This is a genomic window from Streptomyces sp. NEAU-sy36 (assembly GCF_013423905.1).
GTDB lineage: Bacteria > Actinomycetota > Actinomycetes > Streptomycetales > Streptomycetaceae > Streptomyces > Streptomyces misionensis.
Window position 1 is genome coordinate 5,420,517 of record NZ_CP058977.1, and the last position, 113,485, is coordinate 5,534,001.

Genomic DNA, 113,485 nt, shown 5'->3' on the forward strand with positions numbered 1-113,485 from the left:
GAGGTACCCCGCGCGGTCGCGCCAGCGGCGGGCCCGGCGGACGTCCCGCCAGGCGGCCGCGTACTCGTGGAAGGCCACCCGCAGCGGGTTGTGGGTGGCGATGTTCTTCGTCAGGCCGTACACCACGCGCACGCCCTCCGGTTCGAAGGTGCCGAGGAGCCGGTCCCAGACGATGAGGATGCCGCCGTAATTGCGGTCCAGGTACACGTCGTTGGAGCCGTGGTGGACCCGGTGATGGGACGGCGTGTTGAAGAACCACTCCACCGGCCGCCACAGCCTGTCCACCCGCTCGGTGTGCAGGAAGAACTGGTAGACGAGGCTGACGGCCTGCTCGATCAGGATCATCCAGGGCGGTACGCCGAGCAGCGCCAGCGGCAGCCAGAACGGCAGGCCGGTCATCGGAGTCCAGGTCTGGCGCAGGGCGGTGGAGAGGTTGAAGCGGAGACTGGAGTGGTGCACCACATGGCTCGCCCACAGCACCCGCACCCGGTGATGGGCCCGGTGGTAGGCGTAGTAGGCCAGGTCGTCGCCGAAGAACAGCAGCAGCCACGTCCAGCCGGAGGCGGGCGAGAGGTGCCAGGGGGCCACGGTGTAAGCGGCGGCGTACACCACGATCGTCGCCACCTTCCACGGCACCGCGATGACCTGGCTGCCGGCGCCCATCGACATGCTGGTGACGGTGTCGCGCAACTCGTAGCCGCGCTCGTCGTCGTCCGGCAGGAAGCGGTAGGACAGCGCCTCGACGGCGACCAGCAGCACGAACGCCGGAATCGCGTAGACCACGGCGGGGATCATCGACGTGCCCCCTCGCACCCGCGCGGCGCGCTGGGCACGCTGCGGGTCAGCAGCTCGCGCGCCAGTTCCTCGGCCGCCGGGGCCTCGCGGGCCGCGATGTGCGCGGCCAGCCGCCGGTGTGCCTCGACGTCGAGGATCTCCGCGGCCCCGAGGTCGGCGGGCACGTCCGCGACCGGGATCATGCCGTCCACCAGGCTGTTGAAGGCCAGCAGATAGGCGATGTTGCCGGAGCCCTCGATGATCAGCCGCCACCAGGCGACATAGGTGTCGTCCAGCTCGGTCAGATCGGGGCCGGTGCGCGCGTGCCGCTCGGCGGCCGCGGTGATCTGCGCGGCGGTGTCCGCGGAGCAGCGCAGGGCGCACAGCCGGGCCGCGTCGGCGCCGATGCAGGCCCGCATCTCCAGGGCGTCGCGGGCGATGTCCTGCACGGTGGGCCCGGTGTCGGCCGCGGCGATGCCCACGGCGAGGTCGAGCCCGGCGGTGCGGCGCCAGTCCAGCACCTGGGTGCGGCCGCCGTGGCTGACCTCGACCAGCCGTGCCTGCTGGAGGCGTTTGACGGCCTCCCGTACGGCGTGCCGGTTCACCCCGAAACCGGCCGCCAGTTCCCGCTCGGGGGTGAGCGCGGCGCCGGCCGGCAGCTCGCCCCCGAGAATCCTGTCCCGCAGCAGGGCGAAGAGCTGGTCGGAGACCGCCGCACGCCGTATGTGTCCCTCAGCCATGGCGATCAGGGTGGACGCAGGTCGTGCAGTGGTCAACTGGTTGGACCAGTATTTCCGCGCCGGGCCGGTTGGATGTCTGCGTTCGTCCGGTTCCGCCAACCCGCGCGCGGCGGAAGGACGTTGGGCCCGCCTCCGGGCGCCGCCGCCCACGTGCCCGTGCGAGCCCCCCGGTCTCCCCCCATGCTGGACGTAAGACCCGGTGCCCCGGTTCGCCGGGACGGGACGGCGGAGGAGGAAGTGGTGACGATGCGGACCGTTGTCGACCTCACGCGCTGCCAGGGCTACGCACAGTGCGTGTTCCTCGCCCCGGACGTGTTCCGGCTGCACGGCGAGGAGGGCCTGCTGTACGCCCCGGCCGTCCCCGACGACCAGGTCGAACGGGTGCGCCAGGCCGCCGCGGCCTGCCCGGTGCAGGCCATCCTCCTCGGCGAGGAGGTGAGCGGCGGTGCACGGTGAGTTCACGGACGGCCGCATCGTGATCGTGGGCGCCTCGCTGGCCGGGCTGCGGGCCGCGGAGGCGCTGCGCGCGAACGGCTTCACCGGCTCGCTGACGGTGGTCGGCGACGAGCCCCACCCGCCCTACGACCGGCCGCCGCTGTCCAAGCAGGTGCTGCTGGGCATCGCCCCGGCCGACTCCACGGGCCTGCCGACGCGCCAGGACCCGAAGGCCGAGTGGCTGCTCGGGGTCCGGGCCACGGGTCTGGATCCGCTGGCCCGGCGGGTGCTGCTCGACGGCGGGGAGTCACTGCCGTACGACCGGGTGCTGATCGCCACCGGGACCCGCGCCCGGCCCTGGCCGAACCCGGCGGAGGCCGCGTTGGACGGGGTGTTCACCCTGCGCACCCGCGAGGACGCCGCAGGGCTCGCGGAGCGCCTCGACGCGGGACCGGAGCGGGTGCTGGTGATCGGCGGCGGGTTCACCGGCTCGGAGATCGCCTCGGCCTGCCGGGAGCGGGGCCTCGCGGTCACGGTCACCGAGCGCGGCCCCGCACCGCTGGTCGGCGCGCTCGGCGGGACGCTGTCCAAGCTGGCGGCGGTGATGCAGCGCAACCACGGCGTGGACCTGCGCACCGGGGCGACGGTCACCAGGCTGCTCGGCGACGGGCGCTTCACCGGCGCGGAGCTGTCCGACGGCAGCCGGGTGGACGCGGACGTGTGCGTGGTGGCGCTGGGCGCGATCCGCAACGTGGAGTGGCTGGCGGAGTCCGGTCTGGCGGCGGGCCCGCGCGGGCTGGCGTGCGACGCCGGGTGCCGGGCCTTCACCATGTACGGCATCGTGACCGACGACGTCTTCGTGGCCGGGGACGTCTCCCGCTTCCCGCATCCGCTCTTCGGCTACCAGCTGCTGTCCCTGGAGCACTGGGGCAACGCGGTCGCGCAGGCCGAGGTGGCCGCGCACAACATGGTCTCCCCGGGGCCGCTGCGCCGCCCGCACCTGTCCCTGCCGACGTTCTGGTCGACCCAGTTCGGGCTGAACATCAAGTCGGTGGGGGTGCCCACCTACTCCGACCACGTGGTCATCGCCCAGGGCTCCCTGGAGGCACGGCGGCTGGCGATGGTGTACGGCTACCGGGGCCGGGTGACGGCCGCGGTCACCGTCGACATGGCCAAGGTGCTGGAGTACTACCAGCACCTGATCGAGACGGCCGCGCCGTTCCCGCCCCCGCCGGGCGCCGCCGACCGGGCCCTCGCGGCCGAGATCCCGATCCCGTCCGACGTACCGGACCCCTCGGTGCTGTCCCACGGGCCGACGGTCGCGCTCACCGGCTACGCCCCGGACCGCCGGCTGACGGTGGTGTAGCCCGCCCCTACTTCGAGGAGCCGCCATGGACCCCGGCACCCTGCTGGCGAGGATCACCGACTACGCCAGCCGTCCCGACCCCTACCCGCTGTACGCGGAGCTGCGCGCGGCCGGGCCCGTCGTCCCGCAGGAGGACGGCAGCCTGCTGGTCGGCGGCTACCACGAGGTCGCCGCGCTGCTGCACGACCCCCGGCTCAGCGCCGATCCGCGCACCCGTGGTCTGGAGACGGCCAAGCCGCCGTTCCTGCGCCTGGACGACCCCGAGCACCATCGGCTGCGCACCCTCGCCATGCGGCCGTTCGGCCCGCCGCACACCCCGCACCGGGTGGACGGCATGCGTGCCGAGATCGACCGGATCACGGCGGAACTGCTGGAACCCTTCGAGGCGGGCGGGCGGTTCGACCTCGTGGACGACTTCGCCTACCCCCTGCCGGTCACCGTGATCTGCCGGCTGCTCGGGGTGCCGCGCGAGGACGAGCCGCTCTTCCGGGCCTGGTCGGACACGCTGGTCGCGTCGGCCGACGTACGGCCGGACGCGGACCAGGCGCCCCGCGAGGAGGCCGAGAAGGCCCGCGCGGACATGGGCGGGTACCTGGTGGGCCTGGCCGAGCAGCGCCGCGACCAGCCCACCGGCGACCTGCTGTCCGCGTTCGTCAACGAGCCCGACCCGGGGCAGCGGCTCACCCGGGAGGAACTCGCGGAGACCGCGGTGCTGCTGCTGATCGCCGGGCACGAGACGACGGTCAACCTCATCACCAACGGGGTGCTGACCCTGCTGCGCCACCCCGAGGAACTGGACCGGCTGCGCCGCACGCCCGGTCTGCTGCCCCGGGCGATCGAGGAACTGCTGCGCTACGAGCCCCCGGTCCACATGCGCGAACGCATCCCCCTGGTCGACCTCGCCGTCGCCGGCACGACCCTGCCGCAGGGCTCCTCCGTCTTCCTGGCCCTGGCCTCCGGCAACCGCGACCCCCGCCGCTTCGCCGACCCCGACCGGTTCGACCCGACCCGCCCCGACAACCAGCACCTCGGCTTCGGCACGGGCATCCACCTCTGCTACGGCGCCCCGCTCGCCCGCATCGAGGCCCACTCGGCCCTGTCCGCCCTGCTCCCCCGCCTGGCCACGGCCCAGCTGGCGGAGGACCCGCCGCCGTACCGGCAGAACGCGATGCTGCGGGGACCGCGCCACCTCCCGCTCAGGCTCTGACGGCAGGAGCGCGGCGCGGGTGCGGTCCCGGCCGTCGCCGCCGCTCAGCCCGTGAGGATCTCGGACAGTTCGACGATGTGGTCCGTGAGGTAGAAGTGGCCGCCGGAGAAGACCTTGAGGTCGAAGGGGCCGGTGGTGTGTTCGCGCCAGGCGTGGGCCTCCTCGGGGGTGACCCGCGGGTCGCGGTCCCCGGTGAGGACCGTCAGGGGGGCCTCGACGACGGCGTCGGCGGGGGCCCGGTAGGTCTCGATGGCGGTGTAGTCGCTGCGCAGGGCCGGCAGGATCATCCGCAGCAGGTCCTCGTCGCCCAGCAACCGCGGGTCCGTGCCGCTCAGTTTGCGCATCTCCTCGATGAGGCCGTCGTCGTCGCGCAGGTGCACGTTCTCGCAGGCGTACGCGGAGGGCGCGCGCCGCGCGGAGGCGAAGAGGTGCGCGGGGCCCTCGCCGTCGCGTTCGAAGCGGCGGGCGACCTCGAAGGCGACGATGGACCCCATGCTGTGCCCGAAGAAGGTCAGCGGACGGTCCGCGTAGGGCCGCAGCGCCTCGTACGCCTGGTCCGCCAGCTCGGCGATGGTCTCGATGCCCTTCTCCTCGTACCGGTCCTGCCGGCCCGGGTACTGGAGCACGAGCACGTCCGCCGCGCCGCGCAGCGCGGTGGCCAGGGGGAAGTAGAAGGTCGCCGAGCCGCCGGCGTGCGGGAAGCACACCACCCGGGCGGACGTGGGCGGTACGGGGTGGAAGCGGCGCACCCACAGGTCGCCGGTCGGGAAGGCTGTCGTCATGGCGTCATCCAGGGTTCGTCGATACCGGACGGGGGCGCCGACGCGCCGTCTGCGATCATGCGGCCCCGCGGTCAGGTCGTCAACCACCCCTTGGTCCGGGCCAGTTCGACCACCCGCTCCCGGACCTGGCGGATCTGCGCGGCCGTGAGGGAGTCGACCGACGTGACCAGCAGTTCCGTGAGCTCGGTGCGGAAGCGGGCGGCGCCGGTGCCCTCGCCGGCCGGTGCGCCGGTGCGTTCGGCGGTGGTGCCGTCGGAGAAGACGGGGCGGCCGGGCAGGCGGTTCGGCAAGGGCTGGTGGATCAACCGGATCTGCGAGGCCTTCGGGCCCTTCTCGCCCATCTCCATGTGGAACTCGACCTCGCTGCCCTCGTGGTAGAGGTACTTCTCGTCGAGCAGGTCGTTGGCGTGCATGAAGACGTCCTCGCCGGGCTCGGCCGGGGCGATGAACCCGTATCCGCGGACCTCGTCGAAACGCAGCACCTTGCCGGTCATCAGCACGGCCCACCCACCTCCAGCACCGACCCAACGGTAACGGAGGCGAACTTACACAGCTTCGGGCACGGATACGACCCCGTGGACCGCGGTGCGCCCGCCGCTCACTCCGGCAGCACCAGCCGCACCGTCCGCCCCGGCCGCACGGTCACCACCCGGTCCGGCAGCCGCACGTCGACGGGCTCCCCGTCGGAGTCGGGCACGGCGATCTCCAGTTGCCCGCGGGTCAGCCGGACGCCGATCCCCCAGTGGCCGAGGTAGCGGACGGAGAAGCCGTAGGAGGAGACCGGCGGGAGCGGCACCGGGTCCAGCCAGAGGGCGCCGTGGCGGGTCTCCAGGCCGGTCAGTGCGCGCTGCACGAGGTCGAGGGTGCCCGCCATCGCGCCGAGGTGGATGCCCTCCCCGGTGGTGCCGCCCTGGACGTCGGCGATGTCGCCGCGCAGCGTCTCCTGGACGAACCGCCACGCGTCGGCGCGGCGGGCGCGCGCCAGGATCCAGCCGTGGACGAGGCCGCTGAGGGTGGAGCCGTGACTGGTGCGGCCCAGGTAGTGGTCGACGGTCGCGGACCAGGTGGTTTCGTCGACGTGCTGCCCCAACCGGGCGAAGAGGGCGGCGAGTTCGCGGGGCGCGAAGAGGTAGCCGAGCATCAGGACGTCGGCCTGCTTGGAGGCCCGGTACCGGTTGGGGGTGTCGCCCTCGGCCTCCAGGATGCGGTCCAGACGCCGGATGTCGCCGTACCGCTCGCGGTAGGCGCCCCAGTCGAGTTCGGCGAGGTCGCCGTAGCCCTCGAACTGGCTGATCACCCCCTCGTGGCGGGGCACGTGGAGAGTGCGTGAGACCTCGTCCCAGCGCGCCGTCTCGTCGGCGTCGAGGGCGAGGCGCTCGGCGAGTTCGCGGCGGCGCGGCTCGGGCAGCACGCGCAGCAGGTCCAGGGCACGGGCGAGCACCCAGGCCGCGGTGACGTTGGTGTACGTGTTGTCGTCCAGGCCGGGCCGCTCCGCGCCGGGATAGGCGTCGTGGTACTCGTCGGGGCCGACGACGCCCCGGATGCGGTGCCGGCCGAGGTGGGCGTCGTACTCCGCCGAGTCGGCCCAGAAGCGGGCGATCTGGAGCAGCATCTCGGCGCCCTCGCCGTCGCGGAAGGCGGTGTCGCCGGTGGCCTCGCAGTACTGCCACACGTTGTACGCCACCGCGGAGCCGACGTGGTGCTGGAGGCGGGAGTTGTCGGGCAGCCAGCGGCCCGAGCGGGGGTTGAGGTGGAACCGCTGGGTCTCCTCGTGGCCGTCGCTGCCGCTCTGCCAGGGGTAGCAGGCGCCGCGCCGGCCGAGGCGGTCCGCCTCGCGCCGGGCCGCGTCCAGCCGGCGGTGCCGGTAGCGCAGCAGGCCCCGGGAGACCTCGGGCAGGTGCAGGTTGAGGTAGGGCAGGACGAAGAGTTCGTCCCAGAAGACATGACCGCGGTAGGCCTCGCCGTGCAGTCCGCGCGCGGGGACCCCGACGTCCAGGTCCGCGGTGTGCGGGGAGAGCGTCTGGAGCACGTGGAAGAGGTGCAGGCGCAGGATGGTCCCGGCCTCGCCGGGCACGTCGAGCAGGGTGCGCCGCCACAGCCGGCCCCAGGCGGCCCGGTGGGAGCCGAGCAGGGCGTCGAACCCGGGGGCGGTGGCCAGCCGGTCGAGGGCCGCGCGCAGCGGGTCGCCGATGGCCGGGTCGTGGGAGGTGTGCAGGGCGACGGTCTTGTCGATGGTGCGGGTGCGGCCGGGCGGGCAGGTGAGCCGCACCGTCTGCACCGCGCGCCGGGGTTCGGCGGCGGCGGTCGCCGGGGCGTTCGCGGTGAGCCGCCCGGCGAGGGCGATCCGGATGTCCGAGGTGCGGGTGCGGCAGTCCAGCCACACGGTGTCCCGGGTGGCCGTGCCGGTGCGCACCTCGGTGAGGTGGCGGCCGTCGAGGTCGCGGTAGCGGGCGACGCCGCGGTTGGTGACGTCCCCGTCGAGCGCGGCCTCGACCTCCAGTTCCGCGCCCGCCTCGCCCTCGGCGGTGAACTCCGTGCGCAGCGCGGCGAGATGGGGGTCGCCCAGGTGGACCAGCCGCAGCTGGCGCACGACGAGGGAGCCGCTCGGGCCCAGCGGGTAGCGGGTGCGGCGCTCCAGCAGGCCGGGACCGAGGTGCAGGGTCAGGTGGTGTTCGGCGACCGGGGTGGTGTCGGGGGTGAGCCAGCCCTCCACGCCGTCCGCCGGCCGGGCGCACGGACGGAAGCGCAGCGGCAGCCAGTTGGGCAGGTTGACCATGTCCTCGTTCTCGACGCGGCGGCCCGCGACCTCGGAGGTGAGCCGGTTGTAGCAGCCGGCGGCGTAGGTGCCGGGGTAGTGGACGTCGTCGGCGGCGCACTCGGGCAGCGCCCCCCGGGTGGCGAAGTAGCCGTTGCCCAGGGCGCACAGGGACTCCCGCAGGCGTTCCCCCGCGGGCTGGTAGCCGTCGTACTCCCAGGTCGCCCCGGCCACCGTCACCCCGCGGACAGCAGGCCGGGGAGTATCCGGTCGGGGGTGAGGGGCAGTTCGCGGCAGCGGACGCCGGTGGCGTGGTGGACGGCGTTGCCGATGGCGGCGGCGGTGCCGACGATGCCGATCTCACCGATGCCCTTGCTGCCCATGGGGTTGAGGTGGGTGTCGTCCTCGTCGATCCAGTGGGCCTCGACGGCGGGTACGTCGGCGTTCGCGGGCACGTGGTAGGAGGCGAGGTCGGACTCGGGGAAGTCGCCGAACGCGGGGTCCAGGGTGCTGTGTTCGGTGAGGGCCATGCCCAGGCCCATGATCATGGCGCCGGTGAACTGGGAGCGCGCGGTGCGGGCGTTGAGGATGTGGCCGGCGGCGAAGACGCCGAGCAGCCGGCGCACCCGGACCTCGCCGGTGACGGTGTCGACGGCGACCTCGGCGAAGTGGGCGCCGAACGCGTGCCGGGCGTAGGGGACCTCGGCGTCGGCCCGGCCCGTGGTGTCGGCGCGGGCTTCGATGCCTTCGGCGGGCAACGGGCCGGTGTGCGCGGCGAGTCGGGCCGCGAGGTCGGCGCACGCGTCGTGCACGGCCCAGCCCCAGGAGGCGGTGCCCATGGAGCCGCCCGCCAGCGGGGCGGGGGGCAGGTCGCTGTGCCCGATCTCGATGCGGACCCGCTCCAGCGGGGTGCCGAGGGCGTCGGCGGCCACTTGGGCGAGGACGGTGCGGGCGCCGGTCCCGATGTCGGTGGCGTTGGTCCGCACGGTGAAGGTGCCGTCGGGCAGGGCGCGGGCGGCGGCGGTGGCCGGGCCGGCGGAGGCGGGGTAGGTGGCGGCGGCGACTCCGGTGCCGAGCAGCCAGGGCCCCTCGCGGCGGGCGCGCGGGCGCGGGTCGCGCTCGTCCCAGCCGAACCGGCGGGCGCCCTCGCGCAGGCACTGCACCAGGTGCCGGCTGCTGAACGGCCTGCCGGTGCCCGGCTCGTGCTCCGGTTCGTTGCGGATGCGCAGCTGGACCGGGTCCATGCCCAGCGCCCCGGCGAGTTCGTCCATGGCGGACTCCAGGGCGTACATGCCGGGCGACTCGCCGGGGGCCCGCATCCAGGACGGGCTCGGCACGTCGAGCGCCACCGCGCGGTGCACGGTGAGCAGGTTCGGGGTGGCGTACATGACGCGGGCGGGCACGGCGGCCTGCTCCACGAACTCCCTCACCCGCGAGGTGTGGGTGGTCACCTCGTGCAGCAGCGCGGTCAGCCGGCCGTCGGGTTCGGCGGCCAGGCGCAGCCGGTGCAGGGTGGGGGCGCGGTGGCCGACGACGGTGGGCAGGTACCGGCGGGGGTAGGCGAGGGTGACCGGGCGGGCGGTGCGCAGGGCGGCCATCGCGGCGAGGACGAGGTCGGGGCGCGGGGTGCCCTTGGAGCCGAAGCCGCCGCCGACGTGCTCGCTGACCACCGTGACCCGGTCCTCGGGCAGTTCGAAGAGCCGGGCGAGCACGGACCGTGCCGTCGTACCGCCCTGGGTGGAGGTGTACACGGTGAGCCGGTCGTCGTCCCACCGGGCGGTGGTGGTGTGCGGCTCCATGGGGTGGTTGTGCAGCGGCGGCACCCGGTAGACGACGTCGACGCCGGTGCCGGCGGCGGCGAAGGCGCCCTCCGGGTCGCCGTGTTCGACGCGGCCGGGCTGGCCCGCGTTGGCCTCCTCCGGCTCGTAGCTCTCCGGGTGGTCCATGGTGAGGGTGAGGTCGGCGGGCTCGGCGTCGTAGTCGACGCGCACCAGCCGGGCGGCGGCCCGGGCGGTCTCCAGGGTTTCGGCGACGACCAGGGCGACGCACCAGCCGCGGTGCGGCACGTCCGGGTCCTGGAGCACGGCGAGGGTGGCGTCCTCGGGTTCGGCGAGCCGGGGCGCGTCGCCGGGGGTGAGGACAGCGAGGACGCCGGGTTCGGCACGGGCGGCGGAGGTGTCCACGGCGGTGACCCGGCCGCGGGCCACGGCCGCGGGCACGGGCCAGGCGTGGGCGCGGCCGGACAGCGGGTGCTCGGCGGCGTAGCGGGCGGCGCCGGTGACCTTCTGCCGCCCCTCCAGGCGCTCGGCGGGGGCGCCGAGGACGGTGCCGGTGCGGGGCATGGGGTCTCCTCCTGGTAACCGGGGGCGGGCGGGTCAGGCCACGGCGGGGGCCGGGGTGAGGCGGTCGAGGACGTCGAGGGCGAGGTTGCGGGCGAGGGGCACCTTGTAGGCGTTGTCGCGCAGCGGGCGCGCGTCGGCCAGTTCGAGGTCGACGGCGCGTTCCAGGGCGGCCGGGGTGGGGGCCGCGCCGCGCAGCGCCTCCTCGGCGCGCCGGGCCCGCCAGGGCTTGTGCGCGAGCCCGCCGAAGGCCAGGCCGATCTGCTGGATCGCGCCGTCCGCGAGGCGCAGGACGACGGCCACGGAGGCGAGGGCGAAGGCGTACGACGCCCGGTCCCGGGCCTTGCGGTAGGCGGAGGGCAGTGAGGCGGTGGCGGCCGGCAGCAGCACGCCGGTGATGATCTCTCCGGGGCGGATCTCGGTGTCCCGTTCGGGGTGCTCGCCCGGCAGCCGGTGGAAGTCGGCGACGGGCAGGCGGCGGGCGCCGTCGAGGCCGTACAGCTCGACTTCGGCGTCGAGGGCGGCGAGGGCGACGGCCATGTCGGAGGGGTGGGTGGCGATGCAGTGGTCGGACCGGCCGAGTACGGCGTGGTCGCGGTGGACGCCTTCGAGCGCGCCGCAGCCGGTGCCGGGCTCGCGTTTGTTGCAGGGCTTGGACAGGTCCTGGAAGTAGGGGCAGCGGGTGCGCTGGAGGAGGTTTCCGCCGGTGGTGGCGGCGTTGCGGAGCTGGCCGGAGGCACCGGCGAGGAGGGCCTGGGACAGCGCCGGGTAGCGGTCGCGGACGCGCGGGTCGGCGGCGAGGTCGCTGTTGCGGACGGTGGCGCCGGCCCGCAGGGCGCCGTCGGGCAGTTCCTCGACGGCGCCCAGTGGCAGCCGGCCCACGTCGATGAGGACGGCGGGGCGTTCCACGCCGAGTTTCATCAGGTCGACCAGGTTGGTGCCGCCGGCCAGGTAGCGGGCGCCGGGGTGGGCGGCGTACGCCTCCACGGCCTCCTGGAGGCTGTCCGGCCTGAGGTAGGCGAAGCCGTTCACCGGATCACGTCCTCCACCGCCTCGACGATGCCCGGGTAGGCGCCGCAACGGCACAGGTTGCCGCTCATGCGCTCGCGGATCTCGGGCCGGTCCAGCGGCACCGGGCGGCCGGAGGGGGCCGCGGGGTCGGTGACGTGGGAGGGGTGGCCGGCCGCGGCCTCGGCGAGCATGCCGACGGCGGAGCAGAGCTGGCCGGGGGTGCAGTAGCCGCACTGGAAGGCGTCGCGGTCGAGGAAGGCCCGCTGCAACGGATGGGGTTCCTCGCCGTCGCCGCCCAGCCCCTCCACGGTGGTGACCTCGCCGCCGTCGAGGCTCACCGCGAGCAGCAGGCAGCTGTTGAGGCGGCGTCCGTCGACCAGCACGGTGCAGGCCCCGCACTGCCCGTGGTCGCAGCCCTTCTTGGCGCCGGTGAGATCCAGGTCCTCGCGGAGCAGGTCCAGCAGGACGCGGCGGTGGTCGACGTACAGGGTGTGGGGCTTGCCGTTCACCCGAAGGGTGATCTCCGATCCCGGAGCCGTTGCGTTTTCGCTGGTCATGACGTGGGGCCTTCCGGACGGGCCGTGCTGCCGGGTGATGCCGTGGGGTCCGCGTATCCAGGTTGGCGGCGCCTCACACGTACGGACCCGGCAGTCGTCCGGCCGGCCGCCGCCGCGGGCGGTGGCGCGGTCAGGCCGCGCCCACCGGGGCCCCGTCGTCGTCGCGCTGGGCGAACTGGGTGCGGTACAGCTCGGCGTACCGGCCGTCCGCGGCGAGGAGCCTGTCGTGGGTGCCGCGTTCCACGACGGTGCCGGACTCGATCACCAGGATCTGGTCGGCGGCGCGGACCGTGGACAGCCGGTGGGCGATGACCACGGCGGTACGGCCGTCCAGGGCCTCGGCCAGCGCCTCCTGGACGGCCGCCTCGGAGGTGTTGTCCAGGTGGGCGGTGGCCTCGTCGAGGATGACGACGCGCTGGCGGGCCAGCAGCAGCCGGGCGATGGTCATCCGCTGGCGCTCGCCTCCGGAGAGCCGGTAGCCGCGTTCGCCGACCACCGTGTCCAGGCCGTCCGGCAGGGACCGTACGACCTCGGCGAGGCGGGCGCGGCCGAGGGCGTCCCACAGTTCGTCGTCCCCGGCGTCCGGGCGGGCCAGCAGCAGGTTGGCGCGGACCGTGTCGTGGAAGAGGTGGCCGTCCTGGGTGACCATGCCGACGGTGGCCCGCAGCGAGGCCGCCGTCAGGTCGCGCACGTCCACCCCGCCCACCCGGACGGCGCCCGCGTCGACGTCGTACAGGCGCGGCAGCAGCTGGGCGATGGTGGACTTCCCGGCGCCGGAGGAGCCGACCAGGGCGACGGTCTGGCCGGGTTCGGCGCGGAAGGAGATGCCGTGCAGGACCTCGGTGCCGCCGCGGGTGTCGAGTGCGGCGACCTCCTCCAGGGAGGCGAGGGAGACCTGGTCGGCGGCCGGGTAGGCGAAGCGGACCGCGTCGAACTCGACGGCGACCGGGCCCTCGGGGACCTCGACGGCGTCCGGGCGCTCCTCGATCAGCGGTTTGAGGTCGAGCACCTCGAAGACCCGCTCGAAGCTGACGAGCGCGCTCATCACCTCCACCCGGGCCCCGGCGAGCGCGGTGAGCGGGGCGTAGAGCCGGGTCAGCAGCAGGGCCAGGGAGACGATCGCGCCGGGCTCCAGGGTGCCGCGCAGCGCGAACCAGCCGCCGAGTCCGTAGACCAGGGCCAGGGCGAGGGCGGAGACGAGGGTGAGGGAGGTGATGAACACCGACTGGGCGGTGGCGGTGCGCACCCCGATGTCGCGGACCCGGGCGGCTCGGGCGGCGAACTCCGCCGACTCCTCCTGCGGGCGGCCGAACAGCTTGACCAGGGTGGCGCCGGGCGCGGAGAACCGTTCGGTCATCCGGGTGCCCATGGCCGCGTTCAGCGCCGCCGCCTCGCGCTGCATCCGGGCCATCCGGCCGCCCATCCGGCGGGCGGGCAGTACGAAGACGGGCAGCAGCACCAGCGCGAGCAGGGTGATCTGCCAGGACAGGGTGAGCATGACGGCGAGCGTGAGCAGCAGGGTGACCAGGTTGGTGACCACGCCGGAGAGGGTGTTGGCGAAGGCCCGCTGGGCGCCGATCACATCGTTGTTGAGGCGGCTGACGAGCGCTCCGGTGCGGGTCCGGGTGAAGAAGGCGACGGGCATGCGCTGCACATGGTCGAACACCGCCGTCCTGAGGTCGAGGATGAGTCCCTCGCCGAGCGTCGCCGACAGCCGCCGGCCGAGGATGCCGAGCCCGGCCTCGGCGACGGCGACCAGCGCGATCAGCAGGGAGAGGCGGACGACGGTGCCCGGGTCGTGCCCGGACACGATCGCGTCCACGACGCGGCCGGCGAGCACCGGGGTCGCCACCGCGAGCAGCGCGGTCACCACCCCGAGCAGCACGAACCGGACGATGCCGGCGCGGTGCGGCCGGGCGAAGGCGGCGATGCGGCGCAGCGTGGCGCGGGCGAGGGGACGGCGGTCCGCCTGCGCGTACATCACGCTGTGCAGCTGGGTCCATGCGGTGGTCTCCATGCTCATGAGGAAAACGTAGAACCTCAAGCTTCATCGAGGTCAATGTCCGCGGCCTTTCACCCGTACCGGCCGCGGCGACGGCCGCCGCGGACCTCGGCGACCACCCCCGGTAAGCCGCCGTCCGCGACGGCGCCACCCGCTGTTGGGGCGGCCGGGCGAACCTGTGTCGATGTGACCGCCGTTCCGCTCCCTCCGACTCCCCGGCCGTCCCGGGTACGGCTCCCGCGCCGGGTGCCCGTGCGCCGGCTGCTGTGCGTGGTCCCGCTGCTGCTCGTCGTGCCGGCCGCCGTGCGCGACCGCGCGCTGCTCGCCGAGGGCTTCGCCCAACTGCGCACCGCGTCCTGGCCCTGGCTGCTCGCGGCGGCCGGCGCCACCTGTCTGACCTGGGTGGCGGCGGCCGTCACCCGGCAGGGGGCGGTGGTCCAGCCGCTGCCGAAGGGCCGGTTGCTGGCCACCCAGTTCGCGGCGGCCTCGGCCAATCACCTGCTGCCCACCGGGCTCGGCGCGGGCGCGGTGAACCTGCGGTTCATGACCGTGTGCGGGGTGCCCCCGGCCCGCTCCTCGGCGGCGCTCGCGCTGTATCTGCTCGCGGAGGGCGCGGGCCGGCTCGGGCTGCTGGCCGTCCTGCTGCTGGTGTTCCCGGACGCGCTGCGCCTGCGCCCGCTGCTGCCGGACGGTTCGGCGCCGCCGCTGCTGTGGGCCGCGGCCGGGGCGCTGGTCGCGGCGGTGGCCGTGGGCGCGCTGGTGCGGCCGGTGCGCGCCCGCGTGTCCGCGTACCTCCAGGACGCCCTGGACGAGGCGCGTTCGGTGCACACCCGGCCGGCCCGTGCGCTCGCCCTGTGGGGCGGCTCGCTGGCCTTCCCCGCGCTCCAGGCGGTGGGGCTCGCGGCGGTCGGGCAGGCGCTGCGGCTGCCGGTGCCGCCCGCCCACATCGCGCTCGCCTACCTCGCGGCGACGGTCGCGGTGGCCCTGGTGCCCACTCCAGGCGGGATCGGCTCGGTCGAGGCGGCGCTGATCGTGGCCCTGGTCGCGGTCGGCGGTCCGGCGGCCCTGGCCACGGCGGTGGTGCTGGCCTACCGGATCATCACCGTGTGGCTGCCGCTGCTGCCGGGGGCGCTCACGCTGGGGGCACTGGTGCGGCTGAAGGTCATCTGAGGCAGAGTGACCCTCCCAGCCGCCTGGAGAGGGAGTGCCCGTCGTGCCGGTCCGCGTGGAGCGCAAGGAGTACGTCACCACCGTCGTCCTGTCCCGGCCCGAGGCCCGCAACGCGGTGGACGGCCCCACGGCCGCCGGACTCGCTGACGCCTTCCGGGAGTTCGAGGCGGACGAGGACGCGCGGGTGGCGGTGCTGTGGGGTGAGGGCGGCACGTTCTGCGCGGGTGCCGATCTGAAGGCGATCGGCACCGAGCGGGGCAACCGGGTGGCCGAGGACGGCGACGGGCCGATGGGCCCGACCCGGCTGCGGCTGTCCAAGCCGGTGATCGCGGCCGTCGCCGGGCATGCGGTGGCGGGCGGCCTGGAGCTCGCCCTGTGGTGCGATCTGCGGGTGGCCGAGGAGGACGCGGTGTTCGGCGTGTTCTGCCGCCGCTGGGGTGTGCCGCTGATCGACGGCGGCACCGTGCGGCTGCCCCGGCTGATCGGCACCAGCCGGGCCATGGACATGATCCTGACCGGCCGTGCGGTGCCGGCCCACGAGGCGTACGCGATGGGGCTCGCCAACCGTGTGGTGCCGGCCGGCACCGCCCGCGCCGAGGCGGAGGAGCTGGCCGCCGGGATCGCCCGCTTCCCGCAGCCGTGTCTGCGCGGCGACCGTGCCTCGGTCCTCGGCCAGGAGGGCCTGCCCGAGGAGGCGGCGCTGCGCGCCGAACTGCGGCACGGAACGGGCGTGCTGGCCGAGGGCGTGGAGGGCGCCGCCCGGTTCGCGTCGGGGGCGGGGCGGCACGGTTCGTTCGACTGAGCGCCCCGCCCGCGCCCCCTTCCGGTCACTCCTCGGGGAGCCCGGCGTAGGCCCGCAGCGCGTCGCGCGGCACGGGCAGCCCCCAGGAGCGGACGATGCTCCAGAGGTTCGCCCACTGCCAGGTGTCCTTGTCGAGCCCGGCGAGGGCCCGGACCAGGCGGCGCTGGGGCTCGGTCAGCGCGGCGAAGGCGCCGGGGCCGTCCGGGCCGGGTTCGCCGAAGGCCAGCCGCAGCGCGGCCGAGGCGACGGCGAAGCTCGCCGGGCCGGTGGTGGCGGCGAGGGCGCCGGTGACCGCGTCCAGGGCCTCGGTCGGGAAGCGGTCGGCGAGCAGGGTGAGGGAAGCGGCGGAGTAGCCGCGCAGGTCGCCCTCGTGGAAGGGCACGTGCGGCATGTCGGTCCCCGACTCCTCGGCGACGGCCGCGAGTTCGGCCGGCACCCGCGGGCACACCGCCCCCTCGGCCCCCGTGGCGCCGAGGCGGGCCAGCGCCGTGGCGGCGGCCCAGCGCACCACCGGTTCGCCGGCGGTGAGGAACGGCCGCAGCCGGGCCACCGCCTCCGCCCCGCTCGCGCCCTCGCGGTCACGGTCGCCGGCGTGGTCGCCGTCGCCGAGCAGTCCGACGGCGACCAGAGCGGTGGCCAGGACCGCGGGCTCGTCCTCCTCGTCCGGCAGCGCGAGCAATCGCGGCAGGCTGTCCCCGGCCGACTCCGGGAACCAGGCCGACAGATACGCCGTGGCCGCCCGCACGGCCGGGTCCGGGTCGCCCAGCAGGGGGAGCAGCGCCGGTATCTCGCCGCGCACCGCGTCGTAGGCGGCCAGTTCCGCCGACATGGCCGCCAGGTGCCCGTCGTGGTCGTACATGTCGCGGCGGAACTCGCGCATCCGCCGGTCCTTGTCGTCGGTCGCCGCCTCGACCCAGGCGTCGTACTCGGCGCGGACCGCCGTCGGGTCCTGGGCGCGGGCCTTCTCGGCCTCGGCCCGCCAGTCGGCCACCGCGACGCCGCCGGGCAGATGCGCCTCGTCGTAGCCGATGGCGAGGGCGGCCAGCAGTTCCAGGAGCGCGGCCCGGTCGGGCAGCGCGGGGTCCGCCGCCATGCGGGCCAGGAACGGCACCGCGGCGGCCGTCGCCGGGTACCGGCTGCCCTGGTGGAAGATGTTGCCGTACAGCTCGTGCAGGGCCTTGTGGCGCTGCCGCGCGTCCGGGGAGCACAGGTCGCGCAGCAGTCCGGGCAGGTCGTCGGCGGGGCCGTAGGCGTGTGTCAGCGCGGACCAGTCGACGGTGTCGAGGCCGGACGGTGCGGTGTTGATCTCGGTCACGCCGGAACTGTCGCACACGGCACCGACAACGCGTCCGGCTCAGCCGGCGCTCACCCGTACCGGACCGCCGCCGGGGTCGACGCGCTCGTGCCAGCCGGTGCCGAGCGTCAGGGTGCGGTGGGGCCGGGCGGTGCCGGGGCCGAGGCGGGCCCGGTGCAGCAGGCGGCCGTCCTGGTGGACGTGGAGGACGGGGCGGGGCAACGGGGCGTCGGTGCGCAGCACATGGGGCGCGGGCCGGGCGCCGGGGGTGAGGCGGTTGGGGGCGATCCAGCGCAGCGGCGCCTCGACGGTGACCGGGATACCGGGCCCCGGCCAGGGGGTGCCCGCCAGGAAGCCGAGGACGGCACCGGCCGCCCTGGCCCCCTCGCGGGCGGCGGTCGCGGCGGGCTCGACGGCGTGCAGGAGGTTGCCGGCGGCGAAGACGCCGGGGCGCGAGGTGTGCAGGGCGGTGCCGACGGCCGGGCCGCGGGTGCCGGGGTCGAGGTCGAGGGCGCCGCGCCGGGCGAGTTCGTGGTCCGGGACGAAGTCGCCGGTGAACACAACCGTGTCGCAGGGCAGTACGGCGGTGCGGCCGTCCCGGTGGCGGACGCGGACGCCCGACAGCCGTCCGTGGCCGAGGAGTTCGGTGACGGTGGTGCCGTTGAGCAGGGGGAGGCGGTGGGCCGGCCGGACCGTCCGCGCGAGGGTGCGCCGGGTACGGGCGCGGGGGTCCTCGGTGACCAGGGCGACGACCTCGGCACCGGCCGCGCGGACCGTCGCGGCCGCCGCGTAGGAGACGTCCTGCGCGCCGACCACCACCGCGCGCGTGCCGATGTGCTGCCCGAACAGGTGGACCGCCTGCTGGAGTTCGCCGGTGGTGTAGACGCCGGCGGGCCGGGTGCCGGGCACCAGGCGGGCCGCGCGGGGGCGTTCGCGGGCCCCGGTGGCCAGGACGACGGCGCGGGCCGCGACGGCCTCCGGTCCCCCGGGCCCCACGGTCAGCAGGACGTTCTCGCCGTCCGCCCAGTCGAGCACGCTCACCCGGGTGCGGAGCACGGCGCCCGACCGCCGGGCCGCCTGGGTGAGCAGGCGGGCGTACGCGGGGCCGGTCAGCGGGCGGGTCCAGGTGCCGAAGCCGCCGTGGGCGCAGTACCGGGGCACTCCCCCGGGCATGGCCTCCCGCTCCAGTACCTCGACCCGGCCGGCCCCGGCGGCGGCGAGCCGGGCCGCCGCGGTGAGACCGGCGGGCCCGGCCCCGACCACGAGGACGTCGACGCGTCGGGCGTCCGTCATGCGCGTTCCCCTTTCCACCGCCGTTCCAGCAGCTCCCGGACGGCCGCTCCGCAGTAGAAGCCCTGGCAGCGGCCCGCCCCGGCCCGGGTGCGGCGGCGCAGGGCGTCCCGGGTGCGCGGCGGCAGGGGGCCGGCGAGGGCGTCGCGGATCTCGCCGAGGGAGACCCGCTCGCAGTGGCAGACGAGGGTGCCGTAGGCGGGGTCGGCGGCGACGAGGCCGGCGCGCTGGTGGGGGCGCGGGGAGGTCTCGCCGAGGTTGGGCATGCGCACCGGGTCGAGGTCCCGCTCGGGTCCGAGGTCGAGCCCGGACGCGGCGAGCAGGCCGGTGACATGGGCCGCGATCGCCAGGGAGGCGGTCAGTCCGGTGGAGCGGATGCCGCCGACGGTGACGTACGACAGTTCGGGGTGGGCGGCGATCCGGTAGTCCTCCTGTCCGGTGGCCGCGCGCAGCCCGGCGTACACGGCGGTGACCTCCTCGTCGAGGAGGTCGGGCAGGACGCGGCGGCCCTTCTCCCGGAGCAGGGCGATGCCCTCGGCGGTGGAGCCGGTGTCCCGCTTGTCGTCCAGGTCCTCGGCGGTGGGGCCGAGCAGCACGTTGCCGTGCACGGTGGGCGCGACCAGCACCCCCTTGCCGAGTGCGGTGGGCACCGGCAGCAGGATGTGCCGGACCAGCGGTCGGGCGAACTTGTCGAAGACGAGGAGCTGGCCGCGGCGCGGGGTGACGGTGAAGTCGTCGCGGCCGAGCCGCCGGTCGAGGGTGTCGGCGCCCAGCCCGGCCGCGTTGACGAGGTGGCGGGCGCGCAGCGTGCCGCGGGAGGTGTGCAGGAGGTGGCCTTCCCCGTCCCGGCCGACCTGCCCGACAGCGGTGTTCAGGTGGAGTTCGACACCGGCGCGGACGGCCTGGGTGGCGTAGGCCAGGGTGGTGGTCCAGGGGCAGATGACGCTCTCGCCGGGAATGTGCAGGGCGCCCAGCGCGCCGGGACCGAGGCGCGGCTCGCGGGCGTACAGCTCCTCCCGGTCCAGCCGGCGGGCGTCCGTGCAGGAGTTGAGTCCGGCCTTCTCGGCCAGCCCGGGCAGGGCGGCCAGTTGCTCCTCGTCCCAGGCGACGAGCAGCGCGCCGACGTGTTCGACGGGGATGCCGGACTCGGCGGCGTAGGCGGCCAGCCGGGCCCGGCCCGCACGCACGAGCCGGGCCTCCAGGGTGCCGGGGACGGCATCGAAACCGGTGTGCAGGATCGCGGTGTTGGCCTTGGAGGTGCCCTGGCCCACGTCGTCCTGCGCCTCGACCAGGGCGACGCTCAGACGTGGGTGGCGGGCGAGCTCGCGGGCGATGGCGCAGCCGACGACTCCGGCGCCGACGACCACGACGTCGTACGACCGCCGGGGCAGCGGGCCTTCGACGGTGACCGTCGGCAGTGGACCCGAAGCGGCCGCCGCCGGCGGCGGGGCGTCGGCACCGGTGCCGGCCCCCGGCCGTGGTTCCCGGTCCCCGCGCACCGGGCGCGCGGGCCGCGGTCCGTTCCCGGTGCCCGTCATGAGCCGGGCAGGGCGGCGACGGCGGCGCGGAAGCGGGCGCGGTGTTCGGCCGCCCGGTCGGCCGGGATGCGGGGCTCGTACACCGCGGCGGGTCGCCATTCCGGCAGGGCCTGGTCGGCGCCGAGCGCGGGGTCGGTGCCGAGGCGGGCGAGGGCGGCGGCGCCGAGCGCCGTGGCGTCGGGCAGCGCGGACACCTCGACGGGGCGTTGCAGCAGGTCGGCCTGGGTCTGCATGAGCAGCGCGGAGCGGGTGAGGCCGCCGTCGACGCGCAGGGCGGTCAGGGGGGTGCCGAGGTCGGCGGCGGCCGCGTCGGCGAGTTCGGCGACCTGGGCGGCGATGCCCTCGCACAGGGCGCGCACCAGGTGGCCCGCCGTGGTGTCGAGGCCGAGCCCGGTCAGCGAGCCGCGCAGCTCGCCGCGCCACCAGGGGGCGGCGAGTCCGGCGAGGGCGGGCACGAAGGTGACGCCGCCGCTGTCGGGGACGGTGCCGCCGACCGGGTCCAGGTCGGCGGCGGAGCCGATGACGCCGAGACCGGCGAGCCAGCGGACGGCGGAGGCGGCCGTGTACACCTGGCCGTCCAGGCAGTAGCTGGTGGTGCCGGCGAGCCGCCAGGCCACGCAGCTGACCAGGCCCGAGCCGCCGCGCCGGGGGCGTTCGCCCGTGTGGGCGAGCAGGAAGGCACCGGTGCCGTAGGTGCACTTGGCGGCGCCGGGGGCGGTGAGGCGCTGGGCGAGCAGGGCGGCCTGCTGGTCCACGATCAGCCCGGTGAGGGGGATCTCCGGGCCGAACGCCCTGGTGGTCCCCACGGGTTGGGCGACGTCGGTGATCTCCGGGAGGTGTTCGCCGGCCAGGCCGTACAGGTCGAGGGCGCGGGACGACCACCGGACGCGGTCGAGGTCGAGGAGCTGGGTGCGGCCGGCGGTGGCGGCGTCGGTGACGAAGGCGCCGGTGAGGCGGTGCACCAGCCAGGCGTCCGAGGTGGTGACGACGCCCTCGCGGGTGAGGTGACGGCGGATCCAGGCCATCTTGGGCGCGGCGAAGTACGGGTCCAGGGGCAGTCCGGTCAGCTGCCGCAACTCGTCCGCGTGATCGCCCAGTTGCGCGCAGACGGTCTCGGCGCGGCGGTCCTGCCAGACCAGGGCGTCGGTGAGCGGGCGGCCGGTGGCCGGGTCCCAGGCGAGGACGGTCTCGCCCTGGTTGGCCACCCCCAGCGCCACGACGTCCGTTCCCGCCTCGGCGAGCGCGCGCCGCCCGGCGGCGAGCACCGAGCCGTACAGCTCCTCCGGGTCCGCCTCGACCAGTCCGCCGGGGCGGTGACGGGGGCGGACCTCGGCGTATCCGGTGCCGAGGACACCGCGCTCCGGGCAGACCACGAGGGCCTTGGTGCCGGAGGTGCCCTGGTCGACGGCGAGCACCGGTCCGGTCATCGCGCCGGTCCCGTCATCCGTACCCTCCCGCACCCGCAGCAGAGATCACCGCGTCAGCCTGCCGCCGCCCGCGGTCCGCGTCAACCCACGCCGATAATCGGCCAACCCCCCCGTACGGCTTATTGAGTTGGCAACAATGGTGAGGGGTAATGGCCGCCTCTATAGTGACCGCCGACCACGTCGTTCGAGCGCAGCCCAGGACGTCTGACCACCGACCACAACGCTCCGCGAGCGACCGATCACCGCCCAGGGGAGGGCTGTTGCCACCTCACTGCGCCGCCTCGCCCGTGCCCGTCCGGCCCCGGGGCCTCGGCTGATGGCACGAGAAGCAGCGAGGCCCTGCTACGACCCCGCCGGGCCCGACCACGCCCTGCGCGCCGTGCTCCAGGATCTGCGCACCGGCCGCTGGATGGCCATGCGCACCCTGCTGGCCGAGACCACCGAGGCGTGGCGGTGGACCCAGCGCACCCAGATCCTCGCGGCGGCGGCCGCGGGCAGCGATGTGGTGCGCGCCTGGCTGGCCGAGGAGCCGGACTGTGCCCACGCGGCGGTGATGCGCGCCCGGGTGGGCGTGGAGCGGGCGCTGCGGGCGCGCCGGGAAGGGCACCTGCGGGCCCATGAGTTGTGGATCGAGGCCTGGGACGCCGCCCAGACCGCGACCGGGCTCGCGCCGCGCGACCCCGTGCCCTGGATCTGCCTGCTGGCCCTGGCCCAGCTGGATCCCGGGCAGCGGTGGGCGGAGCACCGGGCCGCCCCGCCCGCGCCGCCGCTGCCGCCGGGCCCCTGGGAGCTGCTGGCCGAGGCCGCCGCACGCGACCCGTACAACCGTGAGGCCCACCACCGGGTGCTCCAGTTCCTGTACGCACGCGACGGCGGCCGCGAGGGGCCCGCGGCGGCCGCCGGCACACCACGCTCCGGGGTCGCGGAGACCGCCGGCCGCCTCGGTGCCGGGGTCGCGGAGGCCGCGGGCCACCTCGGTGCCGGGCTCAGGGAGGGGGGCGGTCGGCCGGCCCCGGGACGCACGGAACCGGCCGGTCACCCGGGCGCCGGGGTCGCGGAGACCGCCGTTCACCCGGTTGCCGGGCTCACGGGTGCCGCGCGCCTTACCGGCGCCGGGAGCGAGGCGGCCGCCGGTCGTACCGGAGCCAAGCCCGAGGGGGCCGCCGGTCGTCCCCGTACCGGAGTCGACGAGCCCACCGGTCTCCAGCGGCGCCTCGACGAGGCCTCCGGTTACGCCCGGTGGGCCGCCGGCCAGGCCCCGGCCGGCTCCGCCCTGCACCTGCTGCCCCTGTACGTCCGCGTCGAACGCCACCGCCGCCTGGGCGAACGGCAGGCACGCTGGACGACCGAGACCGCCGCCCTGGAGGCGCGCACCGCCCTGACCTCCTGGTTCGAGCAGGCGCCGGCCGACCGGCGGGCCCAGCCGGACCTCAACCACCTGGCCCACGCCCTGTGGAGCACCGGGCAGTACGCCGCCGCCGCGGCGGTGTTCGAGGCGATCGGCCCGTACTTCACCCCGCCGCCGTGGCTGTACCGCGCCCGGGGCCGCGACCGTGCCGTGGACGTGTTCACCGCGGCCCGCGACCGCTGCCGGATCGCCACCGGCCCCACCCGCGCCACCTGAGCCCCCCCCCCGCCGCGAGCCCACGACCACGACCACGTCCCCGAGTCCGCAACCCCCTCCCCGAGCATCCCGTCCGAGCCCCCCTCGATCTCCGGAGGTCCGCGCATGTCTCCCACTCCCGAGCCGTCCGCCGCCGCGGGGCTGCCGCAGCAGGACGAGGAGCGGCGGCTGCGCGAACTCGGCTACCGGCCGGTGCTGGCCCGCCGGATGGGCGGGTTCGGCAACTTCGCCATCAGCTTCTCGGTGATCTCGATCCTGTCCGGCTGCATGACCCTGTACGGCTTCGGGCTGAACACCGGTGGTCCCGCCGTGATGCTGTGGGGCTGGGCGGGCGTGGGCCTGTTCGTGCTCTGCGTCGGACTCGCGCTCGCCGAGGTCACCAGCGCCTATCCGACCTCGGGCGCCCTCTACTACATGGCAGACCGGCTCGGCGGGCGCCGCTGGGGCTGGTACACGGGCTGGCTGAATCTGCTCGGCCTGCTCGGCGCGATCGCCGGGATCGACTACGGCGCCGCCCTGTTCACCGGCGCGTTCGCCCATCTCCAGTGGGGCTTCACCCCGACGCCCGGCAGGACGATGCTGGTCTTCTGCGCCATCCTCCTGCTGCACGCGGTGCTGAACCTGTTCGGGGTCCGCGTGGTCAGCCTGCTCAACTCGGTCAGCGTCTGGTGGCACCTGGCGGGTGTCGCGCTCATCGTCGGCGCGCTCGCGATCGTGCCCGACCACCACCGCTCACCGTCCTTCGTGTTCACCACCTTCGTCAACGAGACCGGCTGGTCGAACCCGTTGTACGTGGCGGCGATCGGACTGCTGCTCGCCCAGTACACCTTCTCCGGCTACGACGCCTCCGCGCACCTGTCGGAGGAGACCTCGCGCGCCTCGGTATCCGCGGCCAAGGGCATCGTCCGGGCCATCTGGGTGTCGTGGCTGGCCGGATTCGTGCTGCTGGCCGGGCTGACCTTCGCCATCCAGGACTACGACGCGACCCGCACCACCGCCACCGGGGTGCCGCCGGCCCAGATCCTGCTGGACGGCCTCGGCGCGGGCGGCGCGAAGGCGCTGCTGCTGGTGGTGATCGCGGCCCAGCTGTTCTGCGGGAACGCGGAGGTCGCCGCGGCCAGCCGGATGGTGTTCGCGTTCAGCCGGGACGGCGCGCTGCCCGGCTCCCGGCTGTGGCGCACGGTCAGCCGGCGCACGCAGACCCCGGTGGCCGCCGTCTGGCTGTCGGTCGGCGTGGCCGGGGTCCTCGCGCTGCCGTCGCTGTACTCGGCGACGGCGTACAACGCGGTGACCGCCATCAACGTCATCGGCATCACCCCCGCCTACGCCATCCCGGTGCTGCTGCGGCTGCGGGCCGGGGACCGGTTCCGGCCGGGGCCCTGGCACCTGGGCCGCTGGAGCAGGCCCGTCGGCTGGGTCGCGGTGGTCTGGGTGGCCTGCGTGACGGTGCTGTTCTGCCTGCCGCAGTCCTCGCCGGTCACCGCCGGCACGATGAACTACGCGGCGGTGGCCCTGGCCGCCGTCCTGCTGCTGGCCAGCGTCTGGTGGTACGTCGCCCGCCGTTCCTACGGCACCCCCACCGCGGCCTACGGCAGCGACCGCGACCAGGCCGAACTCGCGGAGGGCATCATCTGATCGGGGCCGCGCGGGAGCGAGCCGCCCCGGTGGTATGCCGTGTTCCGGATACGGCAGGATGAACGCTCGTGCCGGTCACCGGAGTTCCGGGACCGGCACGTTCGACATCCCGCACATCGAGCAGGTGACAACGTGACGAGACCTCACATACGGCGCTCCGCAGGGACCCGGCGCGGCGGAGGTGACCGGTGAACCGCGCGCTCACCCTGGACGACCTCGTCCTGGCCGGCATCTCCGTGGCGGCGGGCCTGGCGCTCGCCTTCTGCTCCCGGACCCTGCTGCGCTGGCTGGCCAAGGCCGCCAAGCGGACCCGTTGGAGCGGTGACGACGTCATCGTGGACGCATTGCGTTCGATCGTGCCGTGGGCGCTGATCGCGGCCGGTGTGGCGACGGCGGCGGTCGTGCTGCCGCTCACCAGGACCGTGCAGCACCACACGGACCAGGTCCTGGAGGTGTGGCTGATCCTCGTGGCCACCCTGTCGGCGGCCCGGGTCATCGCCGGGCTGGTGCAGACGGTCACCCAGTCCCGCTCGGGCGTGGCCGGGTCGGCGACCATCTTCGTCAACATCACCCGGGCGCTGGTCCTGGCGATCGGCTTCCTGGTCGTCCTGCAGACCCTCGGGATCTCCATAGCGCCGCTGCTCACCGCGCTGGGCGTCGGCGGTCTCGCGGTGGCCCTAGCGTTGCAGGACACCCTTGCCAACCTGTTCGCCGGCATCCACATCCTCGCCTCCAAGACCGTCCAGCCCGGCGACTACATCCGGCTCAGCAGCGGTGAGGAGGGGTACGTCGTCGACATCAACTGGCGTCAGACGACGGTGCGCCAGCTGTCCAACAACCTGGTGGTGATCCCCAACGGCCAGCTCGCCAAGGCCAACATGACGAACTACACCCGGCCCGAGCAGCGGCTGACGGTGCCGGTGCAGGTGGGCGTGAGCTACGACGCCGATCTGGAGCACGTGGAGCGGGTGACCGCCGACGTGGTGCGGCAGGTGATGCACGAGGTCGACGGCGCGCTGCCGGACCACGAGCCCGCGATCCGCTTCCACACCTTCGGGGACTCCCGGATCGGGTTCACGGTGATCCTGGGCATCGGCGAGTTCAGCGATCAGTACCGGATCAAGCACGAGTTCATCAAGCGCCTGCACCGCCGCTACCGCGAGGAGGGCATCCGCATCCCCTCCCCCGTGCGCACGGTCGCCCTCCAGCAGGGCGGCCTCACGATCCCGCAGCAGCGCAGCGCCGAGGGGGTCCCCGAGTAGCGGGCGGCCTTCGGGACGGCCCGTATGCTCGAAGGAGCATGACCGTTTCGCCCGACCCCGTCCCGCCCGGGGCCCACCCGCTCGACCGGCTGCTGGACGACCTCGCCCGGCAGCCGTTCCGGGCGCGTTTCCACCTGCGCGGGCGGGACCGGGCCACCGCGGAGCTGAAGGGACCGGCCACCGTGCGGTGGCACGCCTACGACCTGATCGCGAAGCGGCTGGCCCCGGCCGCGCCGTACAAGGACGGCAAGCAGACCCCGTACCGGGGCCATCCCGTCTTCGTCGCCCAGCACGCGACCGCCACCTGCTGCCGGAGCTGTCTGGCCCGGTGGCACGGCATCCCGAAGGGCCGGGAGCTCAGCCGGTCCGAACACGTGTACGTGGTGGACGTGATCTGCCGCTGGATCGAACGCGAGCTGACCGGCGGACCCGGGCGGACGGCGGGCTCCGGCTGATCGGCGGCCCCGCCCGGCGCGAAACAGCGGACCCGGGGCCCACCCCTGTCGAGCCCGCCCCCGGCACGAGATATCTTGATGTCGAGCAATGTTACAGACGTGGAGCGGAGCACCCGGTGACTGACTCGAGCATCATCTACACGTACACGGACGAGGCCCCGGCCCTGGCGACGCATTCTTTCCTGCCGGTGATCCGGGCGTACGCCTCGCAGGCCGGTGTGCCCGTGGAGACCCGCGACATCTCGCTGGCCGGGCGCATCATCGCCGTCTTCCCGGAGTACCTGAACGAGGACCAGCGCATCCCGGACGCGCTGACCGAGCTGGGCGAGCTGGCCAAGACCCCGGCGGCGAACATCGTCAAGCTGCCGAACATCTCGGCGTCCATCCCGCAGCTCAAGGCGGCCGTCGCCGAGCTCCAGGGCAAGGGCTACGCGCTGCCTGACTACCCGGACGACCCGAAGACCGACGAGGAGCGCGAGATCCGCGCCCGCTACGACAAGGTCAAGGGCTCCGCCGTCAACCCGGTGCTGCGCGAGGGCAACTCCGACCGCCGTGCCCCGGCGTCGGTGAAGAACTACGCCAAGACCCACCCGCACCGCATGGGCGCCTGGACCCCCGAGTCCAAGACCAATGTGGCGACCATGGGCGAGCACGACTTCCGCTCCACCGAGAAGTCGGTCGTCATCGCCGAGGACGGCGCGCTGAAGATCGAGCTGGTGGGCGCCGACGGCACCACCACCGTGCTGCGCGAGTCCGTGCCGGTCCTGAAGGACGAGGTCGTGGACGCCTCCGTGCTGCACGTCGCGGAGCTGGAGAAGTTCCTCGCCGCGCAGGTCGCCCGCGCCAAGCAGGACGGCGTGCTGTTCTCCGTGCACCTGAAGGCCACGATGATGAAGGTCTCCGACCCGATCATCTTCGGTCACGTGGTGCGCACCTTCTTCCCGAAGACGTTCGCGAAGTACGGCGAGACGCTGAAGGCGGCCGGCCTCACCCCGAACGACGGCCTCGGCGGCATCCTCAAGGGCCTGGAGAACCTGCCCGAGGGCGCCGAGATCAAGGCCTCCTTCGACGCGGAGCTGGCCGCGGGCCCGGAGCTGGCCATGGTCGACTCCGACAAGGGCATCACCAACCTGCACGTCCCCTCGGACGTCATCGTGGACGCCTCCATGCCCGCGATGATCCGCACCTCCGGCCACATGTGGGGCCCGGACGGCCAGGAGCACGACACCCTCGCCGTCATCCCGGACTCCTCGTACGCCGGTGTCTACCAGGCCGTCATCGACGACTGCCGGGCCAACGGCGCCTACGACCCGTCCACCATGGGCTCGGTGCCGAACGTCGGCCTGATGGCGCAGAAGGCCGAGGAGTACGGCTCCCACGACAAGACCTTCGAGATCCCGGCCGCGGGCACCGTCCGCCTGGTCGACCAGGCCGGCAACGTGCTGATCGAGCAGGAGGTCGCCGAGGGCGACATCTTCCGCGCCTGCCAGACCAAGGACGCCCCGATCCGCGACTGGGTCAAGCTGGCCGTCACCCGCGCCCGCGCCACCGGCGACCCGGCCGTGTTCTGGCTGGACGAGGCCCGCGCCCACGACGCGCAGCTGATCGCCAAGGTCAAGCGGTACCTGCCGGAGCACGACACCGAGGGCCTGGACATCCGCATCCTGTCCCCGGTCGAGGCCGCCAAGCTGTCGGTGGAGCGCATCCGCCGCGGCGAGAACACCATCTCGGTCACCGGCAACGTGCTGCGCGACTACCTGACCGACCTGTTCCCGATCCTGGAGCTGGGCACCAGCGCCAAGATGCTGTCGGTCGTCCCGCTGATGGCGGGCGGCGGCCTGTTCGAGACGGGCGCCGGCGGTTCCGCGCCCAAGCACGTCCAGCAGCTGGTCAAGGAGAACTACCTGCGCTGGGACTCGCTCGGCGAGTTCTTCGCGCTCGTGCCCTCCCTGGAGCAGTTCGCGCAGGCCACCGGCAACGCCCGGGCCAAGGTGCTCGCCGACACGCTGGACCGTGCCACGGCGACCTTCCTCAACGAGGACAAGTCCCCGACCCGTCGCGTCGGCGGCATCGACAACCGCGGCAGCCACTTCTACCTGTCCCTGTACTGGGCGCAGGAGCTGGCCAAGCAGACCGACGACGCCGACCTGGCCAAGGCCTTCGCGCCGCTCGCCGAGTCCCTGACCGCCGACGAGCAGAAGATCGTGGACGAGCTGAACGCCGTCCAGGGCAAGCCGGCCGACCTCGGCGGCTACTACCGCGTCGACCAGGCCAAGGCGGACGCCGTGATGCGCCCGTCGGCCACCTGGAACGCGGCCCTGGCCTCGCTCGGCTAATCCGGGCTCTCGGCGGCGCTCCGCCCCACCGCATCGCGGTGGGGCGGAGCGCCGCTCTGTGCGTGGGACTACGGGTGGTAGATCTCCCGCATGGCGGTGATCCGGCCCTTGCCGTCGACGCGGAAGTAGAAGTACGGGCTGTTGGCGAGCTTGTGCTTCACCAGCCACTGCGGGGAGACCTTCACGGTCGTGGTGTCGCGCAGCACCTCGACGGAGGCGCCCGACGCGAAGCCGGCCGGCCGGGCGGCGCCGCTCGGGGTGTAGACGACGTCCTCGTCGTTCTCCTGGTTCACCTTGCACGTCTGCGGGGTGACCCGCACGACGGTGTGCCCCTTGACGGTCCTCGCGGAGTCCAGCTCGACGAAGCGCTGGTACCCACTGGGCAGGTGGCAGGGCTTCCAGGCCGTGGCCCGCGCGGTGCTCACGAGGGCGTTCGGGTCGGCGCCGGCCGACCCGCACGTGGTGGCGAGGAGCGCGGCGGCAAAGGCCAGGACGACGGCGGCGGAGACATGACGGTGGTTCATGGGCGTCCTCCGCGGTGAAGATCTGCTGACGCCCGGCAAGAGCGCCACCGGCCGGCCCGCGTTTCACCGGACGCCGGCTGTGACGGGACGGTGACAACCGCCACCCGGCCGGGACAACCGCCGTGTGTGTCACGGACGTTGCGCCCGTGTTGTCGTCCGTGACGTCCTCGTGTCGGCCGCTCGCCGTGCCTGTCGGACGGTGCTCCCGCGTGCTTACCTCGTGCCACGTCACCGCCCTGCCCCGCACGAGGAGCACGCACCATGAGCACGCAGCCCGACTCCGCCGCCTGGTCCTTCGAGACGAAGCAGATCCACGCCGGGGCGGTCCCCGACCCCACGACCGGCGCCCGGGCCACCCCCGTCTACCAGACCACCTCGTTCGTCTTCCGGGACACCCGGCACGCCGCCGACCTGTTCTCGCTGGCCGAGCCCGGCAACATCTACACCCGGATCCACAACCCCACCACCGACGTGTTCGAGCAGCGGATCGCCGCGCTGGAGGGCGGCGTCGGGGCGGTCGCGCTGGCCTCGGGGCAGGCGGCGGAGACCCTGGCCATCCTGAACCTGGCGGGCGCCGGCGACCACGTCGTCGCCGGTGCCGCGCTGTACGGCGGCACGTACAACCTGTTCCGGCACACGCTGGCCCGGCTGGGCATCGAGGTCTCCTTCGTGGACGACCCGGACGACACCCAGGCCTGGCGGGCGGCGATCCGGCCGAACACCAAGGCCCTGTTCGCCGAGGCGCTGGGCAACCCGCGCGGCAACGTCCTCGACGTGCGGGCGGTGGCGGACGTGGCGCACGCGGCCGGGGTACCGCTGATCGTGGACAACACGGTGGCCACGCCGTACCTGCTGCGGCCGATCGAGCACGGCGCGGACGTCGTGGTGCACTCGGCGACCAAGTTCCTCGGCGGGCACGGCACCGCGATCGCGGGCGTGGTGGTGGACGGCGGCACCTTCGACTTCGGCGCGCACCCGGACCGGTTCCCGGACTTCAGCGAGCCGGACGCGAGCTACCACGGCCTGCGCTACTGGCCGGCGCTCGGGCCCGGCGCGTTCGGGGTGAAGCTGCGGGTGCAGCTGCTGCGCGACCTCGGTCCGGCGCTCGCCCCGCACTCGGCGTTCCTGCTGCTCCAGGGGGTGGAGACGCTGAGCCTGCGGCTGGAGCGGCACACCGCCAACGCACAGGCGATCGCCGAGTGGCTGGAGCGGCGCGACGAGGTGGAGACCGTCCACTACGCGGGCCTGGAGTCCAGCCCGTGGTACGAGGCGGCGCGGCGGTACCTGCCGCGCGGGGCGGGCGCGATCGTCTCCTTCGAGCTGCGCGGCGGCGTCGAGGCGGGCAAGCGGTTCGTGGACGGGGTGGAGCTGTTCAGCCATCTCGCCAACATCGGCGACGTACGCAGTCTGATCATCCATCCGGCGTCCACCACGCACAGCCAGCTCACCGAGGAGGCCGCGGTGGCCTCCGGCACCACGCCGGGTCTGGTGCGGCTGTCCGTCGGCATCGAGAACCTGGCCGACCTCAAGGCGGATCTGGAGGCCGGCTTCCGCGCGGCCAAGGGCGCGTAGGTGAACGCGGTCACGGCCACGGAACGACTGCCGGTCACCGGGGCCTGGCGGGAGGGGGACCCGCCGGGCCGCCGCCGGTGGCACCCGGCCGGACGGCCGCTGCCGCTGGAGGCGGGCGGTGAACTGCCCGGCGTCCGGATGGCGTTCGAGACCTGGGGGCGGCTCGCTCCGGACGCGTCCAACGCGGTGCTGGTGCTGCACGCGCTGACCGGCGACAGCCATGTCGCCGGTCCGGCCGGGCCCGGGCACCCCACGCCGGGCTGGTGGGATCCACTGGTCGGGCCCGGGCGCGCGCTGGACACCGACCGCTGGTTCGTCGTCGCGCCCAACGTGCTGGGCGGCTGCCAGGGCAGCACCGGGCCGGCCTCGGCGCGCCCGGACGGCCGGGCCTGGGGCGGCGCGTTCCCCTTCCTCACCCAGCGGGACCAGGTCGCGGCGGAGGCGGGACTCGCGGACGCGCTCGGCGTCGAACGGTGGGCGCTGGTGGTGGGCGGCTCGATGGGCGGCATGCGGGCGGTGGAGTGGGCGGTGTCGTACCCGGAGCGCACCGGGGCGCTGCTGCTGCTCGCCACGACGGCGGCGGCGAGCGCGGAGCAGATCGCCTGGGCCGGCGTCCAGCTGCATGCGATCCGCTCGGACCCCGGCTGGCAGGGCGGCGACTACCACGACTCGGGCCGGGGCCCGACGACCGGCCTGGGCCTCGCCCGCCGGCTGGCCCACATCACCTACCGCAGCGAGCCGGAACTGGGCACCCGCTTCGGCCGGGCGCCCCAGGGCGCGGAGGACCCCTGGCGCGGTGGCCGCTACCAGGTCGACTCCTATCTGGACCATCACGCGGCCAAGCTGGTACGGCGCTTCGACGCGGCGAGCTACGTCACCCTCACGGAGGCGATGAACGCCCATGACGTGGGTCGGGGCCGGGGCGGTCTGCGCGCGGCCCTCACCCGTGTCACCTGCCCCGCCCTGGTGGCCGGCGTCGACTCCGACCGCCTCTACCCGCTCGCCCAGCAGCGGGAGCTGGCGTCGCTGATCCCTGGCGCGGACCGCCTGCGGGTGCTGGAATCGCCGTACGGCCATGACGGCTTCCTGATCGAGTCGGAGCAAGTGGGGTCCCTCGTCCGCGAGTTGCTGGACTGAGGGGCAGCACGCACGGGTGCGGACGGGACCGCGCGGCCCTGGTCCACGCCGTACCCGTTCCGTAGGGAGCCGCCCATGCCGTCGTTCGAACTCCTGCCCGGCGCACCGGAGTCGGCCGTGCTACTGCACGTGCCGCACTCGGCGCGGGCGATTCCCGGGGACGTCCGCCGGGGGATCGTGCTGGACGACGCCGCGCTGGAGCGGGAGCTGGACCACATCACGGACGCGCACACCGCGGAGCTGGCCGAGCGGGCGGCGGGGCTTGCCCGGGTACGGCCGTGGCGGCTGGTGAACCGGCTGTCCCGGCTGGTAGTGGATCCGGAGCGGTTCCCGGACGAGCGGGAGGAGATGCGTGCCGTCGGCATGGGCGCGGTGTACACGCGGACCACGCACCGCGAAGAGCTGCGGCCCGCGGACAGCGATCCGAAGCCGCTGGTCGAGCGGTACTTCCGGCCGTACGCCGAGGCGATGACGCGCGCCGTGGCGGCGCGGCTGGCCGCGACCGGGCGCGCCGTGGTGATCGACGTGCACTCGTATCCGGCCGAGGCGCTGCCCTACGAACTCCACGGCGACGGCCCGCGCCCGCCGGTCTGCCTGGGCACGGACCCCTTCCACACCCCGCCCCGGCTGACCGACGCGGCCCGCGAGGCGTTCGCCGGATGCGGACCCACGGGTCTGGACAGCCCGTTCAGCGGGACCTACGTACCGCTGAAGTACTACGGCACGGACGCCCGGGTCGAGGCACTGATGATCGAGATCCGCCGGGACACGTACATGCGCGAACCGGGCGGCCCGGCGGGCCCCGGCCTCGATCGACTCGCCGCGGCACTGGCCGCGCTGGTGGACGCCGTGTGACGGTGACGCGGTCCGGCGGCGGCGGCCGCGCTCGCCGGAGCCCGTCCCGAGCCGCTCCGACCCGGCCGACCGCCCCGGACCGGCGAGGCACGCGCCGCCCACCCACCGGCCGTCCTCCCACGAGCGCCCCGGCCAAGGCCCCACCCGCCCGGCGCAACCCCGCACGACACCGTTCGCGCCCCGCCCCATCGTGGAGGGCATGACGACCATCGAGACGAGCACGTCCACCGGACAGGAGCCGCCGCCCGTCCGGGAGTGGCCCGTGATCGATCTGGAGGGCACGGAGTTCGACCCGGTGCTCGCGGGTCTGGTGCGCGAGGGGCCGTTGACGCGGATCCGGCTGCCGTTCGGCGAGGGGTGGGCCTGGCTGGCCACCCGGTACGAGCACGTGAAGCTGATCACCAACGACCCGCGGTTCAGCCGCGCGGAGGTCGCGCGCGGCCAGGTCACCCGGCTGGCCCCGAACTTCGCGCCCCGGCCCGGCTCGCTGGCCTGGGCCGACCAGCCGGACCACAACCGGCTGCGCAAGCCCATCGCCGGTGCCTTCACCGTCGGCGCGATGAAGCGGCTGCGGCCCCGCGCCCAGGAGATCCTGGACGAGCTGGTCGACGGGATCGTACGCGAGGGCCCGCCCGCCGACCTGGTCGAGCGGGTGCTGGAGCCGTTCCCGCTGTACGTCGTCAGCGAGGTGATGGGCGTACCGGAGACCGACCGGGAGCAGGTGCACGCCTGGACCCGGCAGATCATCTCCCTGACCGGGGGTGCCGAGGCCGCCGACCGGGCCAAGAACGGCCTGTACGGCTGGATCACCGCCATCGTCCGGGCGCGGGCGCGCAGTGCGGGCGAGGACGTCTACTCGATGCTCGCCGGTGCCGTGGCGCGCGGCGAGATCGGCGAGGAGGAGGCCGTCGGGCTCGCCGGCCCGCTCCAGATCGGCGGCGAGGCGGTCACCCACAACTGCGGGCAGATGCTGTATCTCATGCTGACGCGGCCCGAGTTGATGGAGCGGATGCGCGCGCGGCCCGCGGAGCGCGGCCCGGTCCTGGACGAGCTGCTGCGCTGGATCCCGCACCGCAGCACCGTCGGGCTCGCCCGGATCGCCCTGGAGGACGTGGAGATCGCCGGGCACCGGATCGCCGCGGGCGAGCCGGTGTACGTCTCCTACCTGGCCGCCAACCGCGACCCCGCGCTGTTCGAGGACCCGGACCGCATCGTGCCGGACCGGGACCCCAATCCGCATGTCGCCTTCGGCAACGGCCACCACTACTGCACCGGCGCGGTCCTGGCCCGCCTCCAGCTCGAACTGCTGGTGGACACGCTGCTGGACCGGCTGCCGGGGCTGCGGCTGGCCGTACCGCCCGAGGAGGTGCGGTGGCGGCAGCAGACGATGATCCGCGGGCCGCGCACCCTGCCGGTCACCTGGTGAGGCGTCCGGTCAGGCCCGCAGCCACTCGGTGACGATCACCTCGGTGCCGGTGCGCAGCCGCAGCGCGAACGGCCCGGACGGCGGCTCCTCGCTGGTGAAGCGGCCGAGGGTGTCGACGGGGACCGGGCGGGCGGCGCCCGGGCCGCCGAGCACCTCGATCCGCGCCGAGCCGGGCGGCATCACCTGGCCCATCAGCCCGTCCCCGGTGACCTCGACGTCGACGGTGACCGGGCCCGCGCGGAACGTCAGCATCCGCGGGGCGTCGGTGACCCCGCGCACCGGCAGCGCGTCCACCAGCGAGTCGAAGGTCAGCTCGGCGATCTTCGCGTCCAGATCGTGCAACGCGTAGGCGTCGACGGCCAGTTGGCGCAGGGCGTCGGGGACGGGGTCCAGGACGGCCGCCGCCTGCCGCAGCTCCTCCTCCAGCAGCGCGTCCTGTGCCTCGCCTCCGTCGTCCCCGCGGGGAAAACCCCCGGCACCGTTCATCTCACCGTTCACGCCGCACCCCGTTGGTCCATCCGGTCCCGCAACCGGCGCAGACAGCGCTGGCGCAGGGGGCCGATGCTGCCGACCGCGATGCCGAGCGCGGCCGAGATCTCCACATAGCTGGGCGGCGGCGAGGCCACCAGCACGCGCAGCAACTGCCGGCAGCGCTCGCCCAGTTCGTCCAGCTCCTGCCACAGCCGACGGGCCCGCTCGGCCCGGTCCGCCGCCTCCTCGGAGTCGATCAGTGTCTGTTCCGGCGTGCGGTCCTCGCTGGCCCGGTCCAGGACCTGCGGGTCGTCCGTCAGGGTGAGCCGCGTGTTGCCTCTAAGCACCTTCAGGCACTCGTGGCGGGCGGTACTGGCCAGCCAGGCGCCGGTCTTGTCGGGTTCCCGGATGCGCCCCAGGTGCTGGGCGAAGCGGAACCACACCGTCTGGTAGACGTCGCGCCCGTCCGCCTCGGAGAGCCGGTGGCTGCGCACCACCGACCAGACGAGCGGACTCATGCCTTCCACCAGCGCTTTCCAGGCCGCGGCGTCCCCGTCGACGGCGGACCGGACGAGCGCGCCGACCTCTGTTCGGTCCACGGCTCCACCCCTCGTGTACGGCTCGTCATGGTACGCCGTGGAGCGGAGGGTTCCGGCCGTCACGCGGGCAGCGCCGGGGCCGGTACGGGGACGGGGCGCCAGGTCGGCGGGCGCAGCGCGGGCATCCGCACCCCGCGCACGTCGGTGCGGTCGGTGGCCCGCGCCAGCAGCCGGCGGCCCGCCCTGCGCGGGTCGCGCTCTCCGTCGGCCGTCATCAGCGCGGCGACGAGTCCAGCGGCGACCGGTGTGGCGAAGGAGGTGCCGCTCCACTGCGCGAGTCCGTCGAACATCACCTGGTCCGGCTTGCCGCCGGTGCTCTCCCGGTCCTCGCTCAGCACCCCGGTGTGGCGCGGGTACCGGCAGGTGCAGGAGTAGTCGAAGCCGAACCGGCAGTCGTCGTAGGTGGAGTGCTGGTAGAGGTAGGGCACGGGGGCGGCGAAGCCGGTGAGGGCGCTGGTGAGCCGCTCGCCGGGGGCGTAGACCCGCACCCAGCGGCCGTGGTTGCTGAAGCAGGCGGGGCCCTCGCCGTCCGAGCGCAGCGCGCCGACCGACAGCACGCTGTCCGCGTACTCGGGCAGGGCCGCGTAGGCGGCGGGCCAGAACGGGACGTCGCTCCCGTTGTTCCCGGCGGCGGCGACCAACAGGGTGCGGTGGGCGCGCAGTTCGCGCATGAACGCCTCGAGTCCGAGCAGCCCGTGCAGTCCGGCGGCGGGGCTGCCCGCCGAGAGGCTGATGACGTCGGGCCAGCCGTCCCGCTCGACGGCCTCGAACAGCTTGCTGCCGAACTCGCACTCCAGCACCGCGCCGGCGTCGTTGAGGCTGCCGCGGACGGTGATGTCGGTGTTGGGCGCGACGGCGGCGAGGATCCCGGCGATGAAGGTGCCGTGGCCGACGTACTGGCGCAGCACTCCCCCGTCGTCCGTCTCGGTCGCCTGGGTGTCGCCGCTGGTGTGGGCGAGCAGCGGGTAGGCGCGGTGGTCGCTCACCAGTCCGGTGTCCACCACCAGCACCCGGACGGCGGTCCGCGGGTCGTGACCGGTCCCGGCGGCGGCGGGGTTGGGCGATCCGGAGCGGGCGATGGGCACCGGCTCGTCGCCCGGGCAGGCGTTCACCGCGATGTGCACCACGTGGTTGCGGCTCACCAGCCGGCGGCCGTGCCGGTCCTCGGCCGCCCGCAGGGCGCCCAGCGCGTGCGGCACCGTGTCCTCGCCGAGGGCCGGGTCGCCGACCCTGATCCGGGTGACGCCGCCGCGGCCCCGCTCCGGACCGTCGCGGCGCACACGGTCGGGCAGCAGGCCCCGGGTCTCGGCGAAGTGGGCGCGCACGGTGTCCTCCACCACCCGGGCCTCCTCACCGGACCGGGCGAGGACGACGCCCTTCTCGTACAGCGGATGGGCGTCGTCGTCCGGGCCCATGGCCAGCGGCACATCGGGCATCGAGCGCTGGATGTGGTCGAACTGCTCACGAAATCGCTGAGGTGCCATGCCGTGTCATCCCCCTGAAGACGGTCTACGAGAGTGAGAGCCGCCGGTCCGCCATCTGATACAGGCCACTACGATGCGAGGCGTGACAGCGGGAAGCGAGCCGGTCCTCGAACTGCTGCCCATGGTGTTCGCCGACCCCGGCGAGGCCAGGGCGCGCGCCGAGCTGGTGCTCGAAGCCGCCCCGGCGCCGCTGGCCGCCAGCATCGCCCACCAGGTGCTCGGCATCTGGCAGCGGGACTTCGGCGATCTGCGCGTCGCGCTGCGGCATCTGCGGCGGGCGCGGGACCTGGCCGCGCGCGCCGATTCGGCGGACCGCGAGGCGGATGTGCTGGCGACGCTGGGGGTCGCACTGGTGCACGCGGGGCGCACGCGGCAGGGGCTCGCGTCCTTCGAGCGGGGGGTCGCGCGCGGCACCGGCCACACCCGGGCCCGGGTGCTGTACCGGCGGGCCTACGTCTGGTGGGTGCTGGGGCACCACCGGGAGGCGCTGGAGGACGTACGGCGGGCGCTGCCGGTGCTGCGGCAGCTGGGCGACGACATCTGGACCGCGCGGGCGCTGACCCTGCGGGCCACCGTGCACCTGGCGCTCGGCGCGGTCGAGCGGGCCGACGCGGACTTCACGGCGGCGGAGCGGCTGTGGGACACCACGGGCCAGGAGCACGACAAGGCGGACGCGGTGGAGAGCCGGGGGCTGGCGGCCTTCCGCTCCGGGGACGTCCCGGCGGCGCTGCGGCTGCTGGACGAGGCGGAGGAGCGGTACGGGAAGCTCGGCACGCCCACCTACATGCTGTCCATCCGGCGCTGTGAGGTGCTGATGGCCGCCGGGCTCGCGCCGGAGGCGCTGGCGGAGGCGGACGCGGCGATCGCCCTGCTCGACCGGATCGGCGGGCAGTCCACCCGCAAGGCCGAACTGCTGCTGGCCGCCGCGCGGGCGGCCCGCTCGGCCGGGGACGCGCCCACCGCGATCGCCCGCGCGGCCGTCGCGGTACGGCTGTTCGCGGCGCAGCGGCGGCTGTGGTGGGAGACGCACGCCCGGCTGGTGCTGATCGAGGCGCGGGTGGCGGACGGGCGCCGTTCGGGGCGGCTGGTCGGGGACGCGGCGGCGGTGGCCGAACGGCTGGCCTCCTTCGGTTCGCCCGCCGCGCCCGAGGCCTCGCTGCTGGCCGGCCGGATCGCGCTGGCGCTCGGCTGGACGGCGGACGCGGAGCGGCATCTGGCGGTGGCGGCCCGCGGCCGGCACGCGGGTCCGGCGCCGGCCCGGATGACCGGCTGGGCGGCGCAGGCGCTGCGGGCCCGCGCGGCCGGTTCCCGGCGGGGCGTCCTGGAGGCCTGCCGGCGCGGTCTGGACGTGCTGGACGACCACCGGATGACGCTGGGCGCCTCGGAGCTGCGCGCCCATGTGACCGCGCAGGGCGCCGAACTGGCGGCGCTGGCCCAGGAGGTGAGCCTCACCCACGGCGGTCCACGGCGGCTGCTGGAGTGGAGCGAGCGGTGGCGGGCCACCGTGCTGTCCGCGCCGCCGGCCCGGCCGCCCGCCGACCCGGCGCTGCTCAGCGGCCTGACCGCCTACCGGGAGATCGCGGCCCGCGCGGAGGAGGCCCGGATGGAGGGCCGTCCGGTCCCGGCGCTGGAGCGGGAACAGCGGCGTCTGGAGCGGGAGATCCGCTCGCGCACCCGCCACATCCGCGGCTCCGCCCCGCACGAGGGCAGCCGCTTCGACGTGCCCCGGCTGCTGGACCGGCTCGGCGACGGCCGGCTGGTGGAACTCGCCGTGGTCGAGGGGCGGGTGCATGTGCTGCTGTGCGGGCAGGGCAGGGTGAGGCGGTTCGCGGCCGGGCCGCTCGCGGAGGCGGTGGCCGAGGCCGAGTACGTGCAGGCGGGGCTGCGGCGGCTCGCGCACCCGGGGGCGGAGGCGCGGCTGCCGCTGGTGGAGGCCGCGGGCGAACGGCTCCAGGAGCTGCTGCTGGGTGGTGCCGTGCCGCAGCTGGGGACGGGGCCGGTGGTGATCGTGCCGCCGGGGGCGCTGCACCGGGTGCCCTGGGCGCTGCTGCCCGCGCTGCGCGACCGGGTGCTCAGCGTGTCGCCGTCGGCGGGCAGCTGGCTGCGCGCCCGGGAGACGGAGCCGCCCCGGGACGGCCGCACCGTGCTGGTGCGCGGCCCCGGTCTCGCCACGGGCGGCGCGGAGGTGCCGGAGCTGGCCGACCGCTACGGCACGGCGACGGTCCTGGAGGGTGAGAGCGCGCAAGTACCGCGAGTACTCGCGGAGTTGGACGGCTCGGGGCTGGCGCATCTGGCCGCGCACGGCACCTTCCGGGCCGACAGCCCGCTGTTCTCCGCGCTGCGGATGGCCGACGGCCCGCTGATCGTGCACGACTTCGAGCGCCTGGACCGCAGCCCGTACCGCATCATCCTCTCCAGCTGCGACACCGCCCGTCTCGCCTCGGTCGGCGCCGACGAACTCCTCGGCCTGGTCACCGCGTTGCTGCCGCTGGGCACGGCCGGGGTGGTCGCCAGCAGCGCCCCGGTCAACGACGCCGCCGTGATCCCGCTGATGCTCGCCCTGCACAAGGGCCTCACCGCGGGCCTGTCGCTGGCCGAGGCCCTGCGCGACGCCCGCACCACCCTGCCCTCCGACACGGTGCACCAGGCCACGGGCTGGGCGTTCGCGGCCTTCGGAGCGGCGTAGCCGGGCGTGCGCAACGGTCCGGCGGGGGCGGCGGCGGTACGGCTACGCCGTCTCCGCCACCAGGCAGGGCAGCGCCCCCCGGTCCCCGGTGCCGAGCCGCGTGTACGCGCTGTACAGGTGGTTCCCCACCGTGCGTACCGACAGCGTCAGCCGCTCGGCGATCTCCCGGTTGCTCAGTCCCGAGGCCGCGAGGGCGACGATCTGCCGCTGGCGCGCGGTGAGTTCGCCGAGCACCAGCCCGGCCAGGACCGGGGTGCGCGCGCCCTGGCAGCGGCGGGCGAGCGCCAGCGCCCGGGTGCGGGAGCGCCGCGCGGCCCGCGGGTCCCGGTGCGCCCGTACCGCCTGGGCGTGCGCCTCAGCGGCGAACAGCAGGAAACCGCGCTCCTCCAGCGCCGTCGCGGCCCGGTCCAGCGCGGCCCCGTCCCGCCGCGCCAGCGCCTCGGCGTACCGGGCGAACACGCTGCCCGCCGGGAGCGGACCGGCGGGCAGGCCGAGCCGTACGGCGGTGCGGCGCGCGTGGCCGTCGTCCTCGTCGGACCCCACGTGTCCCGACTCGTCGAACTCGGCGGCCGCGAGCGCGAGTTCGGCGCCGCACCCGGCGTGCCCCGGCTCCCGCCGCAGCCCTTCGCGCGCCCACGCCGCCGCGTCCCGCACCTCGCCCCGCAGCCTGGCGTACCGGGCCCGTACGGCGGCGTACCCGGCCGGGACCGGACCGCCCTCCGCCAGCAGCCAGTCCCCCACGGTCGTGGGCGCCGGCCGGACGTCCAGCTCGGCCATCCGCCGCCGCAGATCGCGCTGTTCGGCGTCGAGCGCGGCCCCGAGGCGGTCGGGGCCACCGGTCAGCCGGCGGGCGCGCAGCCGGCCGGTGGCGGCGCGCAGGGCCGGGCCGTGCAGCGGGTCCGCGAGTGCCACCGCGCCGTCCTCACTCACCACGATCAACCCGTCCGCCTCCAGGCGCTCCAGCGCGTCCAGTTCGGAGCCGGACAGTTCGGAGCCGGACAGGCCGGGGTCCGCGGGGTCGCGGCCGCCGAGGCCCGCCGGGGCGAAGCCGGACAGGGGAAGCGTCGCCGGTTCGGCGAAGGCGAGGCGTTCGAGGATCTCGCGTTCGCCGGGGCCGGTCCGCTCCCGTACCGGCGCGAGGCGTTCGCGCACGGCCGGGGTGACCGGCAGCGGCCCGCGCCAGGCCCGCTCGCCGGTGCCGGGCACGGGCACGAGCCGGCCGCCGGTCACGAGCCCGGTCACCAGGTCGCGCAGCAGCCGCAGGTCCCCCCGGCACAGGTGGTGCAGCCGGCGCACGGTGAGCGGTTCGAGGGCGGCCCCGGCGAGGAGTTCGGCGGTGTCCTCGGCGGGCAGCGGGGCCAGTGCCAGCCGGGGCAGCACCTCCCCGGTCCACAGCCGGGACACCGCGCCGGGCGCCGGGATGCCGTCGGTCGCGGCCACGACCAGCCGGGTGCGGCCGTGCACGGCGAGCTGGTGGACCAGCGCCGCGGAGGCCTCGTCCAGCAGGTGGGCGTCGTCCACGACGAGGAGCCGGACCCCGGACAGCGCCCGCACCGCTGCGTGCAGCGATCCGGTGCCGTCCAGCAGGTGCGCGAACGCCGCGAACGGCAGGTGGCGGGCCTCGGGCGTGCCGGTCACCCGGGCGTGCTCGGTGCCCCGGACCGCCTCGGTGATCAGCCGGGTCTTGCCGCGGCCCGCGGGCCCGGTCACCACGATGCCGCGCCGGCCGGTGGCCGAAGCCCCCCGCACCAGCTCCAGTTCGTCCGCCCGGCCGGTGAACGGCCAGGGCAGTTCGAGAGTCTTCGCGTCCTGTTCGTAAGTCCTCACACCTGACAGAGCAGGCGTACTCAGGTTTGATACAGGGCGACTTGAGTAGCCCCCGACTCAGGCGCCCGCACCGGGCGGGCGGGCACTGTTGCCGCATGACCCGACGCCTGTGCTCGCTACCGCGGCAGCCGGCCCCGTCCTTCGGACCGGGGCTGACCGCCGAGCGGCTGGGCGCGCTGCTCGCCGGGCGGCGCATGTGGGTCAACGGCACGGTGCTGCACTACTGCTTCCTCGACGCCGACCACGACGCCTCGGTGATCCCGGTGCCCGGCACCGGGGAGCTGCGCCGGGTGCCGTGGGCCGGCGGCAAGGAGCAGCAGGACGTGGTCCGCGAGTGCTTCGCGCAGTGGGAGGCACTGGGGGTGGGCGTCGCCTTCGCCGAGGTCGGCGACCGGGGGGAGGCCGAGCTGCGGATCGGGTTCCAGGCCGGCGGAGGGTCCTGGTCCGCGGTGGGCCGGGAGGCGCTGGCGGTGGGCCGGGCCGAGCGCACCATGAATCTCGGGTGGGACGTGACCGCGCAGGGGGAGCGCGGCACGGTCCTGCACGAGATCGGGCACGCGCTCGGCCTGGTGCACGAGCACCAGAACCCGTCCGCGGGGCTGCACTGGGACGACGAGGCCGTCTACGCGGAGCTGGCGGGCCCGCCGAACCACTGGAGCCGGGAGACGACGTACACCAACGTCCTGCGTGCGCTCGACGCCGGGGAGTCCAGGGGCGCGGTGTGGGACCCGTGCTCCGTGATGGCCCTGCCGTTCGGTCCCGGCCTGGTGCTGGAGCCGGAGCGGTACCGCGGGGGGCTGCGTCCGGCCGGCACACCCTCGGAGCTGGACCGGGAGTTCGTGCTGCGCTGGTATCCGCCGGCCGGCGGGGACGGGCCGCGGCCGCTGGTGCCGTTCTGTTCGGCGCCACTGGCCCTCGGCCCGGGCGGGCAGGCGGACTTCCTGGTCGAGCCGCCGGAGACCCGCGACTACACCGTGGGCACCTTCGGCGACGCCGACGCCGTGCTGGTGGTCTTCGAGGAGCGGGAGGGGGAACCGCGTTTCCTCGCGGGCCACGACGACGGCGGCACCCCGGACAACGCGGCCGTGCGGGTCCGGCTGGTCCGGGGACGCCGCTACGTCGTGCGGGTCCGTCTGTACTCCACGTGGGGGTCGGGACAGACGGCGGTGATGTGCTGGTGAGGGCGCGCGGAGGGGACAGGCCATAGTCCGGCACCGGGGGAGCGGTCGCGGACGTCACCCACGGGGGAGGTGACGTCCGCGGCCACGCCATGCGCCCGGGCGCCTGGCCTGCGGTAACGACGTGGAAAGTCGGGCGGGTTGACGGGCCCCGGCCGCAAGACGACCAACCGGATCGAGCAGGGCACGCACGCGACGTCGATCGACCACCTGCTGCTCATCGCCGACGCCCTCGACGTGCCCCTCGCCGACCTCGTCCGCTGGGACCCGGCCGGTCAACGCACCGGGTGCGTCGCCGCTACCGTGCCGACCACCACGTGGCGGAAAGCGAGGCATGGATGACGGAGCAGCAGGCGGCATTCGCGCGAGACGGGCGGCCGGTGTGCGGGGTCTGCCCGTCTCTGCGGCTGCCGGGCGGCAGGTTCGACGTCTTCGAACGCCCCTCCCGGGACTGCCCGTTCGACCCCGCGACCGGCCACCGGTTCACCGCGGCCGGCGTGCCTGTGTGCGTGCACCCCGATCGGGTCGGGCTGCCGGCCGCCCCGTACGCCACCGACGGCCTCCCGCTGCCGTGGCAGACCCCGCCGCCGGTTGAGGCCGACGAGGTCCCCGCGTGGGTGCGCGCGGCGCTGGACGCGGCACCGCCGGAGGCGTGTGCCGACCTGATCCGGCAGGCGACCGAGATTCTGCTCGCCTCGGACCCCGACACGGACGTCACCGCGGTCCTGCGTGCCGCCCTCAGCTAGGGTCTTTCGTTTGGATCAGGCCGGATCAGGGAGCGGGGTCTGGTGCGTGCAGATGCAAGGCGGAGGAGGGAGTCAACGCGGAGCGTTGGCGACCGACGACAACGCCGCAGATGTGCGTGCCAGACCCCGCGAGCCCGGCATGATCCAGACGAGAGGCCCTAGGTGTGCTGTTCGGACAGGTTGGTGACGCGGCTGGCTGGTGGGTAACCGCTGATGCCGGTGTGGGGTCGGTGGTAGTTGTACCAGTCCAGCCAGTCGGGAAACGCGGCCTGCCGTTCGGCGTCTGAGGTGTAGGGCCGGATGTAGGCCCACTCGTCGAGCAGGGTGCGGTGGAAGCGTTCGACCTTGCCGTTGGTCTGCGGTCGCCAGGGCCTGGTCCAGCGGGGCCTGATGCCCAGCTCGCGGCAGGTGTCGCGCCAGGTGTTCTTCGTGTAGGCCCAGGCGTTGTCCGTCAGGACGCGTTCGACGGTGACGCCCCGCTGGGCGAACCAGGCCGTTGCCCGGGTGAGGAAGGCGGCGCAGGTCGCGGCCTTTTCGTCGGGCAGGTCTTCGGTGTAGGCCAGGCGGGTGTGGTCGTCCAGGGCGGTGTGCAGGTAGGCGTATCCGGTGCCGCTGCGGCGGTCCTGGTTGGCCCGGCCGGCCGCGCGGCCGAGGAATTTGTGGCCGCCGCCGTCGGGGATGCGGCCGAGTTTCTTGACGTCGATGTGGACCAGTTCGCCGGGCCGGGCCCGTTCGTAGCGGCGCACGGGCTCGCCGGTGGACCGGTCGCAGGCGGCCAGAGCCGGCAGGCCGTGCCGGACCAGGATGCGGTGGGCGGTAGAGGTGGCGATACCGGTTCGGGCCGCGAGTCGCAGCGGGCCGATGCGGTGTTCGCGCCGCAGCCGCACGACCTGTGCCTCGATGGCGGCCGGGGTCCGGTGGGGTTGACGGTGCGGGCGGCTGGAGCGGTCGTGCATGCCTTCGGCGCCCAGCTGCCGGTAGCGGCCTGCCCAGCGGGCGGCGGTGGTGTGGCTGACCTGGAAGCGTTCCGCGGCCCTGCGCAGCGGCCAGCCGTCGTCCACGACACACCGGGCCAGCCGCAGCCTGCCGGTCGGGGTCAGCGGGGCATTACGGTGGGACACGAGGGCCTCCTGGACGTCGGTGCAGACTTCGCAATCCACACCGAACCCAGAAGGCCCTCACCTGTTCAAGCACCCAGCCCGCGTGTCACCAACGTCCCGGGACAACACACCTAGGCCGTGGCCCCGGCAAAGCCGATGCTGTGCTCCCGGCCGGAACGGCCCATGCCGATCTGCTCGTACAGGCCGGCGAGCACGCCGCGGCGCCGGACGACCTCCTCGTGGTCGAGCCAGTACCGGGCCGGGGGCTCACCCCACGCCGCCCGGTAGCGTCGACCGGGACTGCGATGGCGATCTCCGCCACCTGGTCGTCGCCGGTGGCCTCGAACACCGCCGCCTTCAGCGCGAGGGCACTCAGGCCCTCCTCGAACAACGGCACCGCATCGGCCTCCAGGCTCCAGCGGGCCACGACCGGGAACCCGGTGAAGCACTGCCAGTCCTCGGAGTACTCCAGGCTCGCCGTCCGGAACGCGCCGAACTCGGGGTCGCTCTTGATGCTGTCCAGGATCCGCTTCGCAGCGTCGGCGACGGCGTCCACGGTGGGCATCTCGACCTGATTCATCTGGCTTCCTTCCACTCGAACGGGATGGTGCCCGGTGCCTGCCCGACGGCCGGGGCTCGATGGCATACCCGGCCGCCGGGCAGGGGAATGTGGGCCGCGGATGTGGTTGGGCCTGCCGCCGGGACGAGGCAGCACCGGCGGCAGGCCCTGCGGCCTCCCCACACGAGGCCGGCGAGGCCGCGGTTTATGGGGGTTACCTGCGTGTGGGGTACTTCTGCTGGGGGCCGGTCGGCATGGCGTGGGACAGATGTAGACGGTGCCGCTCACGCTGGACCCGGTCTCGATGATGACCGGGAGCGGCTCGCCCTGGATCTGCTTGTCGCAGCGGGCGCAGATCATCGGCGGAGTTCCAGGGCCAGGGCGCGGAGGCCGCGGTGGGTGTCGCACTGGGTTTCGTCGTCTACGCACTGTTCGCAGGTCGCCCAGTGCGTCTTGTACGCGGCGAGGACGTAAGGCAGTGCGCAGGATCGGCAGGAGCGGGGGAACCAGCGGCCGACCACGCCGAGGACCGGCTCGTACCGCTGCCCGAGGTCCACTGCGGTGGCGCCGTCGAGTGGCGTGGCGCACCACACGCAGTGGGCGCCCCGTACCTGCGGAGCCGTCAGCCGGGACGGTGCCGGGAGCTCCAGGTGGGCGAGCAGTGCGGCAGCAGTCGGCGAACTGCCGGAAAGGGCCTCCACGACCAGCGCGTTTCCGTTCACGTCACCGACCGTAGATCGGGTACAACAGAGGCGGGGTACGCAAAGTGCGTGCCTTCGCCGGGAGTTCGTCATGGACCCTTCTGCTGTCGGCCGTCGCATTGCCTACTGGCGAGAGAGGCGGGGCTTCACTCAGACCGACTTCGGTCAGCTCATGGGCCAGACGAAGCGGTGGGTGCAAGACATCGAGGGCGGGAAGCGCCAGCAAGATCCGCGCCTGTCAGTGCTCACGCGTGCAGCCGACGTGCTGCGGATTCCCCTGGAGCAGCTGTTGGCCGATGACAAGCCTGTCCCGCCCACGGGCAGCAGCCCACCCGCCGAGGTACTCGGCGTCATCGACGCCTTGTACCGCCCCGCCCCGGACACCGACCCGCCCACGCACGCGGCCCTACAGCGGCGACTCACCTACTGCTGCGAGGCGTTCCAGGCATGCCACTACGCCACCCTCGCGCGCGAGCTACCCGCCCTCATGACGGGCGCCGGCCACGCAGCACACGCGGCACCCGCCGGCGCGCAGTCCGAAGCGCAGGCCGTCCTGTCCCGGGTCTACCAGCTGGTGACGTCCTACCTGCACAAGTACGGGGAGTCGACGGCGACTCAGGCGGCGCTCGCCGCGGACCGCGCACTGGTCGCGGCCGAACGGTCCGGTGACCCGGTGCAGATCGGCGCGGCTGCGCGCCGGGTGGTGAAGAGTCTCGTTTACCAACAGCGCCCCGAGACAGCGGTCGACTTCGCGACAAACGCTGCTCGAACACTGTCCGACGAGCTCGCCGGGCACGGCCCATTGGGGCTGTCCACCCTCGGAATGCTGTATCTGTCCGCGGCACTGGCGGTGTCATCTCAGGAGCGCACGACAGCCCGCGTGCGGGCGGCCGGCGGCTACGTGGACGAGGCCGGTGAGGTTGCGGCCCGGCAGGGCGCGGACCTCGACGAGGACTACACGATGTTTGGGCCGACCAACGTCGCTTTGCACAGGATGGACATGCTGCTGCGCTTCGAGGACGGGTGGGCGGCGCTGGAGGCGGCCGACGGATTGAGCCCAGAGGCGTTGGCGGCGATGACCCGGGAGCGGCAGGCGGGGCATCGGGTATCGGTGGCACGCGCTTCACTCTTGACACGGCGCAAGGACGATGCCGCAAAGGCGTTGCTGGAGGCGGAGGCGCTGGCACCCGAGGAAGTGCGTGGACGGCCTGACACGATCAGACTCGTCAAGGACGTGGTCGGGGCGACTCCCAAGCCGAAGAGCGAGTTGCGTGCCCTGGCCGAGCGCTGTGGACTGCGGGCATGACCCGTGTTCTTTACCTCATCGCCTGCGCCGCCGGACCTGCTCAGTACGTTGACGACGGCGTGCGCGAAGCCCAAGGCGATGGCTGGGACGTCTGCCTGGTCCTCACTCCGTCCGCGGCGCGTTGGTGGGAGCCGCGCATGGGGGATCTCGTTGAGCTGACCGGCCATCCGGTGCGGTCGCAGTACAAGCTCCCCTGGGAGAGGGATCAGCTACCGAAGGCGGACGCCATGCTCGTGGCGCCGATGTCATGCACCACGTTGAACAAGTGGGGCGCCGGCATCAGCGACACTCTCGCGATCGGACTGCCTTCCGAGGCCGTACACATGGGTGTTCCGGTGGCGGCCATGCCGTACTTCAACCAGGCGCAGGGCGCTCAGCCGGCGGTGGCTCGGTCGATCGCTGTGTTGCGGGAGCAGGGGGTCCTGGTGCTTGACGGGCCCGATGGGTACGAGTCGCACCTGCCGAAGAGGGGCAATCCGAAGGCGTATCCCTGGGGGAAGGCGATTGCGGGGGTGCGACGTCTGGTTGCCGGTGGGTAGGCGGAGGGGCCCTTTGACAGGGTGATCTTTCGGACCGTGCGGACACCGGCGCCGGGCTGCCCGGCACCGATGCCGCACCGGTCGGCGGAGGTGACCTCCGCGACCGGACGCTACGAGGCGGCCCGCTCGGTGGCCGGGGCGGCGGAGTCGGGGTGGGCCAGGCCCAGGTGGTCGCGCAGGGTGGTGCCTTCGTAGTCGGCGCGGAAGACGCCCTGCTCCTGGAGGAGGGGCACCACCTTGTCGGCGAACGGGTCGAGGCCGCCGGGGGTGATGTGCGGGACGAGGATGAACCCGTCGGATGCGTCCGCCTGCACGAACTCGTTGATGGAGCGGGCGACGGTCTGCGGGGCGCCGACGAAGGTCTGCCGGTTGCCGGTGTTGATGACCAGGTCGCGGATGGACCACTTGTTGGCCTCCGCGAGCTGCCGCCACTCGCGGGCGATGGCGACCGGGTCCCGGTACATCCGTACCTGCGCACGGCCCCGGGAGATGTGCTCCTCGCTCACCACCGGGTCGACGTCGGGCAGTGGTCCCTCCGGGTCGTACGCCGACAGGTCGCGGTTCCAGACGAACTCCAGGTGCTTGAGGGCGGTGGCCCCGCTGACCTGCTGCCTGCGCACCTCGCGGGCGAGTTCGGCGGCCTCGGCGTCGGTGTCGCCGAGCACGAAGGTCGCGGCGGGCAGGATGAGCAACTCCTGCGGGCGGCGGCCGTACTTGGCGAGCCGGCCCTTGACGTCGGCGTAGAACGCCCGGCCCTCCGCAAGCCCGGCGTACCTGCTGAAGATGGCGTCCGCGCCGGAGGCGGCGAACTCGCGGCCCTCGTCGGAGTCGCCCGCCTGGAAGATCACCGGGCGGCCCTGCGGGGAGCGCGGCACGTTGAACCGGCCGTGGATGTCGAAGTGCTGCCCCTGGTGCACGAAGGCGCCCGCCTTGGCGTCCCGCAGGAAGGTGCCGGTGGCCTGGTCGGCGAGGATCTCGCCGGCGCCGAAGGAGTCGAAGAGCTCGTTGGCGGTGGCCAGGAACTCCTTGGCGCGCGAATAGCGTTCCTCCTGCGGCAGGAAGCCGCCGCGGCGGAAGTTCTCGCCGGTGAAGGCGTCCCAGGAGGTGACGACGTTCCAGGCGGAGCGGCCGCCGGAGAGGTGGTCGAGGCTCGCGAACTGGCGGGCCACCTCGTACGGTTCGTTGAACGTGGAGTTGATGGTGCCGGTCAGCCCGAGCCGGTCGGTGACGGCGGCGAGGGCGGCCAGCACCGTGAAGGTGTCCGGGCGGCCGACCACGTCGAGGTCGTATATCTTCCCGCCCTGTTCGCGCAGGCGCAGCCCCTCGGCGAGGAACAGGAAGTCGAACTTGGCGCGTTCGGCGGTGCGCGCGAAGTGCGCGAAGGAGTCGAACTCGATGTGGCTGCCGGCTGCCGGGTCGCTCCACACGGTGGTGTTGTTGACGCCGGGGAAGTGGGCGGCCAGGTGGATCTGCTTCAGCGGCTTGCTCATGGTCGTACGGTCCTCCGGCTCAGACGGCGGTGGCCGCTGCTGCGGCGTAGCGGTTGGCGGGGCGGGCGAGGCCGAGCAGGCCGCGCAGGGTGTCCGCCTCGTAGGCGGTGCGGAAGCGGCCCCGGCGCTGGAGTTCGGGCACCAGGTCGCGGCCGACGCGGGGCAGGTCGTGCCCGGCGACGGCGGGCCGCAGCCGGAACCCGGTCAGCCCGGCGGCCGCGAACTCCTCCAGCAGGTCGGCGAGTTCGGCGGCCGTACCGGTGAAGATCCGGGCGTCGCCGGTGTACGGCTCCCCCGCGAGCGCGTCCAGCCGCTCCCGCCGGGCCTCGGCCGCCGCGCGGCTGTCGTCCAGAAAGACGAGGAGGTCCCCGAACAGGTGCAGGGTCTCCCCCGCCCGGCCGGCCGCCTGCTGCTCGGCGCGGATCTCGGCGACGACCGCCCGGGCGTGCGCCGCGTCGCGCGGAGTGACGTACCCGAGGTCGGCCTGGCGGGCGATCAGCCGGTACGGCAGGGTGCGGTGGCCGAGGGCGGTGACCAGCGGCTGCCCCTGGGGCGGGCGGGGCGTGATGGAGGGACCCTTGACGCTGAAGAAGCGGCCCTCGAAGTCGATGTAGTGCAGCTTGTCCCGGTCGATGAAGCGGCCCGTCGCCCGGTCGCGGATCTCGGCGTCGTCCTCCCAGCTGTCCCAGAGCCGGCGCACGACCTCCACATGGTCGGCCGCCTCGTCCAGCAGGTCGCCGAGCAGCTCCTGGGCGTCCGGGCTGTCGGGGGCCTCGACACGGCCGATGGTGCGGCGGCCGAAGTGGTCGGCCTCGTCGGGCCGTGCGCTGATCCGCACCCGCAGTCCCGCGCGGCCGGTGCTGACGTAGTCGAGGGTGGCGATCGCCTTGGAGATGTGGAACGGCTCGGTGTGCGTGGCCACCACGGTCGGGACCAGGCCGATGTGCCGGGTGAGCGGGGCGACGCGGGAGGCGACGAGGACCGCGTCGAGCCGGCCGCGGACCTGGTCGGTGCGGTCGTCGGGCTCCAGCGGGCGCGAGGACTGCGGGCCGAGGCCGTCCTCGAAGGTCACGAAGTCGAGCAGCGCGCGCTCGGCCTCGGCGACCTGGTCGGCCCAGTATCCGGCGGTGAACAGTTCCCCGGGCCGGGCGACCGGCTCGCGCCAGGAGGCGGGATGCCAGCCGGTGCCCTCCAGGGCGACGGCGAGATGGAGGTGGTCGGGGTTGTACGAGTCGGGTGCAGAGGACACGGGTCGGTGGCCTTCCTGGGTGTCCGTACGAGGGTGTGCCGGACGCACCGGTGTCGGGGTACGGCGAGGGGCGCGGCGGTGCGGGAGATCCGCACCGCCGGCGTGCCCGGAGAAACCGGGGAGTGACCGGGGAAAGGGGTGTCAGGGGCGACAGAGCGCGCCGGCCACGCGCAGCAGGTCTATGTGGGGCCGGGAGTGCAGCACGGCGGAGCGGGCGGTGCGCAGTACGCGGACGCACGGGACGCGCCTCGGGTCCTCGCTCATGTCCGCCACCTCCGTCCACCGGGCTCGGCGGGCCGCCTGCGCGGCCCCTTCGCACATCTCGTCATGAGTCACAACGTCCCGCTCCCGCCGGGTGTTCCCGCGTCCGCGGCCGCGGGCCGGTATTTTTCCGTCCGCCGTCAGGAGTCGCTGAGCGGCAGGCCGGGCGGGTTGACCTCGGACTTGGCGACGGCCTCGTCGGAGAGGTTGTAGGCGGCCAGCCACTTGGCGTACTGCCCGCTCCTGATCAGGTGGTTGACGGCGTCCGCGATGGGCTTGGCCAGGCCGCTGTTCTTCTTGGTGGTGGCGGCGATCAGCCCCTGGAGGCTCGCGCCCGCACCGGAGTAGGTGCCCGCGCTGCGGGTGGGGTCGGGTGAGGCGGCGGTGCGGGTGACGTGGTAGGCGACGCCGGGGTTGGCGGCGAAGTAGGCGTCGATCCTGCCGCCGGTCAGCGCCAGATAGGTGGCGTTCTTGCCGGCGTAGCGCTTGACCGTGAGCGTCTTGCCCTGGGCCTTCAGCTTGCTCTGCCACTCCAGGAGGATCCTCTCCTGGTTGGTGCCGCTGTCCACGGCCACGGTCTTCCCGGCGAGGTTCTCGTAGTCGCCGTCGAAGTTCCAGGTGCTCTTCTTCAGCACCTCGAAGCCCACGTTGTCCTTGCGGTAGGAGGCGAAGTCGTACTTCTTCTTGCGCTCCTCGGTGTCGGTGATGTTGGCGAAGCCGACGTCGGCCTTGCCGCTGTCGATGCCGACGAACATGTTCTCCCAAGTGGCGTTGGAGAGCTGGGGCTTGAGTCCGAGGACCGCGGCGACCAGTCGGCCGAAGTCGGGCTCGGCGCCGGTGAGGGTCTTCTGGTCGCCGCCGATGTAGGCGAGCGGCGGGAAGCCGTCGGGCAGCGCGCCCACGGCGATCCTCAGGGTGCCGCTCCTGAGGACGGCCGCGGGCAGTTCGGCGTTGAGGGACTTGACCTCGGAGACCTTCAACTCGGTCGGCTTGGCTGCTCCGTTGGAGACCCGGCCCACGGTGACCGTGCCGGCCGCGTCGGTCGTGGTGGCCGCCTCGCTGTTGCCGCCGCAGGCGGCGAGGGTGCCGGCGAGGGAGGCGACCGCGGTGGCCGCGGACAGGGCGCGGGTCAGACGGCGTCGGGAGGGGTGGCTGGGCATGGCGGTCCTTGTCGTTCGCTGGTGCGTCGGTCGTGGGCGGGGGTCACAGGACCCGGGCGAGGAAGTCGCGGGTGCGTTCGTGCCGGGGGTTGTCCAACACCTGGGCGGGCGGGCCCTGTTCGACGATCCGGCCGGCGTCGATGAACACGATCCGGTCGGCGATCTCGCGGGCGAAGCCGATCTCGTGGGTGACGATCACCAGGGTGGTGCCGCTGGTGGCGAGGTCCTTGATGACGGAGAGGACCTCGCCGACGAGTTCCGGGTCGAGCGCGGAGGTGGGCTCGTCGAAGAGGATGATGCCGGGGCGCAGGGCCAGGGCGCGTGCGATGGCGACCCGCTGCTGCTGGCCGCCGGACAGCGTGCGCGGGTAGGCGCCGGTGCGGTCGCCGAGGCCGACCCGGGTGAGCAACTCCCGGGCGAGTTCCCGGGCTTCGGGCCTGCCGAGGCGGCCGGTGGCGACCGGGGCGGCGGCCACGTTGTCGAGGACGGTCAGATGCGGGAAGAGGTTGAAGTTCTGGAAGACGAATCCGATCCGGCCGCGCTGGGCGAGGACGGCGCGCTCGCCGAGTTCCCTCAGCCGCCCGCCCACGCGCCGGACGCCGATGAGTTCGCCGCCGACGCTGACCTGGCCGATGTCGGGCTTCTCCAGGTGGTTGATCACCCTGAGCAGCGTGGACTTGCCCGATCCCGAGGGCCCGATGACGACGGTGACCTCGCCGGGGCGCACGGTCAGGTCGATGCCGTCGAGGACGCGGTGGGTGCCGTACCACTTGTGGACGTCGTGCACCTCCAGCGCGGCCGGGACCGTGGGCGGGGTGGCGGTGGAGGTCATACGGCGGCCTCCTTGCGCAGCCGGGCCCGGAATCCGGCGAGGGCGGCGCGTGCCTTCTGCGACGGGGTCGGCGGCAGGGCGCGGGTGGCGCCCCGGGCGAAGTACCGCTCCACGTAGTACTGGACGACGGACACGGCGCTGGTCAGGATCAGGTACCAGACGGTGGCGACGAGGAGCAGCGGCACGACGTCGCCCGGGTAGGTGCTGCCCATGGTCTGCACCGAGCCGAACAGGTCGAGCAGGGACACGTAGAACACCAGGGACGTGCTCTTGACCAGGCCGATCAGCTGGTTGACGTAGTTGGGCACGATGGAGCGCAGGGCCTGCGGCAGGACGATCCGGGTGAACTGGTAGCCCTTGGGCAGGCCGAGCGCGGCGGCCGCCTCGTGCTGGCCCTGGTCGACGGAGAGCAGCCCGCCGCGCACCACCTCGGCCGCGTACGCCGCCTCGTTGAGGCTGAGCCCGATGACGGCGACCGTCATGTCGGTGGCGAGCCTGGACTCGTCGAAGGTGACGAAGGCGGGTCCGAAGGGGATGCCGAGGCTCAGCGTCTTGTACAGGGCGGAGAAGTTGTAGAGGAAGATCAGTACGACGATCAGCGGCACCGAGCGGAACAGCCAGGTGTAGGTCCAGCCCACCGCGCGCAGCACCGGGCTGCCGGACTGCCGCGCGAGGGCCAGCAGCACGCCGCCGAGCAGCCCCGACACGGCGCTGAGGGCGGCGACTTCGAGGGTGACGAGGAGTCCGTCGAGGACGGTGGGCCGCAGGAACCAGTAGCGGAAGCGGTCCCACTGGTAGAAGGGGTTGGTGGCCAGGCCGTGCGCGATCTGGGCGACGAGCACCAGGACCACGGCGGTGGCGATCCACCTGCCGGGCCGGCGCAGCGGCTGGACGCGCTGTGCGGCCGGGGGTGTCGGCGGGGACTGGGCGGGCGGCGCCTCGGCGAGGGAGACGGCGGCGCCAGGGGGTCGACTCATGGCGGGCTCCGGCGAAGGACGGGACGTCCCGGGTGCGACGGGCCGGACGCGGCCCGCCGAAGGTGCACGGGCCCGCGGCGAAGGCGTCGCAACGCACGGGAGGGGGAACGGAGTTGATCCGGAAGAAGGCGGCGAGCGGTGCCCGCGGCCGCCGGGGCGGAAGGTGTGGGTCAGCCCCGGCGGCCGGTGGCGGCCGGCGCGGTACACAGCGCGCTGCTGACGCGGAGCAGATCGACGGCGCGGTCGGCGACCAGCGCGGCGCACGGCGGTACGCAGCCGAGGGGGCGGCTCGGGGCCGTCCTGCCGGCTGCGTACATGGCGTCACCTGTCACTGTCACGGCCCCGTGGGGCCTCCGCGCTTACCGAAGTCGTCGTCCGGTCCGGTCGTCACCTGGGGCACCCCACCGCGTCGCGAGGGTTGCCGGTCAGCGAGCCAGGGCTTGGCGCTGACGCTCATGACCGTACTTGAGCCGCAAGTAAGGCAGCCGGCGCCGCGAATGTCAACGGCTGTCCGTCAGTTGGACGGAGCCGGGCCCCTCTCACCTGCGGGGAGTGTCCGATGAGCCGGTGGCGTGGGCCGCCCAGTCCAGGATCTGGACAGCGGCTCCGGCGGCCTCCAGGCCCCGGCAGCCGTCCTGGTGGCGGCGGGCGATGCCGTCGAGGTCGAGGTGGCGCCCGAAGGCGGGGTGGGCGGTGAGCCGGCGGGCGTAGGCCCACAGGGCCCGGTGCTCGGCGATGCGCTGCACGGCGTGGGCGTCGAGGTGGCAGCGGTGCACCGTGTCGAGCCGTACCAGCGACACCCACAGCTCGATGTCGGCGGCGGTGAGCCGGCCGTCGGCGAGGTACTCCTCCCCCGCCAGCCGCCGTTCCAGGCGGCCGAGGGTGTCCAGCAGCACGTCCAGCGCGGCTGCCCGCCCGGCCGGCTCGGCGCCGGCCGAACCGGCGCGCTGGGCGGCGTCCTCGATGCCCTCGGCGCACATCCGCTCGACGGCCTCGATCACGGACTCCAGGCCGGCCGGGAACAGCGGGCCGTGGCCGGAACGCGGGAAGCGGTCCAGGTCGCGCAGGATGTCGGGGGCGTGGTTGCTGACGATCCGGCCGGACCAGTCGTCGCTCAGCACGGGGGCGAGCGCCGGGCCGGTGTAGTGGTGGGCGCCGGCCTCGTACAGCGGGCGCAGCACGGTGTGGCCGCCGCCGGCGCCGTCCGGGAGCGCGGGCAGGAAGGTGACCGGACAGCTGTCGTCCAGGCCGAGCAGGGTGTGGCCGACGGCGAGGCGGAGTCCGGCGGGACAGGCGGTGGACAGGTGGAGCCGGTAGCGGTGGGCCACGGCGTAGTGGCCGCTGCGCGCGTCCCGGCCGAGCCTGCCCCGGAACAGGGGCGCGGCAGCGCGGTGGGCGGGCGGGACGGCGGCGAGCGGAGTGATGGTCATGCGTCTCCCCGGGTCGTGGGCGTGCGAGGGGCGCGTCGGCGGTGGCCGTCGGAGGGGTGGCGGCGGAAGCCGCCGGGAGGCTTGGTGCGGCGCGGGCCCCGGGTCCGCGGACCCGGCCCGGGTTCAGCGCCGGACGCCGATGGCGCTGCAGACGCGCAGCAGGTCGATGTGCCGGCGGGAGGTGAGCAGCGGGGTGCGCGGCGGCGTGCGGCCCGCTCGGCCGGCGACCGCTTCGAGGCGCGCCATGATTCCCTACCTGTTCACTAGGATTCCCTCCCAGGAGTGTCGATCCCGGTGGGCACGGCGTCAAGGGGGTTTCCACCGAAGAGACCCGAGGCGGTCGCGGACCGGGGCCGCCGGCGCCGGTCCGCCCAACCGCCCGCGCGGCCAAGCGCCTTGGGCGGCGCGGCCACGCGTGCCCCGCGCGGCGGCCGTCCCCCGGCCGCGACCGTTCCCCGCGTCAGGACCGGTCCCCGCGTCAGGACCGTTCCCGCAGCGACCGGGCGAAGGAGACCGCCCGGCGCAGCTGGTCGGCGGTCAGCGCGCGGACGTCGTGGATCAGCTCGGCGGCCCCGGTCACCGCCGGGTCGGGGGGTGGCGCGGCGCACGGCCCGGCACCGACGAGCACGGCCAGATCCGCGGCCGGGATCCCGAACACGGCGGCGAAGTCGGCCAGCAGGTCGCCGGTGACCTCCCTGCCGCCCCGGGCGAGCGCGTGGTACGTGGCGGCCGACCAGTGGCGCCCGGTCAGCACCGCCAGCGTCTTGGCCGTGGCCGCGGGGCCGAGGTTGCGCGCGCGGGCGAGGCGCATCAGGAGGGGGCCGGGGCCGTCGGCCGCGTCGTGGTCCGGTTCCCCGGGGGCGTCGGCGGCCCCGGGGTACACCGGGCGCAGGCCGGCGACGAACCGGCGGAGCTCGCCCAGCCCCTCGGGCGGGAGCACCACGGCGTGCCGCACCAGTTCCGGCACCCACGCCCCGGCGCGGGCTCCGGAGGGCGGCGGATCGTACGGGGACGTCCGGCCGGCGAGCGCGAAGACGTCCGGCGTGCGCAGCCCGAGCACCGGGGCCAGCCGCCGGAGCAGGACGTCCATGGGCGGCCCGCCGCGCAGCACCCCCCGCACCCACGCCTCGGGCACCTCGGCCCGCCGCGCCAGGCGGCCGGCGTCCGTGCGCCGGTGCTCCGTCCACCGGCGCAGCACGTGGCCGAACCCGCCGTACTCCCGTCGGCGCGCCGCCCAGGCGTCCCGGTCCCCCACGAGCAGGGTGACCGGGTGCTCGCACCAGACGGACGCCCGGGGCAGGGCGCGGACCACGGCGGGCACCTCGGGTTCGAACCGCAGCAGGGCCAGCGTCCGCCAGCCGTGCGGAATGCCGTCGAAGGGGCGGCCGAACTGCTGGGTCACCGCGACGACGGTGACCGTGACCCAGGTGACGGCGCCCTCGTCGTCCGCCGGAAAGCAGCAGTCGTACCGTCGCCCCAGGGGCACGTCCGCGTAGCCGTGCGACAGGAAGACGACCTCCTCGCCGGCGGCGCGCGGCGGCAGGCAGGCGCCGAACGCGGCGAGCGCGGCGTCGGCGGCGCGGGACTCCACCAGGAGCACGCGCTCCTCCGGCCGAACGGACTCCTCGGTTCTCATACCAGCGGATCATCGCAGCTCGATCGTTCGGGAGCACCGGAGATATCACGGCGCACGGGGGCCCCGACCTCAGTTTTTTCCGTGAGCGGGCGTCCCGGACGGTACAAGAAACGGCGATTTTGCGGCAGGTGCGGGCATCACGGACCATGGCCGGGTCCCGGCGATCCCGGGGCATCGGCTTGATGAGAGGCGCACCACCCATGCACGTCACCGGAACCGCATCCCCGCCGGCTCCGGCCCCCTCGGAGAACCCCGCGGTCGCCGTCGAGGACCCTCACGGCGGTTCCAGTCGGCACGCCCGCCGGTTCGGGCTCCCGGTGGCCACCGCCCTGGTCATGGGCAACATCATCGGCGGCGGCATCTTCCTGCTCCCCGCCTCCATCGCCCCCTACGGCACGGTCAGCCTGGTGGCCTTCGGCGTGCTCACCGTGGGCGCCATCGCCCTCGCCCTGGTCTTCGGCCGGCTCGCCGCGCGCGACCCCCGCACCGGCGGTCCCTACGTCTACGCGCGCGGGGCGTTCGGCGACTTCGCGGGCTTCCTCGCGGCCTGGTCGTACTGGATCACCACCTGGGTGTCGAACGCCGCGCTCGCCGTCGCCGCCGTCGGCTACCTGGACGTGCTGATCCCGGTCGGCGGCCACCGCTGGACCGCGTGTCTGGCCGCGCTGGTGATCCAGTGGCTGCCGGCGCTCGCCAACTTCGCGGGCACCCGCTACGTGGGCGCGGTGCAGGTGGTCTCCACGGTGCTGAAGTTCGTGCCGCTGCTGCTCGTCGCGATCGGCGGGCTGTTCTTCTTCGATCCCTCCCGGCTCGGGCCGTTCAACTCCAGCGGCCACGGCGCGATCGGCGCGGTGTCCGCCTCCGCCGCGCTGCTGCTCTTCTCCTACCTCGGGGTGGAGTCCGCGGCGGTCAGCGCCGGTGAGGTCAAGGACGCCCGCCGCAACGTGGGCCGCGCCACCGTCATCGGCACCGCGGGCGCCGCGCTGGTCTACCTGCTGGGCACGCTGTCCGTGTTCGGGACGGTCGCCCACGACCGCCTGGTCCACTCCACCGCGCCGTTCTCGGACGCCGTGAACGCGATGTTCGGCGGCAGCTGGAGCGGCTGGGCCGTGGCGCTCGCCGCGCTGGTGTCGATGATCGGCTGCCTGAACGGCTGGACCCTGCTCAGCGCCCAGACCCCGTACGCCGCCGCGCGCGACGGGCTCTTCCCGGCCGCGTTCACCCGGCGCCGCCGGGGCGTGCCGACGGTCGGCGTCGGCGTCACCGTGGTCCTCGCCTCCCTGCTCACCGCGTACAACTACCTGTCCGGCTCCGGCAAGGTCTTCGAGGTGCTGGTCCTCGTCACCACCTTCACGGCGACGGTGCCGTACCTGCTGGCCACCGCCGCGCAGCTGTTCCACCTCGTCTCCGGCCGGGCCGCGTCGGTGGACCGGGGGCGGCTGGTGCGGGACTCGGTGATCACCGCGGTCGCGGCCGTCTTCTCGATCTGGCTGATGGCGGGCGCCGGCTACGCGGCGGTGTACCAGGGCGCGCTGTTCCTCTTCGTCGGCGTGCTCGTCTACGCGGTGATGGCGGCGCGCCGCGGCCGCCGCACGGAGCCTGCCGCCGAGTAGCGCACCCCGGCGCCGGTCATGCCCCGGCGGGACCGGGCCGACCGATCATGGCGGTGCGCGGGCCGAAGACACCGGTAAGGGGGCCATCGTCCTCTGCCCCGGCGGTATCCCGGCCACCGCGTGCCCGGCGCCTTCCCCGGCCCCGGCATGCCGGGGTGCGCCACGTCGACGTGCCTGCCGACCCCGACCGGTGAGCCCGCCCGGCGGGACGGGATTCCCTACCCGGCCGCGGGCCCGGTGGCAGCGGTCCGGTCCCTCGGCCAGGCCGCCCACCGGGACGGGGTGGTCCAGCGCGGCCCGGACCTCGCCGGGCGGCTTCCACGGCTCGTGGACGGCCGGGGCGGCGACAGCGCCGAGTCCGGGCACCCGGCGGCGCACGGTCCGGCCCGGCCGTGCGCGCCGCGCCGCGTCACTCGCTCGGTTGCAGCGGGCGGTCGTCCGCCACGCCGAGGCGTGCCTGCTCCTCCTCGACGATGCGGCGGGCCAGCTCGGTGTCCGAGACGTCGACCGCGTCGGCCGTGGCCTCGGCGACGGCGCTGCGGCGCGCGTAGGCGTCGAACAGGCGGGTCTTCGCCTCCAGCAGCCTCACCAGGCGTTCGTCCACGCCCCCGGTGGCGAGCAGGCGGTACACCCGGACCGGCCGGACCTGGCCCATCCGGTGGGCGCGGGCCACCGCCTGGTGCTCGATGGTCGGCTTGATCTGCGGTTCGCAGATGACGACGACGGAGGCGGCCTGCATGTTGAGGCCGACGCCGGCCGCCTGGATCTGCGCCAGCAGCACCGCGGGGCCCGTGGCGGCCGAGAAGTCGTCGACCAGCTGCTGCCGCCGCCCGGCCGGGACGCTTCCGGTGAGCGGGCCGAACACCTCGGTGCCGGGGGCGAGTCGGTCCCGGACCACGGCCAGCACGTCCTTGAAGTTGGAGAAGACGACGGTCTTCTGCCCGTTCTCGCCGGCCTCGCGGACGATCTCGCGCAGCCGGTCCAGCTTGGCCGAGCCCTCGGGCCGCATATAGGCGGCCCGGCGCATCGCCATGAAGTTGCCGGCGCGGACGGCCTCGCGGTACTCCTCCTCGTCGGACGCGCTCAGCTCCTCCCATTCGTCGCTCTGCTGGAGGCTCGGCAGTTCGGTGAGGACGTCCACCTGGTTGCGCCGCAGATACACCGGGGCGACGGCCTCGCGGAAGGCCACCGACCCGGCCGGCGCGTCGCCCTCGCCCAGGGAGTCCGCTATGCCGCGGTGCAGCATGCCGACCAGGTTGCGGAACTCGACGACCCGGTTCTCCATCGGGGTCCCGCTCATGAACAGCGCGCGCTCGCACAGCTCCGCCCACCGGGCCACAGCCTGGGACCGCTTGGCGCCCGGGTTCTTCACGCTGTGCGCCTCGTCGACGACGAGCAGCCCGACCTCCCCGCCGCCCGGGACCGGGAAGCCGCGCAGCGCGTCGAAGGTGGTCACCCCGGCCCCGCCGCGCTCCCGCCAGTCGGCGAACGCGTCGTGCCGGTCGGGGCCGTGGAGCACGGTGACCCGCAGTGCGCTGCGGGCCTCGATCTCGCGGGTCCAGTTGACGAGGACGCTCGCCGGGCAGACGACCATGAAGTGGGTCTGTCCCTCGGCCGCCAGGTGCGCCAGTACGGCGATCGCCTGGATGGTCTTGCCGAGGCCCATCTCGTCGCCGAGCAGCACCTTGCGCTGCGCGAGGACGAAGCGCGCGCCGAAGGCCTGGTAACCGCGCAGGGAGACCCGGCGGTGGGTGTCGTCGAGCCGTTGGGCGCGCACCCGCTCGGCGATCTCCTCCGGCAGGAAGCCCTCGGCGGCGGCCGCGTCCGGCAGCCGCCCGGTGATCTCGGCGAGCAGGCCGTGGTACTCGGCGGAGCGGAGCTCGAAGTCCGCCCAGGCCGCGACGTCGGACGGCGTTCCGCGCAGCAGGTCCACCGAGGTCTGGGCCAGCGACTCGGGCAGGCCGGCCCGGTCCGCCTCGTCCACCAGCGCGCGGACGCCGGCGAGTGCCGTCAGGGCGCGCGCCCTCTTCGCCCGCCCGGCCAGCAGCATCCTGAGCCGTCCGGCGGCGGGCCCGGCCTCGGTCAGCAGCGGGCCGAGCCGCTGGGACAGGGCCGCGGCCTCGTCCACCGCGCGCCGGGCCTCGGGGCCCGCCGCCACCAGGACGTGCAGGGCCTCGACGAGCGCGGTGGTGGCGGGGTCCGGCCGGTCGACGTCGATCCGGACCGCCACCGTCTCGTGCACGGCCTCGGACAGCCGCCGGGCGGCGGCGAGCATCTGGTCGACGGTGCGCTGTCCGACGCCGGGTATCTGCCGCAGCCGGTAGGGGCCCGCTTCGAGGACCTGGCCGACCGTGCCCAGGCCGCTCTTGTCGACGTTGCCCAGCCGCAGGCGGCCCTCGGTGACGTCCTGGAGCCGGGCGACGGGGATGGCGTCCAGCTCCCGTTTGACGGCCGCGTCGTGCATCGGTTTCAGCGCCGCCCGCACCGCCTCGACCGCACTGGCGTGGTCACCGGCGACCGCCTGCGCCGCCTTGTACAGCCGCGCTCCGCGCGCAAGCGTCTGCCGCTCGCCGTGCCCCACGCGCCCCGCCCCCTCGTTCACGATCCCGCACCCGCCCCCAGGAACATCAAAGATTCCCATACGACCGGACCGGCTCGCGCCACCCCCTCGGCGGCGCTCGCCCCCGGAAGGCCGGTGCGGCGCGGTCGAGGTGCTGTGCGCCGCGGCCGGTCAGCGGCGGATGAGGCCCAGGTCGGTGGCGGTGGCGACCGCGGCGGTGCGCGATTCGACGCCGAGTTTGGCGTAGACGCGGGCGAGGTGGGACTTGACGGTGCCCTCGGTGAGGTGGAGGCGCCGGGCGACGGCCTGGTTGGACAGGCCGTCGGCGACCAGGGCGAGGACCTCGGTCTCGCGCCGGGTCAGGGCGGTGCCGGGGGCGCGCAGCCGGTTCACGAGCCGCTCGGCGACGGTGGGGGCGAGGGTGGTGCGGCCCGCGGCGGCGGTGCGCACGGCGGCGGCCAGGTCCTCGGGGTCCGCGTCCTTGAGGAGGTAGCCGGTGGCGCCGGCCTCGATGGCGGGCAGGGTGTCGGCGTCGGAGTCGTACGTGGTGACGACCACGACGCGGGGCGCGCCGGGCCGGGCGGTGATCAGGGCGGTGGCCTGCGCGCCCCCCATGCCCCCGCCGAACTGGAGGTCCATGAGCACCACGTCGACGTCGCCCATGGCGGCACGGGCGACGGCGTCCTCCGCGGTGGCGGCTTCGGCCACGACGACGAGGCCGGGCTCGGTCTCCAGCACGGCGCGCAGTCCGGCCCGGACCACGGGATGGTCGTCGGCCAGCAGGAGGCGGATGGGCGTGTCGTCGGTCACGGTCGGGCCTCGGGGGTGGTGTCGGCGGGCGGGTCGAGAGGGAGCCGGGCGGTCAGCGAGGTGCCCCGGCCAAGGGCCGATTCGACGGCCAGGGTGCCGCCGAGGGCGTGCATGCGGGCCCGCATGGCCGCCAGCCCGAAGCCGCCGCCGTCGGGGTCGGGCGCGGGCGGCCGGCCGGGGTCGAAGCCGGTGCCGTCGTCGGCGACGCCGAGGGCGATGTGGTCCGTGCCGTAGCCGAGGGTGACTTCGGCGCTGGTGGCGTCGGCGTGGCGGACGGTGTTGGCGAGGGCGGACTGGGCGACCCGCAGCAGGGCGACCTCGTGGGCGGTGGCCAGTGGGACGGGGTGGCCGTCGAGCCGGAAGCGGGCGGTGATCCGGTGGTGGGCGCTGGTGGTGGCGCACAGGCGTGCCAGCGCGTCGGCCAGGGTGGTGCCGTCCAGGGCGGGCGGGGTGAGGGCGGCGACGAAGCGGCGGGCCTCGGCGAGGTTGTCCACCGCGGCCTGCCTCGCCGCCGCCACGTGCCCGGCGGCGACCACGGGCCGGGCGGGCAGGGCGCGTTCGGCGGCGCGCAGCAGCAACTGGATGCTCGACAGTCCCTGCGCGAGAGTGTCGTGGATCTCGCGGGCCAGGCGCTCGCGTTCGGCGAGCACCCCCGCGGTGTGCTCGGCCCGGGCCAGGTCGGCGCGGGTGGCGGTCAGCTCCTCGATCAGGCGCCTGCGCCGTTCGCTCTCGCGGTAGAGCGCCTGGTACCCCCACACCACGGCGACCGCGACGGCGGCGCCCAGCGCGGGTCCGATCACCATGGCCGCGCCGAAGGAGCCCTGGTGGGCCGCGAAGCCGGCGACGGCGGCCGCCGCGGTGGCCGCCACGGCGGCGAGCCCGGCGCGGCGCGGCAGCAGGTGGAGCTGGAGGAAGTACAGCGGGAACGCCACCCATACCGCGTCCGCGGACAGGACCAGCAGCGCCAGCCATCCGGCGCCCACCGCGGCGAGCCACAGGGAGGCGGCCCGCCGGGACCGGCGCACGCCCGGCAGGAGCGGCCCGGCCGCGTACACCGCGGCGCACACGGCCGAGGCGGCGACGACCGCCCCGGTGTGCGGCCGGCCGTCGGTCACGGCGCGTGCGGCGGCCAGGGCGAGCAGGCCGACGACGAGCAGGTGCAGGCACCAGGACAGGGCGCGGGTGGTCGGGGTCGGGGCGGGGGCGGCGGCGTTCACAGTGCCTCCAGGCTACGGAAGCTCCGGGTCCGGGGCCTCCATCGAAAGTTGGAAGCCGGGTGGCGGCCTTCGGCCCGGGAAGTGCCGTCCGGCGGGGGACGCGCCCGCGGGGGTCCGGCGGCGACGGTGGAGACGTACCGATGTCCACCACCACACAGGACAGGCAGGGCCGTGTTCGTCGCCTGGAGAGACCTGAAGTTCGCCAAGGGGCGGTTCGCCCTGACGGGAACCGTCATCGTGCTGATCACCCTGCTGGTCGGGCTGCTGTCCGGACTGACCGCCGGACTGGGCCGGCAGAACGTCTCGGCGATCACGGGACTGCCCGCCACCGAGATCGTCTTCCAGGCCCCCGCCGGCGGCCGGGACCTGTCGTTCACCGACTCCGTTGTCACCGGGGCGCAGTGGCGGCGGTGGTCGGCGGCCCCCGGTGTCGAGAGCGCCGAGCCGCTGGGGATCACCACCACCCGGGCCACCGCCGGGGACAGGAGCGCCGCGGTCTCCGCCTTCGGCGTCCGCCCGGGCTCCCGCCTCGCCCCGGACGGCGACGCGATCGGCGACCGCACGGTGGTGCTGTCCACCGCGGCCGCCGACGACCTGGGGGTGGCGGCCGGCGGCTCCGTCACCCTGGCCGGGCGGCGGCTGACGGTGGCCGCGGTGCGGGGCGACGCCTTCTTCAGCCACACCCCGGTGATCTGGACCGGCCTCGGCGTCTGGCGGAAGGCGGCGCCGCCCACCGGCGGCGGGCAACGCCCGGCCGCCACCGTCATCGCCCTGACCACCACCTCGAAGGCCGCGCTCGCGGCCACCGACCGGCAGGCCGGCACCAGGACCGTCGCCCTCGGCGACTCGCTGTCCGCGATCGGCTCCTACACCTCGGAGAACGGCTCCCTTCAGTTGATGCGCGGCTTCCTGTTCGCCATCTCCGCGCTGGTCGTCGGGGCCTTCTTCACCGTGTGGACCATTCAGCGCAGCGGCGACGTCGCCGTTCTGAAGGCGCTGGGCGCCTCCACCGCCGGGCTGCTGCGGGACGCCCTCGGCCAGGCCGTCGTCCTGCTGGCCGGCGGCACCCTGATCGGCACCGGCGCCGCCGCCTGCGTGGGCGCCCTGGTCGTCGGGACCGTGCCGTTCGTCCTCACCCCCGGCACCGTCCTGACGCCGGCCGCGGTGACGATCGTCCTCGGTGCCCTCGGAGCCGTCCTGTCCGTCCGCCGCATCACCTCCGTCGACCCGCTGACCGCCCTGGGGAGCGCCCGATGAGCCTGCACCTGACCGATGTCACCCTCACCTACCCGGACGGCGACACCCGCCTCACCGCCCTCGACCGGGTCAGCCTGGAGGTGCCCCGGGGCAGCCTGACCGCCGTGGTCGGGCCCTCCGGCTCCGGGAAGTCCAGCCTCCTGGCCGTCGCCGCCACCCTGGTCACGCCGGACGCAGGCACCGTCACCGTCGACGGCACCCGCACCACCGGTCTGAGCCGGGGAGAGCTGACCGAGCTGCGCCGCCGCACCATCGGCATCGTCTTCCAGCAGCCCCATCTGCTGCCCTCCCTCACCGCCGTCGAGCAGCTCCAGGTGATGGCGCACCTCGACGGCCGCTCCCCCGCCGGGGCCCGCGGCCGGGCCATGGAACTCCTCGACGCGGTCGGCCTGGCCGGCCAGGCGGGCCGCCGTCCGCACCAGCTCTCCGGCGGCCAGCGCCAGCGCGTCAACATCGCCCGGGCCCTGATGAACGAGCCCACCGTCCTGCTGGTCGACGAGCCCACCAGCGCCCTGGACCACGAGCGCGGCGCCGCCGTCGTCGCCCTGCTGGCCCGGCTCACCCGTCGGCAGCCGACCGCCACCGTCCTGGTCACCCACGACCGCACCCACCTCGGCGCGGCCGACCGGATCGCCGAGGTCCACGACGGGCGGCTCACCGTCCCGGCGGCCGCCGCCTGAGCCGCGACGGGCCGCGGCCCGCTCACGCCGTCACGGCGATCAGCACCGCGGTGCCCGCGAAGACCAGGCCCGCCAGCAGGACGAACACGACCGGGCCGACCGTGTGCCGCCACATGGACACCCGCGCGCCCTGCGGGTCGTGTGCCAGGTACACCACCGGCACCCGGCGGCCGGTCGCCAGTCCCATGCCGCCGCCGCGCATCCGGGTGGTGAACTCCACCCGGTGGCCGCGCAGGTCGGCGAAGGCGATGACCGGGGCCCACGAAGGGGCCGCGTCACGCCGTTCCACCCGTACGTTGTCCACCACGACGCCCCAGGTGCGTATGCCGTGCCGCCGCAGCCGCCAGACCAGCGCTCCGTCGCGCGCTCCGACCGCCAGGAGCAGCACCGCGACCGCTCCGCACACGATGACGCCGATGAACCCGTTCCCCACCTTGCCGCCTCTTCCGTCCGCCCCCGTGCCGTTCGAACCACGGAAACAGGGGACGCGGATCACGCGCGGTCGGTTGCGGCGCGGGCGGCCCGGTCACACCCGGGCGGCGAGCAGGGCGGGCAGTGCGCTCATGTCCCCGAACACCCGGACGCGCCCCGAGCCCCGGCTCTCCTGCGGCCGGTCCGGCCGGTACCAGTGGACGCGCAGGCCCGCGTCGTGGGCGGAGCGCACGCCGACCTCGCTGTCCTCGACCGCGACGACGGTCTCCGGGTCCGCCCCCAGCGCCCGTACCGCCTGCCGGTAGAGGCCGGGGTCCGGCTTCCACGTGCCCAGTTCGTACGCCGAGAAGTGCGGGCCGGTGAAGAAGCCGGCGAGGCCGGTGCGGCGCAGGCGGTCCTCGATCATGCCGAGGGGCGAGTTCGACACCACGTACACGGGTGCCGTGATCTCCCGCAGGGCCGCCGCCATCCCCGGGGTGGCGCGCAACCGGGTCGCCAGATACCGCTCGGCGATCTCCCGGACCCGTTCCACCGCGTCGTCCGGCAGCGGGGTGTCCGTGTACTGCCCGATGATGGCGACCGACTCGCTCATCCGGCGGCCCGCGACCCGCTCGGCGAAGCCCTCGGCCGGGACCCGGGCGTGCACGGTCCGGGCGAACTCCAGCAGGGCCAGCACCTCGGCGTCCTGGCTGTCCACGAGCACGCCGTCGAGGTCGAAGAGCACGGTGTGCGCGGTCATGCGCCCAGTCCGTGCCGGCGCAGGAAGGCGTCGTAGCGCCCGGCGAGTTCGGTCGCCGCGGAACGGGCGTCGGCGACCTTCAGCTCGGTGCAGTGGTAGCCCAGCATCTCCCGCATCACCGCCATGCGTTCCTCGGTGAACTGGACCGTGCCGTTGGCGGCCACGCGCTCGATCCCGTCCAGGAGCTGGCAGCGCCGGTTGACGGCCTCGGCCGCCGCGGGGGTGGTGCCGGGCGGCAGGTCGAGCCGCACGCCCTCGCGCGAGACCCGGACCGGGTAGCCGCCGGTCATGCCGCCGGGGGCGGGCGCGTGCAGGGACTGTTCCGTGCGGGACAGCAGTGCGAGCAGGAGGCGCGCGGCGGAGGTGGCCGTCAGCTGCTGGCCCTCCTTGCCGCCCTGGCGCCGCAGGCCGCCGGCCAGCCGGGCGTACGCCGCGTCGGCGTCGACCGTGGCCGGGGCACCCGCGACACGGACGTCGAGCAGGTGCGGGATGCCGCGGGCCTCGCCGAACCGGTGCACGTGGTGGCTGAAGTAGTGGTGCCCCACGGCCTTCACCTCGACCTCGGCCGGGGAGGCGCCCAGTTCCTCGGCGGCCGCCCAGGTGATGCCGGGCACGATGTTGCCGATGTTGCCGATCCCGACGTCGGGCGCCAGGTCGAGGGCCGCGAGGGCGGGGCCGACCGCGTCGGGGTAGGCGCCGTTGACGACGACGGCCCGCGACTCCGCGAGGCGCACCGCCTGCATCAGCTCGTGCACGAGCGTGAGGTGCATCGGCAACCAGGGGCCGAGCTGTGCCTCGTCGAGTCGTCGGAACAGTTCCTCGGGCAGGTCCATGATGGCGCGGGCGGCCTGGATGGAGGCGCCCATGAAGATGATCGTCGGCCGGATGCGCCGCAGTTGCTCCGCGGTGCGGTCCACGTCGGCCATGTCCATGGCCACCGCCTCGACCTCGCGTATCCGGCCGAGGTTGGCGGCCGCCAGCTTGGTCAGGTTCGCGAAGCGGGTGGCGCGCTCCGCCGAGCGGCTCGCGAGGACGAGCCGCGTCTCCGGTTCCGCGCTCGCCAGCAGATGACCCAACCGTATGGTGAGGTCACCGGAACCGATGAGGAGGATCTTCGGTACCTCACCGGTCGTGGTGCCTGACATGTCTCCTCCGCAGCGGGTCGAAGTGGTGATGGGCGCGCGCACCCCGGCCGGGCGCGCGGCTCAGTCGGGATCGGGGGCGGGCAGCGAGCGGCGGTCGATCTTGCCGTTGGTGTTCAGCGGGAACGACTCCCGGTGCAGGAAGCGGCTCGGCAGCATGTAGTGCGGGAGCCGCTCGCGCAGGAAGCCGGTGAGTTCGGCGGGCGGGGTGGCGGTGCCCGTGTAGTGGGCGACCAGCGTCGCCTCCGGCCCGGACCGGTGGGCGACCACGACGGCCTCCCGGACCGCGGGGTGGCGCGTCAACTGCGCCTCCACCTCGCCCACTTCGATGCGGTGGCCGCGCACCTTCACCTGGTCGTCCAGCCTGCCCAGGAAGACCAGTCCCTCGCCCTCCGGGCGGACCAGGTCGCCGGTGCGGTACCAGTCCGTGTCGCGGGGCTCCTCCCCCGCCGGCAGGACGACCGCGGGCTCCCCGGGCCGGCGGCGCAGGAACCGCCCCTCGTTGTGGGCCGGGTCGAGGTAGCCGGCGAACCGCTGGGGCCCGCGCAGGCACAGCTCGCCGGTCTCGGCGGGCCGGCCGTCCTCCCCGAGCACGACGCTCTCCAGGTGCGGCAGCACCTCGCCGATGGGCATCGTCCCGTTGGAGCCGGCGGGCACGAGCCGGCCGGCGCCCCCGAGGTCCTTGTGCACGCAGACGACGCTCATCTCGGTCGGCCCGTACATGTTGTGCAGTACGGCGTTGGGCGCGGCCTCGGCCCACTGCCGCGCCTGTTCGGCGGTGAGCCGTTCGCCGCCCAGCATGACCTTGGTCAGGGTGGGCATCGAGCCGGGGGCGAGCGCGCCGGTGCGCTCGGCGAGGCTGCCGAGGGACGGCACGCAGAACCAGTGCGTGATCCGGTGCTCGTTGACGAACCGGGAGGGCCGCAGCACGTCGTTGGCGCGGGGCACGACCAGCGCGCCGCCGGCCGCCCAGGTCACGAACATCTCGTAGACGGCCACGTCGAAGGAGAACTCGACGTTCTGGGAGGTGCGGTCCTGCGGGCCGAAGCCGCAGGCGTCGACGGCCCAGTCGATGAACGGCACGATGTTCGCGTGCCGCACGGGCACACCGCGCGGCGCTCCGGTGGAGCCCGAGGTGTACAGGATGTAGGCGATGTCGTCCGGCCGCGGCGGCGCGGCGGCCGGTCCGCCCGGGTCCGTGCCGTCGTCGCCCCGCGCCGCGCCGGTGCCGTCGGCCGGTTCCGTCAGCGACGCCTCGTCGACGAGCAGCCGGGGCACGCCGAGGTCGGGCGGCGCCTGGGTACCGCCCCGGGTGCGCGGGGGCGTGCCGACGACGAGGTCGAGGTTGCCGTCCTTGACGACGGCCAGCTGCCGGGCGGGCGGGTGCGCGGGGTTGATGGGCACCGCAGCGGCGCCCAGCCGCAGCGCGGCCAGGTAGCCCGCGTAGGCCGTGAGGCTGCGGGCGGCCAGCAGCCCCACCCGTGCGGGGCGGTGGCCGGTCCGGCGCAGGATCCGTCCGGCCAGCCGGTCCGCCAGGCGGTCCAGCTCCGCGTAGCCGAAGGTCCGGCCGTCCACCTCCAGCGCGGTGCGGTCCGGATGGCGTGCGGCGGAGCGGGCGAACAGCTCATGGAGGGTCGCGGGGGCGGCCGCTGCCACGGGCGGCTCCTTTCGTTGCGTACCGGGGGTCGTCACACCAGCTCCGCGAGGGCGCGCAGCACGGCGGGCCAGGACTCGGTGAGGTACATGTGGCCGCCGGGGAACTCGACGGCGTGGAAGCCCGCCGAGGTGTAGGCCGCCCAGTCCCGCCAGTCGGCGGCCGGGACGGAGGCGTCGGCGGTGCCGCGAAGGGCCGTGAGCGGGACCGGCAGCGGGCGGTGCGGCTGCGGGCGGTAGCCCTCGGACATCGCGATGTCGGCGCGCAGGGCGGGCAGCAGGAGGTCGCGGATCTCGGGGTCGGCGAAGGCTTCCGGTTGGCCGGTCAGTTCGCGCAACTGGGCGACGGCCCGCACCGGATCGTCGGACAGTTTCTCGGGGCGGCGGCGCCGGGGGCTCACCGAGCCGCTGACCACCAGGTGGCGGGGCGGGGGGCCGCCGGTCTCCAGCAGGTGGCGGGTCGCCTCGTAGGCGAGGAGGGCGCCGAGGCTGTGGCCGAAGAGGACGTAGGGGGCCCCGTCGGCGTGCCTGGCGACCCGGCCGGCGACGTCCTCGGCGGCCGCCCGGACCGTGCGGTGGAACGGCGCCGTGAACTCCTCCTCGCGTCCGGGGAGTTGGACGGGCATCACGTCGAGGACGGCGCCGGGCCCCTGCCGCCATCCCCGGTACACGCCGGCGCCCGCCCCCGCGTAGGGGACGCACATCATCCGGAGGGGCCGGGGAGCGGCCGGTCGAGGGCAGGGCGTCTCTTCCGCGACGCGCGGAGCGGACACGTTTTTCCTCCGATCGCGGATTCTCGTTTCCAGGGCCCGTCGGCTGAATACGTCAGGACGAGTCGGCCGCGGAGCGCACGCGTTCGCGCAATGCGTGGGCGTTCTCGCTCTCCAGGATGTCGAGGAAATCCACCTCGATGCCCGTCTCCTCGTGGATCATGGTGGAGAGAGTGAGGGCCCGGAAGGAATCCCCACCGTTCTCCAGAAAACCGAGATTCGGGTCGGAACCGGTTCCGAGGACTTCTGCCCACAACACCGGAATACGGTCCGCACCGTTTTCCGTACCGGGAGTCTGGCTCATCTGGCTCCTCATCTCATCAAACGCACGACGATTCCGAGACCGACGCGGACCAACGGACGGGATTGGGCTGCCAACGCTATGAAATTGGTCGGCGCCGCAGATGGCGAAACCTTTCGTCGGTGAATGTGACGCAGGTCACCCGGCAACCTCCAGCGAAACCATCCGGAAGGCGGTGGCCGAAAACCGATGTTTGCCGGGCCCTGGTCGCTGGCTATGCTTCTTCCGCCTCTCATGTACACGGATGCCTTTCTCGCCGCGTGAACCCCGCTGTGGCCCGGCGAGAGAACCGTCGAACACTTGGGAAGGACCACCCACTTGAGCGATTCACCGGTACTCCTCGCCGTCTACGACGTCGGAAGCCTCGCACCGCTCCGTCTTTCCCAGGTCGCCCGCGCCAATGGCTGCGAAATGGCATTCGTCGCCGCGGACTCGGAACACGCACAGCAGATGCTCCCGGTCCTCGGCAGACTGGGCCGGGTGGTGAACACCGCGGGACGCACCGAAACGTCGGTCGTCGACGAATTGCGCGGGCTGAACCCCGCCGGAATCATCACGTTCAGCGAATTCCGCATCGCCGACACCGTCCGGCTGGCCGCGGCGCTCGGCCTGCCGTACCACTCGCCCGCCCTGCGGGAGGCGGTGACCAACAAGGACCGCCAGCGCGAGCGGTTCGCCGAAGTGGGCCTGGACACCGTGCGGTTCTGCACGGTGACCGCCGCCGACCAGGTGGACGGGGCCATCGCGCGGGTGGGACTGCCCGCGATCGTCAAACCGGTCGTCGGCGCGTCGAGCCGCAACACCACCACCGTCGCCACGGCGGACGAGTGCCGCGCGGTGGTCGCGGCGGCGCTCGGCGGGATCGGCGGGCCGGCCGAAACCGCGGTCGTCGTGGAGGAGTTGCTGGTCGGCATGCCGGTCGAGGCGCCGTGGGGCGACTACATGGCGGTGGACTGCGTCGCCCGCGGCGACGATGTGCGCCCGGTCTTCGTCAGCAGCAAGTTCGCGCTCGCCGAGCCCTTCCGGGAACGCGGCGCCTACGGCGGGCAGTCGGTGGTGCCGGACGACCTGGTCCGGGAGGTGGCCGACCTGGCGTGCCGGGCGGTCGGCGCCCTCGGTGTGCACGGGGTGGCCGACGTCGAGATCAAGCTGACCCCCGACGGCCCGCGGGTCATCGAGGTCAACGGCCGCCTGGGCGCCTGGGTGGACGACCTCGGCGTGCGCGCGGGCAGCAGCGTGCCGGCCGACATCGCCGTCAAGGCGGCGCTGGGCCGCCCGTACACCACCCCCGACCCGGTGGGGCGCGGTCCCGCCGTCTTCCACTATCTGATCGTGCCGCCCGTGGGGGCCACCCGGGTCAAGGCGGTGCGCGACCTGACGGAGCTGCGCCGGCTGCCGTTCGTGGAGCGGGTGGTGCCGCTGGTCGAACCGGGCGCGCCCGTCGACTGGCGGATCGGCGCGGCCGGCAACGTGGCCGCGCTCAGCGGGGCCGCTCCCGACCCGGCGGCGCTCGCCGAGACGGTGGCCGCGATCGAGGCCGTCGACTGGATCGACTATGAGTGAGCCGGTCCGTACGGGACCGCACCGGCGCGGCGGTGCAGACACCCGGGCCGGCCGGCCCCGGGCGACCGGCCGCCGTTCCGCGGCGCCGCCCGCGCCGCGGTCCAGCCCGTCACCACCAGGACACGCACCGACTGGAGGCAAGCCGTGATCGACCGCAGTGGCGGGCTCGTGGGGCCGGGCCCGGACGCCGGCGCCATCGACGGCGGTGACCCGGCGGGCGCCGCCCGGCCGGCCGGGCCCGGCTGGCCGCTCGCGCCCAACCAGGTCGGCGTCCACCTCGCCGACGCCCTGGCCGAACGGCCGGGAATGCACACGGTGGTCGCCGCCTACCGCCTCACCGGCACCTTCGACGGCGAACTGCTCGCGGAGCGCTTCCGGGCCCTCGTACGCAGGCATCCGGCCCTGTCCTCGCGCCTCGTCGACGACGGCCCGGCCCTCGGCATGGCCCGGTCGGACACCGCCCCGGAATGGCGCGACGAGACCCTCCCGCCGTCCGCGGCGGACGACGACGGCGCGGACCGGCTCCTGGCGGAGTGCCTGCGCCCGATCGACACCCGGCGCGGACCGCTGATGCGCGGGGCGCTGCTGCGCCGGAAGGACGGTGACGCCGATCTGGTGCTGACCGCCAGTCACCTCGTCGTCGACGACCAGGCGATGGAGACGGCCGTCGCCGAGGTGCTGACGGGCGACACCACCCGGTCCCCGGGCGACTACCCGGGCTGGGCGACGGCCGCGGCCGGGGCCGCCGTGCGCGGGGCCGGCCGGGCGGCCGCCCGCCGCGCCGAACTGTCCGCCCTCCCGCTCGGTACCGACCCGGCGTGGGGGTGCGGCGACGCGGCGGCGGGCGACGCCGACGGCGGACAGCTGCCGTTCACCGTGCCGGACGACGTCTGGCGGAAACTGGCCGGCACCGCCCGCACCCTGGGCATCTCCCGCTACTCGGCGCTGACCGCCGCGGTGGGTCTGGTGCTCGCGCGCAACGGCGGCACGGACGCCTCGCTGGTCGGCAGCTTCGTCACCCGCCGGCCGGCCGCGCAGCGGCACACCATCGGCTACTTCAGCAACACCGTCCCCGTCCCGGTGCGTCTCGCCGAGGACGGCACCGTCGCCGGTTTCCTGCGCACCTGCCACCGCCAGTGCCTCGCCGCCTACCGGGACGCGGACCTGCCGCTCTTCGACGTGCTGCCCTCCGGCCACCAGTCCGGCGCCGGTCCGCTGACCGCCGCCGTCGCCCCGCTGTGGACCCCGCCGCCCCTGCGGCTGCCGGGGCTCACCGCGCGGCCGCTCCCCCACCCCTTCGCGGGCGCCGCGAAGTTCCCCCTGCTGGTGTACGTCGACATGGCGGCCGAGGGCGCCGCGCGGGGGCTGCTCCAGTTCCGCCACCGGTGGTTCTCGGCCGAGCAGGCGGCGCTGTTCACCCGCCAGCTCGTCGCCGTGCTGCGCGAGTTCGCCGAACGGCCGGACGCGCGCCTGGCGTCGGTGACCGTCCTGGACGAAGCGGACCGGCAGCGGGTCCTGGCGGCCGGGCTCGGCGCCCCCCTCACGCCCGAGGAGCTGTCCGTGCCCGCGCTGTTCACCCGGCGCGCCGGACTGTCGCCCGACCGCATCGCCGTCAACGACGGGCACACCGCGCTGCGGTACGCCGAGGTCGACGAGCGTTCCGACACCGTGGCCCGCGCGCTGGCGGAGGCCGGGGTGCGGGCCGGGGACCGGGTGGGCGTGCGCATGGAACGCTCCTGCGATCTGATCGTCGCCCTGCTGGGCGTGCTGAAGACCGGAGCGGCGTACGTGCCGCTCGACCCCTCCTACCCCGAGGCACGGCTGGCCCTCGTGATCGGCGACGCCGACGTGCGGGTGGTGGTCGGCGACGCGGACTCCCGCCCGGCGGACCTGCCCGAGCACATCGACTGGCTGCCGGTGCGCACCCGGCCGCGGGACCCGGCCCGGCCGCTGCCCGCCGTCGACCCGGATCTGCCCTGCTACGCCATCCACACCTCCGGCTCCACCGGCCGGCCCAAGGGCGTGCTGGTGACGCACCGCAACGTCACCTCGCTGCTGAACGCGACCCGCGAGGACTTCGGCCTCGGCCCGGACGACGTGTGGTCGCTGTTCCACTCGTTCGCCTTCGACTTCTCGGCCTGGGAGATCTGGGTCTGTCTGCTCACCGGCGGCCGGCTGGTGGTCGTGCCCCGGGCGGTCTCGCGCAACCCGGAGGAGTTCCACCAGCTGCTGGAGGACGAGGAGGTGACCGTCCTCAGCCAGACGCCGACCGCGTTCGGGCTGCTGCTCGCCACCGACCGGCTCGCCCGCGGCGGTCTGTCGGTGCGCCTGGTGGTGTTCGGCGGCGAACCGCTGGACACGCGCACCCTGGCGCCCTGGTTCGAGCGCTATCCCAAGGCGCGCGTGGAGAACATGTACGGCATCACCGAGACGACCGTGCACAGCACCACCCACACGGTCACCCGCGAGGACACCCGTACCGGCAGCCGGGTGGTCGGCCGCCCGCTGCCCGGCTGGGAGATATACGTCCTGGACGCGCGCGGCCGTCCGGTGGCGCCCGGCGTCGCCGGAGAACTGCACGTGGGCGGTGCGGGGGTGGCGCTCGGCTATCTCGACCGTCCCGAGCTGACGGCCGAACGCTTCACCACCGACCGCCACCCGCGGGTGCCGGGCGGACGGCTCTACCGCAGCGGCGACCAGGGCCGGCTGCTGCCCGGCGGGGTGCTGGAACACCTGGGACGGCTGGACGACCAGGTGAAGGTGCGCGGCTTCCGCATCGAACTCGGCGAGGTCCGCGACGCCCTGCTGCGGGACCCGTCGGTCACGTCCGCGGCGGTCGTCGTGCACGGCGCGGGCACCGCCGAGGCCCGTCTCGACGCCTATGTGGTGCTCGCGGCCGAAGGGACCACGGACGGGCTGCTCCGGCGGGCGGCGGCGCGGCTGCCCGAGTACATGGTCCCGCAGACCGTCACCGCGCTCACCGCCCTTCCGGTCACCGCCAACGGCAAGCTCGACACCGCGCGGCTGCCCGCCCCCGAGCCGGACGCGGACGCCCCGGCCGGCCCCGCCGGCTCCCCGGACGCGGCCGGAGACGTCCTCGACCGGGTCGTCGGGGTCTGGCGCGACGTGCTGGACGTGCCCGTCGCCCCGGACGACAACTTCTTCGACCTCGGCGGCACCTCCCTGCTCGCGCTGCGGCTCAAGACGGCGCTGCGCGGCGCCGGACTGCCGGAACTGGCCCTGAAGGAGGTCATCCGCCATGCCACCCCGGCGGCCATGACGGCGCTGCTGCGCGACAGGGCCGGCGCACCTGGGGAGAACGCCGGATGAGCCGGCCCGACACCCGCCCGGCCACCCCCGGACAGCTGCGGTTCTTCCTGCTGGACCAGCAGGACGGCGGCGCCGCCCGCACCCTGGTGAAGCGGATCACCGCGGAGGGGGCGGCCGATCCCGGGCGGCTGCGGGACGCGCTGCGCGCGGTGGTCACGGCCCACCCGGCGCTGCGCACCTCGCTGCACCTCGACCCCGAGGGGCTGCGCCGGCGGGTGCACGATCCCGACGCCGTGGACATGGTGATCCGGACGACGGCGGACCCGGACGGGCTGGTGGCGGCGGAGTCCGCCGGGCTGGCGGTGCCGTTCGAACACGGTGGCGGCCCGTTGTGCCGGATCAGGGCGCTGGTCGGCCCGCGCCGCACCCACTGTCTGATCGCCGTGCACCACGCGGTCTTCGACGACGACTCCACGGCCCTGCTGCTGTCCGCGCTCACCGGCGCCTACGCCGAACCCGCTGCGGCCGCACCGGACGCGGACGCGCCGGAGGACGATCCGGCGCCGCGCGCGGACGGGGAGCGGCTGCGCGCCTTCTGGCGGCGCTACCTGGAGGGCTGCCCCCGGCGGACCGAACTGCCCTGGACGCGGCCCGCGGCCGGCCGGCGCAAGCGGACCGTCGTCCGGGACCTGCCGGCCGCGCTCTGCGACCGGCTGCGGCAGCGCGCGCGGACCACCGGAGCCAGTCCGTTCGCCCAGTTCCTCGCCGCGGTCGGCGCGGTGACGGCCTGGTACCTGGACCGGGACGACGTCGTCCTCGCGGTCCCGGTGAGCGGCCGGGGGGACGGCGGCGACCGGCGCATCGACTGTCTCCAGAACACCGTCCCGGTCCGCGTCGGCCTCGCCGGGGCGGACACCTCGACGGTGGTGGACCGGGCCGTGGACGCCCTGTTCGACGCGCTGGACCACGCCGAACTGCCCTTCGAGGAGATCCTGTCCGGCGTGCGCGCCGTACGGGAGCCCGGCCGCAAGCCGCTCGCCCAGATCCTGTGCACCGAGACGGTCCCGGTGCCGGCGGTCGAGGCGGGCGGGCTGCGCTGGACGGTCGGCGAGACGGACACCGGGGAGGCCGAGTACGACTGCTGCCTGGCCCTGCGCCATCTGCCCGACGGCGGGATACGGCTGGAACTCGTGTACCGCGAGGGCGCGTTGCCGCCGGAGCGGGCCCGCAACACCGTGGACCACGTGGCCCGTCTCCTGGAGCGGCTCACCGAGGACCCGGTGCGCCCGCTCGCCGAGATCGACCTCCTCGGCGAGACGGAGGAGGCCGAACTGGCCGTCCTGGAGGGCGCCTTGCTGGACCCCGACCCGCGGCCGGTGCACGAACTCGTCCTGCGGCACGCCCGTACGACGCCCGAGGCCACCGCCGTCACCGACGGGCAGCGGGCGCTCTCCTACGCCGCCCTGGAGCGGCGGTCGCGCGCGGTGGCCCGCGCGCTCACCGGCCGGGGGGTGCGGCCCGGCGACCGGGTGGGCATCTGCCTGCCGCGGGGCACCGACCTGGTGGTGGCCGTGCTCGCCGTCTGGCGGGCGGGCGCGGTGTACGTGCCGCTGGACCCCGAGTACCCGGCGGACCGGCTGCGGTTCATCGTGGCGGACACCGCCCCGGCCGTCGTCCTGGGCGACCGGGACCTGCCGGGGGCGCTGCGGGACGCGCCCGGCGTCCTGCCGCTGGACATGGCCGACACCGGCACCGCCGTACCGGCGGACGGCGAGGAGGACGGCGCGGACCCGGCCGGACGCGCGTACATCCTGCACACCTCCGGCTCGACCGGCCGGCCCAAGGGCGTCGTGGTGGGACACGCCCGGCTGACCGCGCTCTTCGACGCGTGCGACCGGGCCCTGCCCGGGGCGCCGTTGACGGTCGCGGGCACCAGCCTGTCCTTCGACATCAGCGTCCTGGAACTGCTGTGGCCGCTCACCCGGGGGCGCACCGTCCTGGTGACCGGGCACCGGCAGGCGGCCGAGCAGGACGTGCCCACCGGGGCGCTGTACCAGTGCACGCCCACCATCGCCCGGCTGCTGCTCGCCGACCCGGCGGGCCGGGCCCTGCTGGGCCGGCTGGGCGCCCTGCTGGTGGGCGGCGAGCCCCTCGCCCCCGACCTGGCGGACGAGTTGGCGGCTACCGTCCCGGGGCCGGTCGTCAACTGCTACGGCCCCACGGAGACCACCGTGTGGTCCACCACCTGGCGGGTCGTCCGGGGCGCCGCCGTGCGCATCGGGCTGCCGCTGGCGGGCGAGTCCTGCCACGTGCTGGACGGGCTGGGCCGGCGGCTGCCCCCGGGCTGCCCCGGCCGGCTGGTCATCGGCGGCCGGGGGGTCGCCGAGGGGTACTGGCACCGCCCGGAGCTGACCGCCGAGCGGTTCGTGACGCTCGGCGGGGGCCGCGGGCGCGGCTACGACACCGGGGACCTGGTCGTCCTCGACGGCCCGGAGGGGCTGCGGTTCCTCGGCCGCCGGGACGGACAGTGCAAGATCCTCGGCCAGCGGATCGAGGTGGAGGAGGTGGAGGCCACCCTGCGCGCGGGCGGCGCGCCGGAGGTCGCCGTGGCCCCGAACGCCGACTCCACCCACCTGGTGGCGTTCCTGCCGGACGGCGTCGCGGCGGACGGAGCGCCCGGCCCGGCGGCCCCCGGCCCGCTGCGGGAGCTGCGCGCCCACGCCGAGGCCTGGCTCCCCCCGGCCGCGGTCCCCGGCGCATGGCTGCGCGTCCCCGCGCTGCCGCAGCTACCCAACGGCAAACTCGACCGCGACACCCTGGCCCGCTGGGCGGCCGAGCCGCGGCCGGCCGCCCCCGCCGGGCCGCCGCCGGCGGACGGGTCCACGGCGGCGCGCCTGTGCCGGGTGTGGGAGACGGTCCTCGGCCGCCCCGTCCAGGACCACGACGCGACCTTCTTCGAGCTCGGCGGGACCTCGCACGGGGTGCTGCGGGTGCTGGCGGCGCTGCGCACCGCCCATCCCCGGCTCACGGCGGCCGAGTTGTTCCGCCACACCACCGTGCGCGCCCTCGCGGCACACCTCGACGGTGCCGCCGCGGCCGACGGACCCGCGGCGCGGGGCGCGGCCCGCGGCCGCGACCGGTCCCGCGCCCTCAGCGGCTGGCGCGCCGGCCGGCGGCCCTCATCGACCCTCTAGGTACCAGGAATCGAGGCGGACGCAGATGCACGCACCCGACAACGCGGTGGCGGTGATCGGAGTGGCCCTCCGAGTGCCCGGAGCCGCCGACCCGGACACCTTCTGGGCCGACGTGGTCCGCGGGCACGTGGCACTGCCGGGGGTCCTGCCCGACGGCACCCTCGGCGTCGGCGGGATCGACCGCGTCGACCGGTTCGACGCGGAGCTGTTCGGCATGAGCCCGACCCAGGCCGCGGTGACCGACCCCCAGCAGCGGGTCGTCACCGAGGTCGCCTGGCAGGCGCTGGAGGACGCGGGCGTCGACACCGAGCGCGACCCGGGCCGGGTGGGGGTCTTCCTGGGCTGCGGCGACAGCGGCTACCGGCACCGCTACGTGGACGCCGACCCCGCGCTGGTGCGGGCCGCGGGCCGCCAGCAGATCTCCCTCGGCAACGACAAGGACTACCTGGCGACCTCCCTCGCCTTCCGGCTGGGCCTCACCGGCCCGGCCCTCACCGTGCAGACCGCCTGCTCCACCTCGCTGGTCGCCGTCCACGTGGCCGTGCGCAGCCTGCTCACCTACGAGTGCGACCTGGCGATCGCGGGCGGGGTCACCGTCCAGCTGCCGCCGGGCGCGGGCTACACCTACCAGGAGGGCGACGTGCTCTCCCCCGACGGCCGCTGCCGGCCGTTCACCCGGGGCAGCCGGGGCACCGTGCCCGCCAGCGGTGCCGGGGTGGTGGTGCTGCGCCGGGCCGAGGAGGCCGGGCGCGGTGCCCGGGCGGTGCTGCTGGGCAGCGCGGTCAACAACGACGGCGCCGACCGGATGAGCCTCGTCGCGCCCAGCCCCCGCGGCCAGGCGGCGGTGCTGGAGGAGGCGCTGGCGGTGGCCGGGCGCAAACCGGCGGACATCGGCTTCATCGAGACGCACGGCACCGCGACGGAACTCGGCGACCAGGTCGAACTGGCGGCGCTGGCCCAGGCGTACGGCGACGCGACGGAGCCGTGCGCGCTGGGCGCGGTGAAGGCCGGCATCGGGCACACGGACACCGCGGCGGGCGTGGTCGGTCTGATCAAGGCGGTGCTCGCCGTCCAGCACGGGGTGATCCCGCCGGTTCCCGCGCAGCCCGGGGACGGCCCGGACGCGCCGCTGGGCGCGGACCGCTTCCATCTGCCGCGCGAGGCGATGCCGTGGCCCGGCGGGCGCACCCGGTACGCGGCGGTCAGCTCCTTCGGGCTGGGCGGCACCAACGCCCATGTGATCCTCGCCGAACCGGCGGTCGCCGCCGGGCCGCCCAAGCCGCCCGCGGGCCCGCCCGGGCGCGGACTCGCGGTGCTCTCCGCCGCGAGCCCGCAGGCGCTGGAGCGCACCGCGGCCGGCCTCGCCGCCGCGGTGCGCGGGGGCACCGGGCCGGTCGGCGACGTCCTCGGCACGCTCTGGCACGGCCGGCGGCGGCTGCCGTACCGCTGGGCCTGCCCGGTCGAGGCGGCGGACGAGGCGGCGGCGCGCGCCGCGCTGGCGGACGCGCTGGAGTCGGCGTCGGCCCGGGCGAAGGCGGTGCCGGAGCCGACGGTGGCCGTGCTCCTGCCGGGCCAGGGGGTGGCGCCGGCCGGTACCGGGCGCGGACTGCTCGCGGCCGACGCGGACTTCGCCCGGGAGTGGGCGGGCACCCGGGCCCTCGTCCGCGCGTGCGGCGGGCCGGACCTGGAGGGCTGCTGGACCTGGCCGGACGACGATCCGCGCTGGCTGCGCACCGATGTCGTCCAGCCGCTGCTGTTCAGCGTGGAGCTGGCACTGCTGCACGGGCTGCGGCGGCACGGTGTCACCCCGTCGCTCCTGCTCGGCCACAGCGTCGGGGAACTGGTCGCCGCCACCTGGGCGGGCGTGTTCTCCGAGGCGGACGGGGCGCGGGCGGTGGTCGAACGCGGCCGGCTGATGAGCCGGGCGCCGGCCGGGGTGATGGCCGCCGTGCTGACCGGGGAGGACACGGCGCGGGAGCTGGCGGCGGGGCTGCCGGTGGACGTGTGCGCGGTGAACGCGCCCGACACCGTGGTCCTCGGCGGGGCGGCGGAGCACCTGGCCGAGGTGGAACGCCGCTGCGCCGCCGCGGGGGTGCGGGTGCGCCGGCTGGCCACCGCGCACGCCTTCCACTCCCGGTTCATGGCCGAGGCCGCGGAGGCGTTCACCGACGTGGTGGGAAGCCTCGCCCTGCACGCGCCGCGCGAGGTGGTGCTGTCCAACGTCACCGGGGCGCCGCTGGACGCGGCGCAGGCCACCGACCCGGCCTACTGGGGCCGTCAGCTGCGCGCCACCGTCCGCTTCGCCGAGGGGGTGGAGGTGCTGCTCGACGCGGCGCCGCACGTGGTGCTGGAGGCCGGTCCGGGGCGGACGTTCGCCTCGCAGCTGCGGCGCGCCACCCGGGGCGCGGAGCACCCTCCCGTCATCGCCGAGCTCCTCGGCGACGGGCGGCGCGACGAGGCGACGGTGCACCTGGCCGCGCTCGGCGCCGCCTGGACGGCGGGCTGCGCGACCGACGACCTGGTCGCCCCGCCGGCCGCCCCTGCCCGGGTCCCCGGCTACGCGTTCGCCGACACCCGCCACTGGCCGGCCGCCGGCCCGGACGGCACGACCGCGCGGGACGCGGCCGCGCCGGGTACGGCCGCGCCGGGTGCCCCCGAGGCCGTCGCGGCCCGCTCCGGGCAGGACGAGCCGGGCGCCGGGGACGCGTCCGAGGGCGCGGAGACGCGGTCCCTGCTGGCCGCCCTGTGGCAGGAGTCGTTCGGCGGTCCGGCGATCCGCGCGCAGGACAACTTCTTCGAACTGGGCGGCACCTCGCTCCAGGCGGCGCAGCTCATTGCCGTCGTCAACGACCAGCTGCTGGTCGAGGTCCGCCTCCAGGACCTGTACGAGCACTCCACGTTCGGCGACTTCGCGGCGCGGGTGGAAGAACTCCTCGACGAGCGCGACGACGCCGAACTGCTGGAGCTGCTGGCCGAGATCGAGGGTCAGGGCGAAGGGGAGGGACAGGCGTGAGCGACCTCGGCGAACGGCTCGGGCAGCTGACCCCCGAGCAGCGCGCGGCCCTGCGGCTGCGGCTGCGCGAACGCGCCCGGCAGGCCCCGGCCACCGACGGGCCGCCGGACGCGGTCCCGCCGGTCCGGCTCAGCCTGTACTTCTTCCCGCAGGCCCGCGCGCTCGCGGCCCCCGACTACTACGCCATGATGCTGCGGGCCTGCGAGTTCGCCGACGAGCGGGGGTTCCACGCCGCGTGGTTCCCCGAGCGGCACTTCGTGGACTTCGGCGGCTCGCACCCCAACCCCTCCGTCCTCGCCGCCGCGGTGGCGGCCGTGACCCGGCGGCTGCGGCTGCGGGCCGGCAGCGTGGCCGCGCCGCTGCACCACCCGGTCCGTGTCGCCGAGGAGTGGGCGGTGGTGGACAACATCTCCGGCGGCCGGGTGGGCGTCTCCTTCGCGAGCGGCTGGCACCCGGACGACTTCGTGCTGGCCCGGGAGCCGTACGACGAGCGCAAGAAGACGCTGATGCGCACCGTCGAACAGGTGCGGCGGCTGTGGGCGGGCGAGGAACTGTCCTTCCCCGGCACCGCGGGCGGCACGGCGCGGGTGCTCACCCAGCCGCGCCCGGTGCAGCCCGAGCTGCCGGTGTGGATCACCGCGGCCGGGCACCCGGAGACCTTCCGGGCCGCGGGCACCGCCGGGTACGGCGTGATGACCGCGCTGCTCGGCCAGACCCTGCCCCAGCTGCGGGAGAACGTGGCCCGGTACCGGGCCGCCTGGCGGGACGCCGGGCACGCCGGCCGCGGTGACGTCGTGGTGATGACCCACGCGCACGTCAGCGAGGAGCCCGACGTGGAGGACAGGCTGCGGCCCGCACTGCACGACTACCTGTCCTCCTACCGGGCGCAGACCGGCGGCGGCGACGAACCCGTCCTGCTGGAGGCCGCCTTCCAGGACTACCTGGCGGGACCCTCGCTCCTGGGCACGCCGGCCAAGGCCGCCCGGGTGCTGGCCCGGCTCGCCGAGGCGGGCGCCGACGAGGTGGGCTGCCTCGTCGACTTCGGGTTGCCGGCCGGGGACGTGCTGGCCGGGCTGCCCCGGCTGGCCGAGCTGCTGCCGGCCGGCCCGTCCACCACCACCGCCGACGCCGACAGGAGCCAGTGACCGTGACTCGACCGCGCACCGTCGCCGACCGGCTGGCCCGGCTGACGCCCGAGCAGCGGGCGGCCCTCCAGCGCCGACTGCGGCACGGGGAGGAGGGCCCGGCCGCCGAGCCGGAACTCACCCGGCGCTCCGGCGACCGCTCCGTCTCCCCGCTGGGCCTGGACCAGGAGCGCATCTGGATCCTCGACCAGCTCGATCCCGGCCGGCACACGTACAACATCAGCACCGGGCTGCGGTTCAAGGGCGCCTTCGACGAGGAGGCGTTCCGGGCGGCCGTCACCGCGCTGGTGCGCCGCCACGAACTGCTGCGCTCCCGCGTGGAGGTCCGCGACGGCCTGCCGGTGCTGCGGGTGAGCGAGGAGTTCGAGACGCCGGTCGAGTTCTTCGACCTGCGGGCCGAACCGGACGCCGTCGAGGAGACCGTGCGGGCGCTGGTGCGACGGCCGTTCGACCTCGCCGCCGGCGGGCTGCTGCGGGTGGTCGTGGTGCGCGGCGCGGACGACGAGTACCAGGTGATCGAGACGATGCACCACTCGGTGACCGACCAGTGGTCGTTCGTCCGCCTCAACCGCGAACTCCTGGAGCACTACCGCGCGGCCCGCGAGAACCGCCCCGCTCGGGTGCCCGAACTGCCCGTGCAGTACGGCGACTTCGCCGTCTGGCAGCGGCGGTTCTTCACCGGTGAACGCCGCCGGGCCCACCGCGACTTCTGGCGCGCCCACCTGGCGGGCGTGCCGGCGCATCTGCCGCTGCCCTACGACGCGCCCCCCGAGGGCCGCGGGCACGAGGGCAAGCACCACTACTTCCGGCTCGACGACGGGCTCAGCGCCGCCTTCCTCGCGATGTGCCGCACCCGGCGGCTGACCCTGTCCGACGCGCTGCTGGCCGTCTACGTGGGCCTGCTGCACGAGGAGACCGGGTCGCGGGACATCGTGGTCGGCCTGCCGAGCGCGACCCGCGGCCGGCCCGAGACCCACGACCTGATCGGCTTCCTGCTGACCAACGTCCCGCTGCGCGCCAGGCTGCCCGCCGACCCGACGCCCCAGCAGATCCTGCACGCGGTGCGGCAGGCCTCGGCCGCCGTCGCCGACCACCGCGAGGTGCCCTTCAGCGAGATCGTCGACGCGGTGTCGCCCGAGCGGAGCCTCGACCGGTACCCGCTGCTGCAGACCATGCACCTCGTGCTGGACTTCGACGACACCGTGGTCCGGGTGCCCGACGCCGAGGTGCACGGCGTCGAGGTCGAGGACGGCGTGTCGCCGATGGACATCACGGTCGGCTGGTGGCGGGCGGGTGACCGGATGTACGGGCGGTTCGAGTACCGCACCGAGCTGTTCACCGACGCCACCGTCGACCGGCTCGTGGGGCGTCTCCTGGAACTGGTGCGGGTCTTCGTGGAGCGGCCGGATGAACCGCTGCGCGCCCGCGCCGCGGCCCCCGCTCCCGCCCCGGCGCGGACGGCCACGGCGGCGCCCGCGGCGCCCGCTGCGGTGGACCCCGGCGAGCTGCGCCGGATCGCGGCGGTCTGGCGGGAGGTGCTGGGCACCGAGCCCGGCCCGGACGACAACTTCTTCGAGTGCGGCGGTACGTCCCTGACCGCGATCCGGCTGGCCCACGCGCTGCGCCGGGCCGGGTTCACCCTCACCGCCCGGCAGCTGTTCCGCGCCCCCACCATGCGCGGTCAACTGGCCGTCGTACGGCCGGAGTCGGCCACCTACCGAGGCGGTGCCGAACCGGCCCGGGGGGCGGTCAGCCCCGAACAGGAGGACCTGCTGGAGGGCGGCCTGCCGCACCCGGAGCTGTGGGCGCACAGTCTGGTGCTCACCGCCGCCCGGCCGCTGGACCCCGAGTGGCTGGCCGTGGTCGTCAAACGGGTCGCGGCCGCCCATCCCGGGCTGTGCTCGGCGTTCCGGCGCACGGACACCGGCTGGCGCGTGGACGCCACGGACCGCCGGCTGTGGCGCGTCGAGGCGCCGGGCGCCGATCCGGCCCGGGTGGCGGAGGCCCACCGCGCCGCCTTCGACCTGCGCGAGGGGCCGCTGTTCGCGGCGTCCCTGATCCCCGGCGAGCCCGACCGGATCGTACTGACCGCGCACCACCTGGTCGTGGACGGCCTGTCCTGGCAGATCCTGGTGGACGACCTCGAACGGGCCTACCTCGGCGCCCGGCCGGCCGCCGAGGCGCGGCACCCGTCGGTGTACGCGGCCGCCTGGCGCGACCACGATGTGCGCGGGCAACGCGACTACTGGCGGGACCAGTTGGCGGGCGCCGCGCCGCTTGGCTGCCGCACCGGCGGCCCGGACCGGATCGGCGGCGAGACGGCGTACCGAGTGCGTGCGGCGGTACCGCCGGGCGCCGACACCGCGGACCGGCCGGCCGTGGCGCTGACGGCGGTCGCCCGGGCCACCCGGTCCTGGTTCGGCGGCCGGGACGTCGTCCTCGATCTCATCGCCCCCGGACGGGAGTTGCCGCTGGCGGACGGCTGGGACCCGGCCCGTGCCGTGGGCTTCCACGCCACCAGCCACCCGCTCCGCCTCCCTTTCGCCGACGACCCCGCCCGCCACCTGCGGCAGGTCGGCCGCGCCCTGGACGCCGTACCGGACGGCGGCAAGGGCTATCAGGCGCTGCGCTGGTCCGCCGACCCCGAGGTGCGCCGCGAGGCCGCCGGCTGGGGACGGGCCGAGCTGTCCTTCAACTACCTGGGTACGCTGCTCGCGGGCGCGGAGAACGGGCGGTTGTTCACCGTCGGCGAGCAGATCGGGCCATCGGGGAACGACGACGCCACGCGCTACCACGCCGTCGCCGTCCTCTTCGAAACCGACGGCGAGGAAGCGGTGTTCACCTGGAAGTTCGACCCGGACGCCGTCGACGGGGCGGCCGTGCGGGCCGCGGCGGCCCGCGCCGCCGAGGAGTTCACCCGGCTGACCCGGCGGCGCGGCGCCCAACCACCCTCGACGGCGGGCATGTCCCTGCACGAGGTGAACCGCATGCTCGCCGAACTGACCCGAGAGAAGAAGAGCCCCTCCGCATGACATCGACGACCACCCGTGACAGGCGCCCCCTCACCGCGCTGGTGACGGCGAACTACCTGTCCTGGATCGGCAACACCATGACCTTGGTCGCGGTGCCGCTCTACGTGCTGCAGATCTCGTCCAGCGCCACCGAGGCGGGCGCGGCGGGGTTCGCCAACGCGCTGCCCATGATCGTGGCCGGCCTCGCCGGGGGCGTGATCGCCGACCGGGTCGGCCCGAAGCGCACCAGTGTGGTCGCCGACCTGGCCGCCGGGGCGTGCATGGCCGCGGTGCCGCTGCTGCACGGCACCGTCGGTCTGGCCCTGCCGGCCCTGATGGCGCTGCTGTTCCTGCGCACCCTCGCCGACGCGCCCGGCGCCGCGGCCCGGCTGGCGCTGCTGCCCCGGGTGACCGCCCGCGGGCAGGTGCGCTCGGAGACCGCCAACTCGCTGTTCGCGTCGGCCCAGCGGGTGGCGTTCGTGATCGGCCCGCCGCTCGCCGCGCTGATGGCGGGCCTGACCGGCCCGACCGCCGTGCTCTACGTCGACGCGGGCACGTTCCTCGCGTCGGCCCTGCTGATCATGGCGGTGCCGGGCGGGGAGCCCGCCCCGCGGGCCCGGGAGGCGGGGCCGGACGACGCGGCGGAGCCCGCCGGGGCCCGTCCGGGCCTGCTGCGGGAGGTCACCGAGGGCGCGCGCTACATCCTGCGCACCCCGGTCCTCGCGGCCATCATCAGCGTGGTGGTGTGCACCAACTTCCTGGACGACGCGCTGACCCCGGTGGTGCTGCCGGTCTACAGCCGTGAACTGCTGGGCGGCGAGCGGGCGGTGGGGCTGCTGCTGGCGGCCAACGGCATCGGCGCGGTCGTCGGCTCGTTCGCCTACGCCCCGGCGAGCCGCAGGCTGCTGGCCAACCGGTGGGCCACCTTCGTGGGCTGCTTCGCGCTGATCTGCGCCGCCCGGCTGGCCATGGTCGCCGAGCCCGGGCTGTGGATCATGCTGGTGATCACCTTCGCCATCGGACTGGCCAGCGGACCGGTCAACCCCCTGGTCACCGGCGTGGTGGAGCGCTCCACCCCGCCGGAGGCGCTGGGCCGGGTCTGGGGCGCGGTGATGGCCATGGCCTTCGCCGCCGCGCCGGTCGGCATCTTCGCCACGGGCTGGCTCGCCCAGAACATCGGCCTGCGCCCCACCCTGGGACTGTTCGGCGGTCTGTACGTGCTGCTCATCTGCTACGTGGTCAGGAACCGTCCGCTGCGCGGCCTCGCCGGGCCCGACCCGGCGCGGACACCGGTCGCCGAGGACGCGGCGACGGCGGGCTGACGCCGGGCCCGAGCCGGGCGGAGCGGTTTCGCCACACGCGCAACGACCACCGCCCGGCCCGGTCGGACCCTAGCCTCCCGGCATGCAGTCACCGATCGTTTCCGTACAGGCCCAACCGCGAGACGCCGCCTCCTGGACCGCGCTGGCCCGGCGCGCGGAGGCAGGGGGGTACGACGCGCTGCTCGCGGGCGACCACCCGGGCACCGCCGCCTCCCCGTTCGTGGCGCTGGCCGCCGCGGCGGCGGTCACCGAGCGGCTGGGCGTCGGCTCCTACGTCTCCCACGCGGGCATCCGAGAGCCGCTGCTCTTGGCGTCGGACGTCGCGACCCTGGACCTCGTCTCCGGCGGACGCGCGCGCCTGGCCCTGGGCGCGGGCCACACCCCGGCCGAGTGGGAGATGCTGGGCGGGCAGCGGCCCGACGTGGCGGGGCGCGTCCGGCGCTTCCAGGCCGTGGCCGAGGCGTGCCGCGCGCTCCTCGCGGGCGAGACGGTCACTCTCGACGGCCCCGACGCGCGGGCCCGCGAGGCCCGGCTCACCCGGCCGCGCCCGGTCCGGGGCGAGGTGCCGTTCACCTTCGGGGGCGGCAACACCGCGCTGCTGCGCTGGGCGGGGGCGCACGCGGACGTCGTGGCCCTGAGCGGGCTGGGCCGCACCCTGGCCGACGGCCACACGCACGAGGCGCGCTGGAAGGCCGAGGACATCGACCGCCAGATCGACCTGATCGAGCAGGGCGCCGCCGGCCGGTCCACCGCCCCGGCGCGCGAGGCCCTGGTCCAGATGGTGGAGGTCACCGACGACGCCGAGGCCGCGGCCCACCGCATCGCCGGGCAGCTGAACTGCTCCCCGGCCGACGTGCTCGCCTCGCCCTACGCGTGGGTCGGCACGGCCGGGGAGATCACGGCCGCGCTGGACGGGCACCGGCGCCGCTGGGGGATCACCCGTTACGTCGTCCGCGAGGCGCACCTGGACGCGGTGGACCGCCTGCGCGTCCACGTCCCGGACGGCGGCGGCGCGGCTGTTACCGAACGCGGACAGAAGACGGTGAACAACCCGGGGCAGGACGTCATCTGACGGGGTGCACGAACACAGCAGGGGCGGCCGGCGGCCCGCGCGAGCGGACCGCCGGGGACCACGCCTCTCGACACTCCGTGGGGGATTTGGATCATGAACACTCGCCGTACCTTCCGCTCCGCCGGCCTGGTGGCCGTCGCCGCCGCAGCAGCCCTCTCGCTGGCCGCCTGCCAGAGCGGGGGCAAGGACGCCGCGTCCGGCCCGCAGCGGCAGACCGCCGCCTCCGGCACCACCGGCGGCGGCTCCACGCCCATCGGCTCCGCGACCATCGCCGCGGGCAGGGCCACGGCCGGCGTACGGACCGGGGCGGACGCCGCGCACCGCGGCGGCGCACCGGCCGCGGCGGCCAAGACCGCGTCCCGGGCCCGCACCCAGACGCTGCCCGACGGCAGCACGGCCGAGATCCGCCGGCTCGGCGACCAGCACTACGTCGCCAGGATCGTGCACGGCGGTTCGGTGCTGGCCACGCTGGAGACGAACGGCTCGGACGCCGGGCTGGACGCCAACGACATGTTCATCGTGCTCACCCTGGGCGGCCGGCTGCACGCCTGGATGGGCGGCGGCCACCAGGGACCGGGCACCTTCGAACTCGCGGGCGGCTGGCGGGCCAAGGTCACGAAGACGGGCGAACTCCGCTGGCGCGCGCAGATCCTCGGCAACGACGGCGCGGTGGACGCCACGCTCCAGACGAACCAGCACGACGTCGGGCTCGACGCCAACGGCGTGTACATCGTGCTCAGCGCCGGCGGTGTGATCAGCGCCCACGAGTGAGCGGGGCGCCCGGCCGGTGGGCGATGGCGGGTCCGGCGGGCGCCGTCGGCCCGCGGGGCCCGGCGGTCGAGCGGGGCCCCGGCGGTCGAGCGGTGCCCGGCCGGGCGCCGTGCCGTCAGCCGGGAGGTCCGCACACGGCGCCGGTCCGCCCGCCCCGGCCGCCCCGGCCGGCGCGGTCGCACCGGCACTCACCCGGACCGCGATGCCGGTGCGGCCGCCGGTACCCGCCGCGCGACGGCTCTCAGAAGTCGTCCGCGCCGTTGCGGAGTTCGCTGGTCCAGTAGCCGGTGAGGGCCTTCGCGCCGTCGACGGCGATGCCCTCGCTGCCGGGCGCGGCGACGGTGATGACCGTCGGGTCGCCCTCCAGCGTCACCGAGAACGCCGACACCGGCTCGACGTCCTCATCGCGCCCGCCGTCCGACAGCTTGACCAGGGCGTAGGCCGGCTCCCCGGCGGCGAGCACGACCGGTGCGGCCGGCTTGCTCCCGGCCACCGCCGGAGCGTCCTGCTTGTGGCTCTCCAGGAACTGGACGTGCGGGAAACCCGCCAGCCGGCAGGAGTGGCCGGAGGTGTTCCTCGCCGTGAGGACGATGTGGGTGTAAGGCGCCCCGCCCTGGAGGGCGGCGGTGACCTTGACGTCCCGCGCGCCGCAGACCGGGCTGCCGGCGGAGGACTGCCGGCCGGTCGAACCGCCCGTGCCCGGGGAACCGGTGGAGCCCTTCGTGCCGTTCGAGCCCGTCGAGCCCGCGGAGCCGCTCGATCCGGCCGAGCCCGCCGGGTCGGCCGTACCCGCCGGACCGGGCGTGCCGGTGGCGTTGCCGGCCGACCCCTGCGCGGTCGCCGAGGCGGAGGCCGCGGGCGCCGACGCGGCGTCCCCGTCGCCCTGGCAGGCGGTGAGGGGCAGGATCAGGGCCGCGCCCGCGACGGCGAGCAGGACGGAGCGGTGACGGGACATGTTCATGGAGGGTTCCCCCGTGAGTGGTAGGAGGCCGTGGCTCGGTGCCGTCGGCCGGTGCCGTTCTGGTGGTGCTGCGCGGTTCCGGTGGCCCGGTGGCGGGTGGTCTGTACCGCTGCCGGGCCCGCACGTGGTCCGTCCGGACCCGTCCGCCGGGGCCTGGTCGCCTCGGGCACGCGGTGTCCGGGCGTCCCGCGCCTCGCCTCCAGTCGACCACTTCCGCTCCCCGCGGCCCAGGCGGTTCCCCCGGCGGAAGTACGGTCCGCCATACTTCTGCCGGGGGCTCGCATCCGCACGGGCCGGGTGATCGGGGGACGTCGACGGTGCAGGGCGGCACGCCTTCCGCGGAGGACTTCGGGCAGCGGCTGCGCCGGCTGCGGGCCCGCGCCGGGCTGAGCCAGGAGGCGCTCGCGCACGCCTCCGGGGTGAGCGTCAGGGCGCTGGCCGACATGGAGCGCGGGCGCACCCGGGGGCCCCAGCGCCGTACGGTCCGGATCCTGGCCGAGGCACTGGGGCTGGCCGAGGAGGAGGCGGCGGAGCTGGAGCGGGCCGCCGCGCTGGGCCGCCCGCGCACCCGGACGGCCGGCGCCCCGGCCGCCCCCGCCACGCTGGCCCTGCCGCGCGACATCCAGGACTTCACCGCCCGCGGCCCGGCCCTCGCCCGGCTGCTGGACCTGGCCCGGGACACCGGTCCGCACCGGCCGCGTGTCACCGTGATCACCGGGCAGCCCGGCCTCGGCAAGACCGCGTTCGCGGTGCACGCCGCGCACCTGCTCGCCCCGCACTTCCCGGACGGGCGATTCGCCCTGGACCTGCACGGCATGGACCCCGAGCCGACCACCCCCCGGGACGCGCTGGCCCGGCTGCTGCGCGCGGCGGGGGTCGCCGACGCGGCGATACCGGCCGGCACCGAGGACCGTGCGGGCCTGTGGCGGTCCGTGGCCGGCGAGCGGCGGCTGCTCCTGGTGCTGGACAACGCCGTCGACGAAGCCCAGGTCGGCCCGCTGCTGCCGGGCACCGGCCCGTCACTGACCATCGTCACCAGCCGGCATTCCCTGGCGGGTCTGGAATCCGTCGACCGCACCGATCTGGCCCTGCTGCGGCGCGAGGAGGCGGTCGAACTCCTCACCCGGATCATCGGCCCCGACCGTGTCCAGGCGGAGGCGCAGGCCGCGCGCGACCTCGCCGACCTGTGCGGACACCTGCCGCTGGCCGTGCGGATCGCCGGGCAGCGGCTGCTGAGCCGCCCGCACGAACGCCTGGGCAAGCTCGTCGCCCGCCTCGCCGCCGAGGGCCGGCGGCTGGACGGTCTCCAGGCCGGAAGCCTGCGGGTGCGGGCCGCCTTCGCCCTGTCGTACCGCCAACTGGGGCCGGACGCCCGGGTGTTCCTGCGCCGGGCCGCGCTGGCTGCGGGCGCGGACCTCAGCCCGGAGACCGGCGCGCTCCTGGCCGGCCTGTCCTACGACGAGGCGGTGGGCTGCGCCGAGGAACTGACCGACGCCGGGCTGCTCCAGAGCGACGCCGTCGGCGAGCGGTACCGCTTCCACGACCTCCTCAGGCTCTACGCGGCCGAGCAGGTCGCGGCCGAGGACGGCCCCGAGGTCCGCGACGCCGCGCTCGACCGGACCGCGCGCTGGATGCTGCGCCGGGCCACCGCCGCCGCGCTGTACTTCGACATCGAGCACGACCCGGCCGCCCCGCACGACGACCCGGACCCGGACAGCGCGCCCACCGGCCGGGACGAGGCGCGGGCCTGGCTGGAGGCCGAACGGGCCCAGTGGCTCGCCGCGCTGCGCCGGGCCAACGCCACCGGCCACCACCGGCAGGTGCTGGACACGGCGGAGGCGATGCACTGGTTCTCCGACCTCAACCAGCACTGGGAGCAGTGGGTGGAGGTGTTCCGGCTGTCCGCCGACTCCGCGCGGGCGCTGGGCAGCAGGCGGGAGGAGGCGGCCCACCTCAACTACCTCGCCTGGGCCTACAACCTGTGCGTCGCCGATCCCCGCGCCGCGCTGCGGAGCGCCGACGCCGCGCTCGCCGCGGCCCGCGACTGCGGGGACCGGCTCCAGGAGGGCTGGGCACTCGGCTACGGCGCCGGCTCCTTCCACCGGCTGGGCAGGGCGCAGGAGGCCCTGGCGCGGCTGGGCGAGGCGGCCCGCTGCCTGGCCTCGCAGGACTCCCCGCAGTCCCGGCTGGCCGAGCTGACGATCCTCAACTCCCTCGGCACGCTGCTGCGCGAGGCGGGCCGGGCGGCGGAGGCCCTGGACATCCACCGCCGCAGCGAGCGGATCTGCGCCGCGGGCATCCCGGGCCGGACGGACGGGGTGATCGCCCTGTACCACGCGGTCGCCCGGCAGCAGATCGGCAACGACCTGGCGGCCCTCGAACGCTGGCACGAGGCCGAGCCGTCGCTCCGTCAGGCCCTCGCGGCGTTCGAGGCCGCGCAGATGCCGGCCTGGTCCGAACCGGCACGGCTCGACCTGGGCCGGGTGCTGGGCGCGACGGGGCACCCGGAGGCCCGGCGGACGCTGCTGGCCGCCCGTGACGCCCTGGCCGCGCTGAAGAACCCCCGCCAGGCCGAGGCCGCCGCCGCCCTCGCCGCGCTCGACGAGGCCGCCACCGCCGGCTGAGGGCCGCCCGGTGTCTTCCGGCGGGGACGCGCCGAGGTGTCGAACGGGGTCCCCGGGGCATCGGCGGAGTATGGATGCACAGTCATGGGCCTTGAGGGGGCGGAGCCGGGCGCGCGGCGCCGCGGACGGTACGGCGATGGCCGTGGCGGCTCGGTCCGGCTTCGTCGCCCGCGGGCTCATCTACGTTCTCGTCGGCGTCCTCGCGCTGCGGATCGCGCTGGCCGACGACCACCGGCAGGCCGACCGGGGCGGGGCGCTGGAGGAGTTGGCCGGGCGGCCGTTCGGGGCGGCGATGCTCTGGGTCGTCGGGGCGGCGCTCGCCGGCATGGGGCTGTGGCGGCTGTCGGAGGCGGTGTTCGGCGGGCCCGGACCGCGCGGTGACAAGCCGTCGAAGCGGATCGCGGCGGCGGCCAGGTGCGTCTTCTACGGCTTCGTGTCCTTCTCCGTGCTGTCCTACGCGGTCGGTCGCCGGGGCAGCGGCAGCGGCTCCTCCGACCGGGGCACCCGGGACGTCACCGCGATGGTCCTGGGCCGGCCGGGCGGCCAGTGGCTCGTCGGCCTCGCCGGTGCCGCCGTGGTGGTGGCCGGTCTGTGGATGTCGGTCCGGGCGGTGCGCAAGAAGTTCCGCAAGGACCTGCGGACCGACATCATGTCGCGCGGGGCCGAGCGGTTCACGGACTTCTTCGGCGTGGTCGGCGGCGCGGCGCGCGGTGTCGTCTTCGCGGTGGCGGGCGTGTTCGCCGTCGTCGCCGCCGTCCGGCACCGGCCCGGCGAGGCGAAGGGCATGGACGACACGCTGCGCGCCTTCCGCGACCTGCCGGCCGGTCCCTGGCTGCTCGCCCTCATCGCGCTCGGCCTCACCGCGTTCGGCGTCTTCTCGTGGTGCGGCGCACGCTGGCGCCGGCTGTGACCCGCCGGCCGTGACGCGCCTCGCGGGACGGCGGCGGGCGGGCCCCACGGTGGGACACGGAGACCTCACGCCGGGCGCTGGACGCCCGCGCCGTCGGCACCGGCCCGGGCCGGGCGGCCCCGCGCGGCGGACCGGGTGCGGCGTTCGGGGCGCCAGGTGGCCACGAGGGCGCCGGCCAGCAGCAGTTCGGCGATGTCTCCGCCGTAGTACATGATCTGCGCGCCCTGCCGGACCTGGTCCACGGGGGCGTGGACGTCGATGAGGAAGCCGCCGTAGAGGGCCTGTGCGAGCAGGGCGTGCACGGCGATGGCGATGCCCAGGTACACCAGCCGGGCCCGCACGCCGGGCCGGGCGGGTGCCGGGTCGGGGCCCGCGACGGCGTGGGCGAACAGGCAGCCCGAGACGAGGAAGTGGGCGAGCATCAGCCGGTGCCCCGCGGGGTGGGCCATGGCGGTGTCGTACAGCGGTGTGCAGTAGAGCACCACCAGGGTGCCGGTGCCGAGCAGGAGCGCCACCGCCGGATGGGCCGCCGCGCGCGCGGGCGCGCTGTGCAGCGCCCGGGTCAGGCGGCGCGCGTGCCCCGGCGGCAGGGTGCGCAGCAGCAGCGTGACCGGCGCGGCCAGCACCAGCGCCAGGGGGGCGTACATGCCGATGAGCATGTGCTGGACCATGTGGGCCCGGAAGTCGGCGTGGGCGGTGCCGGCCGTCGGGGGCAGCAGGGCGACGGCGAGGAGGGCCGACCCGGCGAGGAAGGAGGCCGTCCGCCGACGGCTCCAGCCCTGGACGGGGTTGCGGCGCCGGGCGCGGTGCGCGGCGAACAGGTAGCCGCACGCCGCGGCGATCAGGACCGGGACGGCGAACACCGCCTCCGGCAGACCCGCCGCGCCGTCACCGTGCTGGTGCATGGTGCCCGTCATGCCTCGTCCGTGGCCCGGTCGGGGGCGAGGGCGAGGGGCCGGCCGCCGCGCTGGAGCAGGTAGCCGCCGATCATCAGCAGGACGCCGAGCACCAGGAACCCGGCGTCCCACCAGGCCTGGTGGGGGCCGCCGCGGACGTGGTGGATGCCGAGGATCTGGTGGTCCAGCAGGCCCTCGACCAGGTTGAACAGGCCCCAGCCGGCCACGATCCAGCCCCACAGCACCCGTGAGCCCCAGACGGACCGCCGGTCGTGCGTGACCCGGGAGTAGAGGATGGCCAGGCCCACCAGGACGGCGATCCAGCAGACCGCGTGGAAGACGCCGTCCCACACGGTGTTCATCTCCAGCCCGGAGACCGTGTGGGGGTCGTAGTACTTCACCCCGATGTGGTCGTGGCCGGTGCTGGTCAGCATGTGGTGCCACTGAAGGATCTGGTGCAGCAGGATGCCGTCGACGAATCCGCCGAGGCCGACTCCCAGCACGATCCCCGGCAGCTTCAGACTGACCGGTGTCGCCGTGGGGGCGTGGGCTGTCGCGGCCGTGGTGGCCATCGTGTGGTCTCCGTCCTGTGGGTGCCGTGCGTCGCGGTGCACGGAGCCGGTTTCCGTTCCGGCCCGTCTCAATCGGCGGTCCGCCCGGCCGCGGCCGTGCCGGCCGGGTGGCGGTCGCGCTCAGCCCGGGAAGCGTCCGGTGGAGCGCAGGCTCCAGCGCCGCTCGGCGTACGCCAGGTCGTCGCGCCACAGCCGGCCCGCGGTACGGCGGACCACCGGGGCGACGAGCGCCGCGGCCCGGCGGGCCGCCGCGAACCCGCGCCGTTCGGAGGTGGCCACGACCGCCTCCACGACCGCGGTGCGGGGCCTGCCCAGGGCGTCGGTGCCCAGCGGCGTCGCGTGGGTCTCCACGACGGAGCCCTCGCCCTCGCCGTCGGTGATCCGCATGACGACGGTGCGCGGGCCGGGCGCCGTGAACACCGCGCGGACCGGTACGACGAGCCGTCCGGCGAGCCTGAAGGACACGTCGACCGTGAACGCGTCGTCCGCGCCGGGGACGCCGACCACGGTGAGGTCCACGAAGGAGTACGGGTGGAACCAGGCCCCGTGCCACGGGTCGAGGCGGTTGGCGACCACGTCCTCCGGCTCGCAGCGGCCGGCCGCGGTGTACACGGCCGTCAGCGCGCGGTCCGCGCCGGGGCGCTCGGGCACCGGCGGGCTCCCGGTGGGTTCCTCGCCGCCGGCGTCGTCGAGCCGTACCCACAGCAGCACGCCGTCGTCGTGGGCCGGCCAGGGCTCCCAGCCGGTGAACGGCCCCCCGTGGAGGGCGAGTCCGTGCCAGTGGCACACCAGGGTGCCGCAGCGCACCGGGCTGTCCCGCAGCGGCGCGCCCAGATGGGGACAGACCCCTGGTCCGGCGACGAGGCGGCCCGTGGCGTCCCGCCACAGCACCACCTCACGGCCGGCGACGGTGCGGGCCAGCGGCCGGTCCGGGCGCAGCTCGCGGGTGGCTCCGACGACGTACCAGTTGCCGGTGGGTCGGGCCTGCGCCCGTTTCAGCGCGTCGGCGATCAGTGCGGGCCGGGCGTCGCGCCAGGTCGGACGCTGCCGCTCCCAGGCGACGGGCGTCCGGCGCAGCCGCACCGGCAGGCGTCCGCGCCGGGGCCGGGAACGAGGCGTCACCGGACCTCCTCGGGTCGGGGGAACGGGGGGAAGTGCCCGGCGGGGACACGGACCGCCGCGCGCCGGTCGGCGAGCCGGGCGGCGGTCACCCGCAGCAGCCCGTCGGCGGCGACGAGCGCGCGGCGCCTGCGGGGCACGGCGGTACGGCGGTGCAGCACCGCCCAGCCGTCGGCGGCGACGGCGTCCAGGATGCCGCCGTACAGCACGAACGCGGTCCGGATGCAGGGGCGGGCGACGGGATCGAGCATCGGCAGTCCCGGGGCGGCGCGCCGGTACGCGGCGCGGGTGAGGGCCGCGAACTCCCGTACCGCGGCGGTGACCCGGGGGTCGGTGCGGCCGCTGTCGCGGCAGTACCGCAGCAGTGCGCGGTCGACCCGGTGCGCGGCGAGCAGGTCCTGGGGCAGGTAGATCCGGCCGCGGTCGAGGTCCTCCCCCACGTCCCGCAGGAAGTTGGTGAGCTGGAAGGCGACCCCCAGTTCGGCGGCGTAGGGCGCGGCCTGCGCACGGGGCACCACGGTGCCGAGGACGGGCAGCATCTGAAGCCCGATCACGGCCGCCGAGCCGTGCATGTAGGCGCGCAGTTCGTCGTAGTGGGCGTATTCGGTGACCGTCAGATCGCTGCGCATGGCGGTGAGGAAGTCGGCGAAGTGGCGGTGGTCGATGGCGTAGCGGCGGCTGGTGTCCGCGAGGGCGACGATCACCGGGTCGGCGCCGTCCCCGCCGGCCAGTCCCCGGGCGAGGTCGTCGGCCAGCCGGTCGAGGGCGGCGGCCCGGCGCGCCGTGCCGGTGCCGTCGTGACCGCCGGGGGTGCCGTCGGGTACGTCGACGATGTCGTCGGCCCAGCGGGCGAAGCCGTACAGGGCGTGCACGGCGGGGCGCCGGGCGGGCGGCAGGAGCCGGGTGGCGAGGAAGTAGGTGCGGCCGTGCCGGGCGTTCAGTTTCCGGCAGTGGCGGTAGGCGGCGCGCAGCCGGGGATCGGTGATGCCGGCGGCGTTCAGTTCCCGTGCGGTCATCGTCGCGCTCCCTGGGCCGCCGGTGTGCCGCGCCTGCGGGCGGCGGGGCGCGGGCGGGGCAGGCCGGTGATGCGGGCGGCGGCCAGCTTCCCCGACAGCAGGACGGGCGGTACGCCCACGCCGGGGGTGGTGCCGCAGCCCGCGAGGACGGCGTTGGCGGTGCCGCGCACCAGGTTGCGCGGCCGGAACGGGCCGGTCTGCGCGAAGGTGTGCGCGGCGGAGAAGGGGGTGCCCGCCGCGTGTCCCAGCACGCTCCAGTTGGCGGGGGTGACGAGGCGTTCGGTCTCGATCGCGGACGCGATGCCCGTCAGGCCCCGGCGGTCCAGTTCGCGCAGCAGGCCGTCGCGGTAGCGGGGGGCGAGGGCGGCCCAGTCGGCGGGGCCGGGGCCGATGTCGGTGTTGGGGCAGGGGGCGAGGACGTAGTGCAGGTGGCGGCCCGGCGGGGCCAGCGACGGGTCGGTCGCGGTGGGCCGGGTGATCAGCAGGGACGGGTCGCTCATCAGCTCGCCGGTACGGGTCAGTTCATGGAAGGTGCGCCGCCAGGCGTGCCCGAACGACAGGGTGTGGTGGGCCAGTTCGGGCCAGGTGCGGTCGCAGCCGGCGTGCAGCACGACGGCCGACGGGGCGTGGGTGAGCCGGGCCGGGCGGCGCGGGGCACGGCCCAGCAGGCGGTAGGCGACCGGCAGGTCGGGGGTGAGGACGACGGCGTCGCAGGGAATGCGCGTGTGCTCGGTCACGACGGCGGTGATCCGTTCGCCGCGGCGTTCGAGACCGGTCACCCGCTCGCCGTAGCGGAACGCCGCGCCCGCCTCCGCCGCGGTGCCGGCCATGGCACGGGGCAGCGCGTACATGCCGCCGCGGGGGAAGTACACCCCGGCGACGGTGTCCATGAAGGCGATGACCGCGTAGGCGGCCAGGGCCCGCTCGGGCGGCACTCCGGCGTACAGGGCCTGGAAGGAGAAGACGCGGCGCAGCCGTTCGTCGCGCAGGTGCCGGGCGATGCGCGCCTCCCAGCGGCCGAAGCCGCCGAGCGCGGCGAGCCGCAGCAGGTCGGGGGTGAGCAGCTGGAGCGGCGAGTCGAAGTCGGCGTCGAGGAAGCGGCCCCGCTCGGTCCGGTACAGCAGGCCCAGCCAGTGCCGCAGCCGGCGGTAACCGGCGGCGTCGGCGCCCCCGGCGAACCGTTCGATCTCGGCCTCCATCGCCTCGGCGTCGGTGTGCACGTCGATGGAGCTGCCGTCGGCGAAGCGCGCCCGGTAGGCGGGCCGCAGCGGGACCAGGTCGACGCGGTCGCGCAGCGCGGACCCGACCGCGGCGAACGCCTCGTCGGCGATCTCCGGCATGGTCAGCACGGTGGGCCCGGTGTCGATCAGATAGCCGCCGAGTTCCAGGCGGCCGGCCCGTCCGCCGGGCCGGGGGTCGCGTTCGACCACGGTGACCCGGCGGCCGGCGCCGAGCAGATGCAGGGCGGCGGACAGGCCGGCCAGCCCGGCGCCGACGACCACGACGTGGTCGGTGGGTCCCGTCACCGTCCTGGTCACCGGCCCGCCCCCGGTCCCCCGCAGGTGCGGACCGGGTCCGTGCCGCCGTACGGGCGGGGCGGCCAGTCCGCCGGGGGCCGGCCGGTCGCCTGGGTGCGTCGCATCGCGGTTCCTCTCGCCGGTGGCGAGCCCGGCCGGGTGCGCCGTGCTCGCGTCGTCGTACGTCGTGGTTCTTCCTTCTCCGCCACACATTCCGTGCGGCGGCCCCCGTGGGATGCGCCGTTCGGTGGATGTGCGAGCCCGGTGGGTACCCAGCGGGCGCCCGGCGGAGCCCCGGGGCGGGAAGACTGGCCGGATCAACGGGCCCGTGGAGGGAGCCGCCGTGGACGTGGAGTCGGACGTCGCCGTCGTGGGTGCGGGGGCCGCCGGGCTGTCGCTCGCCCTGCGGCTGGCCCGGCCGCCCGCCGGGGCGCGCCCGGTGACGGCGGTGCTGCTGGCGGCGCCGCCCGGCCCGTACCGGGCGGCGCGCCGCACCTGGTGCTACTGGGAGGCGGGTGCCGGGCCGTACGACGAGGCGCTGACCGCGTGCTGGCAGCGGCTGCGGGTGCGCTCCGGCGACGGGCGCGCCCTCGACCGTGCCATCGCGCCGCTGCGCTACAAGATGCTGTCCTCCCCCGCCTTCGAGGAACTGGCCGGGCGCGGGCTCGCGGGAAGCCCGTGGGTGCGGACCGTGGAGGCGGTGGTCGAACGGATCGAGTCCACGGCGGGCGGCGCGCTGGTGCACGGCCGGCGGCCGGACGGCGGCCGGGTGACCGCGCGCGCCCGCTGGGTGTTCGACTCGCGGCCGCTGCCGCGGCTGCCGCCGGCCCGCACGACGCTGGTGCAGCACTTCCGGGGCTGGTTCGTGCGCACCCCGCGGCCCGTGTTCGACGCCGCCGCCGTCGAGCTGATGGACTTCCGCACCCCGCAGCCGCCGCACGGGCTGTCGTTCGGCTACGTCCTGCCGACCGGCCCGCACGAGGCGCTGATCGAGTACACGGAGTTCTCCCGCCGCCCGCTCGGCCCCACGGCGTACGACCGCGCGCTGCGGCGGTACGTCACCGGGACCCTGGGCATCGGCGAGCACGAGGTGACGGGGTGGGAGCAGGGGGCGATCCCGATGACGGACGCGGACTTCCCCCGGCAGAGCGCCGCGCGGGTGTTCCGGATCGGGGCCGCGGCCGGGGCCACCCGGCCCGCGACCGGGTACACCTTCAGCGCCGTGCAGCGCCAGGCCGGTGCGGTGGCCGCCGCGCTGCACGCCGGGCGCCGCCCGCTGCCCCCGCGTCCGCACTCGGCCCGCTCCCGGTTCATGGACGCCGTGCTGCTGCACGCCCTCGACCGCGGCCGGATCGACGGCCCGGCCTTCTTCACCGAGCTGTTCGCACGGGTGCCCGCCGCCCGGCTGCTGCGCTTCCTGGACGGTCGCACCAGCTGGCCGGAGGACCTGTCCATAGGCTTGCACGTGCCCGCCGCCGCGATGCTGCGCTCGGCCCTCGCGCTGCCGTTCGCCCCGCGCCGCGACGGCCGCTCCCCGCGCGCGGAGACCGCATGACCCCGCCGCGCGACGCCACCCCGGCCACCCCCTGACACCCCCACGGAGACGCCATGCCCCTGCTGCGCGACGCCGACCTGGCCGCCGCGTTCGACCGCGCCGCCGACCACTACGACCTGCTGCTGGCAGCCAACCCCGCCCACCACACCCACCTGCGCCGCTCCGCCCGCCGCCTCGGCCTGCGAACTCCGGGGACGGGCCTGCGTGTTCTCGACCTCGGCTGCGGCACGGGGGGTTCCACCGCGGCGCTGGCCGCCGTGGTGCCGGGCGCGGACATCACGGCCGTCGACGCCTCGGCCGGCATGCTGCGGCGCGCCGCCCGCCGGTCCTGGCCGCGCCCGGTGCGCTTCGTGCACGCCCCGGTGGAACGCCTCGCCGAGGCCGGGGTGCACGGCCCGTTCGACGCGGTCTTCGCCGCCTACCTGCTGCGCAACACCGCCGATCCGGACGCCGTCCTCGCGCACGCCCACCGGCTGCTCGCGCCGCACGGCCGGCTGGCGGTGCACGAGTACGCGCTGAGCGGGCGCGCGGCGCACCGCGCGGTGTGGAGCGCGGTCTGCGGCGGGCTCGTCCTGCCGGTCGCCACACTGCTCGGCGACGGGCCGCTCTACCGCCACCTGTGGCGCAGCGTCGCCACGTTCGACACGGCCGGGCAACTGGGCCGGCGGGTGCGGCGGGCCGGGTTCGAGCGGGTGCGGGTGCTGCCGCTGCCGGGCTGGCAGACCGGCATCACCCACACCGTCGTCGGCCGCCGCCCGTGCGCCGCTGCCGAGGGGGCGGGGCGATGAGCGTTCGCGGCCGCGGGTCCGCACCCGCCCGCGCGCCGCGGCCCGGCCGGGACCGGCTGGCCCGGTCGCTGCCCGCGCCGTCCGGCGCCGCGCGCGCCGAGGGGTCCGGCGTTCCGGGCGTGGCGGTCGTCGGTGGCGGCATCGCCGGCCTGACCGCGGCGACCGCGCTGGCCGAGCGGGGCGTGCGCGTCACCGTGTACGAGCGGGAGGACCAGCTGGGCGGACGGCTCGCGGGGTGGCCCACCCGGCTGGCCGACGGCACGGCGGTGACGATGAGCCGCGGCTTCCACGCCTTCTTCCGGCAGTACTACAACCTGCGGGCGCTGCTGCGCCGCACGGATCCGTCGCTGGACCGGCTGACCGGCCTGCCCGACTACCCCCTGCGGCACGGCAGCGGCCGGCAGGACGGCTTCCGCCACGTGCCGCGCACCCCGCCGCTGAGCGCGCTCGGATTCGCGGCCCTGAGCAACTCCTTCGGCGTGCGCGAGCTGGCCCGGATGCGTCCGCGCGCCGCGCTGCCGCTGTTCGATGTGCGGGTGCCGGAGGTGTACGAGCGGTTCGACCACGTCAGCGCGTACGACTTCCTGGAGGCCATCCGCTTCCCGCCGGCGGCGCGGCACCTGGCCTTCGAGGTGTTCTCTCGGAGCTTCTTCGCCGACCCCCGGCAGCTGTCGGCGGCGGAGATGGCGCTGATGTTCCACATCTACTTCCTCGGCTCGGCCGAGGGCCTGTTGTTCGACGTGCCCCGGGAGCCGTTCCCGCAGGCGCTGTGGGACCCGCTGGCCGCACGGCTGCGGGGGCTCGGCGCACTGCTGCGCACCGGTACCGCCGTGGAGGCCGTCTCCCCGCGGCCGGCCGGTGGCTTCGCGGTCACCGCCGCGGACGGTGACGAGCCGTACGACGCCGTGGTGCTCGCCCTCGATCCGGGGGGTCTGCGTTCCCTGGTGGCCCGCTGCGGCGGGCTCGGCGACGCCGAGTGGCGCGTGCGCGTGGCACGGCTGCGCACCGCACCGCCGTTCCTGGTCTCCCGTCTGTGGCTGGACCGGCCCGTGCGCCCGGACCGGCCCGGCTTCCTCGGCACCAGCGGCTTCGGCCCCCTGGACAACGTCAGTGTGGTCAGCGGCTGGGAGGGGGAGGCCGCCCGCTGGGCCGCCCGGACCGGCGGCTCGGTCGTCGAGCTGCACGCCTACGCCCTGGCCGAGGACGCCGACCCGGCGACCGTGCGCAAGGAGCTGCTGGACCAGCTGAACCGGCTGTATCCGGAGACGCGCCGGGCCGGGGTGGTCGACGCCCGCCACGAGTGGCGGGCCGACTGCCCGCTCTTCCCCGTGGGGGGCCACGCCGACCGGCCCACCGTGGAGACACCCACGCCCGGTCTCGTCGTCGCGGGCGACACGGTCCGCACCGGCCTGCCGGTGGCGCTCATGGAACGGGCGGCCACCAGCGGTTTCCTCGCCGCCAACACCCTGCTGCGCCGCTGGGGGCTGCGCGGCCACGCCCTGTGGACGGTCCCGGACCGGGGCCGCACGGCGGCACTGCGGTGGGCCGCGACGTGCGCCGGGGGCGGCGGGTGAGGCTCAGGGGCTCCGCCGGGCCCGGCCGTCGTCGCGGCCCTCCCGGTCGGAGGCCGGCCACACATACGGCAGGTCGTCGGGCACGCCGGGGAACTCGCAGGCGTACGCGTCCCGGTCCTTGCGTACGAGCGCGGACTGGTGGCTGCGGTGGAAGGCCTCGTCGCCCAGCCACGGCGGCAGCTCCCCGGCGGCGGCGAGCGCGTCCTGGCCACGGACGCGGGCACCCGGGCGGGCGGCCTCGTACCCGGCGACCAGGGAGGCCGCACAGCTGTCCTGGTGCCCGCGCTCCCGCCAGACCCGGCAGACCTCCAGGCCGTAGCGGACCAGGGCCTCCTCGTAGCCGCTCCACATGCGCACCGCCGGGTGCCTGCGCCAGCCGTAGCCGGGCACGGTCAGGCCGCGCAGGACCTGCAACGCCTCGACCCGTTGTTTGCCCAGCCGGCGCCGGTCGAGGAGCTGCGCCGAGCGCCGGAAGTCGGAGTCTGGCAGGAACGTCTGCATGGGCACCGCCTTCGGGGATGTGGTGGCGCGGGCCCGCCGCCCGTCCGCCGGCGCGGGCGGCCGGCCCTACGACCGTGCGGCGCCCGCGTGCCGGGGAGCGGCCTGTGCGGGCGGCTCGGAGCGGTGCGCCTCGTCCTGGACGAGCAGCGACAGCAGCGAGGCGACCGTGAGGCCGAGACCGGCCTCGGCCGGGTGGCGCAGGACCTTGCCGGGGTCGATGCGGTAGGTGTTCCCCCGCCCTTCACGGGTGTGGGAGAGGTAACCGTCCTCCTCCAGATCGACGATGATCTTCTGCACGGCTCGTTCCGTGAGCCGGCAGTGCGCGGCGATGTCGCGGATGCGGGCGTTCTGGTTGTCCGCGATGGCCGCGAGGACGCGGGCGTGATTGGTCAGAAACGTCCATCCGGTGTGGGGTTCGGGCACTCCATCCATGCCCCGAGTTTACCGAGGCGGTGTTCATGCACACAAAAACACGTACTACATTTCATGCATCGCTTGACGTATTTTGGTGTCGCGGGGAACGCTGGAGCCGACCCGGGCGCTTAGATGAGGGAGTGAGCCATGCAAGACCCCGTCCGCCACGTCTCCCTCCCGCTCTCCACGGGCCGCCGCCCGGAGGGCCGAGGGGACCGGCGCGACTCGCTGCCCTGCGGCCCGGCGATCGCCTCGTACACGGCGGAGGGCCCGTGGACCCGGGTTGAGATAGCGGGCGAGCTGGACCTCGACTCCGGCACCCGGCTCCGCGACGGCCTGCTCGCGGCGCTCGCCACGGCCGAGCGCGGCCTCGAACTGGACCTGGACCGGCTCGGCTTCTGCGACTGCGCGGGCCTGGCCGTCCTGATGGACCTGCGCCGGCGGGCCGGCCTCCAGGACAAGGCGGTGGTCGTCCGCGCCGCCGGTCCCGCGGTGGGCCGGCTGCTGTCCCTCATCGGCGCCCAGCGGCTCTTCGCGCCCGCGCCGCAGGTGCGGAGCTGAGCGATCAGTGCGTGTCCGGCCGGCCCCGCCAGTCCAGGCAGACCACGAGCGCGTCGTCCTCCGGCTCGGCCCCGTCCCGGTGACCGGTCAGCTCGCGCAGGACGGTGCGCGGCACGTCCGCCGCGGGCAGCAGCCGGGTGGACTGGATCGCCCGGATCAGGGCGGCGTCCCCGTAGGGCTCCCCCAGGGGCGAGGCCACCGCGTGCACCCCGTCGCTGACGAAGACCAGCCGGTCCCCGGGCTCGACCGCGAACTCCTGGGCCACGTAGTCGGTCTCCTCGAACATGCCGAGGGGCAGCTGGGCGTCGAACGTGATCCGCTCCACCACGCCGCGCCGCAGCCGCAGCAGATGGGGGGAGCCGGCGTCCACCACGCTCACCCGCCCGGTGGCCACGTCGAAGTCGAACATCAGGACCGACAGATGGCAGCGTCCGCGGTAGTGGCCGTAGACGGCCTGGTCCGCCAGGGCGGCCTGGTCGGCGATGGAGACACCGGCCCGCCGCGCGTTGCGCAGGGCGTTGATGGCCAGCGTGGTCAGCAGGGACGCCTCCATCCCCTCGCCCATGCCGTTGGTGACGTACAGCATCAGCCGGTCGGCGGTGGCCGACCAGTCGTAGTTGTCGCCGAAGATGGCGTAGGCGGGCTCCAGTTGGGCGGCCAGGTCGTACTCGGGCAGCGAGAACGAACGACCGGGCAGCAGCTGCCACTGCATCTCGGCGGCGAGGGTCAGCCGGTCCTTGCGCCGCGCCTGCACGAACACGTCCGTGTCGCGCTCGGCCACCAGCACCTCACGTCCCAGCACCTCGGCGACCTCGCACAGCTCCGCCTCGTCGTGGCGGGCGTGGTCGGGGCCGGGCAGCGTGACGGACAGCACGCCGATCCGGTCGCCGCGCACGGTGACCGGCAGATGAAGCCGCACCCGGCCGTCCCGGCAGTGCTCGGCGTGGCACCGCTGCGAGCCGAAGGCACGGCCCGCCGGCGTATTGAACACCGACACCGGCCACGACGGCCGCGGCGGCACGGACACCGGCTGGAGCACGCTCAGGCCGTAGTCGGCCATCAAGAACTCGACGGCCTCCGCCGCGTACTGCTCCTTCAGTACGCGGCGGAGAGCTTCCAGCAACTGGTGGGGGGCCGCCGTCCGCAGGGCGCGTTCGGCGGCGATGAATCTCTTCACGATGAGGAATGAACCAATCTGTGTCGCCGGAGGACGTGTGGACCTGGCGGGCGCGGGGTGCCACACCGCGTGGACCGCGCCGTTCGCCCGTGCCATCCGCCACCGGCACCCATAGCTAGTACGCTGGCGGGCACCCCAGTGCCTGCGAGAGTGTGACCGTGACTGCCTTCCACCGCCGCCCGGAGCCCGCCGAGATCGCACGCGTGACCTCCACGGCCGCGGAGTTGCTGGAAGTCCTGTGGGGCCGGGCCTCCACCGCGCCCGCCTCGGCGTCCCAGCTGCGCCTGCTGCACATCCTGGAGCACAACGACGGCGTCAACATGCGCACGCTCGCCGAGTCGCTCGCCTCGACCCCGCCCGCGACCAGCAGGCTGTTCGACCGGCTCCAGGCGGTCGGCTTCGTGGAACGCCGGCACAGCCCGGAGGACCGGCGCGAGGTGCGCCTCGGCCTCAGTGGCCGGGGCCGCGCCTTCCTCGCCGACCTGCGCGGACGCCGGGAGGCGGAGCTGCGGGCGGTACTCGAACTGATGCCCGCGGCGAAGCGGACCGCCCTCGCCGAAGGGCTTGAGGCGTTCTGCGCGACGGCGGCGGCGCAGATACACGACGAGCAGGCGCACGGATCGGGCAGCAAGTCCGCCTGAACCGCACCGCGGCGCGTCATCGCCCGCCGTGCACGGCGGCTCGCGCACGGAGCGGCCTGCGCGGACCGGAGCATCCCAGTTCCCTCCCCGTGCACATGCGACACGGCTACTTTGTTGCCATCCGGAGATAGTTGTCAAACGGCAACTGCATGTATGTGACCGTCATATGCGGGCATCTCACGACCTCCTCACAACTGCGCTTACCCCGGAAAGCGCGCTGTCCGCGCCGGGTGTGGCGCACCTCTCGGCGGAGGCCCGGAGCGTCCCTTCAGGGAACCCCGGCCCGGGTGTGGTCGCCGTCCCCCTCGGAGCCGGGCAGGCCCTCGGCGCTCACGGGACCGGTGAGGTGGTCGAGGATGTCGGTGAGGCGCAGCCGGTGGTCGAGGAAGCCCGGCCGGTTGTCCAGGCGCAAGGCGGCGCCGAGCGCGGTGGTGGTCCGGTGGATCATCAGCAGGGCGGAGAGGCCGGAGGAGTCGATCCAGGTCAGGCCGCCGAAGTCCAGCCGTACCTCGCCGGTGTGCCCGCGGCCGCGCAGGTGCCGGACGACGGTCTCCACCAGTTCGTCGCTCGTGTCGTAGTCCAGCTCGCCCGCGATGCGCACGGTGCAGCCCGCGGGATCCTCCGTGATCTCCACGCTGAACTCGGCGGGGAAGTAACCGGTCATGCGTGGGTGGCGGGGCCGGCGGCGAGGTCACCGGGGCGGGCGTCGAGGGCGCGGTATCCCTCCGCCAGGAGGCGCAGCGCCCGGGGGAAGTCGTGCAGTTGGGCGGCGAGCAGGTCCAGCCCCGCCCGCAGGGAACGCGCCGGGACGCCGCGTGCCTCGAGTATGCCCGCGGTCCAGGCGAGGAACGTGGCGAACACCTCGGCGTCGTCGACATAGAGGGCGCAGGCCAGGAAGTCGACGATGTGGGCGACGTCCTCGGCCGTCCGTTCCCGCTGCACCTCGGTGTAGGAGCGCACCGCGTGGAACCGGTCCTCCAGGTCGGCGAGGGTCTGCTTCACCAGCCGTCCGCGGGAGTGGACGACCAGCGTGTACTCCTGGTCGGCCAGGTGCGGCAGGTCGTCGACCACCTGCCGGGCCGCCGCCGGGGCCGGCCGCGGCAGGCCGCGCGCCAGCACGTCCGCCGCGCCGCGGGCGTCCGGCGCCCAGGCGTCGGCCCCCAGCGACCGGGCGTGCCGGCCGTCCCGGCCGAAGGCGCGGCCGCCGGCCAGCACCGGGACGCCGACGGCCTGGCAGGCGGTGATCGCCGTGTGGGCGGCCGGCAGCCGGGTCGGCAGCGAGCCGGACAGCAGCACGGCCCGCGGGTCGGTGTGGTGCAGATGGGCGATGAGGTGCGGGGTGGGTGTCTGGGCGCCCAGGTAGTCCACCTGCCAGCCGCGCAGCCGCAGCACCTCGGTCACCAGCCGGGCCGGAAAGGCGTGCCACTCGCCGTCCACGCAGCCGACGGTCACCCGGCCGCGGGGCGCCGGGCCGGCGCCGCCCGCCGTCATGTGCGCCACGGCGGCGACCACCCGTTCGTTGACGGCCGTGGCCGCGTGCTCCACCGCGACGCTGATCCGGTCGGCGGCCCACTCCTCGCCGACCTTCCGCTGCACCGGGGCGATCACGTCCAGCAGCGCCGTCTCCGCGTCCATCCCGGCGGCCAGCGCCTCCTCGACCGCGGCCACGCCCGCGTACTCGTCACCGGCCACGACGGCTTCCCACAGCCGTTCGCGATGCGGGGCGGCCTGGGCGACCCGACTCACCTGCTCCTCCTGATCTGCGACGTCCGGCCCTCGCCGTCCACCACCACCGACAGCGGACCGTTCCTGGGCGCGCTGATGGCGAGGACGGCCATGTCGTCGTGGCGGCCCCCGCCGAGCCACTGCGCGGCGAGCATCTGCACCCGCTCCACGACCGCTTCGGCCGGCATGCCCGCGCACTCGGACAGCGCGCGCCTGAGCCGGGCCTCCCCGAAGAACTCGTCACCGAGCGGGCCGCCGCGCGCCTCGGTGATCCCGTCGGTGTACAGCAGGCAGGTCTCCCCCGGTGCCAGCGTCGTCTCGACCGTGTGCGCGCTCACGGCCGGCAGCGCGCCGACCAGCGTGCCGCGGGTGGGGACCTGTTCCACCTCGCCGTTCTCGCGGACGATCAGCGGCGGCAGGTGCCCGGCGCTGGTCAGCCGGACCCGCACGCGCCCGTCCCGGCGGCACACCGAGGCGAGCACCAGCGTGGCGAACCGGGCGTGGTGCGAGGTCAGCAGGGCGCCGTTGAGCAGGGTCAGGACCTGCTGGTGGTCGGCGGCGAGCGGCAGCAGCGCGTGCAGGGTGTTGCGGATCTTGCCGGTCAGCACGGCCGCGTCCAGGCCCTTGCCCGCGACGTCGCCGAGGACGACGACGGTCTCCTGCTCGGGGTCCGCGCCGGGGTGGAAGTCGTAGAAGTCGCCGCCGACCCGTTCGTGGTCCTTGGCCGGGCGGTATCCGGCCGCGTACTCCACCCCGTGCACCCGCTCCAGGGTGGGCGGGAGAAGTTCGCGCATCAAGGTGGCGGTGATGGCGGCCTGTTCGGTGTAGAGCCGGGCCGCGGACAGGGCGGCCCCGGCCCGCGCGGCGAACAGCCGGGCGAAGGCCTCCTCCCCGTCGGAGAAGGACCTCTCGGTGCCGGCGCGCAGCAGGACCAGCGCCCCGGCGGGCACCCCGTGGCCGGGCAGCGGGGCGATGATGACGGAGCCGGGCGGTTCGGTGAACCCCTCGGGGAGCAGCCAGTCCGGGATGTCGCGGGGATCGATCCAGCGCGCAGGCACGGGCGGGAAGCCCTGGAGGGCCTCGCTGAGGCCGTGCACGCTGAACGGATCGATCTTCCGGGTGACCTGGCTCACCGGCCCGCCGCGGCGCGCGTACGTCAGGGTGTGGCGCCGGCCGTGCGGCGGCGCCACGAGCACGGCCGCCTCGGCCAGGTGCTCGGCGGCCATGGCGGCGACCTCCTCCATGCAGCGGGGCACGTGCAGCGTGGACAGGAGCCGGCTGGACGCCTCCGCGAGGACGTCGGCCCGCTCATGGGCGCTGTGCAGGGCCTGTTCGGCCCGGCGGCGGCCGGTTTCGTCGACCAGCCACCACACCACGCCCCCGTCCGTGGACGGCGAGGGATGGGCCTCGAAGACGCGTTCGTCGATGGCGCCGGTCAGCGGGCCCGGCGTGGCGCCCGGGGTGCCTTCGACCAAGTGCCGATGGGCGTCGGACAGCCAGGCCGGTGCGATGCCGTCCAGCCGGTCGCCGTCGGCGGCCTGTGGCAGGAGGGAGCGGGCGGCCCGGTTGAGCCGCACGAGGGCCCCGTGCCGGTCGACGACCAGCACCGGGCAGGGGGCCTCGCCCCACGCCGCACCGACACGGGCGGCGACGTCGCGCGGGCTTGCAGGGGAGCCGCGAAATGCGCACACAAGCAGGGGCACGCCCGAAGCGCGCCCCACCACCTTCCTGCCCTGGGAAATAGATGCCTTCCGGCAACAGTTGCGCATCCTGCTGCCGGACGCAACCCGCTTCGCCCGGCCGGGGGCAATTCGCGCCGGGGGCAAACCGTCTGTGGGCCCGTCAGATACCGGGGAAAGGGGTACGGCCGAATTCCGGCTTCGGCGGGAGCCGTGGACCGGGTGTGTCACTGGGCGCCGGGGGCGCTCGTAGCCGGGCGCGCGCCGGGGCTCCGGCCGGCCGCGTACCCGGCGGTGCCGGTGTCCGCGAGGGCGACGCGGGCGGTGACCCTCTTGCCCGTGCCCTCGCGACGCGCCTCGAAGGTCTCGGTGACGGCCAGGACGATCTCCAGGCCGTGCTGCCCCACCCGGCTCGGTTCGGCGGCCCGGGCCACCGGCAGCACGGGGTCGGAGTCCCGCACCGAGATCTCGATCAGGCCGCCGGTGATCCGCAGGTCCAGGCCGAACGGGCCGGGAGCGTACTTGCAGGCGTTGGTGACCACTTCGCTGACCACGAGCTGGGTGAGATCCAGAGCCCGGTCGGAGACCTCGATGCCGCGTTCCGCCCGCACGCGGTCCAGGAACCGGGCCGCGTGGTGCCGCGCCGCGGCGATGCAGCCGACGTCTCCGTCGAACTCCACGGCCGCGGCGGGCGGTTCCACGGGCATGCTTCGCCCGGCGCCGGCAGGGCCCCAGGACGCCATGGAAGTCGTTCGCACTGCGTTCACTCGCCCGCCAATACCCCGCATCCCGGACTCCATCCCCCGATTTTTGTGACGTCTGTCACGTGGTGGCCAGCAGACCCTCCTTGAGCCGCTTGAGCGTGCGCGACAGCAGCCGGGAGACGTGCATCTGGGAGACCCCGAGCCGCTCGCCGATCTGGGCCTGGGTCAGCTCCTCAACGAACCGCAGGTGCAGCAGCAGCCGGTCGCGCTCCTCCAGTTCGGCGATCATCGGGGCGAGGGCGTGGAAGTCCTCGACCAGTTCGAGCGCCGCGTCCTCGGTGCCGATGAAGTCCTGCAACGCGGACTCGCCGTCCTCGCTGCCGCCGATGGCCGCGTCCAGGGAGGCGGAGTTGTAGCCGTTGGAGGCCAGCCGGGCCTCGACCACCTCGTCCTCGGACAGGCACATCAGCTCGGCCAGTTCCTTGACGGTGGGCGTACGGCCCAGCCGGCTGCGCAGTTCCTCGGTGGCGCGGGCCAGTTGGACCCGGGCCTCCTGCAGCCGCCGCGGCACGTGCACCGCCCAGGACGTGTCACGGAAGAACCGCTTGATCTCGCCCACGATGTACGGCACGGCGAAGGAGGTGAACTCCACCTCCCGGGAGATCTCGAACCGGTCGATCGCCTTGATCAGCCCGATCATGCCGACCTGGACGATGTCCTCCATCTCCTCCGGCCCGCGGCTGCGGAACCGGCCGGCCGCGTAGCGGACCAGGGACATGTTCATCTCGATCAGCGTGTTGCGCGCGTACTGGTACTCCGGAGTGCCCTCCTCCAGCCGTGCCAGCTGATCGAAGAAGACCTTCGACAGCTCGCGCGCGTCCTTGGGGGCCACAGCCGCGGGATCCGTGACTCCGGTCAACTCCACCGTCCCGTCTGCCGCGCAGACGTCCGTCCTCACCGCGCCGATCGCAGTCAACCCGCTCCCCTTTCGTACCCGAGCCGCCCTTGAGGCGACTGTCCTTGCTCGCGCCCGGTTACCCCGGTCCGCGCCGCACATGCACGCCGTGACGACGATCACGTCGGCCGCCGCGGCACGGCGGGGCGCCCGTCACCACCCGCCGGTGGTACGCACCGCCTCGGCGCGGGAGTTCGTGAGCGTGAAGTGCTCCAGGGTGCCGCTGATGGTGAGCAGCCTGGTGACGCTCTCCTGCAAGGGGCCGAGCAGAACGAAGACGCGGCCGTTCGCCTGGTGGCGCCGCCGCGCGTCCAGCAGCGAACGGAGCAGCTGGCTGTCGCCGAAGGTCAGCCCCGTCAGGTCCACCACCGTGGCCGGCATGTCGTACTCGTCCGCCTCGTCCCAGGCCGCGCCGAGCAGGTCGCTCTCGTCGTAGTCGATCTCACCGCGCACCACGACCTCGAAGACCCGACTATGCCGTCGGACCTGCACGAACGTCTCTGACTCCCAGCGCATCCCGACATCCTGCCATCCCCCGACACGCCGAGGCGACCCCGCCCCTCGGCCGGGCCCTCGACGCGTTCGTGCCGGGCGGTGCCCACCTCTCGCGCCCGTCACCCGCGCGTGACGTCCGCCGTTCCGTCCCGCGCGGGTCCGGTGGCCCCGCTGTGCGACAGCGCGGCGAGCAGCCGCAGTTTCTCGTCGCTGTCGCTGTCCTTGTCGGGGTAGTAGACGACGAGGATGACGTCGTCCACCGGGAGTTTGTCGCGGTGCAGGCGCAGTTCGCCGACGACGGGGTGGTTGACCGTGGTCGTGCCCCCGTCGAGGCCGCGGACGTCGTGGCGGGCCCACAGGGTGCGGAACCGCTGGCTGGACAGCGCGAGTTCGCCGACCAGCTCGACGAACCGGGGGTTGTCGGTGTCGTCTCCGATGGTGGTGCGCAGGGCCGCGACGAAGTCGGCGGTGGCCCTCGCCCAGTCCTGGTGGAAGGCCCGCTCCTCGGGGTCGAGCAGCAGGGAGCGCAGCCGGTTCTCGCCGGGCCGCAGGCGCGGGGAGAGGGCGACGGCCATCGGGTTCGACGCCAGGACGTCGAACGCCCGGCCCTCGACGAACGCGGGGATCTGGAGGTGGGCGAGCAGCTGGTGCACCCGCGCCGGCACGTGCTCGGGACGCTTGCGGCGCGGCGCCCGGGGGCGCGCCGCCGCGAGGCCGAGCAGATACGTCCGCTCGACGTCGTCGAGCCGCAGGACGCGCGCGAGGGCTTCGAGGACCTGGACCGAGGGGTTCTTGTCCCGGCCGCGCTCCAGGCGCAGGTAGTAGTCGGGGCTGATCCCGGCGAGCAGCGCGACCTCCTCCCGGCGCAGGCCGGGCACCCGGCGGTTGCCGCCGGGCGGCAGCCCCGCCCGCTCCGGGGTCACCAGCTCGCGCCGGGCCCGCAGGTAGGCGCCGAGCCGGTTGTCGGATTCCTCGTCCTTCATACCGACACCGTAATGCGGCGCGCGGGCGCGAGAGGGGGCCCTGGCAGGACCAGGGAAGACGAGGGCACTGCCATGCCCGGCGGGCGCGGCCGAGACTGCGGGGGAACTGTTCACCCATGTGAAGGGAAGACCTCGTGGATATCTCCAACCGCACCGTTCTGGTCGTCGGCGGAACCTCGGGCATCGGCCGGGAGCTGGCCCGGCGGTTCGCCGCGGCGGGCAGCGCCGTGGCCGTCGGCGGCCGTAGCCAGGAGGCCCTCGCCACGCTCGCCGAGGAGGGTTTCGGCACGTTCCCCGTCGACGTCACCGACGATTCCTCCGTCACGGCCCTGCGCGACGCCGTGCTCGACCGGTACCCGGAGCTGGACACGGTGGTCACCATGTCGGGCGTCATGCTCCTGGAGGACCTGCGCGACCCCGCGCACTTCGAGGCGGCGCGGGCGACGATCGACACCAATCTGCTGGGCACTATCCGGGTCGTCGACGCCTTCACCCCGCATCTGGTCGGGCGCGGCGCCGGCACCTTCGTCACCGTCACCTCCGGCATCGCCTTCCTGCCGTTCCCGCCCATGCCCAGCTACGCCGCCTCGAAGGCCGCGGTGCACGCCTACTCGGAGGCGCTGCGCGCGCAGCTCGACGGCACCGGCGTCGGTGTCGTCGAGCTGGTCCCGCCGGCCGTCGCCACGGCGGGCCAGGAGAAGGTGAACCCGCACGCGCTGCCGCTCGACGGCTTCGCCACCGAGGTCATGGAACTCCTCTCGGCGGAGCCCACGCCCCGCGAGATCCTCGTGAAGGGCGTGCTGGGCCACCGCTGGGCCGAGCGCGACGGCACCTACGACGACCTCGTGACCCAGCGTTCCCGGGCCCTGGCCATGCTCCCCGGCCGCGAGGGCTGACGCCTATCCCCAGCCGGGGCCGGACGGGCGGTGGGGGCCGAACCGTGACTCTCTCGAGTCGGGCGCATCCGTCCTTGCAGTTCGCGAGACCTGCGTGAGACGGCCGTAGGACGACAGAACCCCAGCTCGGTGAGTTCACCGGGCCGGGGCTTCGCCGCGTCCTGGGGCGGTCGGTTCTGCTCGTCCTCTTCCGACCCTCTGGCGACGGCAGGCGGGTTCGGTTCAGCAGGGGCCGTGCTGAACCGCAGCCGCCCATGTCGCTCGTCCGTGCCCCAGTCGGCGGCCAGCGTCGCCACAAGACGCAGGCCGCGCCCGCCCTCTTCGTCGTCCGCTTCGCGCTCCACCGGCCGCGCCCGGGAGAGGTCTGCGACGTGGGCCGCCCACGAGTCGAACGAGCACCGCGGTATCTCCGTCCGGCGCCTCACCTCGGTGGGCTCAGCGCCCAGAGGACAGCACCGGAGCGCTGACGACTTCCGTCCAGCCCGGCCGCCGGACCGACGGCGGGTGCCGAGCGGCGGGCCAGGCCGCCGCTCAGCCGGATCAAGCGCGGCCCAGTCTCCGACCGCGATTGGGACATGCCTCGGCTGAAGACGCGGTCGGGGCGCGCCGAGCGTGGTCGGGCTTGCGGTCGGTCCCAGGGACGGTCATCAGTCGTGAGAGGAGTTCGGGTCGCAGGTGAGCGTGCGGGACTCCCTGAGCGCTGCGAGGATCCAGGCGCGGTCGTGGGCGATCTGCTTTTCGCCTGTGCTCCAGAGGTCGGGGCTGTTTGCCTGTCTGGGAATGGAGATGAGGACATGGTCGCCGGGCCGAAGGCGGGGCGAGACGTCGTGGTCCATCGGAAAGGTGATCCGGTCGGGGCCCCTTGGGGGCTTGTAGTGGCGGTTGACGGCAAGTTCGATCCGGTCCTGTCTGGTGCCGGGCTCGGGAGCGACCTGGGTCACCGTGCCCTCGACGATCAGCCGGGCGCAGGCCACGTACAAGCCGGTGCTGACCTTGGCGTCGGTGGCGCCTCCGACCGAACGCGTCTCGGTCTGTGCCAAGGGGAGGAGCCACGCCAGCAGGAACGCCGCGCAGACGACAAGGGCCGCCACAAGGCCCCCCACCACAATGGCTCGGCCCCCTCGCCAAGGCGGCCTCGGCT

97 protein-coding genes and 1 riboswitch (2 of these 98 only partly in view) are annotated in these 113,485 nt (G+C 75.0%); of the genes, 40 read left to right on the forward strand and 57 right to left on the reverse strand.

The window, feature by feature from the left end:
• Both HZZ00_RS23665 and HZZ00_RS23670 read right to left on the reverse strand, forming a co-directional pair.
• Positions 1-795, reverse strand: the 5' portion of a protein-coding gene (locus HZZ00_RS23665; protein WP_180328341.1) for a sterol desaturase family protein. The gene continues 39 nt to the left of window position 1, outside the view; 795 of the gene's 834 nt are visible here — the first part of the coding sequence; the start codon lies at positions 793-795; the stop codon falls past the left edge of the window.
• Positions 792-1,514, reverse strand: a complete 723-nt coding sequence (locus HZZ00_RS23670) for a FadR/GntR family transcriptional regulator (RefSeq protein WP_180328342.1) — start codon at positions 1,512-1,514, stop codon at positions 792-794. Before HZZ00_RS23670 ends, HZZ00_RS23665 begins: the two co-directional genes overlap by 4 nt.
• Before the next feature lie 246 nt (positions 1,515-1,760).
• Between HZZ00_RS23670 and HZZ00_RS23675 the strand changes: the two genes are divergently transcribed.
• From HZZ00_RS23675 to HZZ00_RS23685, 3 genes are read left to right on the forward strand one after another with little or no spacing between them, the layout of a single operon-like run.
• On the forward strand, positions 1,761-1,970 hold the full coding sequence (locus tag HZZ00_RS23675; protein WP_070029705.1) for a ferredoxin: 210 nt from the start codon (positions 1,761-1,763) through the stop codon (positions 1,968-1,970).
• Entirely contained in the window at positions 1,960-3,315 is a 1,356-nt protein-coding gene (locus HZZ00_RS23680) for an NAD(P)/FAD-dependent oxidoreductase (RefSeq protein WP_180328343.1), read from the forward strand. The genes HZZ00_RS23675 and HZZ00_RS23680 overlap by 11 nt, the downstream gene beginning before the upstream one ends.
• Positions 3,316-3,340: 25 nt before the next feature.
• Entirely contained in the window at positions 3,341-4,522 is a 1,182-nt protein-coding gene (locus HZZ00_RS23685; protein ID WP_180328344.1) for a cytochrome P450, read from the forward strand.
• Positions 4,523-4,566: 44 nt separating this feature from the next.
• Here HZZ00_RS23685 and HZZ00_RS23690 read toward each other — a convergent pair whose 3' ends face one another.
• The 7 genes from HZZ00_RS23690 to HZZ00_RS23720 all read right to left on the reverse strand — a co-directional run bounded on the left by HZZ00_RS23690 (position 4,567) and on the right by HZZ00_RS23720 (position 13,983).
• Positions 4,567-5,304, reverse strand: coding sequence for a thioesterase II family protein (locus tag HZZ00_RS23690; RefSeq protein ID WP_180328345.1), 738 nt, complete (start codon positions 5,302-5,304; stop codon positions 4,567-4,569).
• A gap of 71 nt (positions 5,305-5,375) precedes the next feature.
• Complete coding sequence (locus HZZ00_RS23695) at positions 5,376-5,804, reverse strand: cold shock domain-containing protein (protein WP_180328346.1); 429 nt, start codon at positions 5,802-5,804, stop codon at positions 5,376-5,378.
• Positions 5,805-5,902: 98 nt separating this feature from the next.
• The gene (locus tag HZZ00_RS23700) at positions 5,903-8,293 is read right to left on the reverse strand and encodes a glycoside hydrolase family 65 protein (RefSeq protein ID WP_374028563.1); all 2,391 of its coding nucleotides are present in this window, start codon (positions 8,291-8,293) and stop codon (positions 5,903-5,905) included.
• A gap of 2 nt (positions 8,294-8,295) precedes the next feature.
• Positions 8,296-10,401, reverse strand: a complete 2,106-nt coding sequence (locus HZZ00_RS23705) for a xanthine dehydrogenase family protein molybdopterin-binding subunit (RefSeq protein ID WP_180328348.1) — start codon at positions 10,399-10,401, stop codon at positions 8,296-8,298.
• Positions 10,402-10,434: 33 nt separating this feature from the next.
• The gene (locus HZZ00_RS23710) at positions 10,435-11,430 is read right to left on the reverse strand and encodes a xanthine dehydrogenase family protein subunit M (protein WP_180328349.1); all 996 of its coding nucleotides are present in this window, start codon (positions 11,428-11,430) and stop codon (positions 10,435-10,437) included.
• Positions 11,427-11,966 (reverse strand): 2Fe-2S iron-sulfur cluster-binding protein, encoded by a 540-nt coding sequence (locus HZZ00_RS23715; protein WP_074994722.1) that lies wholly within the window; start codon positions 11,964-11,966, stop codon positions 11,427-11,429. Before HZZ00_RS23715 ends, HZZ00_RS23710 begins: the two co-directional genes overlap by 4 nt.
• Positions 11,967-12,096: 130 nt before the next feature.
• Positions 12,097-13,983 (reverse strand): ABC transporter ATP-binding protein, encoded by a 1,887-nt coding sequence (locus HZZ00_RS23720; RefSeq protein ID WP_180333677.1) that lies wholly within the window; start codon positions 13,981-13,983, stop codon positions 12,097-12,099.
• 171 nt (positions 13,984-14,154) lie between these two features.
• On the opposite strand from HZZ00_RS23720, the gene HZZ00_RS23725 reads away from it, so the two are divergent.
• Positions 14,155-15,138, forward strand: a complete 984-nt coding sequence (locus HZZ00_RS23725; RefSeq protein WP_180328350.1) for a lysylphosphatidylglycerol synthase transmembrane domain-containing protein — start codon at positions 14,155-14,157, stop codon at positions 15,136-15,138.
• Positions 15,139-15,181: 43 nt separating this feature from the next.
• Positions 15,182-15,940 carry a crotonase/enoyl-CoA hydratase family protein gene (locus HZZ00_RS23730; protein WP_180328351.1) on the forward strand — a complete coding sequence of 253 codons (759 nt, stop codon included), beginning with the start codon at positions 15,182-15,184 and terminating at the stop codon, positions 15,938-15,940.
• 25 nt (positions 15,941-15,965) lie between these two features.
• Here HZZ00_RS23730 and HZZ00_RS23735 read toward each other — a convergent pair whose 3' ends face one another.
• The 4 genes from HZZ00_RS23735 to HZZ00_RS23750 are packed head-to-tail and all read right to left on the reverse strand — an operon-like array spanning position 15,966 to position 21,489.
• Positions 15,966-17,255: a hypothetical protein gene (locus HZZ00_RS23735; protein ID WP_219013924.1), complete on the reverse strand. Its 1,290-nt coding sequence runs from the start codon at positions 17,253-17,255 to the stop codon at positions 15,966-15,968.
• Between the two features lie 39 nt (positions 17,256-17,294).
• On the reverse strand, positions 17,295-18,527 hold the full coding sequence (locus tag HZZ00_RS23740) for an FAD-dependent oxidoreductase (RefSeq protein ID WP_180328352.1): 1,233 nt from the start codon (positions 18,525-18,527) through the stop codon (positions 17,295-17,297).
• Positions 18,524-20,062, reverse strand: coding sequence for an FAD-dependent oxidoreductase (locus tag HZZ00_RS23745; protein ID WP_180328353.1), 1,539 nt, complete (start codon positions 20,060-20,062; stop codon positions 18,524-18,526). Before HZZ00_RS23745 ends, HZZ00_RS23740 begins: the two co-directional genes overlap by 4 nt.
• Positions 20,059-21,489 carry an FGGY family carbohydrate kinase gene (locus HZZ00_RS23750; RefSeq protein ID WP_180328354.1) on the reverse strand — a complete coding sequence of 477 codons (1,431 nt, stop codon included), beginning with the start codon at positions 21,487-21,489 and terminating at the stop codon, positions 20,059-20,061. The genes HZZ00_RS23745 and HZZ00_RS23750 overlap by 4 nt, the downstream gene beginning before the upstream one ends.
• A gap of 316 nt (positions 21,490-21,805) precedes the next feature.
• Here HZZ00_RS23750 and HZZ00_RS39265 point away from each other — a divergent pair, with 316 nt between their 5' ends.
• The 5 genes from HZZ00_RS39265 (at position 21,806) to HZZ00_RS23775 (ending at position 28,801) form a co-directional block, all read left to right on the forward strand.
• A complete protein-coding gene (locus HZZ00_RS39265) occupies positions 21,806-23,113 on the forward strand; it encodes a hypothetical protein (protein ID WP_374028479.1) in 1,308 nt (435 codons plus the stop codon).
• Positions 23,114-23,218: 105 nt separating this feature from the next.
• Positions 23,219-24,748 (forward strand): amino acid permease, encoded by a 1,530-nt coding sequence (locus HZZ00_RS23760; RefSeq protein ID WP_180328355.1) that lies wholly within the window; start codon positions 23,219-23,221, stop codon positions 24,746-24,748.
• A gap of 188 nt (positions 24,749-24,936) precedes the next feature.
• A complete protein-coding gene (locus HZZ00_RS23765) occupies positions 24,937-26,010 on the forward strand; it encodes a mechanosensitive ion channel family protein (protein WP_180328356.1) in 1,074 nt (357 codons plus the stop codon).
• Between the two features lie 38 nt (positions 26,011-26,048).
• Positions 26,049-26,465 carry a DUF4186 domain-containing protein gene (locus HZZ00_RS23770; protein WP_180328357.1) on the forward strand — a complete coding sequence of 139 codons (417 nt, stop codon included), beginning with the start codon at positions 26,049-26,051 and terminating at the stop codon, positions 26,463-26,465.
• Positions 26,466-26,581: 116 nt separating this feature from the next.
• The gene (locus HZZ00_RS23775; protein ID WP_180328358.1) at positions 26,582-28,801 is read left to right on the forward strand and encodes an NADP-dependent isocitrate dehydrogenase; all 2,220 of its coding nucleotides are present in this window, start codon (positions 26,582-26,584) and stop codon (positions 28,799-28,801) included.
• Between the two features lie 68 nt (positions 28,802-28,869).
• Here HZZ00_RS23775 and HZZ00_RS23780 read toward each other — a convergent pair whose 3' ends face one another.
• Entirely contained in the window at positions 28,870-29,325 is a 456-nt protein-coding gene (locus tag HZZ00_RS23780) for a hypothetical protein (protein WP_180328359.1), read from the reverse strand.
• Positions 29,326-29,586: 261 nt separating this feature from the next.
• Here HZZ00_RS23780 and HZZ00_RS23785 point away from each other — a divergent pair, with 261 nt between their 5' ends.
• The 4 genes from HZZ00_RS23785 to HZZ00_RS23800 all read left to right on the forward strand — a co-directional run bounded on the left by HZZ00_RS23785 (position 29,587) and on the right by HZZ00_RS23800 (position 34,315).
• On the forward strand, positions 29,587-30,897 hold the full coding sequence (locus HZZ00_RS23785; RefSeq protein ID WP_180328360.1) for a bifunctional o-acetylhomoserine/o-acetylserine sulfhydrylase: 1,311 nt from the start codon (positions 29,587-29,589) through the stop codon (positions 30,895-30,897).
• Complete coding sequence (locus HZZ00_RS23790) at positions 30,898-32,034, forward strand: homoserine O-acetyltransferase (protein ID WP_180328361.1); 1,137 nt, start codon at positions 30,898-30,900, stop codon at positions 32,032-32,034.
• Positions 32,035-32,109: 75 nt separating this feature from the next.
• Positions 32,110-32,889, forward strand: a complete 780-nt coding sequence (locus HZZ00_RS23795; RefSeq protein ID WP_180328362.1) for an N-formylglutamate amidohydrolase — start codon at positions 32,110-32,112, stop codon at positions 32,887-32,889.
• A gap of 199 nt (positions 32,890-33,088) precedes the next feature.
• On the forward strand, positions 33,089-34,315 hold the full coding sequence (locus tag HZZ00_RS23800) for a cytochrome P450 (protein WP_180328363.1): 1,227 nt from the start codon (positions 33,089-33,091) through the stop codon (positions 34,313-34,315).
• Between the two features lie 9 nt (positions 34,316-34,324).
• Here HZZ00_RS23800 and HZZ00_RS23805 read toward each other — a convergent pair whose 3' ends face one another.
• Genes HZZ00_RS23805 through HZZ00_RS23815 form a run of 3 tightly spaced genes read right to left on the reverse strand, consistent with a single transcriptional unit; the run spans position 34,325 to position 36,869 of the window.
• The gene (locus HZZ00_RS23805) at positions 34,325-34,801 is read right to left on the reverse strand and encodes a hypothetical protein (RefSeq protein ID WP_180333679.1); all 477 of its coding nucleotides are present in this window, start codon (positions 34,799-34,801) and stop codon (positions 34,325-34,327) included.
• A gap of 8 nt (positions 34,802-34,809) precedes the next feature.
• The gene (locus HZZ00_RS23810) at positions 34,810-35,385 is read right to left on the reverse strand and encodes an RNA polymerase sigma factor (RefSeq protein WP_070029685.1); all 576 of its coding nucleotides are present in this window, start codon (positions 35,383-35,385) and stop codon (positions 34,810-34,812) included.
• Positions 35,386-35,444: 59 nt separating this feature from the next.
• Positions 35,445-36,869: a S8/S53 family peptidase gene (locus tag HZZ00_RS23815; RefSeq protein WP_180328364.1), complete on the reverse strand. Its 1,425-nt coding sequence runs from the start codon at positions 36,867-36,869 to the stop codon at positions 35,445-35,447.
• Positions 36,870-36,942: 73 nt separating this feature from the next.
• Between HZZ00_RS23815 and HZZ00_RS23820 the strand changes: the two genes are divergently transcribed.
• Positions 36,943-39,555 (forward strand): CHAT domain-containing protein, encoded by a 2,613-nt coding sequence (locus HZZ00_RS23820; RefSeq protein ID WP_180328365.1) that lies wholly within the window; start codon positions 36,943-36,945, stop codon positions 39,553-39,555.
• 42 nt (positions 39,556-39,597) lie between these two features.
• Here HZZ00_RS23820 and HZZ00_RS23825 read toward each other — a convergent pair whose 3' ends face one another.
• Complete coding sequence (locus tag HZZ00_RS23825) at positions 39,598-41,382, reverse strand: LuxR C-terminal-related transcriptional regulator (protein ID WP_180328366.1); 1,785 nt, start codon at positions 41,380-41,382, stop codon at positions 39,598-39,600.
• Between the two features lie 95 nt (positions 41,383-41,477).
• Between HZZ00_RS23825 and HZZ00_RS23830 the strand changes: the two genes are divergently transcribed.
• The 3 genes from HZZ00_RS23830 to HZZ00_RS23840 all read left to right on the forward strand — a co-directional run bounded on the left by HZZ00_RS23830 (position 41,478) and on the right by HZZ00_RS23840 (position 43,306).
• Positions 41,478-42,563, forward strand: coding sequence for a M12 family metallopeptidase (locus HZZ00_RS23830; RefSeq protein WP_180328367.1), 1,086 nt, complete (start codon positions 41,478-41,480; stop codon positions 42,561-42,563).
• Between the two features lie 138 nt (positions 42,564-42,701).
• Positions 42,702-42,902, forward strand: a complete 201-nt coding sequence (locus HZZ00_RS23835) for a helix-turn-helix transcriptional regulator (protein WP_180328368.1) — start codon at positions 42,702-42,704, stop codon at positions 42,900-42,902.
• On the forward strand, positions 42,899-43,306 hold the full coding sequence (locus HZZ00_RS23840; protein ID WP_257585185.1) for a hypothetical protein: 408 nt from the start codon (positions 42,899-42,901) through the stop codon (positions 43,304-43,306). Before HZZ00_RS23835 ends, HZZ00_RS23840 begins: the two co-directional genes overlap by 4 nt.
• 158 nt (positions 43,307-43,464) lie before the next feature.
• Here HZZ00_RS23840 and HZZ00_RS23845 read toward each other — a convergent pair whose 3' ends face one another.
• From HZZ00_RS23845 to HZZ00_RS23855, 3 genes are all read right to left on the reverse strand, one after another.
• Positions 43,465-44,427, reverse strand: coding sequence for an IS481 family transposase (locus HZZ00_RS23845; protein ID WP_180328369.1), 963 nt, complete (start codon positions 44,425-44,427; stop codon positions 43,465-43,467).
• Between the two features lie 85 nt (positions 44,428-44,512).
• The gene (locus HZZ00_RS23850; protein ID WP_257585187.1) at positions 44,513-44,986 is read right to left on the reverse strand and encodes a hypothetical protein; all 474 of its coding nucleotides are present in this window, start codon (positions 44,984-44,986) and stop codon (positions 44,513-44,515) included.
• Positions 44,987-45,321: 335 nt separating this feature from the next.
• A complete protein-coding gene (locus HZZ00_RS23855) occupies positions 45,322-45,687 on the reverse strand; it encodes a hypothetical protein (protein ID WP_180328370.1) in 366 nt (121 codons plus the stop codon).
• Between the two features lie 70 nt (positions 45,688-45,757).
• Between HZZ00_RS23855 and HZZ00_RS23860 the strand changes: the two genes are divergently transcribed.
• Together HZZ00_RS23860 and HZZ00_RS23865 are read left to right on the forward strand one after the other, a co-directional pair.
• A complete protein-coding gene (locus HZZ00_RS23860; protein WP_180328371.1) occupies positions 45,758-46,972 on the forward strand; it encodes a helix-turn-helix transcriptional regulator in 1,215 nt (404 codons plus the stop codon).
• A complete protein-coding gene (locus HZZ00_RS23865) occupies positions 46,969-47,511 on the forward strand; it encodes a flavoprotein (protein WP_180328372.1) in 543 nt (180 codons plus the stop codon). The genes HZZ00_RS23860 and HZZ00_RS23865 overlap by 4 nt, the downstream gene beginning before the upstream one ends.
• Positions 47,512-47,621: 110 nt before the next feature.
• Here HZZ00_RS23865 and HZZ00_RS23870 read toward each other — a convergent pair whose 3' ends face one another.
• From HZZ00_RS23870 to HZZ00_RS23905, 10 genes are all read right to left on the reverse strand, one after another.
• The gene (locus tag HZZ00_RS23870) at positions 47,622-49,001 is read right to left on the reverse strand and encodes an NtaA/DmoA family FMN-dependent monooxygenase (protein WP_180328373.1); all 1,380 of its coding nucleotides are present in this window, start codon (positions 48,999-49,001) and stop codon (positions 47,622-47,624) included.
• A 19-nt stretch (positions 49,002-49,020) separates the two neighbouring features.
• Positions 49,021-50,250: an LLM class flavin-dependent oxidoreductase gene (locus HZZ00_RS23875; RefSeq protein WP_180328374.1), complete on the reverse strand. Its 1,230-nt coding sequence runs from the start codon at positions 50,248-50,250 to the stop codon at positions 49,021-49,023.
• A gap of 141 nt (positions 50,251-50,391) precedes the next feature.
• Positions 50,392-50,514 carry a putative leader peptide gene (locus HZZ00_RS38755; RefSeq protein ID WP_257585190.1) on the reverse strand — a complete coding sequence of 41 codons (123 nt, stop codon included), beginning with the start codon at positions 50,512-50,514 and terminating at the stop codon, positions 50,392-50,394.
• A 137-nt stretch (positions 50,515-50,651) separates the two neighbouring features.
• Entirely contained in the window at positions 50,652-51,671 is a 1,020-nt protein-coding gene (locus tag HZZ00_RS23880; RefSeq protein WP_180328375.1) for an ABC transporter substrate-binding protein, read from the reverse strand.
• Between the two features lie 43 nt (positions 51,672-51,714).
• Complete coding sequence (locus HZZ00_RS23885) at positions 51,715-52,503, reverse strand: amino acid ABC transporter ATP-binding protein (RefSeq protein ID WP_180328376.1); 789 nt, start codon at positions 52,501-52,503, stop codon at positions 51,715-51,717.
• Positions 52,500-53,480 (reverse strand): amino acid ABC transporter permease, encoded by a 981-nt coding sequence (locus HZZ00_RS23890; protein WP_180328377.1) that lies wholly within the window; start codon positions 53,478-53,480, stop codon positions 52,500-52,502. The genes HZZ00_RS23885 and HZZ00_RS23890 overlap by 4 nt, the downstream gene beginning before the upstream one ends.
• Positions 53,481-53,650: 170 nt before the next feature.
• Positions 53,651-53,797, reverse strand: coding sequence for a hypothetical protein (locus HZZ00_RS23895; protein ID WP_180328378.1), 147 nt, complete (start codon positions 53,795-53,797; stop codon positions 53,651-53,653).
• A gap of 33 nt (positions 53,798-53,830) precedes the next feature.
• Positions 53,831-53,941, reverse strand: a riboswitch (SAM riboswitch).
• Between the two features lie 78 nt (positions 53,942-54,019).
• The gene (locus HZZ00_RS23900; protein WP_180328379.1) at positions 54,020-54,910 is read right to left on the reverse strand and encodes a glutathione S-transferase C-terminal domain-containing protein; all 891 of its coding nucleotides are present in this window, start codon (positions 54,908-54,910) and stop codon (positions 54,020-54,022) included.
• Between the two features lie 123 nt (positions 54,911-55,033).
• Entirely contained in the window at positions 55,034-55,156 is a 123-nt protein-coding gene (locus HZZ00_RS38760) for a putative leader peptide (protein ID WP_257585193.1), read from the reverse strand.
• Positions 55,157-55,388: 232 nt separating this feature from the next.
• Entirely contained in the window at positions 55,389-56,546 is a 1,158-nt protein-coding gene (locus HZZ00_RS23905; RefSeq protein ID WP_180328380.1) for a hypothetical protein, read from the reverse strand.
• 200 nt (positions 56,547-56,746) lie between these two features.
• Between HZZ00_RS23905 and HZZ00_RS23910 the strand changes: the two genes are divergently transcribed.
• On the forward strand, positions 56,747-58,159 hold the full coding sequence (locus HZZ00_RS23910) for an amino acid permease (RefSeq protein ID WP_180328381.1): 1,413 nt from the start codon (positions 56,747-56,749) through the stop codon (positions 58,157-58,159).
• Positions 58,160-58,568: 409 nt separating this feature from the next.
• Here the strand turns inward: HZZ00_RS23910 and HZZ00_RS23915 are convergent, their stop codons facing one another.
• The 3 genes from HZZ00_RS23915 to HZZ00_RS23925 form a co-directional block, all read right to left on the reverse strand.
• Complete coding sequence (locus HZZ00_RS23915; RefSeq protein WP_257585992.1) at positions 58,569-60,740, reverse strand: DEAD/DEAH box helicase; 2,172 nt, start codon at positions 60,738-60,740, stop codon at positions 58,569-58,571.
• Between the two features lie 150 nt (positions 60,741-60,890).
• The gene (locus HZZ00_RS23920) at positions 60,891-61,529 is read right to left on the reverse strand and encodes a response regulator transcription factor (protein ID WP_180328383.1); all 639 of its coding nucleotides are present in this window, start codon (positions 61,527-61,529) and stop codon (positions 60,891-60,893) included.
• Positions 61,526-62,746 (reverse strand): sensor histidine kinase, encoded by a 1,221-nt coding sequence (locus tag HZZ00_RS23925; RefSeq protein WP_180328384.1) that lies wholly within the window; start codon positions 62,744-62,746, stop codon positions 61,526-61,528. The genes HZZ00_RS23920 and HZZ00_RS23925 overlap by 4 nt, the downstream gene beginning before the upstream one ends.
• A gap of 171 nt (positions 62,747-62,917) precedes the next feature.
• On the opposite strand from HZZ00_RS23925, the gene HZZ00_RS23930 reads away from it, so the two are divergent.
• Both HZZ00_RS23930 and HZZ00_RS23935 read left to right on the forward strand, forming a co-directional pair.
• Complete coding sequence (locus HZZ00_RS23930) at positions 62,918-64,003, forward strand: ABC transporter permease (RefSeq protein ID WP_180328385.1); 1,086 nt, start codon at positions 62,918-62,920, stop codon at positions 64,001-64,003.
• Complete coding sequence (locus tag HZZ00_RS23935; protein ID WP_180328386.1) at positions 64,000-64,683, forward strand: ABC transporter ATP-binding protein; 684 nt, start codon at positions 64,000-64,002, stop codon at positions 64,681-64,683. The genes HZZ00_RS23930 and HZZ00_RS23935 overlap by 4 nt, the downstream gene beginning before the upstream one ends.
• Before the next feature lie 22 nt (positions 64,684-64,705).
• Here HZZ00_RS23935 and HZZ00_RS23940 read toward each other — a convergent pair whose 3' ends face one another.
• From HZZ00_RS23940 to HZZ00_RS23965, 6 genes are all read right to left on the reverse strand, one after another.
• Complete coding sequence (locus HZZ00_RS23940) at positions 64,706-65,116, reverse strand: DUF3592 domain-containing protein (protein WP_257585197.1); 411 nt, start codon at positions 65,114-65,116, stop codon at positions 64,706-64,708.
• A 93-nt stretch (positions 65,117-65,209) separates the two neighbouring features.
• A complete protein-coding gene (locus HZZ00_RS23945) occupies positions 65,210-65,854 on the reverse strand; it encodes an HAD family phosphatase (protein ID WP_180328387.1) in 645 nt (214 codons plus the stop codon).
• A complete protein-coding gene (locus HZZ00_RS23950; protein WP_180328388.1) occupies positions 65,851-66,999 on the reverse strand; it encodes a hypothetical protein in 1,149 nt (382 codons plus the stop codon). The genes HZZ00_RS23945 and HZZ00_RS23950 overlap by 4 nt, the downstream gene beginning before the upstream one ends.
• A gap of 60 nt (positions 67,000-67,059) precedes the next feature.
• Entirely contained in the window at positions 67,060-68,652 is a 1,593-nt protein-coding gene (locus HZZ00_RS23955; RefSeq protein WP_180328389.1) for an amino acid adenylation domain-containing protein, read from the reverse strand.
• 32 nt (positions 68,653-68,684) lie between these two features.
• On the reverse strand, positions 68,685-69,422 hold the full coding sequence (locus tag HZZ00_RS23960) for a thioesterase II family protein (RefSeq protein ID WP_180328390.1): 738 nt from the start codon (positions 69,420-69,422) through the stop codon (positions 68,685-68,687).
• 52 nt (positions 69,423-69,474) lie between these two features.
• Entirely contained in the window at positions 69,475-69,723 is a 249-nt protein-coding gene (locus tag HZZ00_RS23965; protein ID WP_180328391.1) for an acyl carrier protein, read from the reverse strand.
• A gap of 315 nt (positions 69,724-70,038) precedes the next feature.
• On the opposite strand from HZZ00_RS23965, the gene HZZ00_RS23970 reads away from it, so the two are divergent.
• The 9 genes from HZZ00_RS23970 to HZZ00_RS24010 all read left to right on the forward strand — a co-directional run bounded on the left by HZZ00_RS23970 (position 70,039) and on the right by HZZ00_RS24010 (position 88,081).
• A complete protein-coding gene (locus HZZ00_RS23970; RefSeq protein WP_180328392.1) occupies positions 70,039-71,283 on the forward strand; it encodes an acetyl-CoA carboxylase biotin carboxylase subunit family protein in 1,245 nt (414 codons plus the stop codon).
• Between the two features lie 144 nt (positions 71,284-71,427).
• Complete coding sequence (locus HZZ00_RS23975) at positions 71,428-74,613, forward strand: non-ribosomal peptide synthetase (protein ID WP_180328393.1); 3,186 nt, start codon at positions 71,428-71,430, stop codon at positions 74,611-74,613.
• Positions 74,610-77,747 (forward strand): non-ribosomal peptide synthetase, encoded by a 3,138-nt coding sequence (locus HZZ00_RS23980; RefSeq protein ID WP_180328394.1) that lies wholly within the window; start codon positions 74,610-74,612, stop codon positions 77,745-77,747. Before HZZ00_RS23975 ends, HZZ00_RS23980 begins: the two co-directional genes overlap by 4 nt.
• 25 nt (positions 77,748-77,772) lie before the next feature.
• Positions 77,773-80,760, forward strand: coding sequence for a type I polyketide synthase (locus HZZ00_RS23985; protein WP_180328395.1), 2,988 nt, complete (start codon positions 77,773-77,775; stop codon positions 80,758-80,760).
• Positions 80,757-81,905, forward strand: a complete 1,149-nt coding sequence (locus HZZ00_RS23990; protein WP_180328396.1) for a MupA/Atu3671 family FMN-dependent luciferase-like monooxygenase — start codon at positions 80,757-80,759, stop codon at positions 81,903-81,905. The genes HZZ00_RS23985 and HZZ00_RS23990 overlap by 4 nt, the downstream gene beginning before the upstream one ends.
• Before the next feature lie 2 nt (positions 81,906-81,907).
• Complete coding sequence (locus HZZ00_RS23995; RefSeq protein WP_180328397.1) at positions 81,908-84,937, forward strand: condensation domain-containing protein; 3,030 nt, start codon at positions 81,908-81,910, stop codon at positions 84,935-84,937.
• The gene (locus HZZ00_RS24000) at positions 84,934-86,238 is read left to right on the forward strand and encodes an MFS transporter (protein WP_180328398.1); all 1,305 of its coding nucleotides are present in this window, start codon (positions 84,934-84,936) and stop codon (positions 86,236-86,238) included. Before HZZ00_RS23995 ends, HZZ00_RS24000 begins: the two co-directional genes overlap by 4 nt.
• An 82-nt stretch (positions 86,239-86,320) precedes the next feature.
• Complete coding sequence (locus HZZ00_RS24005) at positions 86,321-87,310, forward strand: LLM class flavin-dependent oxidoreductase (RefSeq protein WP_180328399.1); 990 nt, start codon at positions 86,321-86,323, stop codon at positions 87,308-87,310.
• Positions 87,311-87,403: 93 nt separating this feature from the next.
• Positions 87,404-88,081: a hypothetical protein gene (locus HZZ00_RS24010; RefSeq protein WP_180328400.1), complete on the forward strand. Its 678-nt coding sequence runs from the start codon at positions 87,404-87,406 to the stop codon at positions 88,079-88,081.
• Positions 88,082-88,322: 241 nt separating this feature from the next.
• Here the strand turns inward: HZZ00_RS24010 and HZZ00_RS24015 are convergent, their stop codons facing one another.
• Entirely contained in the window at positions 88,323-89,042 is a 720-nt protein-coding gene (locus tag HZZ00_RS24015) for a DUF4232 domain-containing protein (protein WP_180328401.1), read from the reverse strand.
• A 317-nt stretch (positions 89,043-89,359) separates the two neighbouring features.
• On the opposite strand from HZZ00_RS24015, the gene HZZ00_RS24020 reads away from it, so the two are divergent.
• Together HZZ00_RS24020 and HZZ00_RS24025 are read left to right on the forward strand one after the other, a co-directional pair.
• Complete coding sequence (locus tag HZZ00_RS24020) at positions 89,360-91,666, forward strand: helix-turn-helix domain-containing protein (protein ID WP_180328402.1); 2,307 nt, start codon at positions 89,360-89,362, stop codon at positions 91,664-91,666.
• Between the two features lie 136 nt (positions 91,667-91,802).
• A complete protein-coding gene (locus tag HZZ00_RS24025) occupies positions 91,803-92,576 on the forward strand; it encodes a DUF1206 domain-containing protein (protein ID WP_257585202.1) in 774 nt (257 codons plus the stop codon).
• Positions 92,577-92,641: 65 nt separating this feature from the next.
• Here the strand turns inward: HZZ00_RS24025 and HZZ00_RS24030 are convergent, their stop codons facing one another.
• The 5 genes from HZZ00_RS24030 to crtI form a co-directional block, all read right to left on the reverse strand.
• On the reverse strand, positions 92,642-93,493 hold the full coding sequence (locus HZZ00_RS24030) for a cytochrome c oxidase assembly protein (protein ID WP_180328404.1): 852 nt from the start codon (positions 93,491-93,493) through the stop codon (positions 92,642-92,644).
• A complete protein-coding gene (locus tag HZZ00_RS24035) occupies positions 93,490-94,044 on the reverse strand; it encodes a DUF2243 domain-containing protein (RefSeq protein WP_180328405.1) in 555 nt (184 codons plus the stop codon). Before HZZ00_RS24035 ends, HZZ00_RS24030 begins: the two co-directional genes overlap by 4 nt.
• Positions 94,045-94,164: 120 nt before the next feature.
• A complete protein-coding gene (locus HZZ00_RS24040; RefSeq protein WP_180328406.1) occupies positions 94,165-95,166 on the reverse strand; it encodes a DUF5914 domain-containing protein in 1,002 nt (333 codons plus the stop codon).
• Positions 95,163-96,179: a phytoene/squalene synthase family protein gene (locus HZZ00_RS24045; protein ID WP_180328407.1), complete on the reverse strand. Its 1,017-nt coding sequence runs from the start codon at positions 96,177-96,179 to the stop codon at positions 95,163-95,165. The genes HZZ00_RS24040 and HZZ00_RS24045 overlap by 4 nt, the downstream gene beginning before the upstream one ends.
• A complete protein-coding gene (crtI, locus tag HZZ00_RS24050; RefSeq protein WP_180328408.1) occupies positions 96,176-97,717 on the reverse strand; it encodes a phytoene desaturase family protein in 1,542 nt (513 codons plus the stop codon). Before crtI ends, HZZ00_RS24045 begins: the two co-directional genes overlap by 4 nt.
• A 322-nt stretch (positions 97,718-98,039) precedes the next feature.
• Here crtI and HZZ00_RS24055 point away from each other — a divergent pair, with 322 nt between their 5' ends.
• From HZZ00_RS24055 to HZZ00_RS24065, 3 genes are read left to right on the forward strand one after another with little or no spacing between them, the layout of a single operon-like run.
• A complete protein-coding gene (locus HZZ00_RS24055; protein WP_257585207.1) occupies positions 98,040-99,251 on the forward strand; it encodes a lycopene cyclase family protein in 1,212 nt (403 codons plus the stop codon).
• A 53-nt stretch (positions 99,252-99,304) separates the two neighbouring features.
• Entirely contained in the window at positions 99,305-100,039 is a 735-nt protein-coding gene (locus HZZ00_RS24060) for a methyltransferase domain-containing protein (RefSeq protein WP_180328410.1), read from the forward strand.
• The gene (locus tag HZZ00_RS24065) at positions 100,036-101,613 is read left to right on the forward strand and encodes an FAD-dependent oxidoreductase (RefSeq protein ID WP_180328411.1); all 1,578 of its coding nucleotides are present in this window, start codon (positions 100,036-100,038) and stop codon (positions 101,611-101,613) included. The genes HZZ00_RS24060 and HZZ00_RS24065 overlap by 4 nt, the downstream gene beginning before the upstream one ends.
• A gap of 3 nt (positions 101,614-101,616) precedes the next feature.
• Here HZZ00_RS24065 and HZZ00_RS24070 read toward each other — a convergent pair whose 3' ends face one another.
• Positions 101,617-102,114 (reverse strand): MSMEG_6728 family protein, encoded by a 498-nt coding sequence (locus HZZ00_RS24070; protein WP_180328412.1) that lies wholly within the window; start codon positions 102,112-102,114, stop codon positions 101,617-101,619.
• A 66-nt stretch (positions 102,115-102,180) separates the two neighbouring features.
• Positions 102,181-102,546 carry a helix-turn-helix domain-containing protein gene (locus tag HZZ00_RS24075; protein WP_180328413.1) on the reverse strand — a complete coding sequence of 122 codons (366 nt, stop codon included), beginning with the start codon at positions 102,544-102,546 and terminating at the stop codon, positions 102,181-102,183.
• Between the two features lie 129 nt (positions 102,547-102,675).
• Here HZZ00_RS24075 and HZZ00_RS24080 point away from each other — a divergent pair, with 129 nt between their 5' ends.
• The gene (locus HZZ00_RS24080; RefSeq protein ID WP_180328414.1) at positions 102,676-103,089 is read left to right on the forward strand and encodes an STAS domain-containing protein; all 414 of its coding nucleotides are present in this window, start codon (positions 102,676-102,678) and stop codon (positions 103,087-103,089) included.
• A 4-nt stretch (positions 103,090-103,093) separates the two neighbouring features.
• On the opposite strand, the gene HZZ00_RS24085 is transcribed toward HZZ00_RS24080, so the two are convergent.
• A complete protein-coding gene (locus HZZ00_RS24085; protein WP_257585209.1) occupies positions 103,094-104,266 on the reverse strand; it encodes a PP2C family protein-serine/threonine phosphatase in 1,173 nt (390 codons plus the stop codon).
• A gap of 152 nt (positions 104,267-104,418) precedes the next feature.
• On the opposite strand from HZZ00_RS24085, the gene HZZ00_RS24090 reads away from it, so the two are divergent.
• Positions 104,419-104,907 carry a MarR family transcriptional regulator gene (locus tag HZZ00_RS24090; RefSeq protein WP_257585210.1) on the forward strand — a complete coding sequence of 163 codons (489 nt, stop codon included), beginning with the start codon at positions 104,419-104,421 and terminating at the stop codon, positions 104,905-104,907.
• A gap of 268 nt (positions 104,908-105,175) precedes the next feature.
• Here HZZ00_RS24090 and HZZ00_RS24095 read toward each other — a convergent pair whose 3' ends face one another.
• The 7 genes from HZZ00_RS24095 to HZZ00_RS24125 all read right to left on the reverse strand — a co-directional run bounded on the left by HZZ00_RS24095 (position 105,176) and on the right by HZZ00_RS24125 (position 111,448).
• Entirely contained in the window at positions 105,176-105,571 is a 396-nt protein-coding gene (locus HZZ00_RS24095) for an STAS domain-containing protein (protein ID WP_180328416.1), read from the reverse strand.
• The gene (locus HZZ00_RS24100) at positions 105,568-106,653 is read right to left on the reverse strand and encodes a B12-binding domain-containing protein (protein ID WP_180328417.1); all 1,086 of its coding nucleotides are present in this window, start codon (positions 106,651-106,653) and stop codon (positions 105,568-105,570) included. Before HZZ00_RS24100 ends, HZZ00_RS24095 begins: the two co-directional genes overlap by 4 nt.
• Positions 106,650-108,239, reverse strand: a complete 1,590-nt coding sequence (locus HZZ00_RS24105) for a PP2C family protein-serine/threonine phosphatase (protein WP_257585211.1) — start codon at positions 108,237-108,239, stop codon at positions 106,650-106,652. Before HZZ00_RS24105 ends, HZZ00_RS24100 begins: the two co-directional genes overlap by 4 nt.
• A gap of 299 nt (positions 108,240-108,538) precedes the next feature.
• The gene (locus tag HZZ00_RS24110) at positions 108,539-109,018 is read right to left on the reverse strand and encodes an ATP-binding protein (protein WP_257585212.1); all 480 of its coding nucleotides are present in this window, start codon (positions 109,016-109,018) and stop codon (positions 108,539-108,541) included.
• A 115-nt stretch (positions 109,019-109,133) separates the two neighbouring features.
• Positions 109,134-110,072, reverse strand: coding sequence for an RNA polymerase sigma factor SigF (locus HZZ00_RS24115; RefSeq protein ID WP_180333683.1), 939 nt, complete (start codon positions 110,070-110,072; stop codon positions 109,134-109,136).
• 51 nt (positions 110,073-110,123) lie between these two features.
• Positions 110,124-110,486, reverse strand: coding sequence for an STAS domain-containing protein (locus tag HZZ00_RS24120; protein ID WP_177329977.1), 363 nt, complete (start codon positions 110,484-110,486; stop codon positions 110,124-110,126).
• A gap of 98 nt (positions 110,487-110,584) precedes the next feature.
• A complete protein-coding gene (locus HZZ00_RS24125; protein WP_180328419.1) occupies positions 110,585-111,448 on the reverse strand; it encodes a helix-turn-helix transcriptional regulator in 864 nt (287 codons plus the stop codon).
• 134 nt (positions 111,449-111,582) lie between these two features.
• On the opposite strand from HZZ00_RS24125, the gene HZZ00_RS24130 reads away from it, so the two are divergent.
• The gene (locus HZZ00_RS24130) at positions 111,583-112,344 is read left to right on the forward strand and encodes an SDR family oxidoreductase (RefSeq protein ID WP_180328420.1); all 762 of its coding nucleotides are present in this window, start codon (positions 111,583-111,585) and stop codon (positions 112,342-112,344) included.
• 647 nt (positions 112,345-112,991) lie between these two features.
• Here HZZ00_RS24130 and HZZ00_RS24135 read toward each other — a convergent pair.
• A protein-coding gene (locus tag HZZ00_RS24135; protein ID WP_180328421.1) for a hypothetical protein crosses the window boundary here: on the reverse strand, positions 112,992-113,485 show its 3' portion. The gene runs 238 nt beyond the window's last position; only the last 494 of its 732 coding nucleotides appear in the window; its start codon lies off the right edge, out of view; its stop codon occupies positions 112,992-112,994.

Excerpts from the sequence above, each read along its gene's own strand:
- HZZ00_RS23715 (WP_074994722.1), bottom strand. The coding sequence starts at position 11,966 with ATGACCAGCGAAAACGCAACGGCTCCGGGATCGGAGATCACCCTTCGG.
- HZZ00_RS23800 (WP_180328363.1), top strand. The coding sequence starts at position 33,089 with ATGACGACCATCGAGACGAGCACGTCCACCGGACAGGAGCCGCCGCCC.
- HZZ00_RS24080 (WP_180328414.1), top strand. The coding sequence starts at position 102,676 with ATGCAAGACCCCGTCCGCCACGTCTCCCTCCCGCTCTCCACGGGCCGC.
- HZZ00_RS23950 (WP_180328388.1), bottom strand. The coding sequence starts at position 66,999 with ATGTCAGGCACCACGACCGGTGAGGTACCGAAGATCCTCCTCATCGGT.
- HZZ00_RS23865 (WP_180328372.1), top strand. The coding sequence starts at position 46,969 with ATGACCCGTGTTCTTTACCTCATCGCCTGCGCCGCCGGACCTGCTCAG.
- HZZ00_RS24095 (WP_180328416.1), bottom strand. The coding sequence starts at position 105,571 with ATGACCGGTTACTTCCCCGCCGAGTTCAGCGTGGAGATCACGGAGGAT.
- HZZ00_RS23670 (WP_180328342.1), bottom strand. The coding sequence starts at position 1,514 with ATGGCTGAGGGACACATACGGCGTGCGGCGGTCTCCGACCAGCTCTTC.
- HZZ00_RS23780 (WP_180328359.1), bottom strand. The coding sequence starts at position 29,325 with ATGAACCACCGTCATGTCTCCGCCGCCGTCGTCCTGGCCTTTGCCGCC.
- HZZ00_RS23750 (WP_180328354.1), bottom strand. The coding sequence starts at position 21,489 with ATGACCGGACCGGTGCTCGCCGTCGACCAGGGCACCTCCGGCACCAAG.
- HZZ00_RS23795 (WP_180328362.1), top strand. The coding sequence starts at position 32,110 with ATGCCGTCGTTCGAACTCCTGCCCGGCGCACCGGAGTCGGCCGTGCTA.
- HZZ00_RS24120 (WP_177329977.1), bottom strand. The coding sequence starts at position 110,486 with ATGCGCTGGGAGTCAGAGACGTTCGTGCAGGTCCGACGGCATAGTCGG.
- HZZ00_RS23905 (WP_180328380.1), bottom strand. The coding sequence starts at position 56,546 with ATGAGAACCGAGGAGTCCGTTCGGCCGGAGGAGCGCGTGCTCCTGGTG.
- HZZ00_RS23945 (WP_180328387.1), bottom strand. The coding sequence starts at position 65,854 with ATGACCGCGCACACCGTGCTCTTCGACCTCGACGGCGTGCTCGTGGAC.
- HZZ00_RS24005 (WP_180328399.1), top strand. The coding sequence starts at position 86,321 with ATGCAGTCACCGATCGTTTCCGTACAGGCCCAACCGCGAGACGCCGCC.
- HZZ00_RS24125 (WP_180328419.1), bottom strand. The coding sequence starts at position 111,448 with ATGAAGGACGAGGAATCCGACAACCGGCTCGGCGCCTACCTGCGGGCC.
- HZZ00_RS24000 (WP_180328398.1), top strand. The coding sequence starts at position 84,934 with ATGACATCGACGACCACCCGTGACAGGCGCCCCCTCACCGCGCTGGTG.
- HZZ00_RS23980 (WP_180328394.1), top strand. The coding sequence starts at position 74,610 with ATGAGCCGGCCCGACACCCGCCCGGCCACCCCCGGACAGCTGCGGTTC.
- HZZ00_RS23720 (WP_180333677.1), bottom strand. The coding sequence starts at position 13,983 with ATGGAGACCACCGCATGGACCCAGCTGCACAGCGTGATGTACGCGCAG.
- HZZ00_RS23685 (WP_180328344.1), top strand. The coding sequence starts at position 3,341 with ATGGACCCCGGCACCCTGCTGGCGAGGATCACCGACTACGCCAGCCGT.
- HZZ00_RS23870 (WP_180328373.1), bottom strand. The coding sequence starts at position 49,001 with ATGAGCAAGCCGCTGAAGCAGATCCACCTGGCCGCCCACTTCCCCGGC.
- HZZ00_RS23935 (WP_180328386.1), top strand. The coding sequence starts at position 64,000 with ATGAGCCTGCACCTGACCGATGTCACCCTCACCTACCCGGACGGCGAC.
- HZZ00_RS23740 (WP_180328352.1), bottom strand. The coding sequence starts at position 18,527 with ATGACGGACGCCCGACGCGTCGACGTCCTCGTGGTCGGGGCCGGGCCC.
- HZZ00_RS24025 (WP_257585202.1), top strand. The coding sequence starts at position 91,803 with ATGGCCGTGGCGGCTCGGTCCGGCTTCGTCGCCCGCGGGCTCATCTAC.
- HZZ00_RS23815 (WP_180328364.1), bottom strand. The coding sequence starts at position 36,869 with ATGGCACCTCAGCGATTTCGTGAGCAGTTCGACCACATCCAGCGCTCG.
- HZZ00_RS24070 (WP_180328412.1), bottom strand. The coding sequence starts at position 102,114 with ATGCAGACGTTCCTGCCAGACTCCGACTTCCGGCGCTCGGCGCAGCTC.
- HZZ00_RS23985 (WP_180328395.1), top strand. The coding sequence starts at position 77,773 with ATGCACGCACCCGACAACGCGGTGGCGGTGATCGGAGTGGCCCTCCGA.
- HZZ00_RS23895 (WP_180328378.1), bottom strand. The coding sequence starts at position 53,797 with ATGTACGCAGCCGGCAGGACGGCCCCGAGCCGCCCCCTCGGCTGCGTA.
- HZZ00_RS23965 (WP_180328391.1), bottom strand. The coding sequence starts at position 69,723 with ATGAGCCAGACTCCCGGTACGGAAAACGGTGCGGACCGTATTCCGGTG.
- HZZ00_RS24010 (WP_180328400.1), top strand. The coding sequence starts at position 87,404 with ATGAACACTCGCCGTACCTTCCGCTCCGCCGGCCTGGTGGCCGTCGCC.
- HZZ00_RS23880 (WP_180328375.1), bottom strand. The coding sequence starts at position 51,671 with ATGCCCAGCCACCCCTCCCGACGCCGTCTGACCCGCGCCCTGTCCGCG.
- HZZ00_RS38755 (WP_257585190.1), bottom strand. The coding sequence starts at position 50,514 with ATGAGCGAGGACCCGAGGCGCGTCCCGTGCGTCCGCGTACTGCGCACC.
- HZZ00_RS23805 (WP_180333679.1), bottom strand. The coding sequence starts at position 34,801 with ATGAACGGTGCCGGGGGTTTTCCCCGCGGGGACGACGGAGGCGAGGCA.
- HZZ00_RS23840 (WP_257585185.1), top strand. The coding sequence starts at position 42,899 with ATGACGGAGCAGCAGGCGGCATTCGCGCGAGACGGGCGGCCGGTGTGC.
- HZZ00_RS23850 (WP_257585187.1), bottom strand. The coding sequence starts at position 44,986 with ATGAATCAGGTCGAGATGCCCACCGTGGACGCCGTCGCCGACGCTGCG.
- HZZ00_RS23675 (WP_070029705.1), top strand. The coding sequence starts at position 1,761 with ATGCGGACCGTTGTCGACCTCACGCGCTGCCAGGGCTACGCACAGTGC.
- HZZ00_RS23910 (WP_180328381.1), top strand. The coding sequence starts at position 56,747 with ATGCACGTCACCGGAACCGCATCCCCGCCGGCTCCGGCCCCCTCGGAG.
- HZZ00_RS23745 (WP_180328353.1), bottom strand. The coding sequence starts at position 20,062 with ATGACGGGCACCGGGAACGGACCGCGGCCCGCGCGCCCGGTGCGCGGG.
- HZZ00_RS23830 (WP_180328367.1), top strand. The coding sequence starts at position 41,478 with ATGACCCGACGCCTGTGCTCGCTACCGCGGCAGCCGGCCCCGTCCTTC.
- HZZ00_RS24035 (WP_180328405.1), bottom strand. The coding sequence starts at position 94,044 with ATGGCCACCACGGCCGCGACAGCCCACGCCCCCACGGCGACACCGGTC.
- HZZ00_RS23820 (WP_180328365.1), top strand. The coding sequence starts at position 36,943 with ATGCGAGGCGTGACAGCGGGAAGCGAGCCGGTCCTCGAACTGCTGCCC.
- HZZ00_RS23705 (WP_180328348.1), bottom strand. The coding sequence starts at position 10,401 with ATGCCCCGCACCGGCACCGTCCTCGGCGCCCCCGCCGAGCGCCTGGAG.
- HZZ00_RS23770 (WP_180328357.1), top strand. The coding sequence starts at position 26,049 with ATGACCGTTTCGCCCGACCCCGTCCCGCCCGGGGCCCACCCGCTCGAC.
- HZZ00_RS23690 (WP_180328345.1), bottom strand. The coding sequence starts at position 5,304 with ATGACGACAGCCTTCCCGACCGGCGACCTGTGGGTGCGCCGCTTCCAC.
- HZZ00_RS24110 (WP_257585212.1), bottom strand. The coding sequence starts at position 109,018 with ATGCCCGTGGAACCGCCCGCCGCGGCCGTGGAGTTCGACGGAGACGTC.
- HZZ00_RS38760 (WP_257585193.1), bottom strand. The coding sequence starts at position 55,156 with ATGGCGCGCCTCGAAGCGGTCGCCGGCCGAGCGGGCCGCACGCCGCCG.
- HZZ00_RS24015 (WP_180328401.1), bottom strand. The coding sequence starts at position 89,042 with ATGAACATGTCCCGTCACCGCTCCGTCCTGCTCGCCGTCGCGGGCGCG.
- HZZ00_RS24065 (WP_180328411.1), top strand. The coding sequence starts at position 100,036 with ATGAGCGTTCGCGGCCGCGGGTCCGCACCCGCCCGCGCGCCGCGGCCC.
- HZZ00_RS23760 (WP_180328355.1), top strand. The coding sequence starts at position 23,219 with ATGTCTCCCACTCCCGAGCCGTCCGCCGCCGCGGGGCTGCCGCAGCAG.
- HZZ00_RS23885 (WP_180328376.1), bottom strand. The coding sequence starts at position 52,503 with ATGACCTCCACCGCCACCCCGCCCACGGTCCCGGCCGCGCTGGAGGTG.
- HZZ00_RS23890 (WP_180328377.1), bottom strand. The coding sequence starts at position 53,480 with ATGAGTCGACCCCCTGGCGCCGCCGTCTCCCTCGCCGAGGCGCCGCCC.
- HZZ00_RS24115 (WP_180333683.1), bottom strand. The coding sequence starts at position 110,072 with ATGTGCGGCGCGGACCGGGGTAACCGGGCGCGAGCAAGGACAGTCGCC.
- HZZ00_RS24045 (WP_180328407.1), bottom strand. The coding sequence starts at position 96,179 with ATGACCGCACGGGAACTGAACGCCGCCGGCATCACCGATCCCCGGCTG.
- HZZ00_RS24075 (WP_180328413.1), bottom strand. The coding sequence starts at position 102,546 with ATGGATGGAGTGCCCGAACCCCACACCGGATGGACGTTTCTGACCAAT.
- HZZ00_RS39265 (WP_374028479.1), top strand. The coding sequence starts at position 21,806 with ATGGCACGAGAAGCAGCGAGGCCCTGCTACGACCCCGCCGGGCCCGAC.
- HZZ00_RS23860 (WP_180328371.1), top strand. The coding sequence starts at position 45,758 with ATGGACCCTTCTGCTGTCGGCCGTCGCATTGCCTACTGGCGAGAGAGG.
- HZZ00_RS24030 (WP_180328404.1), bottom strand. The coding sequence starts at position 93,493 with ATGACGGGCACCATGCACCAGCACGGTGACGGCGCGGCGGGTCTGCCG.
- HZZ00_RS23900 (WP_180328379.1), bottom strand. The coding sequence starts at position 54,910 with ATGACCATCACTCCGCTCGCCGCCGTCCCGCCCGCCCACCGCGCTGCC.
- HZZ00_RS23785 (WP_180328360.1), top strand. The coding sequence starts at position 29,587 with ATGAGCACGCAGCCCGACTCCGCCGCCTGGTCCTTCGAGACGAAGCAG.
- HZZ00_RS24060 (WP_180328410.1), top strand. The coding sequence starts at position 99,305 with ATGCCCCTGCTGCGCGACGCCGACCTGGCCGCCGCGTTCGACCGCGCC.